Source organism: Leuconostoc fallax (assembly GCF_004354645.1).
Taxonomy (GTDB): Bacteria; Bacillota; Bacilli; order Lactobacillales; family Lactobacillaceae; genus Leuconostoc_B; species Leuconostoc_B fallax.
This window is the reverse complement of the sequence record NZ_PUFI01000005.1, coordinates 1-115,343: the sequence shown is the minus strand read 5'-3', so window position 1 is coordinate 115,343 and position 115,343 is coordinate 1. Positions and strand designations below refer to the sequence as shown.

At 36.8% G+C, this 115,343-nt stretch carries 115 protein-coding genes, 14 tRNA genes, 1 other RNA gene, 1 pseudogene, 1 riboswitch and 1 other annotated feature (1 of these 133 running past the window's edge); of the genes and pseudogenes, 22 read left to right on the top strand and 109 right to left on the bottom strand.

Going from position 1 to position 115,343, the window contains the following annotated elements:
• Window positions 1-847 carry the start of a heavy metal translocating P-type ATPase gene (locus C5L23_RS01175; RefSeq protein ID WP_010007275.1) on the bottom strand. 1,001 nt of this gene lie to the left of the window's left edge, so the window shows 847 of its 1,848 coding nt (coding positions 1-847); its start codon is at window positions 845-847; its stop codon lies off the left edge, out of view.
• 158 nt (window positions 848-1,005) lie between these two features.
• On the bottom strand, window positions 1,006-1,377 hold the full coding sequence (locus C5L23_RS01170) for a DUF1304 domain-containing protein (protein WP_010007277.1): 372 nt from the start codon (window positions 1,375-1,377) through the stop codon (window positions 1,006-1,008).
• A gap of 241 nt (window positions 1,378-1,618) precedes the next feature.
• On the opposite strand from C5L23_RS01170, the gene C5L23_RS01165 reads away from it, so the two are divergent.
• On the top strand, window positions 1,619-1,879 hold the full coding sequence (locus C5L23_RS01165; protein ID WP_133264172.1) for a SemiSWEET family transporter: 261 nt from the start codon (window positions 1,619-1,621) through the stop codon (window positions 1,877-1,879).
• A 540-nt stretch (window positions 1,880-2,419) separates the two neighbouring features.
• Here C5L23_RS01165 and ssrA read toward each other — a convergent pair.
• From ssrA to C5L23_RS01075, 18 genes are all read right to left on the bottom strand, one after another.
• Window positions 2,420-2,776, bottom strand: a transfer-messenger RNA (tmRNA) gene (gene ssrA, locus C5L23_RS01160).
• A 71-nt stretch (window positions 2,777-2,847) separates the two neighbouring features.
• Window positions 2,848-3,630, bottom strand: a complete 783-nt coding sequence (accA, locus tag C5L23_RS01155; protein ID WP_010007279.1) for a carboxyltransferase subunit alpha — start codon at window positions 3,628-3,630, stop codon at window positions 2,848-2,850.
• A gap of 1 nt (window position 3,631) precedes the next feature.
• Window positions 3,632-4,474 (bottom strand): acetyl-CoA carboxylase carboxyltransferase subunit beta, encoded by an 843-nt coding sequence (locus tag C5L23_RS01150; protein WP_010007280.1) that lies wholly within the window; start codon window positions 4,472-4,474, stop codon window positions 3,632-3,634.
• 3 nt (window positions 4,475-4,477) lie between these two features.
• Window positions 4,478-5,854, bottom strand: coding sequence for an acetyl-CoA carboxylase biotin carboxylase subunit (gene accC / locus C5L23_RS01145; RefSeq protein WP_010007281.1), 1,377 nt, complete (start codon window positions 5,852-5,854; stop codon window positions 4,478-4,480).
• 1 nt (window position 5,855) lies between these two features.
• Window positions 5,856-6,287: a 3-hydroxyacyl-ACP dehydratase FabZ gene (gene fabZ / locus C5L23_RS01140; RefSeq protein ID WP_010007282.1), complete on the bottom strand. Its 432-nt coding sequence runs from the start codon at window positions 6,285-6,287 to the stop codon at window positions 5,856-5,858.
• A gap of 99 nt (window positions 6,288-6,386) precedes the next feature.
• Window positions 6,387-6,848 carry an acetyl-CoA carboxylase biotin carboxyl carrier protein gene (accB, locus tag C5L23_RS01135; protein WP_010007284.1) on the bottom strand — a complete coding sequence of 154 codons (462 nt, stop codon included), beginning with the start codon at window positions 6,846-6,848 and terminating at the stop codon, window positions 6,387-6,389.
• Between the two features lie 3 nt (window positions 6,849-6,851).
• Window positions 6,852-8,105, bottom strand: a complete 1,254-nt coding sequence (gene fabF / locus C5L23_RS01130) for a beta-ketoacyl-ACP synthase II (protein WP_010007286.1) — start codon at window positions 8,103-8,105, stop codon at window positions 6,852-6,854.
• 23 nt (window positions 8,106-8,128) lie between these two features.
• Window positions 8,129-8,857: a 3-oxoacyl-ACP reductase FabG gene (fabG, locus tag C5L23_RS01125; protein WP_010007288.1), complete on the bottom strand. Its 729-nt coding sequence runs from the start codon at window positions 8,855-8,857 to the stop codon at window positions 8,129-8,131.
• 1 nt (window position 8,858) lies between these two features.
• A complete protein-coding gene (locus C5L23_RS01120) occupies window positions 8,859-9,803 on the bottom strand; it encodes an ACP S-malonyltransferase (RefSeq protein WP_010007289.1) in 945 nt (314 codons plus the stop codon).
• Between the two features lie 44 nt (window positions 9,804-9,847).
• A complete protein-coding gene (locus C5L23_RS01115; RefSeq protein WP_010007290.1) occupies window positions 9,848-10,816 on the bottom strand; it encodes a DUF561 domain-containing protein in 969 nt (322 codons plus the stop codon).
• Between the two features lie 46 nt (window positions 10,817-10,862).
• Entirely contained in the window at window positions 10,863-11,102 is a 240-nt protein-coding gene (locus C5L23_RS01110) for an acyl carrier protein (RefSeq protein ID WP_010007294.1), read from the bottom strand.
• Between the two features lie 69 nt (window positions 11,103-11,171).
• Window positions 11,172-12,143, bottom strand: a complete 972-nt coding sequence (locus C5L23_RS01105; RefSeq protein WP_010007295.1) for a beta-ketoacyl-ACP synthase III — start codon at window positions 12,141-12,143, stop codon at window positions 11,172-11,174.
• A 9-nt stretch (window positions 12,144-12,152) separates the two neighbouring features.
• Window positions 12,153-12,599 (bottom strand): MarR family winged helix-turn-helix transcriptional regulator, encoded by a 447-nt coding sequence (locus C5L23_RS01100; RefSeq protein WP_010007296.1) that lies wholly within the window; start codon window positions 12,597-12,599, stop codon window positions 12,153-12,155.
• Window positions 12,600-12,607: 8 nt separating this feature from the next.
• Window positions 12,608-13,057, bottom strand: a complete 450-nt coding sequence (gene fabZ, locus C5L23_RS01095) for a 3-hydroxyacyl-ACP dehydratase FabZ (RefSeq protein ID WP_010007297.1) — start codon at window positions 13,055-13,057, stop codon at window positions 12,608-12,610.
• Window positions 13,058-13,195: 138 nt separating this feature from the next.
• A complete protein-coding gene (locus C5L23_RS01090) occupies window positions 13,196-14,005 on the bottom strand; it encodes a metallophosphoesterase (RefSeq protein ID WP_010007298.1) in 810 nt (269 codons plus the stop codon).
• 44 nt (window positions 14,006-14,049) lie between these two features.
• Window positions 14,050-14,817, bottom strand: coding sequence for a tyrosine-protein phosphatase (locus C5L23_RS01085; RefSeq protein ID WP_133264171.1), 768 nt, complete (start codon window positions 14,815-14,817; stop codon window positions 14,050-14,052).
• A gap of 93 nt (window positions 14,818-14,910) precedes the next feature.
• Window positions 14,911-15,177: a hypothetical protein gene (locus tag C5L23_RS01080; protein WP_010007301.1), complete on the bottom strand. Its 267-nt coding sequence runs from the start codon at window positions 15,175-15,177 to the stop codon at window positions 14,911-14,913.
• Between the two features lie 75 nt (window positions 15,178-15,252).
• A complete protein-coding gene (locus C5L23_RS01075; RefSeq protein ID WP_010007303.1) occupies window positions 15,253-16,290 on the bottom strand; it encodes a glycosyltransferase family 2 protein in 1,038 nt (345 codons plus the stop codon).
• 189 nt (window positions 16,291-16,479) lie between these two features.
• Here C5L23_RS01075 and C5L23_RS01070 point away from each other — a divergent pair, with 189 nt between their 5' ends.
• Window positions 16,480-17,658 carry a hypothetical protein gene (locus tag C5L23_RS01070; protein ID WP_010007304.1) on the top strand — a complete coding sequence of 393 codons (1,179 nt, stop codon included), beginning with the start codon at window positions 16,480-16,482 and terminating at the stop codon, window positions 17,656-17,658.
• A 30-nt stretch (window positions 17,659-17,688) separates the two neighbouring features.
• Here the strand turns inward: C5L23_RS01070 and C5L23_RS01065 are convergent, their stop codons facing one another.
• Genes C5L23_RS01065 through C5L23_RS01045 form a run of 5 tightly spaced genes read right to left on the bottom strand, consistent with a single transcriptional unit; the run spans window position 17,689 to window position 24,144 of the window.
• Entirely contained in the window at window positions 17,689-18,801 is a 1,113-nt protein-coding gene (locus C5L23_RS01065; protein ID WP_133264170.1) for a GGDEF domain-containing protein, read from the bottom strand.
• 1 nt (window position 18,802) lies between these two features.
• Entirely contained in the window at window positions 18,803-19,492 is a 690-nt protein-coding gene (locus tag C5L23_RS01060) for an EAL domain-containing protein (RefSeq protein ID WP_133264169.1), read from the bottom strand.
• A gap of 46 nt (window positions 19,493-19,538) precedes the next feature.
• Entirely contained in the window at window positions 19,539-21,527 is a 1,989-nt protein-coding gene (locus C5L23_RS01055) for a glycosyltransferase family 2 protein (RefSeq protein WP_010007313.1), read from the bottom strand.
• A 2-nt stretch (window positions 21,528-21,529) separates the two neighbouring features.
• Entirely contained in the window at window positions 21,530-22,669 is a 1,140-nt protein-coding gene (locus tag C5L23_RS01050) for a family 8 glycosyl hydrolase (protein ID WP_240034415.1), read from the bottom strand.
• Between the two features lie 59 nt (window positions 22,670-22,728).
• Window positions 22,729-24,144: an MFS transporter gene (locus C5L23_RS01045; protein WP_010007315.1), complete on the bottom strand. Its 1,416-nt coding sequence runs from the start codon at window positions 24,142-24,144 to the stop codon at window positions 22,729-22,731.
• Between the two features lie 137 nt (window positions 24,145-24,281).
• On the opposite strand from C5L23_RS01045, the gene C5L23_RS01040 reads away from it, so the two are divergent.
• From C5L23_RS01040 to C5L23_RS01030, 3 genes are all read left to right on the top strand, one after another.
• Complete coding sequence (locus C5L23_RS01040; RefSeq protein WP_010007316.1) at window positions 24,282-25,256, top strand: VOC family protein; 975 nt, start codon at window positions 24,282-24,284, stop codon at window positions 25,254-25,256.
• Window positions 25,257-25,337: 81 nt separating this feature from the next.
• Entirely contained in the window at window positions 25,338-26,318 is a 981-nt protein-coding gene (locus C5L23_RS01035) for a phosphatase PAP2 family protein (RefSeq protein ID WP_240034414.1), read from the top strand.
• Between the two features lie 91 nt (window positions 26,319-26,409).
• A complete protein-coding gene (locus tag C5L23_RS01030; RefSeq protein WP_010007317.1) occupies window positions 26,410-27,252 on the top strand; it encodes an NAD(P)H-binding protein in 843 nt (280 codons plus the stop codon).
• Window positions 27,253-27,313: 61 nt separating this feature from the next.
• On the opposite strand, the gene C5L23_RS01025 is transcribed toward C5L23_RS01030, so the two are convergent.
• From C5L23_RS01025 to C5L23_RS08485, 3 genes are all read right to left on the bottom strand, one after another.
• Window positions 27,314-28,042, bottom strand: a complete 729-nt coding sequence (locus C5L23_RS01025; RefSeq protein WP_010006952.1) for an EAL domain-containing protein — start codon at window positions 28,040-28,042, stop codon at window positions 27,314-27,316.
• Between the two features lie 145 nt (window positions 28,043-28,187).
• Window positions 28,188-29,282: a GGDEF domain-containing protein gene (locus tag C5L23_RS01020; RefSeq protein ID WP_029508585.1), complete on the bottom strand. Its 1,095-nt coding sequence runs from the start codon at window positions 29,280-29,282 to the stop codon at window positions 28,188-28,190.
• Between the two features lie 381 nt (window positions 29,283-29,663).
• Window positions 29,664-29,831: a hypothetical protein gene (locus C5L23_RS08485; RefSeq protein WP_158004496.1), complete on the bottom strand. Its 168-nt coding sequence runs from the start codon at window positions 29,829-29,831 to the stop codon at window positions 29,664-29,666.
• Between the two features lie 116 nt (window positions 29,832-29,947).
• Between C5L23_RS08485 and C5L23_RS01015 the strand changes: the two genes are divergently transcribed.
• The gene (locus tag C5L23_RS01015; RefSeq protein WP_010006955.1) at window positions 29,948-30,415 is read left to right on the top strand and encodes an ASCH domain-containing protein; all 468 of its coding nucleotides are present in this window, start codon (window positions 29,948-29,950) and stop codon (window positions 30,413-30,415) included.
• Between the two features lie 643 nt (window positions 30,416-31,058).
• Here C5L23_RS01015 and C5L23_RS01010 read toward each other — a convergent pair.
• The 21 genes from C5L23_RS01010 to C5L23_RS00910 form a co-directional block, all read right to left on the bottom strand.
• Window positions 31,059-31,733, bottom strand: a complete 675-nt coding sequence (locus C5L23_RS01010; RefSeq protein WP_010006956.1) for a matrixin family metalloprotease — start codon at window positions 31,731-31,733, stop codon at window positions 31,059-31,061.
• A gap of 143 nt (window positions 31,734-31,876) precedes the next feature.
• The gene (locus tag C5L23_RS01005) at window positions 31,877-32,629 is read right to left on the bottom strand and encodes a hypothetical protein (protein ID WP_010006957.1); all 753 of its coding nucleotides are present in this window, start codon (window positions 32,627-32,629) and stop codon (window positions 31,877-31,879) included.
• A 324-nt stretch (window positions 32,630-32,953) separates the two neighbouring features.
• A complete protein-coding gene (locus C5L23_RS01000) occupies window positions 32,954-34,444 on the bottom strand; it encodes a glycosyltransferase family 2 protein (RefSeq protein ID WP_010006958.1) in 1,491 nt (496 codons plus the stop codon).
• 190 nt (window positions 34,445-34,634) lie between these two features.
• The gene (locus tag C5L23_RS00995) at window positions 34,635-36,248 is read right to left on the bottom strand and encodes an ABC transporter permease (RefSeq protein ID WP_010006959.1); all 1,614 of its coding nucleotides are present in this window, start codon (window positions 36,246-36,248) and stop codon (window positions 34,635-34,637) included.
• Window positions 36,245-37,135, bottom strand: a complete 891-nt coding sequence (locus C5L23_RS00990) for an ABC transporter ATP-binding protein (RefSeq protein WP_010006960.1) — start codon at window positions 37,133-37,135, stop codon at window positions 36,245-36,247. The genes C5L23_RS00995 and C5L23_RS00990 overlap by 4 nt, the downstream gene beginning before the upstream one ends.
• 118 nt (window positions 37,136-37,253) lie before the next feature.
• Complete coding sequence (gene galU, locus C5L23_RS00985) at window positions 37,254-38,138, bottom strand: UTP--glucose-1-phosphate uridylyltransferase GalU (protein ID WP_010006961.1); 885 nt, start codon at window positions 38,136-38,138, stop codon at window positions 37,254-37,256.
• Window positions 38,139-38,255: 117 nt separating this feature from the next.
• Window positions 38,256-39,680, bottom strand: coding sequence for an oligosaccharide flippase family protein (locus tag C5L23_RS00980; protein WP_010006962.1), 1,425 nt, complete (start codon window positions 39,678-39,680; stop codon window positions 38,256-38,258).
• Window positions 39,681-39,693: 13 nt separating this feature from the next.
• Complete coding sequence (locus C5L23_RS00975; RefSeq protein WP_010006963.1) at window positions 39,694-40,860, bottom strand: nucleotide sugar dehydrogenase; 1,167 nt, start codon at window positions 40,858-40,860, stop codon at window positions 39,694-39,696.
• 276 nt (window positions 40,861-41,136) lie between these two features.
• The gene (locus C5L23_RS00970) at window positions 41,137-42,036 is read right to left on the bottom strand and encodes a glycosyltransferase family 2 protein (RefSeq protein ID WP_133264168.1); all 900 of its coding nucleotides are present in this window, start codon (window positions 42,034-42,036) and stop codon (window positions 41,137-41,139) included.
• Between the two features lie 39 nt (window positions 42,037-42,075).
• The gene (locus tag C5L23_RS00965) at window positions 42,076-43,062 is read right to left on the bottom strand and encodes a glycosyltransferase family 2 protein (protein ID WP_170168005.1); all 987 of its coding nucleotides are present in this window, start codon (window positions 43,060-43,062) and stop codon (window positions 42,076-42,078) included.
• Between the two features lie 16 nt (window positions 43,063-43,078).
• The gene (locus tag C5L23_RS00960; protein ID WP_133264166.1) at window positions 43,079-44,071 is read right to left on the bottom strand and encodes a glycosyltransferase family 2 protein; all 993 of its coding nucleotides are present in this window, start codon (window positions 44,069-44,071) and stop codon (window positions 43,079-43,081) included.
• 35 nt (window positions 44,072-44,106) lie between these two features.
• Window positions 44,107-44,838, bottom strand: a complete 732-nt coding sequence (locus C5L23_RS00955) for a glycosyltransferase family 32 protein (protein WP_133264165.1) — start codon at window positions 44,836-44,838, stop codon at window positions 44,107-44,109.
• Window positions 44,839-44,858: 20 nt separating this feature from the next.
• Window positions 44,859-45,986: an O-antigen ligase family protein gene (locus C5L23_RS00950; protein ID WP_133264164.1), complete on the bottom strand. Its 1,128-nt coding sequence runs from the start codon at window positions 45,984-45,986 to the stop codon at window positions 44,859-44,861.
• Between the two features lie 36 nt (window positions 45,987-46,022).
• The gene (locus tag C5L23_RS00945; RefSeq protein WP_010006975.1) at window positions 46,023-46,514 is read right to left on the bottom strand and encodes a glycosyltransferase; all 492 of its coding nucleotides are present in this window, start codon (window positions 46,512-46,514) and stop codon (window positions 46,023-46,025) included.
• 1 nt (window position 46,515) lies between these two features.
• Window positions 46,516-46,965: a PssD/Cps14F family polysaccharide biosynthesis glycosyltransferase gene (gene pssD, locus C5L23_RS00940; protein ID WP_133264163.1), complete on the bottom strand. Its 450-nt coding sequence runs from the start codon at window positions 46,963-46,965 to the stop codon at window positions 46,516-46,518.
• A gap of 1 nt (window position 46,966) precedes the next feature.
• Complete coding sequence (locus tag C5L23_RS00935) at window positions 46,967-47,638, bottom strand: sugar transferase (RefSeq protein WP_010006977.1); 672 nt, start codon at window positions 47,636-47,638, stop codon at window positions 46,967-46,969.
• Window positions 47,639-47,656: 18 nt separating this feature from the next.
• Window positions 47,657-48,412 (bottom strand): CpsD/CapB family tyrosine-protein kinase, encoded by a 756-nt coding sequence (locus C5L23_RS00930; RefSeq protein ID WP_010006978.1) that lies wholly within the window; start codon window positions 48,410-48,412, stop codon window positions 47,657-47,659.
• A 12-nt stretch (window positions 48,413-48,424) separates the two neighbouring features.
• A complete protein-coding gene (locus C5L23_RS00925) occupies window positions 48,425-49,312 on the bottom strand; it encodes a YveK family protein (protein WP_010006980.1) in 888 nt (295 codons plus the stop codon).
• Window positions 49,313-49,543: 231 nt separating this feature from the next.
• Window positions 49,544-50,461 carry an EamA family transporter gene (locus tag C5L23_RS00920; protein WP_010006981.1) on the bottom strand — a complete coding sequence of 306 codons (918 nt, stop codon included), beginning with the start codon at window positions 50,459-50,461 and terminating at the stop codon, window positions 49,544-49,546.
• Window positions 50,462-50,588: 127 nt separating this feature from the next.
• Window positions 50,589-51,611: a type I glyceraldehyde-3-phosphate dehydrogenase gene (gene gap, locus C5L23_RS00915; protein ID WP_010006982.1), complete on the bottom strand. Its 1,023-nt coding sequence runs from the start codon at window positions 51,609-51,611 to the stop codon at window positions 50,589-50,591.
• A 117-nt stretch (window positions 51,612-51,728) separates the two neighbouring features.
• Window positions 51,729-52,052 (bottom strand): ArsR/SmtB family transcription factor, encoded by a 324-nt coding sequence (locus C5L23_RS00910; RefSeq protein WP_010006983.1) that lies wholly within the window; start codon window positions 52,050-52,052, stop codon window positions 51,729-51,731.
• Between the two features lie 97 nt (window positions 52,053-52,149).
• Between C5L23_RS00910 and C5L23_RS00905 the strand changes: the two genes are divergently transcribed.
• A complete protein-coding gene (locus C5L23_RS00905; protein WP_010006985.1) occupies window positions 52,150-52,722 on the top strand; it encodes a cadmium resistance transporter in 573 nt (190 codons plus the stop codon).
• 25 nt (window positions 52,723-52,747) lie between these two features.
• Here C5L23_RS00905 and C5L23_RS00900 read toward each other — a convergent pair whose 3' ends face one another.
• Together C5L23_RS00900 and C5L23_RS00895 are read right to left on the bottom strand one after the other, a co-directional pair.
• Window positions 52,748-55,000 (bottom strand): ATP-binding cassette domain-containing protein, encoded by a 2,253-nt coding sequence (locus tag C5L23_RS00900; RefSeq protein WP_133264162.1) that lies wholly within the window; start codon window positions 54,998-55,000, stop codon window positions 52,748-52,750.
• The gene (locus tag C5L23_RS00895) at window positions 54,990-55,421 is read right to left on the bottom strand and encodes a MarR family winged helix-turn-helix transcriptional regulator (protein WP_133264161.1); all 432 of its coding nucleotides are present in this window, start codon (window positions 55,419-55,421) and stop codon (window positions 54,990-54,992) included. Before C5L23_RS00895 ends, C5L23_RS00900 begins: the two co-directional genes overlap by 11 nt.
• Before the next feature lie 168 nt (window positions 55,422-55,589).
• Between C5L23_RS00895 and C5L23_RS00890 the strand changes: the two genes are divergently transcribed.
• Together C5L23_RS00890 and C5L23_RS00885 are read left to right on the top strand one after the other, a co-directional pair.
• Window positions 55,590-55,880 (top strand): hypothetical protein, encoded by a 291-nt coding sequence (locus C5L23_RS00890; protein WP_010006989.1) that lies wholly within the window; start codon window positions 55,590-55,592, stop codon window positions 55,878-55,880.
• 356 nt (window positions 55,881-56,236) lie between these two features.
• Complete coding sequence (locus C5L23_RS00885) at window positions 56,237-56,767, top strand: folate family ECF transporter S component (protein ID WP_133264160.1); 531 nt, start codon at window positions 56,237-56,239, stop codon at window positions 56,765-56,767.
• An 84-nt stretch (window positions 56,768-56,851) separates the two neighbouring features.
• On the opposite strand, the gene C5L23_RS00880 is transcribed toward C5L23_RS00885, so the two are convergent.
• Together C5L23_RS00880 and C5L23_RS00875 are read right to left on the bottom strand one after the other, a co-directional pair.
• Entirely contained in the window at window positions 56,852-57,142 is a 291-nt protein-coding gene (locus tag C5L23_RS00880) for a hypothetical protein (RefSeq protein WP_133264159.1), read from the bottom strand.
• Complete coding sequence (locus C5L23_RS00875; RefSeq protein WP_133264158.1) at window positions 57,135-57,410, bottom strand: DUF2089 family protein; 276 nt, start codon at window positions 57,408-57,410, stop codon at window positions 57,135-57,137. The genes C5L23_RS00880 and C5L23_RS00875 overlap by 8 nt, the downstream gene beginning before the upstream one ends.
• 188 nt (window positions 57,411-57,598) lie before the next feature.
• Between C5L23_RS00875 and C5L23_RS00870 the strand changes: the two genes are divergently transcribed.
• Window positions 57,599-57,805 (top strand): hypothetical protein, encoded by a 207-nt coding sequence (locus tag C5L23_RS00870; RefSeq protein WP_133264157.1) that lies wholly within the window; start codon window positions 57,599-57,601, stop codon window positions 57,803-57,805.
• A 365-nt stretch (window positions 57,806-58,170) separates the two neighbouring features.
• Here the strand turns inward: C5L23_RS00870 and C5L23_RS00865 are convergent, their stop codons facing one another.
• The 4 genes from C5L23_RS00865 to C5L23_RS00850 form a co-directional block, all read right to left on the bottom strand.
• Window positions 58,171-59,298: a 5-methyltetrahydropteroyltriglutamate--homocysteine S-methyltransferase gene (locus C5L23_RS00865; RefSeq protein WP_010006994.1), complete on the bottom strand. Its 1,128-nt coding sequence runs from the start codon at window positions 59,296-59,298 to the stop codon at window positions 58,171-58,173.
• Between the two features lie 440 nt (window positions 59,299-59,738).
• Window positions 59,739-60,596: a MetQ/NlpA family ABC transporter substrate-binding protein gene (locus C5L23_RS00860; protein ID WP_133264156.1), complete on the bottom strand. Its 858-nt coding sequence runs from the start codon at window positions 60,594-60,596 to the stop codon at window positions 59,739-59,741.
• Between the two features lie 32 nt (window positions 60,597-60,628).
• A complete protein-coding gene (locus C5L23_RS00855; protein ID WP_133264155.1) occupies window positions 60,629-61,768 on the bottom strand; it encodes a trans-sulfuration enzyme family protein in 1,140 nt (379 codons plus the stop codon).
• A 92-nt stretch (window positions 61,769-61,860) separates the two neighbouring features.
• Window positions 61,861-62,116 (bottom strand) — a binding site (T-box leader).
• A gap of 185 nt (window positions 62,117-62,301) precedes the next feature.
• On the bottom strand, window positions 62,302-63,243 hold the full coding sequence (locus C5L23_RS00850; protein ID WP_029508587.1) for a DMT family transporter: 942 nt from the start codon (window positions 63,241-63,243) through the stop codon (window positions 62,302-62,304).
• Window positions 63,244-63,472: 229 nt separating this feature from the next.
• On the opposite strand from C5L23_RS00850, the gene C5L23_RS00845 reads away from it, so the two are divergent.
• Window positions 63,473-64,363 carry a LysR family transcriptional regulator gene (locus tag C5L23_RS00845; protein WP_133264154.1) on the top strand — a complete coding sequence of 297 codons (891 nt, stop codon included), beginning with the start codon at window positions 63,473-63,475 and terminating at the stop codon, window positions 64,361-64,363.
• A 192-nt stretch (window positions 64,364-64,555) separates the two neighbouring features.
• Here C5L23_RS00845 and C5L23_RS00840 read toward each other — a convergent pair whose 3' ends face one another.
• Window positions 64,556-64,960 carry a helix-turn-helix transcriptional regulator gene (locus tag C5L23_RS00840; RefSeq protein WP_010008488.1) on the bottom strand — a complete coding sequence of 135 codons (405 nt, stop codon included), beginning with the start codon at window positions 64,958-64,960 and terminating at the stop codon, window positions 64,556-64,558.
• A gap of 174 nt (window positions 64,961-65,134) precedes the next feature.
• Window positions 65,135-65,738: pseudogene (locus C5L23_RS00835) on the bottom strand (nitroreductase family protein).
• 93 nt (window positions 65,739-65,831) lie between these two features.
• On the opposite strand from C5L23_RS00835, the gene C5L23_RS00830 reads away from it, so the two are divergent.
• Complete coding sequence (locus C5L23_RS00830; RefSeq protein WP_133264153.1) at window positions 65,832-66,149, top strand: winged helix-turn-helix transcriptional regulator; 318 nt, start codon at window positions 65,832-65,834, stop codon at window positions 66,147-66,149.
• Window positions 66,150-66,441: 292 nt separating this feature from the next.
• On the opposite strand, the gene C5L23_RS00825 is transcribed toward C5L23_RS00830, so the two are convergent.
• Entirely contained in the window at window positions 66,442-67,800 is a 1,359-nt protein-coding gene (locus tag C5L23_RS00825; protein WP_133264152.1) for an MFS transporter, read from the bottom strand.
• Between the two features lie 109 nt (window positions 67,801-67,909).
• Between C5L23_RS00825 and C5L23_RS00820 the strand changes: the two genes are divergently transcribed.
• Window positions 67,910-69,007, top strand: coding sequence for an ArsR/SmtB family transcription factor (locus C5L23_RS00820; protein ID WP_010008483.1), 1,098 nt, complete (start codon window positions 67,910-67,912; stop codon window positions 69,005-69,007).
• 64 nt (window positions 69,008-69,071) lie between these two features.
• On the opposite strand, the gene C5L23_RS00815 is transcribed toward C5L23_RS00820, so the two are convergent.
• Window positions 69,072-69,437, bottom strand: coding sequence for a carboxymuconolactone decarboxylase family protein (locus C5L23_RS00815; protein WP_010008482.1), 366 nt, complete (start codon window positions 69,435-69,437; stop codon window positions 69,072-69,074).
• 96 nt (window positions 69,438-69,533) lie between these two features.
• Here C5L23_RS00815 and C5L23_RS00810 point away from each other — a divergent pair, with 96 nt between their 5' ends.
• On the top strand, window positions 69,534-69,902 hold the full coding sequence (locus C5L23_RS00810) for a MerR family transcriptional regulator (protein ID WP_010008481.1): 369 nt from the start codon (window positions 69,534-69,536) through the stop codon (window positions 69,900-69,902).
• A 56-nt stretch (window positions 69,903-69,958) separates the two neighbouring features.
• Here C5L23_RS00810 and C5L23_RS00805 read toward each other — a convergent pair whose 3' ends face one another.
• A complete protein-coding gene (locus tag C5L23_RS00805) occupies window positions 69,959-70,363 on the bottom strand; it encodes a helix-turn-helix transcriptional regulator (protein ID WP_010008480.1) in 405 nt (134 codons plus the stop codon).
• A 221-nt stretch (window positions 70,364-70,584) separates the two neighbouring features.
• A complete protein-coding gene (locus tag C5L23_RS00800) occupies window positions 70,585-71,154 on the bottom strand; it encodes an LOG family protein (protein ID WP_133264151.1) in 570 nt (189 codons plus the stop codon).
• 72 nt (window positions 71,155-71,226) lie between these two features.
• On the opposite strand from C5L23_RS00800, the gene C5L23_RS00795 reads away from it, so the two are divergent.
• Window positions 71,227-71,547 carry a MazG nucleotide pyrophosphohydrolase domain-containing protein gene (locus tag C5L23_RS00795; protein WP_010008478.1) on the top strand — a complete coding sequence of 107 codons (321 nt, stop codon included), beginning with the start codon at window positions 71,227-71,229 and terminating at the stop codon, window positions 71,545-71,547.
• Window positions 71,548-71,827: 280 nt separating this feature from the next.
• Here the strand turns inward: C5L23_RS00795 and C5L23_RS00790 are convergent, their stop codons facing one another.
• Entirely contained in the window at window positions 71,828-73,528 is a 1,701-nt protein-coding gene (locus C5L23_RS00790; protein ID WP_029508707.1) for an FAD-dependent oxidoreductase, read from the bottom strand.
• Window positions 73,529-73,678: 150 nt separating this feature from the next.
• Window positions 73,679-74,437 (bottom strand): helix-turn-helix domain-containing protein, encoded by a 759-nt coding sequence (locus C5L23_RS00785; RefSeq protein WP_237697927.1) that lies wholly within the window; start codon window positions 74,435-74,437, stop codon window positions 73,679-73,681.
• Between the two features lie 230 nt (window positions 74,438-74,667).
• On the opposite strand from C5L23_RS00785, the gene C5L23_RS00780 reads away from it, so the two are divergent.
• Complete coding sequence (locus C5L23_RS00780) at window positions 74,668-75,201, top strand: DUF3278 domain-containing protein (RefSeq protein WP_133264150.1); 534 nt, start codon at window positions 74,668-74,670, stop codon at window positions 75,199-75,201.
• A gap of 79 nt (window positions 75,202-75,280) precedes the next feature.
• Here C5L23_RS00780 and C5L23_RS00775 read toward each other — a convergent pair whose 3' ends face one another.
• Genes C5L23_RS00775 through C5L23_RS00740 form a run of 8 tightly spaced genes read right to left on the bottom strand, consistent with a single transcriptional unit; the run spans window position 75,281 to window position 82,615 of the window.
• On the bottom strand, window positions 75,281-76,507 hold the full coding sequence (locus C5L23_RS00775) for an MFS transporter (RefSeq protein WP_133264149.1): 1,227 nt from the start codon (window positions 76,505-76,507) through the stop codon (window positions 75,281-75,283).
• Entirely contained in the window at window positions 76,504-77,277 is a 774-nt protein-coding gene (locus tag C5L23_RS00770) for an amino acid ABC transporter ATP-binding protein (protein WP_133264148.1), read from the bottom strand. The genes C5L23_RS00775 and C5L23_RS00770 overlap by 4 nt, the downstream gene beginning before the upstream one ends.
• Before the next feature lie 9 nt (window positions 77,278-77,286).
• Complete coding sequence (locus tag C5L23_RS00765) at window positions 77,287-78,258, bottom strand: NAD(P)-dependent oxidoreductase (RefSeq protein ID WP_010008474.1); 972 nt, start codon at window positions 78,256-78,258, stop codon at window positions 77,287-77,289.
• 15 nt (window positions 78,259-78,273) lie between these two features.
• Window positions 78,274-79,509, bottom strand: a complete 1,236-nt coding sequence (locus C5L23_RS00760; RefSeq protein ID WP_010008473.1) for an aminotransferase-like domain-containing protein — start codon at window positions 79,507-79,509, stop codon at window positions 78,274-78,276.
• A gap of 35 nt (window positions 79,510-79,544) precedes the next feature.
• The gene (locus tag C5L23_RS00755) at window positions 79,545-80,282 is read right to left on the bottom strand and encodes an amino acid ABC transporter ATP-binding protein (protein WP_010008472.1); all 738 of its coding nucleotides are present in this window, start codon (window positions 80,280-80,282) and stop codon (window positions 79,545-79,547) included.
• A gap of 2 nt (window positions 80,283-80,284) precedes the next feature.
• On the bottom strand, window positions 80,285-80,989 hold the full coding sequence (locus C5L23_RS00750) for an amino acid ABC transporter permease (protein WP_010008471.1): 705 nt from the start codon (window positions 80,987-80,989) through the stop codon (window positions 80,285-80,287).
• A 12-nt stretch (window positions 80,990-81,001) separates the two neighbouring features.
• Window positions 81,002-81,829: a transporter substrate-binding domain-containing protein gene (locus tag C5L23_RS00745; RefSeq protein WP_133264147.1), complete on the bottom strand. Its 828-nt coding sequence runs from the start codon at window positions 81,827-81,829 to the stop codon at window positions 81,002-81,004.
• Window positions 81,830-81,868: 39 nt separating this feature from the next.
• Window positions 81,869-82,615 (bottom strand): amino acid ABC transporter permease, encoded by a 747-nt coding sequence (locus C5L23_RS00740; protein WP_010008469.1) that lies wholly within the window; start codon window positions 82,613-82,615, stop codon window positions 81,869-81,871.
• Window positions 82,616-83,030: 415 nt separating this feature from the next.
• Here C5L23_RS00740 and C5L23_RS00735 point away from each other — a divergent pair, with 415 nt between their 5' ends.
• A complete protein-coding gene (locus C5L23_RS00735; protein ID WP_010008468.1) occupies window positions 83,031-83,519 on the top strand; it encodes a cupin domain-containing protein in 489 nt (162 codons plus the stop codon).
• 57 nt (window positions 83,520-83,576) lie between these two features.
• Here the strand turns inward: C5L23_RS00735 and C5L23_RS00730 are convergent, their stop codons facing one another.
• Together C5L23_RS00730 and C5L23_RS00725 are read right to left on the bottom strand one after the other, a co-directional pair.
• Window positions 83,577-84,416, bottom strand: coding sequence for an alpha/beta hydrolase (locus tag C5L23_RS00730; protein ID WP_133264146.1), 840 nt, complete (start codon window positions 84,414-84,416; stop codon window positions 83,577-83,579).
• A 925-nt stretch (window positions 84,417-85,341) separates the two neighbouring features.
• Window positions 85,342-85,566 carry a hypothetical protein gene (locus tag C5L23_RS00725; protein WP_010008463.1) on the bottom strand — a complete coding sequence of 75 codons (225 nt, stop codon included), beginning with the start codon at window positions 85,564-85,566 and terminating at the stop codon, window positions 85,342-85,344.
• Between the two features lie 233 nt (window positions 85,567-85,799).
• Between C5L23_RS00725 and C5L23_RS00720 the strand changes: the two genes are divergently transcribed.
• Both C5L23_RS00720 and C5L23_RS00715 read left to right on the top strand, forming a co-directional pair.
• Entirely contained in the window at window positions 85,800-87,947 is a 2,148-nt protein-coding gene (locus C5L23_RS00720) for a peptide cleavage/export ABC transporter (protein WP_133264145.1), read from the top strand.
• A 17-nt stretch (window positions 87,948-87,964) separates the two neighbouring features.
• Entirely contained in the window at window positions 87,965-89,314 is a 1,350-nt protein-coding gene (locus C5L23_RS00715; protein ID WP_133264144.1) for a bacteriocin secretion accessory protein, read from the top strand.
• Between the two features lie 77 nt (window positions 89,315-89,391).
• On the opposite strand, the gene C5L23_RS00710 is transcribed toward C5L23_RS00715, so the two are convergent.
• The 4 genes from C5L23_RS00710 to C5L23_RS00695 all read right to left on the bottom strand — a co-directional run bounded on the left by C5L23_RS00710 (window position 89,392) and on the right by C5L23_RS00695 (window position 92,582).
• On the bottom strand, window positions 89,392-89,646 hold the full coding sequence (locus tag C5L23_RS00710; protein WP_010008459.1) for a hypothetical protein: 255 nt from the start codon (window positions 89,644-89,646) through the stop codon (window positions 89,392-89,394).
• Window positions 89,647-89,678: 32 nt separating this feature from the next.
• Complete coding sequence (locus C5L23_RS00705; RefSeq protein ID WP_010008458.1) at window positions 89,679-89,978, bottom strand: hypothetical protein; 300 nt, start codon at window positions 89,976-89,978, stop codon at window positions 89,679-89,681.
• A gap of 280 nt (window positions 89,979-90,258) precedes the next feature.
• Complete coding sequence (gene thiW, locus C5L23_RS00700) at window positions 90,259-90,783, bottom strand: energy coupling factor transporter S component ThiW (RefSeq protein ID WP_010008456.1); 525 nt, start codon at window positions 90,781-90,783, stop codon at window positions 90,259-90,261.
• Between the two features lie 277 nt (window positions 90,784-91,060).
• Window positions 91,061-91,158: riboswitch (TPP riboswitch) on the bottom strand.
• A gap of 68 nt (window positions 91,159-91,226) precedes the next feature.
• On the bottom strand, window positions 91,227-92,582 hold the full coding sequence (locus C5L23_RS00695) for an MFS transporter (RefSeq protein WP_010008455.1): 1,356 nt from the start codon (window positions 92,580-92,582) through the stop codon (window positions 91,227-91,229).
• Window positions 92,583-92,797: 215 nt separating this feature from the next.
• Here C5L23_RS00695 and C5L23_RS00690 point away from each other — a divergent pair, with 215 nt between their 5' ends.
• Window positions 92,798-93,604, top strand: coding sequence for a helix-turn-helix transcriptional regulator (locus C5L23_RS00690; RefSeq protein ID WP_170168004.1), 807 nt, complete (start codon window positions 92,798-92,800; stop codon window positions 93,602-93,604).
• Here C5L23_RS00690 and C5L23_RS00685 read toward each other — a convergent pair.
• The 3 genes from C5L23_RS00685 to C5L23_RS00675 form a co-directional block, all read right to left on the bottom strand.
• Entirely contained in the window at window positions 93,567-93,974 is a 408-nt protein-coding gene (locus C5L23_RS00685; RefSeq protein WP_010008451.1) for a DUF2000 domain-containing protein, read from the bottom strand. The two genes, C5L23_RS00690 and C5L23_RS00685, sit on opposite strands and share 38 nt — an antisense overlap.
• 270 nt (window positions 93,975-94,244) lie before the next feature.
• Complete coding sequence (gene metG / locus C5L23_RS00680; RefSeq protein ID WP_133264142.1) at window positions 94,245-96,359, bottom strand: methionine--tRNA ligase; 2,115 nt, start codon at window positions 96,357-96,359, stop codon at window positions 94,245-94,247.
• Between the two features lie 137 nt (window positions 96,360-96,496).
• The gene (locus tag C5L23_RS00675; RefSeq protein WP_010006928.1) at window positions 96,497-97,720 is read right to left on the bottom strand and encodes an ATP-binding protein; all 1,224 of its coding nucleotides are present in this window, start codon (window positions 97,718-97,720) and stop codon (window positions 96,497-96,499) included.
• A gap of 129 nt (window positions 97,721-97,849) precedes the next feature.
• Here C5L23_RS00675 and C5L23_RS00670 point away from each other — a divergent pair, with 129 nt between their 5' ends.
• A complete protein-coding gene (locus C5L23_RS00670) occupies window positions 97,850-98,494 on the top strand; it encodes an HD domain-containing protein (protein ID WP_133264141.1) in 645 nt (214 codons plus the stop codon).
• Window positions 98,495-98,546: 52 nt separating this feature from the next.
• Here the strand turns inward: C5L23_RS00670 and C5L23_RS00665 are convergent, their stop codons facing one another.
• The 13 genes from C5L23_RS00665 to C5L23_RS00605 form a co-directional block, all read right to left on the bottom strand.
• On the bottom strand, window positions 98,547-99,023 hold the full coding sequence (locus C5L23_RS00665) for a hypothetical protein (RefSeq protein ID WP_029508582.1): 477 nt from the start codon (window positions 99,021-99,023) through the stop codon (window positions 98,547-98,549).
• Between the two features lie 152 nt (window positions 99,024-99,175).
• The gene (locus C5L23_RS00660; RefSeq protein WP_133264140.1) at window positions 99,176-100,435 is read right to left on the bottom strand and encodes an aminoacyltransferase; all 1,260 of its coding nucleotides are present in this window, start codon (window positions 100,433-100,435) and stop codon (window positions 99,176-99,178) included.
• 78 nt (window positions 100,436-100,513) lie between these two features.
• The gene (locus C5L23_RS00655; RefSeq protein WP_010006932.1) at window positions 100,514-102,010 is read right to left on the bottom strand and encodes a LysM peptidoglycan-binding domain-containing protein; all 1,497 of its coding nucleotides are present in this window, start codon (window positions 102,008-102,010) and stop codon (window positions 100,514-100,516) included.
• Window positions 102,011-102,203: 193 nt separating this feature from the next.
• Complete coding sequence (locus C5L23_RS00650) at window positions 102,204-102,584, bottom strand: NlpC/P60 family protein (protein WP_133264139.1); 381 nt, start codon at window positions 102,582-102,584, stop codon at window positions 102,204-102,206.
• Window positions 102,574-103,872 carry a LysM peptidoglycan-binding domain-containing protein gene (locus C5L23_RS00645; protein ID WP_010006935.1) on the bottom strand — a complete coding sequence of 433 codons (1,299 nt, stop codon included), beginning with the start codon at window positions 103,870-103,872 and terminating at the stop codon, window positions 102,574-102,576. The genes C5L23_RS00650 and C5L23_RS00645 overlap by 11 nt, the downstream gene beginning before the upstream one ends.
• Before the next feature lie 289 nt (window positions 103,873-104,161).
• A complete protein-coding gene (locus C5L23_RS00640; RefSeq protein ID WP_133264138.1) occupies window positions 104,162-105,130 on the bottom strand; it encodes a beta-ketoacyl-ACP synthase III in 969 nt (322 codons plus the stop codon).
• Window positions 105,131-105,228: 98 nt separating this feature from the next.
• The gene (locus C5L23_RS00635) at window positions 105,229-106,077 is read right to left on the bottom strand and encodes a S1C family serine protease (protein ID WP_010006937.1); all 849 of its coding nucleotides are present in this window, start codon (window positions 106,075-106,077) and stop codon (window positions 105,229-105,231) included.
• A gap of 55 nt (window positions 106,078-106,132) precedes the next feature.
• Window positions 106,133-107,410, bottom strand: a complete 1,278-nt coding sequence (locus tag C5L23_RS00630; protein WP_010006938.1) for a sensor histidine kinase — start codon at window positions 107,408-107,410, stop codon at window positions 106,133-106,135.
• Window positions 107,410-108,096 carry a response regulator transcription factor gene (locus C5L23_RS00625; protein WP_010006939.1) on the bottom strand — a complete coding sequence of 229 codons (687 nt, stop codon included), beginning with the start codon at window positions 108,094-108,096 and terminating at the stop codon, window positions 107,410-107,412. Before C5L23_RS00625 ends, C5L23_RS00630 begins: the two co-directional genes overlap by 1 nt.
• 95 nt (window positions 108,097-108,191) lie before the next feature.
• A complete protein-coding gene (locus tag C5L23_RS00620) occupies window positions 108,192-109,262 on the bottom strand; it encodes a PTS sugar transporter subunit IIC (protein ID WP_010006945.1) in 1,071 nt (356 codons plus the stop codon).
• 11 nt (window positions 109,263-109,273) lie between these two features.
• Complete coding sequence (locus C5L23_RS00615; RefSeq protein WP_010006946.1) at window positions 109,274-110,266, bottom strand: D-2-hydroxyacid dehydrogenase; 993 nt, start codon at window positions 110,264-110,266, stop codon at window positions 109,274-109,276.
• On the bottom strand, window positions 110,266-111,462 hold the full coding sequence (locus tag C5L23_RS00610) for a pyridoxal phosphate-dependent aminotransferase (RefSeq protein WP_010006947.1): 1,197 nt from the start codon (window positions 111,460-111,462) through the stop codon (window positions 110,266-110,268). The genes C5L23_RS00615 and C5L23_RS00610 overlap by 1 nt, the downstream gene beginning before the upstream one ends.
• 285 nt (window positions 111,463-111,747) lie before the next feature.
• The gene (locus tag C5L23_RS00605) at window positions 111,748-112,344 is read right to left on the bottom strand and encodes a nucleoside/nucleotide kinase family protein (protein WP_029508584.1); all 597 of its coding nucleotides are present in this window, start codon (window positions 112,342-112,344) and stop codon (window positions 111,748-111,750) included.
• 134 nt (window positions 112,345-112,478) lie between these two features.
• On the opposite strand from C5L23_RS00605, the gene C5L23_RS00600 reads away from it, so the two are divergent.
• Window positions 112,479-113,885, top strand: a complete 1,407-nt coding sequence (locus C5L23_RS00600) for an APC family permease (protein ID WP_010006949.1) — start codon at window positions 112,479-112,481, stop codon at window positions 113,883-113,885.
• Window positions 113,886-113,975: 90 nt separating this feature from the next.
• Here the strand turns inward: C5L23_RS00600 and C5L23_RS00595 are convergent.
• From C5L23_RS00595 to C5L23_RS00530, 14 genes are all read right to left on the bottom strand, one after another.
• Window positions 113,976-114,049: transfer RNA gene (locus tag C5L23_RS00595), tRNA-Ile, on the bottom strand.
• Between the two features lie 3 nt (window positions 114,050-114,052).
• A tRNA-Gly gene (locus tag C5L23_RS00590) sits at window positions 114,053-114,123 on the bottom strand.
• A gap of 37 nt (window positions 114,124-114,160) precedes the next feature.
• A tRNA-Phe gene (locus C5L23_RS00585) sits at window positions 114,161-114,233 on the bottom strand.
• A 23-nt stretch (window positions 114,234-114,256) separates the two neighbouring features.
• Window positions 114,257-114,330, bottom strand: a tRNA-Asp gene (locus C5L23_RS00580).
• A 2-nt stretch (window positions 114,331-114,332) separates the two neighbouring features.
• A tRNA-Met gene (locus C5L23_RS00575) sits at window positions 114,333-114,406 on the bottom strand.
• Window positions 114,407-114,442: 36 nt separating this feature from the next.
• A tRNA-Ser gene (locus tag C5L23_RS00570) sits at window positions 114,443-114,532 on the bottom strand.
• Between the two features lie 23 nt (window positions 114,533-114,555).
• Window positions 114,556-114,629, bottom strand: a tRNA-Ile gene (locus C5L23_RS00565).
• 12 nt (window positions 114,630-114,641) lie between these two features.
• Window positions 114,642-114,715: transfer RNA gene (locus C5L23_RS00560), tRNA-Met, on the bottom strand.
• A gap of 31 nt (window positions 114,716-114,746) precedes the next feature.
• Window positions 114,747-114,820 (bottom strand) — tRNA-Pro (locus tag C5L23_RS00555).
• A 65-nt stretch (window positions 114,821-114,885) separates the two neighbouring features.
• Window positions 114,886-114,959: transfer RNA gene (locus C5L23_RS00550), tRNA-Arg, on the bottom strand.
• A 5-nt stretch (window positions 114,960-114,964) separates the two neighbouring features.
• Window positions 114,965-115,048, bottom strand: a tRNA-Leu gene (locus tag C5L23_RS00545).
• A 6-nt stretch (window positions 115,049-115,054) separates the two neighbouring features.
• A tRNA-Gly gene (locus C5L23_RS00540) sits at window positions 115,055-115,126 on the bottom strand.
• 7 nt (window positions 115,127-115,133) lie between these two features.
• Window positions 115,134-115,206: transfer RNA gene (locus C5L23_RS00535), tRNA-Thr, on the bottom strand.
• A 43-nt stretch (window positions 115,207-115,249) separates the two neighbouring features.
• Window positions 115,250-115,322 (bottom strand) — tRNA-Val (locus C5L23_RS00530).
• Window positions 115,323-115,343: the final 21 nt, after the last annotated feature.

Here is a 115,343-nt window from a genome sequence, read left to right as displayed (position 1 = left end):
TAGATACTGGTACACCAATCACAAGCGCACCTGGGCATCCCAATATCAGTACGGTTATTGCTAAGCGAATATCTCGTGTTACAATACCGATCAAAACGGCCAGTACGAGTACAACTGGTGTGTAATATTTGGCAAAACGATCAATTATTTGCTGTGCTTGCGATTGACTATCCTGAGATGTTTCAACTAAATCAATGATTTTCCCAAAAGCCGTATCCTCACCAACTTTATCGGCTTGAATGACTAAAGTACCACTATCCAAACTCGTCCCAGCAAAAACATTCTGTGCCTGTGATTTAAAATTGATTTTTGATTCCCCAGTAATGCTTGCTTCATTAATGGCGCCCTCACCGTTCACAATTTTACCGTCTACTGGAATTTGCGAACCGGTTTTAACCAATACATAATCACCCACTTGAATATCATCAATATCAATCAGCTCAAATATTCTACTGGTTGGTGTTGAGATACGTAATGCTTGTTTGGGCATTAATTGAACAAGCTGTGCAATGGCTGAGCGTGTTCGGGTTAAGGTTCTAGCTTCTAAAAAGCGACCCAAGGCAAATAGCCACACCACAATACCAGATTCACTAAATTCCCCAATCAAAATAGCACCGATAACTGCGAATGAAACTAAAAGCTCGATGGAAACGACTTTATATCGTAAAGCCGAAATACCTTGGATAACAATTGGACTCCCCCCGAGAATCGTAACAACCAGCATGATAAAATGCCCAATCATCCCGTTTCCCAACCAACCACTTACAAAAGATACAATAATCAAACTTGTCATTAGCACGATGTAAATCTTTTGATGTTGGTTTGTCAATTGTAATATTTTCAACATACTTTCCTCCTCAACTACTAGTTTAGTTGAAGCGCCTTTTATTTTAATTGACGGTTGTCAAGTTTTCGGTCTTAATTGATGATAAAACGCTAAATGAGGTCAAAAATAAAAAGATCTCTTGCGAAGAAACTACTGCGCAAAAGATCTTTCGATGTTTGTTATTTTAAAAATAATAATGATAATAATGCCAAAATGGCTGGAGTGCCTTGTAATAATAAAATTTTAATATTTTGGGCTGTTATAGCACCATATACTGCCGCAAGACAGACAAAAATCACGAATAATATACTCCCAGAATATTGTGCATTGTCAGGAAAAGCAAAACGATTAATCAATAAACCAATACCGATAAAGCCATTGTAGAGGCCTTGATTCTTCATTGATATACGCGTCTCTGCCATCCTTGTATATGCTTCACTGAAACCAAATGCCACTGATAGCTTTTGAGGTGAACCAAACATCTCTAATAACATGATGCCAATAGCTTCTAACGCTACCACTATAACTAAAATAGTTGAAATAATATGCATCTTTATCTCCCATTCAATTAAATAACATACCCTGTATTGGCTTGTTAACCTATCAAGCATATCATTAATCTCATTAGCTTGTCAGCTGGATTGGAAAGAAAAAACAGCTCTAATGGCAAACAGTATGCCAAAATAATCGACTGGTCAATATATTGGGTATTTTTAATTAATACAATCCATGTTGTGATTTTTTTCACTTTGATGTATTATTAAACCGCATAATAGAAAGGGAAAAAACATCATGCAAGAGACAAAATTTATAAAGTATCTAAGCTGGATTGCGACTGTCATGGCCGTATTAATGTATGTATCGTATATTCCTCAAATAGCAGATAACTTAGCTGGTTCCAAGGGAAATCCGCTACAGCCATTAGTAGCAGCTATTAACTGTACATTGTGGGTTGTGTATGCCCTCAAAAAAAAGCACCACGATATACCTGTCGCGTTAGCTAATTTCCCCGGTATTGTATTTGGTCTCATTGCCTTCATCACGGCACTATGATTTCCAATCAGTTCTAATTGTGATTTAATTAACATTTAAATCACACGATTATGGCATCGCTATTCTTCTAGCTGATAATGATACTTATCCACTCTTATTCATCATCTCAATAAGTATCCTATTTTTACTTTATAAAGACATCTTAGCGCTTGTCATTGTGACTGTTACGCTAGGATGCTTTGTTGTCTTGTATTTACTGTTTTTAGTGTGATTGATTCAATTTTCCGATGCGATAAAATTATAAAATGCAATATTATAAAAAACCACGCGCTATATTTAATCTAACGCGTGGTTTTATTGTGTCTATTTTAATGCTGTGAAAGCTGTTTTACCATAAGAAATGTACTTATTTATATACTAACAATATCTGTATACAACCTTTAATAATTATGCCAAGTATCATACGTCGAATACTACCTGTCATCAAAATAGCGCTGTAGTAACTTAACATTGCCTAAATATGCAATACAGTGCAACATTTTTGTACAAAAAAAGCGCCACATCAAGGTTTTAAAACCTTATGCAACGCCATGAAATGCTTAGTGGAGCCGAGGGGATTCGAACCCCTGTCCAAACTACCAGAAACATCAGCTTCTACGTTCATAGTGTCATCATTTAAATTTCACATTAATGTCCGCCATAACACGTAGCTCATCACTAATGCTAATCCGTCAATTTAATTTAATTTGTCCAGATTCAGCAAACTAAACGAGCCGACCTTTTTTATGGCCTGAATTAAGATGTCGGCACCCTAACCCAAGCTACGCACACTGGTTTTTAAGCAGCTACAGCGTAAGAGTTTTCGTTTTTTGCAGTTAAAATCTGCCCGCTTAACGCCCGGATGGCGAAACGCAGCCAATGCTCAAAAGTAACCTGTCGAATTCCAAGAACGACCCCAATATAAGTACGGTCTAAACTCAAATAACCTATACCTATTGTAACATTTTCACCATTAAATCACTATATTTTTAAAATGCGCGGAATCGTGCACGACGTTTTGCTAACAATTCATTAGGTGCTAATGTCTGTAATGATGTGATTTCGTCATCCAAACGTTTACGGATCAAATTAAATACGCGTGGATGATTACGACCTTCTGGTATGATATATTCAATAATTTGCTTTTCCATTAAGTCTTTTGGTGTCAGACCCATGACATCTGCAGCTTCATCAGCACGTTTTGAATCTTTCCACAAAATGGATGCAAAACCTTCAGGTGACAAAATAGAATACGTAGCATTTTGGAACATCCAAACTTGATCACTCGTTGCTAACGCCAAAGCGCCACCTGAACCCGCTTCACCATAAATAATGGCAATCATTGGAACAGTCAATTTCATTGATTTAAGAATACTTTGCGCAATAGCTTCCCCTTGCCCTTGTGCTTCAGCTGTCTTACCAGGAAAAGCACCAGGTGTATTAATAAATGTAATGATTGGTCGATTAAACTTATTAGCCTGTGCCATCAAGCGTTGCGCTTTACGATAACCATATGGTTCTGGTGAGCCATTTCGCTTGCTAATTTTATCTTGAATATCGGTTCCTCTGTCAATCACAATCACAGTTACCGGTTGTCCATTTAATCGGGCAATGCCACCAATAATACTATTATCATCACCACTTAAACGATCGCCATGTAATTCAATAAAATCAGTAAACACACCGTCAATGATTTCACGCGCAGCAAAACGATCTTCTCGTGATTTTTTGACAATTCGTGCTGGTGATAATTCTCGTTTAAATAAAGCCATGTTAAACCTCCGTAGATTGGTGTAATGCTACTAATTGGCCAATGGTATCAGCTAATGTTTCACGTGGCACTATTTTATCCACAAAACCATTCTTTAATAATGTCTCGGCACGTTGAAAATCTTTTGGTAACTTTTCATGAATCGTTGACTCAATCACTCGAGCACCAGCAAAACCAACTAATGCATGTGGCTCTGCCAAAGTGACATCTCCTTGCATCGCAAAACTAGCCGTAACCCCCCCAGTGGTAGGATCAGTTAAGACAACCAAGTATAGTAATCCAGCTTCTTGATGTTGTGCCACAGCAGCTGATATTTTAGCCATTTGCATCAAAGAATTAATTCCCTCTTGCATACGAGCACCACCAGAAGCTGTGAACAATACAACAGGTAGCTGATTTTCTGTAGCATATTCAAACAAGCGCGTGATTTTTTCACCTGTTTTGCTACCCAAAGAAGCCATCATGAAGTAAGGATCCATCACACCTAAGGCAACTTTTTGTCCCTTAATGACTGCTTCTCCAGTTAGAACAGATTCACCTAAATCAGTCTGTTCTTGCGCACGAGACAATTTATCTGCATAACCTGGAAAATCTGGATTTGTTTGTACAATATCCGCATCCATTTCAGTGAACGTATCAGTAAATAACGTAACACGCTCTCTAGCTTGCAAACGGAATCCATATCCACATTTAGAACAAACACGGTAGCGTCCAAGTTGCTTATTATACATTTGGGCGCCACAGTATGGACATGCTAAGAATAATCCATCTGGAATTCGCTCATTCACATTATCTTGTCGCTTTATTTTGGCAGTTTGATGTTTGTGCTGATCAAATATATTCATTGATTACTCCGTTCCTGGCAAACTTTCTGACCAACGAGGCAAAAATTCAGTTTCCAAATAACGCGTATTAAAATCACCACGTTGTACTTGCGGATCTGATACCAAAGCTTGTTGGAAAGTACGGTTTGTTTCAATTCCTTTAATACTAATCTCACCTAATACTCGTTGTAATTTCGCGATAGCTTGTCCGCGATCGTCCGCATGAACAATTACTTTACCAATCATCGAGTCATAAAACGGTTGGATTTTATCACCAGAGAATACGGCTGTATCTAAACGCACACCTGGTCCACCAGTTGGTAAGAAAACAAAATCAATTGTTCCCGCACTTGGCGCAAATTCTGCTGCAGGACGCTCAGCATTCAACCGTGATTCAATTGAATGGCCTTGTACTTGAACTTCATCTTGCGTTACTGGCAAATTCTCGCCGGCAGCAACTTGAATTTGTAATTTAATTAAATCAAGGCCAGTTACCATTTCTGTTACAGGATGCTCAACTTGGATACGTGTATTCATTTCCATGAAGTAGAAATTACCATCTCTATCTTCCAAAAATTCAATTGTTCCCGTATTGATGTAGCCAACAGCATCAGCGGCAGTTGTCGCAATTTTACCTAAATCAGCACGCATTGCATCAGTTATACCGGTTGCTGGACTTTCTTCCAGAACTTTTTGATTTTTACGTTGTAATGAGCAATTACGTTCTGGCAAATAAATCGTATGCCCTTGTTGATCACGAAAGATTTGTACTTCAATATGACGTACCTGTTGCATAACTTTTTCGATATACATATGATCGTCACCATAAGCAGCGCGGGCTTCATTTTGTGCATCATCAAATTTATCTGACAATTCGCTTTCAGAATAAACAAAACGCATGCCTTTACCACCACCACCAGCAGATGCTTTGAGTAGCAATGGATAACCTATACGATCAGCAACAGTTTTGGCTTCATCAAAATTATGAACAAAACCATCTGAACCGGGAATAACTGGAACGCCCGCTACTTTCATAGACTCACGTGCATGTTCTTTATTTCCCATTAAATCAATGGTTTCAGGTTTTGGTCCAATCCAAGTAATACCTACTTCGCCAACCATTTCAGCAAATAATGAATTTTCAGATAAAAAACCATATCCTGGATGAATCGCATCAGCACCAGTTAATAATGCGGCGCTTAAAATATTCTTCATATTCAAGTATGAATCTTTAGGTCGTGGGCCACCAACTGTAATGGCTTCATCCGCAATTTGAACATGTAAACTATCTTTATCTGCAGTAGAATAAATAGCTACTGAAGCAATACCCATTTCTTTTAAGGTGCGAATAATTCGAACGGCGACTTCTCCTCGATTGGCCACCAAAACTTTTTTAAACATATTAATCTCCAACTATGAATGTCAACTCTGCTGTCGTCGCCTTCTTACCATCAATGTACGCGATTCCCTTACCTGAGCCAACATTACCACGCAAACGATCTAATTTAACTTCGAGACGTAGTTGGTCACCAGGACGCACCATCTTACGATAACGCGCTTTCTTAATACCACCAAAATAAGCAGTCTTTCCCTTAAATTCTGGTAAAGAAAGTAAAGCAACTGCACCTGTTTGTGCCAAAGCTTCAACTGTTAAAGCGCCAGGGAACGTTGGGTTACCAGGGAAGTGCCCTTGAAAAATTTCTTCGTTGATACTGATATTTTTAATCGCAACTGCACGCTCACCTGGTTCTAGTTCTTCCACTGTATCTAACATCAACATTGGATAACGATGAGGTAAAATTTCTTGAATTTGTTGTGTGTTTAAAACTGTCATGATTATGTTGTCCTCTATATCAAAAATGCGAGCTACATACGTGCTCGCAATTTGTGCTCAAATTTGCACGTCACTTTTCTAATCAATTATTGAAATATTTTAGTCAGGAATAACGCGATAAATTGGCTTGTTATAGTCAACGACGTCTTCATTTTCGACCAAAATTTCACTAATAGTGCCGGCTACTTCACTATGAATTTCTGTCATTAATTTCATTGCTTCCACAACAGCCACTGTTTCACCTACCGAAACATGATCGCCGACTTGCTTGAAGGCGGGTGCTTCTGGCTTCGGTTGTAGATAAACAGTTCCCACCATTGGCGCAACAATTTCTACACCTGGTGTTTCTGGTTGTGCAAGTGGATGTACATCATTACTTGCAGGTGTTTGCGGAATAGCAGCAACGCTTGGTTCTGCTGCTACTGTTGTGGTAGTCATTGCAGGTGTATCATTTTTTGATAGGTGTAATTGAAAATCACCATCATGAATACTCAATTCGCGCAATGAACCATTCTCTAAATCTGTAATCAGTTCTTTAATTTCGGAAAGTGTTAAACTCATTTATTATGCCTCTTCATGCCACTTCTTAAATACGACAACTGCATTATGTCCACCAAAACCAAATGAGTTACTCATAACGTATTCTGGTGCAACATGACGATTTTCTTCATTAACAAGGTCAACAAGTTTTGTGTCGTCATCTTGTTCGTCAACGCCGACGTTAACAGGTAATTCTTCGCGTACCAAAGCACCAACAGAAATCACTGACTCAATGGCACCAGCTGCACCAAGAAGATGTCCTGTCATTCCCTTAGTTGAACTCACCAATACATTGTTAGCGCCAAACACATTAGCAATAGCATGTGCTTCACTACCATCATTGGCACCAGTTGCTGTACCGTGTGCATTAATATAGCTCACTTGTTCAGCCTTGATGTTCGCATCATCCAATGCGGCTTGCATGGCACGTGTTGCCCCTTCACCATCAGGTGCAGGACTTGTCATGTGATACGCATCAGAAGTTGCACCATATCCCACGATTTCGCCTAATATCTTAGCACCACGCGCTTGAGCATGTTCCAAACTCTCTAATACTAATACACCACTACCTTCACCTAATACGAAGCCATGACGATTTTTATCGAATGGCTTTGAAGCTTGTGCTGGATCAGCTTCAGTAGACAATGCTGTCAAAGCAGCGAAACCAGCAATCCCGATTTCGTTAACTGTTGCTTCAGCACCACCAGCTAACATAACATCTGTTTTACCACTTTGAATCTTCCAAAATGCTTCACCAACAGCGTTAGTTGCACTGGCACAAGCTGTCACGATTGTTGCGTTGATACCTTTTGCACCAAAGCGTAGTGACACGTTACCTGATACCATGTTAGGAATTGACATTGGGACGAATAATGGGCTAACACGTTGTGGCCCCTTATCGTGCATCTTAATAACTTGTTCTTGAATTGTTGTTAAACCACCAATACCATTACCCAAAAGTACGCCAAAACGCTTTGGATCAGCAACGTTAACATTACCTTCTTCATCTTTTAAGCCAGCATTTTCAAGTGCTTGGTCTGACGCGTCAATCGCATACTGCGCAAACAAATCCATCTTGCGGCCATCACGCTTACCTACACGTAATTTCACATCAAAGTCTGCTACTTCTCCTGCAACCGTGATGCCAGTTTCTGATGCATCAAATTTTGTAATTGGTCGAATACCAACTTCAGAATTGAAAATACCATTCAAAAATGTTTCTGTATCATTTCCTAAAGGTGCAACCGCACCCATACCAGTAATTACTACTCGTGTCATGTTAAAACCTCTCTCGCTTAAGACTAAATATACAAACCACCATCAATTGTGATTGTTTGTCCCGTAATATATTGGTTTTCTGCTAAGAAGAGTGCTGTTTGTGCGATTTCTTCTACATTACCAAATCGTTGCAATGGGATAGCTTGAAGTACTTGTTCTTTAACCTTGTCTGATAAATTATCAGTCATATCAGATACAATCATACCTGGTGCAATCGCATTGACACGGATACCACGTAAGGCACCTTCCTTGGCCAATGACTTTGTTAAGCCAACAATACCAGCTTTGGAAGCTGCATAGTTAGCTTGCCCCATGTTACCCATCAAACCAACAACTGAACTCAAGTTAATGATAGCGCCAGTACGTGCACGCAACATTTTCTTGAAAATTGGTTGTGTGACATTAAATGTGCCATTTAAATTGGTGTTGACCACTTGTGCAAAGTCAGTTGCTGACATGCCCATCACTAACTTATCGTTAACAATACCGGCATTATTAACTAATACATCAATACCGGCAAAACCTTCTTGTTTATATAATGCTTTAATTGCTGCTTCTGCTGCATCCGCATCCGCAATATCAAATTGGACAGTTTGTGTATCTGGTGCAAATTCGGCCAAAACTTCTGGCTTAATTGCTGAACGGCCATGTAAAATCACATGCGCACCAGCCTTGGCAAATGCTTTAGCAATAGCTAAACCAATGCCACGTGATGAACCAGTTACCAAAACGGTCTTATCTTCAAACATCATGTTAGACTCCCTCTTCACTTGTCAATAGTGCTTTTACTTCATTGAAACTCTCCAAATCAGTAATGGCATATCGCTTTACAGTTTTAGGTGCAATTTTCTTAGCGAACTTAATCAATGTACTGCTTGGACCTACTTCAATTAGTGTGTCAACACCTGCATCTAGCATTTTTTGTAATGCTTGAGCAAAATAAGTTGGTGACATCAATTGTCGTGTTAAAACATCATGCAGTTGATCAATGTCAAAGACATCAGATGTGGTATTTGAATAAATAGGGAAGGTCATCTCATGGAATGTTTCATCCGCAATTCGCTCACCTAATTGATCTGCTGCCTCTTGCAGCAATGGTGTATGAAAGGCACCCGAAACAGGCAATGCCACTGTTCGCTTAATACCTGCCTCTGTTAGGGCTGTCACTGCCTCATCGACATCTTCCGCAATACCGCCAATAACGAGTTGTGCGAAAGTATTGTAATTAGCTGCATATACACGCTTGCCCTGAGATTGCAACTTCTCCAATACACCTTCAATCAATGCTTGATCATCACCCATAATGGCAACCATCTTACCTGGATTAGCATTACCAACAGCTTGCATATAAGCACCACGATCTTTAATAATCGCTACTGCCTGCTCATAGTCCATAACACCAGCTGCAGTCAAAGCTGAATATTCACCCAAGCTCAAGCCAAGACCCGCGATTGGCTTTGGTAATGTATCTCCCAAAGCAGTGATAATCCCAGTACTCATTGCTAAAATAGCTGGCTGTACATATTGTGTTTGCGCTAATTTTTGCTCATCTTCTGCAGTCAGTTGCGCTAAGTCATAACCTAAAACCTGTGATGCACGATCAATGACTTGTTGATATTCTGGAACATTAGCATACAAGTCAGCACCCATGCCTACTTGTTGTGCACCCTGTCCACTAAATAGTAATCCGATTTTCATATTCGAAGTTTTCCTCAAACAGCTCTATTATACGAAGCTTGTGCTTAGTCTTTTGCTGGCCACTCAACGCCCATCAAATCAGCAGCTTGTGACCAGACATCTTCCAAGATTTGTGCTGCTGATTTTTCATCATGAATCAATCCAGAAATCTGTCCTGCCATGAAAGCACCACCATCTTTATCACCTTGCTGAACAGCCGCACGTAACGTACCACTTTCAAGTTTCTCGATAGCAGCAGCATCTGGCTTTGGCTTTTGTAATTCATTAACTTCGTTCTTAACAAATGCCTTGGCCATCTTATTCTTCAAGACACGCGCACGATTGCCCAAAAGGTTTCCCGTCACAATCGTATCGATATCACGTGCCTTCAATACTGCCTTCTTGAAATTATCATGAATTTCAGATTCAGTGGCTGTCAAAAAGCGTGTGCCCATCTGTACACCAGATGCACCTAACATAAAGGCAGCGGCAGCACCACGGCCATCACCGATACCACCAGCAGCAATAACTGGAATATCAACAGCATCGACAACTTGTGGAACCAAAGCCATTGTTGTCAACATACCAATGTGACCACCTGATTCCATTCCTTCAGCAACAACGGCGTCAACACCTTTTTTCTCCATCATACGTGCCAAACCAACTGAAGGCACAACTGGAATCACAATAATGCCAGCTTCATGGAGTTCTTCTAAGAATGGTGAAGGATCACCAGCGCCTGTGGCAACAACACGAACACCTTCTTCAATAATGACATCAAAAACTTCACGAATATGACGACTCATGAGCATAACGTTAACACCAAAAGGCTTATCAGTTAATGACTTAGCGCGACGAATTTCGTGGCGAACATCATCCCCATGCCAATAACCCGTTCCGATGAATCCCAAACCACCAGCTTCAGATATTGCGGCTGCTAAGGCGCCAGTTCCGGCCCAAGTCATACCACCTTCCATGATGGGATACTTCATGCCTAATTTTTCAAATATTGGATTTTCTATCTTAACAGTCATTACTTGTCTCCACTTAAAATTATTATGTACAGCAAAAGCTGCTTACTTAGGCAGCCAATTGCTCTTTGATCTTGTTAACCAAGTCTTGTACAGTCTTGATGTCTTCAGCAACTGCCAACTTAATATCGAAATCATCTTCAACACGGTTCAATACTTCAAACAAGTCTAATGAATCAGCATCGATATCGTTTGTCATATCAGTTGTTAATGACACTTCGTCATCTTCCAAATCAAATTGGTCAACCAAAATCTCTTTTACTTTGTCAAAAATTTCTGCATCTGTCATGTTATTTTTCTCCTGAAAAAATGAATAGTATAGTTATTTGACCTGCATTCTACGCAGTTTCAAATCAAATTAAATGTGCCAAATTTGTGCGCCGACCGTCAGGCCACCACCAAATCCGGCTAGTGCGATAGTTTGTCCTGGGCGCACCGTACCAGCCTCAAGTAATTCATCGAGTAAGATACCAATGCTAGCTGCACTCGTATTGCCATGTTTTTCCATATTCGTTGGGAATTTAGCAATAGGCTGTCCAAATCGCTTAGCAATTGATGAGACAATTCGTGAATTAGCTTGATGTAATAAATAATAATCAACATCATCAGCACTCAAATTTGCTTGTGTTAATGCTGCTTGTAAGGCATCAGGTACTTCGCGTGTTGCAAAGCCATAAACCTCACGACCATTTTGATGGAAATAAGGATCTAATGGGCTAATTTCTCCAGAGAAAGGATTCGTGTTGGCAAACTTACCTGCCACTAAGTTTTCCCCTTTGGCACCAAATGTTCTTAATTCTTCACTTAACAGGCCGATATTTTGATCTGTTCTTTCGACTAGGACACCTGCAGCACCATCGCCGAACAAAACAGCAGTTGTTCGATCCTGCCAGTCTACTAACTTCGACAATGTTTCAGCACCAATAACTAAACCACGCTGATAGCGTGTTGTTAAAAAGCTAGCAGCCACACTGAGACCATAAACGAAGCCAGAACAAGCAGCACTCAAATCAAAAGCAAAGGCATTTGTTGCGCCAATATTAGCTTGTACAATGGCAGCCGTACTAGGTGACATGCTATCTGGTGACATAGTGCTCACAATAATAAAGTCCAAGCTTTCAGGTGAAATACCGGCTTTGGTAATGATTTTTTGTGCCACTTGGCTAGCCAAGTCACTTGTATTTTCGGTTGTCACAATATGGCGCTGATGAATCCCTGTTCGGGTATAAATCCACTCATCATTGGTTTCCATCATTGTGCTCAACTCATCGTTTGTCACGTCACGGCCTGGAATCTGATGCGCCGAGGCAATGATTTTCAATTGTTCCATAACTTCCTCTTAATGCTTAATTACTCGTGCCAGATAATTGACCAAGTTGTGAATTGCTTTTTTAACAATTTGCACTTCTTCTGGTGGCATATCTTTTAACAAGTTATGTGCCAAATCACGATGAAAACCTTGATGAGCACGATAAACAACGCGCCCTTTATGCGTTAAACCCAATCGTACAACTCGGCGATCTCGATTAGAGCGGCGACGTTCAACGTACCCCTTCTCAACTAATCGGTCAATTGCTGTCGTCATAGCACTAGGTGTTAAGTGAATAATCTTCGCGACTTCGGAGGCACTCTTTTCATCGTACATTGAAATTGCATCAATCGTATGCATCTCTTTGATTGAAATATCAGAGAAATAACTACGCCGCAACGCAGCTTCTTCAATCCAGATAACATTATTAAAAACGCCAACTAGATCCGCATTCAATTGTTCAAAATCTGCATTCAATATTTAACTCACGCCTTAACTTCTTCATCTGGGGCAACGACGAACATCAAATCGGCGCTAGTCGCTACTTTGTCGTTCACACGTGCCTCAACAGCAACTGTTCCCATATTTGCACGAAGATTTTTAAATGATACATGCAACTTCAAAACATCGCCAGGTCGTACCATTTGCTTAAACTTTGCATTATCAATCCCTGTCATATAGGCTGTCTTACCTTGAAACTTTGGTGAAGATAAAATCAAAATTGAAGCGGCTTGTGCCAATGACTCAATAATCAATACTCCTGGCATCACTGGATTCCCAGGGAAATGCCCCTGGAAAAACTGTTCATTAATCGTCACGTTCTTAACCGCAACGATTGATTCATCTGGTACCATCTCCTCCACGTAATCCATATAAAGAATAGGATAACGGTTAGGGATAAGCTTCATAATATCTGTAGTATTCAGAACTGCCAAATTCTTGCTCCTTCCTGAACAAACTTCAAATTATTTCGATAATCGAAACATTCAATACGTCAAATCTTATCAGTTATTATTTCGATTGTCAAACTAATTACGGGGTCAACTAAAAAAGCTAAATGTAGCATTTAGCTTTTACACATCTAGGACAACAAGTCGCTGTTGCCATTCAGTCAGAAAGTCGTCATGTGCCCATTCATTTACTCGCGTCGTGTGATACCCGACAGCCGGATTATAATACACATTATTACCCACTGTTACGGGTGCTGGGTGCAAGTGCAAATGGCCCGTAACTGTCGCAATAGTATAAGATTGATCCACTAATTCACCAACCTTTGGGCTACCTAAGAATGCATTGACCATGTCTAACTTCTGATTATGATTCGGGAAGCGCTTAATATAGTCAAACCGTGGTACAAAGTGAGACACAAGAATGGTCTTTTTGTCTGCCGCCTCCCGTAATTGTTGCGCCATTTGGTTTAGATTAATATTGAAACGTTCACGATCAGACATTGGTTGTTCAATACGACGATCATACCAAAAAGCTTTTTTAAACTGTTGAATTTCTTGATCCTGATAGGTATCTCCAACAAAGCCATAATCATACCAACCATTGTTACCAATTAGGCGTACCGTTGGCGTTAAATCAATGAATTTATTGTGTAAGTAAACGGTATCAATATCACTTTCTAATTCTTCATAAGTAACATTATTGCCCATGTCATGATTGCCAGCAATAAAACGAATGGTCACTTTATGGTCGACTAACGCTTCCATTTCTTGAACAAATCTTAAAGATTTTTCAAAATTATTAAACAAATCGCCGGCTAAAACATAAACATTAATACCCTCATTTAATAAGTAAAGCGCTTGCGCATTCATTGCCCGAGCAACCTCTATCTTATTTAAATCAAAGTGATTATCTGATGAAAAAGCAACTCTCACTTTACTATTTCTCCCTAGTTTAAAGTGAATTTATTATAGCATAATTAGTATGCGCTAAAAAATCTCTTCTTTTTTATTGGTACAGCTTCGAATGGGGTCAAAGCATCCCCGTTAACTAATGCTCGCGCATTTTCTTGATAGATTGCCACATAATCATCGCCCATTTGTTGTGCTAAGCGTTCAAAGGCAGCGCTCATTTCATAAGTACGACCTGGTAAATGATGCGCATCTGAAGCAAATAAATGTGCTAATCCAGAGCGAACAATGTCATCACTGAATTTTTGCACTGCCTTCCCAAAGGTACCAACATAACTGCTAGCAGTAACTTGTGCATATGCGCCCCGATCGATAAAATCATACAAAATATCAGGTTTGGCCATGAGTCTGGTATTACGTTCAGGGTGCACAATAATTGGTGTTATGCCACGTTGTTGGACTTCATACAAAACATCTTTTGAAAACGTTGGGACATCATTAGAAGGAAATTCAATTAAAATATAGTGCCCAGTTTCATCAGTGGTTAAAATATCGTGCTGATCCAGTGCTTCTAATAACTTACCTGTAATTCTGACTTCTTGTGATGGAAAAACCGTTAACGGGATTTGAGCATCATTTAGCGCCAACTGAAAATCTTGTGTCGCTTTAATGACATCATCACGATGATTCGTATAATGACCATTCATATGATGTGGTGTCATTAGTGCAGCTGTAATACCATCAGCAACAGCGTCTCGCGCCAACTGTAGTGAAATATCCAGGCTTTTTGAACCATCATCTATTCCTGGTAATAAATGACAATGTACATCAATCATCGATTTCATCCTTTCAACGTCGTTATTTTTAAGTATAACAAAAAGCTATCATCTGCTGTCGCAGACCATAGCTTTTTATCGATATATTATCAATTACTTATTGTTTTGCTTACCCAATTTTGGCATAAACAAACTTGCAACAAAAGCAGCAACTAATGCAATCGCTATCACACCGGCAAATACATTACCTTGCGCCAAAAACATCCCCAAAACAATTGTGACCAATGTTCCTGCAATAGTTAATACAATCGCTGTCTTTTGCATTGTTGTTAAACGGTTAAATTCACTATGGAAACTAATGCCTAACATAAGGGTGCCAATGAGTGACATAATTCCAAATAAGATATGTGCAATGAGCATAATCTTCCCCTGTTCCTATTTTCTTACATATATATAGTAACATATTATAACAGTCGTTGGGCTGTTCACGCTACCTTACTCCGACAAATTATGATGGTTAAGCATACGCTGGCTATCACGTAAAAGGCCCTTATCTTGACCTGATTCTTTTAAATAATCTTGATATTGTTGTGGCGTACTATGACGCGCAATTAAACTTGCTTCCTTAATACTGGCCATTGCCCGCCCAGTTTGTGTAATATAATTCGCATAATGCTGCATTGCTGACCAAATTTGGTCAATTAGGTCTAAACGTGGCGGCGTCAATTTAAAGAGTTCAGCCAATAATTGACTCAGCGCATAAAAGTTCTTAGCAGCAGCTGCTTCCGTCAAACGAATATTAATGTTAGACATACGCTCAAAAATCGCAGCCGTAATGTCTAACATAATTAATTCATTTTCATTAAAATGCATATGCATGATACTGCTCTCACGCTCAAGATAGACGTAATCTGTCTCTTGTCTTAAAATGACCTTTTTTGCTTTCAAAAATATTTTGGGTACAATTTCAAAATCTTCATATATAATTCCTGATTTAAACCTTAAATCGTGAAACAGCTCGCGCCGATAAATTTTTCCCCAACAACTCACGTCAATATTATCTTGTAATAATAACTTTTCAGTAGCACGATAACCATCTACGATTGTAAAACTTTGTTTTTGTACTGGTCGATTGAGTACAAGATTAGCTTCTTGATAGTTACCTACTTCAACACAACGGGTAGTCACAATATCAGCTTGTTCGTTCAACAATGTTGGCACACTATTCGCCAAATAAAACGGTGTAATCATATCATCAGCATCAACAAAGGTAATTAAATCACCCGTCGTCGCATCTAAGCCTGTATTTCTAGCATCGGCCACCCCTTTGTTTTCCTGATGATACACTTGAATACGTGCATCTTGATGGGCTAACTGATCAGCTACCTGCCCAGACCCATCGTTACTGCCATCATCGACCAATATCAATTCAAAATTACGATATGTTTGATTCAATATAGATACCACACCATGCGGTAAATAATCGTGAACATTATAAAATGGCATGATAATGGATACCTTGGGTTCTGTCATTATGACTCCTTTTTAGTTCTTAACTTCCTATATATACGTACTTTTATGATAACGCTATTAAATCACTTATGCATGATTTTGATTTCTTTTTTGTGTTAAATATTTTATAAATATTTCTTTAATGTTACATTGACATTTCAATTTTTAACAGTTATGATAGCTGTGTTCAATACTATTGGAGGAATAATCATGAGAAAAGAAGTCAGTTTATCCGTTGCTGCTTTACTATTAGGAACAGGCTTTATGGTTTCTAATGTATCGGCCGATGATACAAGCCAAGCAACAGCTACAAAAGTACTTACTTTAGCCAATCCTACTGCTTACTACAATATTTCCGTTAATGAAGCCAAACAATATATCAATCAAGTTGATTCATCAGCTATTCAGCGTATTCAAAATAGCACCTCACAATACCGGCAATCTCAGCTTAATAGTACCAGTGATTTGAATCATTTACTTAGTGCGCTACGTAACATTGAAAACAATGATCAAGCGCCTGTCCAGGTACGTGGTTATCTTGGCCCCATTGATGCCGCATTAAGTAGCATTGGCTCTCAATCTCGTCAAGCTAAGTCTAATGCCCTTAATCAATTAGATCAACTATTTGGCACAACCACAACGAATGTACAAAATAAAAATGCTGCACCAACTTTGACTAAAGTCAGTACAGCAAAGTCTAATACAATGAGTTGGCGTTTTGAAAAGAATAGTACGTTAGTATCAGTCAATATCAATCAACCAACCACCGTTAACATCATAGGTGGGCAACATTCAACTATCACTTATGCGGTGTATACACTAAAGAATCATCAGTTCATTAAAACGCAGACATTTTCTAGTGTTGGTCCCCGTCAGGTAAAATTAAGTGCGGGGCAACGTCTGGATATCTCAGCACAAACAGCCCAAGCGAATGGCGATCGTTATACAGTGACAATGCCGTATATCAGTAAAACATTCGATGTTAAGTCAACGCAATCACAACCATCTGTGACAAACAAACCCACAACGTCAACGGTTAAAAAAGCAAATCAAGCACAGCCAAATAAAAAGCCAGCAATCAAGACAACACCAAAAGCTAGTACAATGAGCTGGAAAGTACAACATAACGTTACCACAGTATCCGTCAACGCCAATCAAGCAACGACTGTCAAAATTACTGGTGCACAACATTCGACACTCACATATAAACTTTATACGAATAAAAATGGTAAAATAACTCAGACAAGCACTTTCTCTAGTCGTGGTCCACGCCAAATCAACTTAACCACTGGTCAAAGATTAGATATATTCGCTCAGACCCAATATCGTTCTGATCATTATACAATTACGATGCCTTATGTCACACGCACCTTTCAAGTAAAAAAGTAAAATAAAAAACATCCAAATATGGATGTTTTTTTATTTTGTCTCAATTGTCGTTTGTGCCCGACCATTTGCTTTAGCCTGATAAAGTAATTCATCAGCTGAACGTAAAACACTCGACAAATCATGATGATGACGCAATAACCCGACACCACCGGAAAAGCTAATTGTTCGCCCGTCTATCTCATCCCAAGGCATTGTTTTGAGCTGACGTTGTAAAGATTCAAAGAATAATGCCAAATCACCAATGTGACTAGCATCAAATATCCAAACGAATTCTTCGCCGCCATAACGATACAAGTTTAATGGCTCATTACCGTTTTTATACTGGAGGTATTCCGAGAGAAATTCAGAAAAGTGCTGCAATAACTGGTTGCCATTCAGATGTCCAAATTCATCATTAATTTGTTTAAAATAATCTAAATCAAAAATTGCAATCCCTAGATTATCATTATCTTGAGAATACCAAGATAAATCTTTTTCTAGCTTACGATAATTGAACAGCCCCGTTAAATTATCGTGGTAACTATTTTGATACAATTTTTTGTTCTGATACTGTAACTTAACAACTTGTAAATATAATTGCCGCACAATAATCAGTACAGCTATACCAACACCAACTCTATATAAGGACTGTATTAATTCAAACAATTCTGATCCAGATTGAACGGCCATTAATGGAATATCTGAAGCAAACCATAGCTTAGTCGTGACCGCTAATATTTCACACACAATAATTGCCAGTAATTGATTAGGAATGAGATAAGTCGTGACACTCATAAGTAAGAATACAAATAATCCAAAAGCAAAGCACATAATGATAACACGTAGAGATAAACTATCGTCAATAAAGAAAATAAAGAGTAATGCAAATAGTGGTGTAATTAGTGTTAAAAAGAAGGCTTGGCGCTTACTAATCAAAAAATATGTCAGAATTGCTAATAAATACTCATGCGCAATATTACCAACAAAGTTGTAAGAAACTGACATTGTGGTATAAACCATCGATCCTGACATCAAAACTTTAATTAAGTCAACGTACCCATTTTTAAATTCACTAATATTAATAAACCGCAAGCTAATGAGTGTTGATGTTGCTAAACTCGCTACAATCAGCATCAACATAAAATAATTATAAAACTCAACCATTTTACACTAATAACTCCTCAATTTTGTGTGGCTTACCAAAGTAATAACCTTGTTGTAATTGAATGCCAATGTCATATAATCGTTGTGCTTGTAATTCACTATTGACACCTTCCACAATGAACAATTTATCTTGTTGATTTAACTTTTCTTGGCAAATAGTCAATTGCCTTAGTACATCAGGTAATGCATTATTTTGAATTAAGTCCTGAGAAAATTTAAGACCATCAGCTAAACGTAACGTGTATAAATCATCATGCATCAAGAGGTTATCCACATCATCAAATAAAACACGATATCCTAATTGTTGTACATAGGCCATAAATTGTCGCGCTAAGGCCACATCTTTTTCGTCATATTGCCGTTCCGTTATTTCGATAAAAATCTGTTGTGCTAACGGTTGTAACTGATTCAAAAATTGAAATGTTTCATTAAATTGCAACTGAGCGATTTCAAAATTAATTGAGAACTTGATATGTGGATTGGTTTTCATGATTGGTCGCAACGCTTGTTGTACCCAGTCTAAGAAAGTGTGATTACCAACTTTCGTCCCAATCGTGCTAAAAAAAGCTTGCCCAGGGAACTGATGCGTTTGCTGGTCGCGTAATAGCAATTCATAACAAAATATATCAAAATGCTGCTCATTATCTAATGCAACAATGGGCTGTACAACAAAATAGTACGTGTTCTTCATAAGGCAACCCCATTTTATCTAGAAAAGCGACGTCCGAGACAATGCCTTACGCATCTGTCTTTTTCTGATAAGCTTCACGCCGTTTCAATGTATTAAACCACCACACAGCTAAAATATGCCAAATACTATTATTACGCTGTGCTGATACAATCTGACTTGAAGGCTGGCCATAAGTATGACGAATAATGAAAGCATAAGCTTGCAAATCTAATGCTTTAAACGTCACCCCTAGCAACAACCCGTCATCAATTGGTTTTTGCCATTGGTTCTCAAAATTCATTTTAACATTATCGATAATTAACGTACTGTTATCAATGTGCGTGTTTTGTGAAAAATCACCCATCAATTTCATTCTGGCACCGTTCTCATTCCAATCCAATAAGTGCCCGGATAACATTGTGTGATCGGGCAGTTCAATCTGGATGGCATGCTGGCTTTCAAAGCGTTCTGATTGTCGCAAACGTGGTCGCTCATTCGATAGATAAGCCGCCAATATCAATGATACTAAATTATATAATAACCAGAAAATATTGATGTAAATTCCTTGCACGGGATAAGGGCTTGGCCAATAGCCACTAACAAAGCCAATCCCACGAACTAAACCAATGATCGATAGTACTAATAACACAAGCACTGGCCATGCTGTCGCCCAATTATAAAAACTTGCATCGCTGTTCACACCTTTACGGGTAACAGCAAAACCCTTTTTAGACTTTAAGAATAATTCATTAAATACGGCATAAGCCATAAATGGTGCAGTTGCGACTTCATAAATATTACTCAACATTACCGTTTGCTTCTTTTCGCTGACCAAGTTAAACGCTAATTGTGATGCAATAAATGCTGGTAACCAGAAAATCAATATCTGATACATATCAGTTTGCAAGCTATATTGTCCAAACACCAAAAATAATATGGGTGCCAACAAGAAAATCATTTTATAAATACCTGAGAACCAGTAATGAATACCATCGGCGTACAGAATGCGTTGAACTAGGCTCAAACCTTCTAATCGCCATGGATTCCACTTCTTGGCCACTTGGATATTACCCCGTGCCCAACGATCACGTTGCTTAATTAAATCACCAAATGTTTCTGGTGCTAAGCCACTCGCTAGGTTTTCATTAACAAAGCCAGAGCGCCAGCCTTTAGCTTGCAAAAACATCCCCGTCGCCATATCCTCGGTAATCACACCGGTACTAAAGCCACCGATACTATTTAAGGCTTCACGTCTAAATATTGCATTTGATCCGACGTACATCACTGCATTAAAGGCATCTTTTTGCGCTTCAATACTACGCATGAAGAAATCTTGATCATTACCAATCGTGTCACTCGCAAAAAGGTTAAATTGATACGGATCTTCGTTGAAGAACGTTTGTGGTGCTTGCATGAAGCCCATTTTAGGATCATGGAAATAACCTACCGTGAGTGCCAAGAAATCCTCACGCATCACCATGTCTGCATCCATCGTTACAACTAACTCCCCTTGAGAGACAGTCATCGCATGATTCAAATTACCAGCTTTCGCATGTTCATGTGTGAGTCGGCTGACATAATGTACGCCTAATTCTTGGCATAATTGCTCAACTTCAGGACGATCACCATCATCACACACATAAATGTTCACTAATTCTGGCTTCGGATAATACGCTAAAGTTGCGGCCACAATACCGCGTTTCAATATTTCTTTGCCTTCATTATAAGTAGCAATCATAATATCCACACTCGGATACTCGCCTTTAAACAAGCTCAATGGTTCGGCTGCACGCTTATATTTTCTAAGGAAGACACGATAGAATACTAGGGATAAAACGAAGCCCCCTACTTCAGCTGCCAATAATAATATGCCAAAAAAGATACTTAATGCATTATTTGTTGGTAACGTCCAACCTGCACGCCACACAATATAGACGCTCATCGTTACAATGTAGAGCAGTAACAGTAATTGTCGGCTTTTATGGTAACGTTTCCCCAAAAAATAGCTCATTAATAGTACCGCAATTAATATGCCTTCAAAAATCACAATATGCATCACTATTCCTCCAGTTTTAAATTGTTTTCAATCATGAGTAACGCTAACACTTGTAGCGTATCCGCATAATAATTCCCCGTTATTTTTTCTGACTTAACGCGCCGAACTAATCCTTTAGCATAGTCATTAAACGACTGCTTTTGCTGATAAGCCGCCACCGCCACTGGCGCTACAAATGCCATAGACGTGTAATCATTACGTGCTTGTCCGTTTAAATCATAAACTGCCTTAATCTGTTCTTGTTGGCTGAAAAAGTCAAGCATCTTACGATTTATTGCTTTTAACTGTGCATTATCCGACTGAAAAGCCAGACGCATTGGGATTCGATTAGCATTCCAACCATAATCACCATCATTTTTACTCTCAAATGTGTTCGCTGATACCGCACTAATACCATCTGATCTTGCCCAAATAAAATCAGGCATTAAACCAACTGAACTACTATCACTTAACTTTTGTAAAGTTTGTACTGATTTTTCAGATAGCTTATGCCAACGTTCATCTTGTGTTGTGGCATAGAAAGTTTCAAAATAAGCTGGTATCAAATCTGATGTCCGCACTAAGTCATGATACTTTGTATCTGATTTCGCCCAGTTACCCACATATGGTAGTTCATTTTGGCTGTTATAGTTGTAGCGTAATATATCATCTAATAGTGCTTTAGCAAGTTGACGATAATTATACTGTCCACTAGATCCCCACAATCGATCCGCTTGCAGCAACGCAAAAGCAATATCCAAATCACCGTCCGTGGCATTGGTCCGGTTATTTTTAAGCGTCACCATCTTTTGACCGCGCTGTACTTGTTTCCAAGCCATCAAATGATTCGATGCACTAATCGTATGCTTTTGATAGTAAACAAGCAGGCGATTAAATGCTTTTTGATCCGCCTGCTTGTTTTGTGCAGCCAAAACCGTAATCAGCATGCCATAACCTTGTGCCTCAGACAATGCGGTCTTACTTTTGGTTTTGCGATCACTACCGTTGACATACGCACCATCTTGATAGTTTGTCACATACTGCGCACGCCATTGTTCATAAATACCACGTTCTGGCTTACTTTTTATCATCTGATAGATACCAATACACAAAAAAAATACAACGCCGATTACAATAATCAAAAATAGCTTTCGATTCTTCATACAATCATATTACCCTAGAATATTTAAATATGTCTATTGTTATATTCATGAAAGGGTTTTTATTTTGCGATATGTCCTGAATTGCGCCATAATCGGTACGCTACTAGGCACCATGCTACTAAAATCAAGCCGAGTGAAACATAAAAAGCAAAGTGCATCCCATTCAAAAATACTTCTGGATGTTGCGGCACATAATCTGTCACATGACGATTCAGTTGTGTTGACATACTGATGAAAAGTAATGTTGTTGCAAGTACTGTTCCCAACACAAATCCCATATTTCGTGCCAAAGCATTTAATGAACCCGCAATACCAAAATACTGATGGGTGACGTTTTCCATTACCAAAGCATTATTAGGCGATTGGAACAGCCCTGCCGCTGCACCATTTAAAATGAATGTCCCAATAAGCCAGATGAATGTACTTTCTGCATGAAAGACAATATATCCAAATTGAGAAATAACTAAACCTGTTAAGCCCACAATTGTGATAACTTCTTTATTCAATTTATCCGACAAAACACCTGAAATTGGTGCAAAAATAAACATCGCAGCTGGAATTGACATTAACAATAGCCCCGAAAAACCAGCTGTGAAATGACGGTAATTTTGTAAGTAAAATGGCATTAAAATATTGTTACATGCACTACTTGTGAACACTAATAAGCTCGAAATGACACTGATATTAAATAATTTATTCTTGAAAATCGCTAATGCTAGCAAGGGATGCTTTACCCGACGCTCCGTCATAATAAACCAGATAAATAACATCACTGTGATAAATAAGCCAAGCCAGGTCAATGTTGATGCATAGCCCAATGACTGTAAGCTATTTAAGCTTAAGAACAGCACCACAATCAATAAAAATAGCTGACTTGCACCAATTATATCGACTTCTTTTATATGCGTTGATTGTGTTTCCCGTGGTAAGACGCTATGTCCCACCGCAGCGGCAATAATGCCAATTGGTACATTCAGCCAAAAAATGTATGACCAAGGCAAAAATTGTAGCAATACACCACCAACTGCCGGACCACTAATTAAGCCCAACGAGACAAACATGGCAATAATTGACATCGAACGCGCTCGCGTACTGGGAGTTGAAATCATGGATGTAATACCGAAGCTATTACTCATTGTCATTGCAGCCCCAATCGCTTGTACAATTCGTGCCACAATCAAAAAAGATAAGCCAAAATTAAAGCCCGCTAATAATGAGCCAACGGTAAAAATTAATGTACCATAGCGAAAAATTGTTGTTTTCCCCATTAAGTCGCCTAATCGACCAAACAGTAACAACAAGCCAGAGATAACCACAAGATACACCGTTACCGTCCACGTGACCTCTTGCATACCAACACCTAGTTCACGCGAAATGGTTGGCAAAGCAATATTTACAATCGAACCATCCAATGTCGACATAAAGGCGAATAAACCAATGGAAAGTAAGGCCAATACTTTTTTACTTTTAATCATACGTCACTCCTCAAAACAGTCTGCTATCATTATAACCCGTTCATCAACTTTTCCAAATTAAGCGTGTTTGCTTTTGCCCAAATTAAAAACAGCGTAAACTAGAACTAGATGTTCGACCGTATTGAAAGGAGTCAACCATGAGTAAAACGATTTTAGGATTGCACCACGTCACTGCAATTACATCGAGTGCACCCAAAATCTGTGATTTTTTTATGAATAAACTAGGCATGCATTTTATTAAACGCTCTGCCAACCAAGATAACATTCTGACATATCATCTCTACTTTACCGATGATATGGGTGAGCCTGGTGCCATTATGACTTTTTTCGTCAATCCCGATGAAAAATCAAGACAAATTGGTAATAATGAAATTTCACGATTAACCTTTAGAGTGCCTAGTGATGCTGCATTGTCCTACTGGCAAAAGCGTTTTGATCGCTTACAAGTACGTTATGAACCGCAAATTCACACACAATTTGGTGCAAAATATCTTAATTTTTATGATTTTGACGGTCAACAATATGCACTGGTCAGTGAAGCGACTAATCGGCAGACAAATGTGATGACTCAACCACACCGCCCTTGGCGATACGCTGATGTCGATGAGGCTCACGCCATCATTGGTTTAGGACCGGTAACGATTACGTTGCATGAACCAAAGGCTATCGATCAGGTTTTGACTCAGATCTTAAAAGCTGAAAAAGTAACGAGCACAGCTGATCAAAAGTACCATCTTTATGAATTTGCTCATGGTGGCTTAGGCGCACAAATTATTATCCATAGTTGTGGTGATAATATCGATGGTGTTCAGGGATATGGGGGTGTCCATCATATCGCCTTTACAGTACAGGATGACCAGGCTTTAGCACAGTGGCAGGATTGCTTCCACCATCATGCATTACCACACTCTGATGTCATCGATCGTTATTACTTTAAGTCACAATACTTTCGACCAGTCCCACGTATTCTTTTTGAACTCGCTACGACTCAACCCGGCTTTTTCATTGATGAAACTTATGAAGAAGCGGATAAAAAGCTTGCGTTACCACCTTTCTTAGAACCAGAACGTCACAATATTGAAGCGCATCTTGCGCCATTCGATACAAAATAAAGTGCATTTCTTTACATTATTAAGACCGTTTGCTGATAATATTCTTCTATACTCAAGGTATATCTTGAGTCTTTGGAGGACATGATGATGCAACAGCTTAATGATGTTTTAGGTTCCGAGTTTGATGAGCACCGGCTCAATTTTTCAACCACTTCGGGTGAGTGGCGTGGTGTCAAAATTTATTTGAGTATCGTCCTTGTCGCCTTACTCATTGCCACTTTCTTTGATCAACAAATCAGTCATTTCATTGTTAATCAGAATTCTATTTTTGGTAATATTTTCCAAAACTACGCTGATGGTGGTGAATTTATTGTTTTATTTGTTAGTTTTCAAATGATTGCATGGTTTACATGGTTCGAATGTCAAGAACCCGTCACACGTGGTTTGATGACTGCTTTGGCGCTAGGCTTTTCATTTAATCAGCTATTCGATCAATTTACCGATGCGATGACCTATACGTATTCAATGCTTGGTAATATTGCCAAAGGTATTCCAGCTGGTGTGGCTAATAATGATACAGCGGCGACAAGCCTTTATCCACAAAGTTTACAGTGGTTCCTAACCGCACTCACTTTCCTTTTCTTATCTTGGCTGTTCTTTATCTATGTGAGCCACAAAAGTTCACAACAACGCCGTTATTTTTTCTTTGCTGCACTTATTGGTATCCTCGTTGCCAAAACAGCTGATACGACAATCAATGATATGAAAGATCTTTGGGGACGTTTCCGCCCGTACGAAATATCTGCTAGTGGCGCTGAATTCACCCCTTGGTACCATCTCAATGGCGTGAATGGTCACAAATCTTTCCCTTCTGGTCACACAATGTCTGGCTTTCTATTCTTATATCTGACTTTTTTCGTACCACGTGAAAATAGAAGTTGGCAAAAAGGGATGACTATTTTCGGCTTGGCGATGGGCACTTTAACTGCCCTGAGTCGTGTACGTATTGGCGCTCACTGGTTGAGCGATGTCTCGATGTCTGCGCTAATTGTTGGGACCATCATTTTCTTAGCCAGTCGCTTACTCGGTGCGCATTTTATTGAACCTGATAAAGCATCTTAACTTAAATGAGTTGACTTAACGTCTACCTGTTACTATAATAATTACAGGTAGACGTTTTATTTTACTCTATTTTAGAAAAGAGGAATTATATATGAAATACGCCATTACAACTGCAACTGGAAAATTTGGTCGTGTTGCCGTTCAACACTTAGCAGAACTTGTGCCGGTTAATGATATTATTGCTTTAGCACGAAATGTGGATAAAGCCAAAACATTATTGCCAGAAGGCATTGATATTCGACCAGGTGACTATACAAATGTTGCTGAATTAACGCAATCACTCGCTGGTGTCGATCGTCTTTTATTTATCTCATCTCAGCCGGGCGATGTTGTGAGTCGTGAGCAACAACACCTCAATGTCGTTGAAGCTGCTAAGGCAGCAGGCGTTGGGTATATTGCTTATACGAGTTTCCCGCATGCTGATCAGGCTACTGCTATATTAGCAACTGACCATCAAACAACAGAAACAGCCATCTTAGAATCTGGTATCGCGCATTCTTTCTTACGCAATAACTGGTATCTTGAAAACGAAGCTGGTGCGATTAAAGCCGCCATGGCTGGTCAACCTTTCGTCTATTCTGCCGGAGACGGTCAAGTTGGTTGGGCATTGGAAAAAGAATACGCGCAAGCAGCTAGTCGAGTATTAGTGACACCTCATCCTAAGTCTGTCTACGAATTCTCAGGAGCGCCGTTAACTTACCAAGAATTAGCCAAACATATTCCTGGTGACTTTGAAGTGAAGTCTGTCGATGATGAAACATATGCCGATATTCTACAACGAAATGGCTTAGATGCAGGAACCGCTCACTTTGTCACTTTGGTACAAGCCTTCATCCGTAAAGGCGAACTTAGCATGACATCAGATGATTTACCAACTGTTCTTGAACATCCCCTGACACCAATTGATGAAGCCATTGCCATCATTACAAAATAAACAATAAAAAAGTTTGCGATATCTAATATCGCAAACTTTTTTATTCAGTAAAATCAACGTTTCAACTGCTAATTTGACTAAGATGCATTGGTTTAGACCAGTACCAACCTTGTTGGAAAAACATCCCCTTGTCCAAAAATACTTTGGCTGCTTTACAATTTTCAATTTCTTCAATGACAAACATTAAATTCGCCTTAGAACAGACGTTCACATAAGCTTCCAAAAACGGCATCATGACATCATCTGCTATATTTAAAAACGGATGCTTTGAAAACTTAACGCCACATAATTCATGAATATGCTTGAAAAGTACCTGAATATTATTTTGCCCGGTTGAAATATCATCCAACAAGACTTGGTATTGCAAATCATGCATCATGCTGAATGCTTCTTCCAAGTGGTCAAAATCATCCATATTATAAATGCGCTCAGTTAATTCAATCATTAATAGATCATTGTAAGCCTTCATATTATCAAAAAAGACGGCTGTTTCTGGGAATTGCCATTGACAGCTTTCAAAATTCAAAGAAAATTTAACGCCGGGATACTGCTTGAATAATGCCATGAGTTGCGTTTCGGCAAAATAAAGAAATTCCGCATTACCATGACGCTCTTGAATCTTATCCAAAAAGTAATTTGGAAAACGCTGCGTTTCTTTGTTTCTTAATAGTAGTTCATAAAATGCTACTGAAGCCTGCTTTGGTGCTGCCTCAACGGCCATCACCGGCTGTACGACAAAGTACAATGATTCCACCCACGTAGCAGACGGATGAGTATTTAATTCGCTCATTCACCTTCTCCAAATCCCAAAATGTCATGCGCCGTTAACCCAGTTAACATGCACATATAGTATATGCCCTTAAGTAGTATATCATCTACTTTCATGCCGCACCATATTAATGATTCTTAAATTATGCCATGATCCGCCGGCTATATTAACAGATTTGTTCAACAATCGTTTGATGTCGCCCCGCTTTCTTGGCAGCATATAATAGCCTATCCGCTGCTTCAAAAGCCTTTAAAGGATCATGATGATAAGCCTTCAAACAGGCAACCCCTGCAGAAAAGCTAAGTTGTTCAACCAAGTCATCAATATTAATTTGATTGATCTCGACTTGGAGTTGGGCAAATAATTCACGGATTGGGGTGCCTTTGAGTTGCTTAATAGCGACCACAAATTCTTCACCACCATAACGATATAAAGTGAAGTTATTCTTGCCCAATTCTCGAATAAAATACTGATGAATCTGCTCAGCAAATACCTTTAAAACTTTATTGCCCATTGTATGTCCGTAGGTATCATTGACTTGCTTGAAGTGATCAAGATCTAATACCGCAATAAATAGCATTGTCTTATTAATCTGTTCCAAACTAAAATCTTGATGCAAATGGTATAAGTTGTACAATTCTGTTAATTCATCTACATTTGCTTTATGAGTCAACTCATCAATCATGGCCTGTCGCTTGGTCAAATAAACATAGAAATAATGAATAACAGCCAAAACAATCAATAACGCAATGGCTGAAATCATCGTTGCCTTGAATGTAAATGGCGTATGACGCGGGACAAAATACCCTGATAAACGTTCGAGTCCCAGCATCACAATCGCAGATAGTGCCGTTTTCAATAATTTACTGATGTTGAAATGATCAACAGCCATTGTGGCTAAATAAACCAAAATACCATTAACACAAATGAGTAGCACTAGGCTCATCGATATCTGGCGCTCAACAATGGATAAATAACCAATAATAACGCCGACACTGAGCAAAAAATATAAGCGGCCAAATTTCCTATTCATATAGTGATAAACAAGAATCGCCAGTAAGAAATAAAGACACACATACCCAAAAACAAGCTTAGACACCGATAATAGACTATAAAGTAATGGCAAGAAAATGATGACTGGAACAAAATACCACTCTTTTAGTTGCGTCGCATCATGAAAGTGTAGGATTGTGAGTAAAGATAACCCAAGTCCGATACACATTGTCGATAGCGTTCCAATGTCCAGTATTGTCGTCCACATGACTATTTGTCCCTTTATAAAAAATAATTTTATCGCGTATACTAAAAATAAAACCAGCAAAGTGCTAGTTTTACCTTAGTATATCTGAAAGAATGATCTATGCCAAATAAAAAAGCAACCCAATCTCCAATGACATCCCCTAAGCCTATCGCCTAGCGTCAGATACCATTGTCCCGTTAACATCAGTCCATAACGCAAGTTCGCGTAACTTTTGTCACTTTGTGATGTCAACTGCGATTGAGTTGCCCGGACTAGAGAAGTCCTTTCGCACTATCTGCGTGGGATAGCTTCAACAACTGAATGTTATTAGAACCTCATCTAATCTATACATATAGTATACCCGATTATTGCTAACTTTGCAAGCGGTTTCAACAAATATGGTCACATTTGATCTTTAATGACAATCATCGCTGAATGCACACTATTTATCGGACCATACTGTATGTCGATGTCTCGAATACCTTGCTGGCGTAGTTCTTCAATATACTCGTTAACCTTCTTTTCAAATCCTGAAACTGTCATTGCTGTAATCACTCTAATTTCCATCATATCCCCCTTAAACTCATGTATTATAATCATACTGTATATCATCACTTTTGTCGTCAAAAATTGTATCAGTATGCCATAATTATGCTAAAATATCGATAACATTAAGGAGATCGTTCATGGTAAATTCAGAAGAAATTCAACACTATTGGCAACAGTTTCAAGCTGACCAGCATATCACTGATGATTATTACACTGCCGAGCAATATGGGGATGGTCAGAAAATAGGCGATGAATTGGCTGATTTGATTGTCAAGGGTATCAAAACTGCAACGACGTCTGCACTCGAATTATATGAACCTAACGAAAAGAAACCAAAGGTTGGTACGTATAATATTGTATTAGATGGTTCAGGTCACTCTGCTTGTATCACGCAAACTAAAGTTGTCGAGACAATTAACTTTAATCAAGTTAGCGCTGAACATGCCTATCATGAAGGCGAAGGTGATCGAAGCTTGGCTTATTGGCGCGCTGAACATCGTAAGTTCTTTCAAGCAGCATATCAAGCTATGAATCAGACATTTCATGAACAAATCCCATGTATTTGCGAGGTTTTCACGGTCGTTTACGTTTCAGACAAAAAATAAATGCGTTTAAAAGCATAACATTTGTAAATCATCGCTCACCGCAGTACTATTTAGCTAGAGCCCGTTGTGTTTAAAAGAATGGAGGTAGTTCTTCGTGAATCATTCAAATACAGAACCAATTCGATTATCAGCAGTAACCGTTTATAATCATTGTCTCTCACAGAATTGAATTCAAAGGAGAATTAAAATATGCTAATCACTCAAGTACAGAAATATGTTCGTCAGTTAGCTGAATTACTTTCCACCCTCACAAGGCCTCAGGTTGCTTATCGTGTCGTCCCTATTCGTCGTAAACGATAACCATACCATCTCTCCTAATACTCAAAAGGGCAAGTCGTTAAGACTTGCCCTTTTTAATCATTTTATCCAAATAAAAACAACCCAATCTCCAACGATATCCCCTAGGACTTTCACCTAACGCCAGATACCATTGTCTCGTTAACATCAGTCCATAACGCAAGTTCGCGTAACTTTTGTCACTTTGTGATGTCAACTGCGATTGAGTTGCCCGGACTAGAGAAGTCCATTCGCACTATCTACGCTGGATAGCTTCAACAACTGAATGTTATTAGAACCTCATCTAATCTATACATATAGTATACCCGATTACCGCTAGTTTTGCAAGCGGTTTCATAATTTATTTCTAATTTTGATACAAGGCTTTTAATTGATTAATATCGGCAGTCTGAATACCATATTCAGAACCCTGCGGTTGCATGACTGACGCATGATCAGAGACGTGGTCTAGTCCCAAGGCATGCCCTAGTTCATGCTCGGCGGTGTTCATTTTGCGCACAGCCGAATAGTCATCTAAATAATGTTCGTTCAATTTTGCGGTAACATGCGTGATTGATTTCTTTCCTGTGATTGGGTTCAATAGAAATTGTGTTTCTGCTACACCGGCTTGCATCGTATCATCCCGATTTTCAGTCGTTAGCACGATATCGGCCTGATTCTTATTATCAACCTTGGTCAGGGTTAACACTTTTGCCGCATTCCAATTGTCAAAGGCACGTTGCCATGCGGTTGCATAGGCTGGCTTACTATTCAGTGACACATCAAAATAAACTTTCAAAGTCCGCTTAGGCCATATCGCGCCATTTAAAGCTGTTGCATCTGTATGACTTGTGGTTGATTGACGACTTGATATGTTACTGGTTGGTGTATTTTGGCCACCTTGTGTATTGAGTAATGTAGCCAGTTGCTGTACCTGATTCGTTACCCATGCCTTACCGGTTGCTACTTTATCAGGATTCTGTACGACAAAAATAATTGCCACAACAACAATCACTAACTTAACTATTCTTGAAAATTTCACCTCTTCTCCCTCCGTGTCGGTACGTTACTTCGTAGGAATGATTATACAGGTTCAAAATTAAAATTATGTTAACTTATTAAAAGTACGTAATCATGTTAAAGTATTTAGTAAAAATAAAAAGAGGTCTATTCAAGACCTCTTCACTATTCTATATTTTGAGTAAAACTAGGTAATTCGCTTTGATTCAATATCTTTAATGTTTTCTTGTCTAATTGAAAACAAATTTGGTCATCTGGTCTAGATTCTGGGACTTTAGCTCCAGGACCGGATGCACCTGTATTGGCACCCTTTCGAGTGAAGTACATTGGGTAATAATCGGTATCATCTGTCTGTTCCATAGAATTGGCAGCCTGTCCGCCTCGACGATAAGCATCATCCGTTGCAGCATTAAGCTGACTTAATATATCTGTTTCGCGTGACAGGAACTGATCATCAGTTACAGCCGTGGCTGCTTCAGATAGTGCGTAATTATAAGGCTTACCCGTATAGGCATTCACCTCAACTTCCATAAAGTGTTGTGGTGTATCAAATACAACAACATCATACGTTGTCTCATCTTTCCACTCTGATCGTGGACTAGACGTTGCCTTTGCGACATGAACTGTTGCTGGTGATGTCGAATGTGACTTAACAAAATCCAGTGCAATTTGTTCCATTTCATCAGTAGACAGTTTCTTAACACTGACACTAGATGAGGTCGTCACACTACTTGCACTATCACTTTCCTGTGATGAAGATGTGCTATGCGCAGTAGACGATACTTTTGAACTTTTACTGCTGGCTTTTTTATCAATCTTTTGACTTTGTTGCGCATGGCTACTACCAAAAAGAAAAAATACATAACACAATAGGCCAAGAATAAAGATACTGCCTAACCATTTCAATGTCTTACTCATTTTCGATTACTCCCTTAATCAAAAAATAGTATTTTACACACAAAAGCAACCCAATCTCCAATAATACCCTCTAGGGCTCTCACCTAGCATCCAGATACCATTGTCTCGTTAATATCAATCCATCACATCAGTTCGCGTCACTCATGCCACTTCATCATATCAACTGCGATTGAGTTGCCTCGGACTAGCAGAAGTCCATTCACACTACCTGCGCTGGATAGCTTCAACAACTAAATGTTATTAGAACTTCTTCTAATCTATACATATAGTATACCTGATTATTGTTCGTTTTGCAAGCGGTTTCATAAATTAAAATAAATTATGCTATGCGCGATGGCGACCACGTAATTTAAAGAGCTTGCCAAGCATGAGCAAAAATGTCACCACCGTCAGTAAGGTTAATAGATCAAAGCAAAAATCAATATATGGCCGTACTGTCGCCAATGCACTATACCAACTAATAATATCCGTATATTCTAGCAATAATAATACACCAACTGTTAGCGCGCCAAATAAATATGGCAAATAATTGCGGTTCAGCTGTCCTTTTTCGGCCATGTACTGCACATGCCAACCATCAACTTTCTCAATACGTAATGAATTCAACCAAGCTCTAGAATGAATCTTGATATCAAAAATCATAGCAGCTTCCGTTATAATCCCCGTTAATGACAGTAGCAAGTCAATAAAACGATGATTCGGTGTCTTAAGCGTCACCACAACGCCCAGAATTGAAGACACAACTAACGGAAATGCCCAAATCCAATTCCACTCAAAATCACCAATATACAAAGATACTGGTATCAGAATCACCAATAACAAGCGAATGATGGTGTTCAAGAACAATATGCCTTCCTCAAACCATAATTTTCGAGCATATGCCGTTGATAAAAGCGCTTTTTGCATATATTCCAACTTACCAGATGCCCACTTTAACTGTTGGTTGTAATAACTTGATACTGTCACCATGCTATCCACATAACAGCGTGCCGTATCACTAATCACACATTGCCAGCCGAGCGAGCGTAATTGCTGTGTGAGTAATAAATCTTCTGTATCAGTCGAATTATCGTAAACGCCATTGAGCTTGTAACGTTCATTCACTTCAATCAATGCTTCGGGCTTAAAAATCGAGCATTGTCCACCCGCAATTTCAGCGACATAGCCATTCGCTTTTTGTTCGATGGTCCATTGGGCAAATGAACGGTTCTGCTGTACTGCCAAAAAGCGTGATAGTGGTCCGCCGAACTTACCTCTTGCAATAAGTTCTTCCCGATTGGGTAAATTTCTTGGAATGCGATGCTTAGATTCTGGTAACAAGCACGTATAGTTAGCGCTTACTGCAGCAATACGATAATCAGAATATAATTCTGTATAAATTGTACTTAGGCAATTCTTCGCTAAATACACATCGGCATCCAAGCCAACAATCGCAATAATATTTTTCACTGCTTTCATGTGGGATTCGCTAAGCGGTTGTGCGTGCTTAGAATTATCACCTAAAAATAACCGATACAGTTGATTCAAAGCGCCCACCTTACGTTGCTTATTATCAACTGTTTTTAATATGTACAAGTTAAGCTGGTCAGCGTACTGTTGAATTTCTCCTTCAGTGTTGTCCGTACAATTATCCAAAGCAATAAAGACATCGAGTACTAAATCATCGGGTACAACTTGCTCGGTGAGACTTTTGAGCGTATTGGCGATAATATCCTCTTCATTATGGGCTGGTATTACTGCAATCATACGTTGTGTCACATTATCACTAAAGATGCGATTATTCACAGCATCATCATAACTTACTTCTTTTAACATCTCTCTCCTACCATTTTACAAGTCCTTCTCCTATACTAATGTAAACGTTTGTGCTATAATTACCGATTATTTTACACTTTTAAAAAACAATGTAAAGCCTTTTCACAGTTTTTTACATTTGTCAATAACTTTTTGAAACTTTGTGTAACGATGAACATTAAATGGCACAAAAAAGAGGCGCATCGCCTCATCACACTAAGTCACGGCGCCTAAATCCAAGCCAGCCGATGGCCATTAAGATAGCACTGATAATCACCATCCCCCACAGTGTCACTTGGGAAACGCTCACTGCCGGAATGTCTTCAGTCCAGCCAAATGCCGATAGCCGTAGGAACCAATCTGGTAATTCTAACAAATGCTTCATGTACGTTAATAAGAACATCACGCCAAAATAAATATAGAGACCGTAAAACCAACGTGGTAACCAACCAATGAACACGGCACCAATCGCTAATGATAATAGAATCATTGGTAAATATCCCCAAAAAGCAGTCATAAATAGATCAATTGGTAACTTGCGCTCAACTGTTAGACTAGCCGTTACCCATAGCACCAGATATCCGATAATCCAGGATATGATACCGACCAGCTGGCCACCAACAGTGTAAGTTAAGAAATATTTTGTTCGCGATATGGGTTGTGAACCTAACAAATCAAAAACACCAATTTGCGCATCTTTATGCTGACGCTGAATCACACTAAAGCCAGCCATGATCGCCAGTAAAGCCAATAGTAAACTAATCATCACCATATAGCGTGCAAATAACTCATCTTGCATACCCTGAACCTTCTGCAAGCCAAGGACTTTGACTAAGTTTTGATTACTAGCTACCATATCGGCGACTTCATTGAATAAACTCCCATAAATCATAGCCATAAACGCAATACCCAGCTGCCAACCGATAACGCCCTTAAGCTCTAAACGACTCAATACACTCACAAAGCCACGTAAGGTCATGCCCGCTCGTGCACGCCCTTGATCCGCTGTCTGGATAATACCGGCATTTAAGCCGCGCCGTTGTACCAATATAACGGCTAAAATCGAGAAAACGGCAATTAAAATTAATGGTAAAATCATGTAACGCAAATGATTGCCAAAATAGACTTGTGTTGATTCCAACCAGTTAAAGGGCGATAGCCAGACAAAGTCATATAATCCCCGCGCATCAATTATCATGCGCAAAACATAGCTTAACCCCAAAATTGCAAAGCTAACCATAGATACGGTACGTGCGTCCGCAAATAATTGGGCGATAACCAGTGTCACACTGCCAAAGAATAAACCAATCATCCCTAATATACCAGCCAAAAGTAACGAAGTACCTGCGTTAGCCCCCTGCATTGGCAGTATTAATAATGACCCGTATATCAATAACGTGGTGACAATATTCAGCACCAATAGTTCCACCATCACCAATAGTAAGGGTGTCTCGGTCTTAACCGAGGTCGCGCGAATGAGTTCCGTTGCGCCTTCCGCTTCTTCTCGTCGTGCGCCGTTAACCGCAATTTGGATGTTCATCATCCCCATTAGTACACCCATCATCGGTATCATAATCGCACCAAATAAAATGGCAGTGTTGTAATGATTAATCTCCGGCACCTTACCAAACATTGTCGTCATAATCGGTGTACTCATCATCGATACCAATTGTTGGATACTGTTCGTGTCACCATAAACATCGGTTAGCTTAATCAGCCCCGATATCATCATGAACATAATCACTGCCAGCCAAATGACAATGTACTTCAGGTCACGCTTCACATTCAAACGTAGCAATAACCCTAAATGATTCGTTTGCTTCATTGCGCGCCTCCTACATCATAGTATTGAATGAAGAGGTCTTCGAGTGTTGGTGGCGTAATCTGTAAATCTTGTACGTCAGCTTCGCTTAATTCACGCAAAACGGTTGCCAGTTCATCACGCCGAATGGCAAATGACGCTGTGTTGTGAATGCTGGCGAACTTGTGCCGATGACTAAAGCGTAAAACAGTCTCGTAATCTGGTAGCGTTGCCTTTACATTCAATTCGGCCAGGTTTTGCATACTTGATAATGTTCCAGATTCAATAATCTCACCATTACGAATGATAGCTAGCTTATCAATCATCTTTTCAACTTCTGACAAAATGTGTGAGCTCAATAATACCGTCTTGCCTGCTTGCTTTAAGGCTAATACTTCCTCTTGAAAATTGCGCGCTTGTAAGGGATCTAAGCCACTCGTTGGTTCATCAAAAATATATAAATCAACATCTAAGCTAAATGCGACAATTAATGGCACTTTCTGCCGATTCCCAGTGGAATATGTGCGCGACTTCTTCTTAGTGTTCAACTCGAACTTCTTAATTAACGCATCCGTTCGTGACGTATGCTCATGACCACTCATCCGTAATAATAAGTCAATCACCTCGCCACCAGTAAGGTTCGGCCATAAATACACATCATCGGGTACATAAGCAATGCGTTGATGTGCTGCCATCATGTGCTGCGCTGTATCCATACCGAGTAGCTTAATGTCACCACTATCATGCTTAATTAATCCCAAAATAGCGCGAATTGTCGTTGACTTCCCCGAACCATTCGGCCCCAGAAAGCCAAATACCTCGCCTTTCTCAATATCAAAAGATACATTCTTTAACGCTTGAAATTGACCAAAATACTTGTTCAACTGTTGTACTTCTAAGACCTTTGCCATAATGCCTCCTTATATTCGGTTGCGATTATCTGTCTTGTCGTCCTTTTTCTTTATCCTAGCACAAAGTGGTTCTCAAGCTAAATAAAAAGAACTCGCTATCATGCGAGTTCTCCACAGCTTAATCTAAGCGTTGCGCTAAGTCTTTAATATAAGCTTTCAAATCATCCTTCGTCTGGGGATGCTTCAAGCCAAATTCAATATTCGTCTCCAAGAAACCAATCTTAGAACCAATGTCATAACGACTACCCTTGAATTCATGTGCATAAACATGCTGGCGATTGTTCAATGAATCAATCGCATCGGTCAATTGCACTTCATTCCCCTTACCAGGTGCCGTATTCTCTAATTCTTCGAAAATCTCAGGTGTTAATAAGTAACGTCCAATAATCGCCAAATCAGATGGTGCGTCTTCTGGCTTAGGCTTCTCAACGAAGTTCTTCACACGGTACAAGCCATCTTCGCTCACCTTGGCAGCGGGATCAATGACACCATATTCAGATACTTGGTCATGCGGTACACGCATAACGGCTAATGTTGATTCACCCGTCTGATTATAACGATCAATCAATTGCTTCGTTAGTGGTTCTTCGTCTTGCGTCAAGTCATCACCTAGCAAGACAACGAAAGGTTCGTTACCGATAAATGACTTAGCTGTCAAAACCGCATCACCCAATCCTTGGGGATGAGATTGACGGATAAAGTAAAGGTTAATGTCGGTTGTCTGTTGGACCAACTCCAACATCTTATCCTTACCCTTTTCTTTTAAGTTGTTTTCTAATTCAGGGTTAGAATCAAAGTGGTCTTCAATTGAACGCTTTGACTTACCGTCAACAATGACGATATCTTCGATACCAGAAGCAATTGCTTCTTCAACAATGTATTGAATCGTTGGTGTATCAACGATCGGTAGCATCTCTTTAGCTAATGCCTTGGTAGCTGGTAGAAAACGTGTGCCAAGTCCCGCTGCGGGGATGATTGCTTTTCTGACTTTAGGTGCATGCATGATGATTTACTCTCCATTAAGTTTCTTATATACTTGCTTATTTAATAGTCTATATGTCTATTATATGGCGCTAGATATAAAAAAGATTAAAAAACGCTTGTGATTATTGCAATTACTTTAAGATTTCTTATTTCTAAATTCTCTATACAAAGGCAGAACGGGATTAGCATTTAATACTGTTGTTAGCGTGACATAGACAATAACGCCTAAGATAGCCTGAATAATTGTTGTTAATAAATTTGCAGTCATGTTCATCGTAAATAATTTAATAACAAAAATCATAGCCATAGCGGATAAAACGTTCATCAATACTTGCCATCTTGAATAGCTTAAATGGGTTCTCTTCCAAAAATCCCAAAGTCGAATTACCCAAATCAAAATCTCAACAACTACAGATACAATGGCAGCTCCAATAGCTCCCAATATAGGAATTAATATAAAATTCAAACCAATGCTTAAAATAGCCCCAATATAAACTGACGTATTATATTCTTTAATTCGTCCCTGTGGTATCAAATATTGTCTAGAAATGGTCATCCCACCGGGAATCGCAATAACCAGTAATCCTAATATAGGTAATACCAAATTCATACTAGAAAATGTTGACCCAAAAAACCAAGGAATAAGTTTGTCCGCTATCGCAATGATTCCTGCCGATATGGCAATAGTAAAGTAAGCTTCAAAATTCAACACTCTTTGAATCATCAAATAGCCTTTATCATATTCATTTTTACTGAAAAGACGAGTAGCATGTGGCATTAATACTGTATCAATAGACGAAATTAATGTAATAAAAATAGTAGTAACCAGTAAAGCGTTAGAAAATATACCAACAAATGATTTACTGCCTAACGTGCCAAGCATTGTTTTGTTCAGATTCGTGTATAAAATAATTGCCACCTGAGGAATAAACAAAACTGCTGATTCCTTTAGTGCTAACCACATCTCTGAGAAAATAGGTTTAACAAAATGAATTTGCTCTCTCAAAAAGAACCATAGTGTGAGCGGATTAAAAAATGCGACAAGCGTCAATATTACCGTGTACTTAATCAAATCATCGGCAGAATTAATCTGCGTCACAATTAGGAAAAATGACGTCAATTGCAATAAGAAGTTGACAATTGTGATTTTTTGAAAGTCCTCTATTCCCATAAAGAACCAAGAAACATCAAGCCCAGCCGCTACAACTAATAATGATTGTATAAAATATACAGTTCCTAAGTTAAATATTAAACCCGTTATAAAATAACAAATTAATATAACTGCAGTTAATAAGAGACTAAAACCCTCTAGCGTCCAAAACTTTTTACTTAATAACGTTTTGTCATCAACCACTTTGGCTATTTCACGCGTACCATATAATGGTAACCCTAAGGCTGTTACTAAGACAAAATACTGTGCAATAGAATTTGCGAAAGCATATTTTCCAACGCCTCCAGCTCCCAATGAATGGGCAACAATAGGCACTGTGACTAATGGCATCAATATTTTTAAAACTTGGTAACTAGACTGATATAATAGATTCTTCCCGACTTTATTCATTGTTATTCCAATATCAATCTCTCTTATACAAATCTCGTGTGTATACTTTATCTTCTACGTCACGTAAGCTATCATCCCAACGATTTGCCACGATGACATCTGATTCCTTTTTGAAAGTATCAAAGTCATGAATTACAGCAGACCTAAAGAACTCATCTTCCTTTAGTGTTGGTTCATAAACGACTACTTCAATTCCCTTAGCCTTGATACGCTTCATTACACCTTGAATTGATGAGGCACGGAAATTATCACTACCTTCTTTCATTGTTAAGCGATAGATTCCGACCTTATTAGGGTTCTTTTTAATGATTTGATCAGCAATGAAATCTTTGCGTGTTGTATTAGAATCTACAATGCCTTTAATAATGTTATTCGGTACATTCTCAAAGTTAGCTAATAGTTGCTTTGTATCCTTTGGCAAGCAGTAACCACCATAACCAAATGAAGGATTATTGTAATGCTTACCAATTCTAGGATCTAAGCCAACACCGTCAATAATATTCTGTGATTTGAGTCCACGTACTTCAGCATAAGTATCTAATTCGTTAAAGTACGCCACTCTCATTGCAAGATAAGTATTAGCAAAAAGCTTAATCGCTTCAGCTTCCGCACTATCTACAAATAATTCTGGTGTATCTTCATCATAAGCACCATTTTTCAATAGTTCTGCGAATTGGCGTGCTCTGTCAGAATCTTCTCCAATAATAATTCTTGAAGGGTGAAGATTATCGTAAAGCGCCTTACCTTCACGTAAGAATTCAGGAGAGAAGATAATATTGTTTGTATTATATTTTTCTTTAACTGATGCTGTAAAGCCAACTGGAATTGTTGATTTTACAATCATCAATGCTTCTGGATTGAATTCTAATACCTCTTTAATGACAGATTCAACAGCACTCGTATCGAAATGATTCGTTTCAGTATCATAATTTGTAGGTGTCGCAATAACAATAAACTCAGCGTTACTGTAGGCATCTTTACCATTAGTTGTTGCTTTTAAATTTAACTGTTTATTTGCCAAAAAGTCAGATATTTCTTTATCTTGTATGGGAGAAATCCCTTGATTAATTAAATCTACTTTCTCTGGAATAATATCCACAGCAGTTACTTCATTGTGCTGTGCCAACAAAGTAGCTAACGACAAACCAACATATCCTGTACCTGCAACTGCGATCTTCATTTTATATTTCTTCTTTCTTTATAATTCATAATCTAGATAGTGAACAAAAAATTAATTACGCACTTGTAAAAAATTTTTAAAAACTAAATATATTTAATATAATACTGATGAAACTAAAGAATGTTTCCATAATTTATCTATTATAATGGTGCCCGCTACCAAAAAAGATCCATATACTAATTCAATAGTATTTAATTCGTGGAAAAATGACTATTTTTCAAATACAGAGTTCCCTTCAAAAATCTTATCAGTATTTTTAATAATCCTAACACTATACTAAAAAGTTTTTGTCCTTAATATTTTTTGTTTTATCTTAAATAAAACAATCATTAGTACATTATGAAAGCCCAGTATTTTAATTATTTTATTTTTAGTTTGTGAATCTACTTTACTTTTAAATAAACAACTTACTACATTTGCCCATACAAAGTCCCTGTACCCCTCTTTAGAGATCTGATTCCTATACTGATTTATCCAATTAAGGGAAAATACGGGATGAACTTTACGACTAACTGATAGTCCTTTCACTGCATCTAAATGGCAATAAATTAAAGGGTCTGACGTTTGATAAAATTTAGTAGTAGTAGAAAATGCTAATCTAAATATTAAATCCCAATCTTGATGTTTAACTAGATTTTTCGTAAACGGATAATCTAAAAATAATTTTTTTGGTGCTAACAAAGTAGAAGTTTGAATCGCTCCTTTACGTTCTAAAACATAATTAGCTATATTTTCATTAACTTCATACGGACTAATTTGAGAAACATTATCCTTACTTTCCCCAAAGTACATGGGTGAAAATATTATCTTTTGCTCTTCAGAAATACTTTTATATAACAAAATTTGCTTATTTAATTTCTCCGGTAGCCACTCATCATCATCATCTAGTAGGGCTATTATATCCCCTGTTGCAGCTCTAATCCCAATATTTCTAGCTTCATTCCCGCCAACCTTATCTTGGGTCTGTACAATTTTAATAATGTCTTCCCTATTAAATTCTTCAACGATAGATGTAATATACCGAGATTTACCATCTACTATAATAATAATTTCTTCACTTTTGAGAGTTTGGTCCAAAACACTTTGAATAGCTCTTTTTATAAGAAAGTTATCAGGTTTAAACATTTCTGAACGTTCATAGGTCGTTATAATCACAGATATTGATTCTTTATTCACTATATCCCTCTTTCATGAATTAATTTTTCTATATAAAAATTAATTACGTCTTATATAGATTTTCAGATATTTAAAAAACGAAAAAATATTGATCCTATGACTAATATATTTTAAATATAATTTCTTGCTAATACGAATAGTCTTTTCATTTAAAATTTTCTTTACTCGATTCATCAAATGAACTTTTTCTGATTTTTTCACACTACTAGTATTTCCCATTATTATATTTTCTTCACATATTTCACCCAGTAATTGAATATAAATTTTTATTTGAAAATGTTTTAATTGATTTATTAAATTTGGATAATTATTAGTAATAAAATGTGAAAAATTATCAAGATTAGTTATGTGATCCACCCGAGCTTTTATAGACGTAGCAGATGTTATTGAACCTTTTCTTATTGAATATATATATAGCGGTTCGTTTAAATAATAAATTTTTTTAGAATTATGAATAAGGGTTACAATAGGAACCATATCTTCGTATAATAATCCCTCTGGAAATTCAAAAAAATTCTTTTTCATAAGAGAAGAATTAAACATATAACTCCACGCATTAATTTGAACTTTTTCTTTTAATAAATTATCCACCATATCTTCCGGACTATAAGTTCCACTATCGATACCTTCATAATAGGAGTCCGTAATAATTTTGTCATTAGTGTGTATGTAATGAGAAAAAAAGACCATACTAATATCGGTAAAATTATGAATAATGTTCACGCATTTATCCACTAAATGTATACTTATTTTATCATCACTATCTATAAAAATAGTATACTCACCATTGACATAATTCATACCTGTATTTCTTGCAGCTGACAATCCCTGGTTTTTTTGTGTTATGATTTTAAAACGTTTATCTTTTTCTGCATAGTCTTTACATATCTGTATTGAGTTATCTGTTGAACCATCATTTACAATTATTACTTCAATATTCTGATAAGATTGTTTAGCAATACTTTCTAGACAATCTGCTATATACTTTTCTACATTATATACTGGCACAATTATAGATATTAGCACTTTAATTTTAGACCTCTTATCTTTTTTTCATGTAATGTTTAATTTTGATTAATTGATTTTCAATACGAGATAATATATATACACGTTTTGTAACTAACATTCCAGTTAGAATAATCTCTTCAATACTGTTACGCATTTGAATTTTACCAATACTCTTCATATGATGTATTTTATCTAAGACGTCGGCTACTATCTCACTATGCTCTTTTATACTATTTCTATCCATTTGACCAAATATAGAAAGGGATATTTTAGCATATCGACTATAGGCAAGATTCTCCAAATAATAATTCCCCTTAGACATGACTATCATGTCTTCAATATAAACTAATGATTTAAATTCAGCAGAATTAAAAGTACTATGTACAATACTGTTTTCCCTTTGACGATATTGATATAAATTATATCCACAATATGTTATTTTTTTTGCCTTTACTATTATTTGATTTAGGAGAGCAATATCTTCTAAATACCTGATATTCTTTGGCCATATAATATGAGAAAATAAATTCTTTTTAAACATTTTATCGTTTAAAAATCCTTCAAAGTGCTTAGCTGATATCCATTCTTCTAAAATTTCATCTCCGGCACTTGTAAAAGATAATTTTGGATTAGACATTCTAATATACTTATTGCCATTATCAAAATATAGATTATATCCAATAATCGAGATATCTGATTTTTCACGTTCTATATTAACCAAGAGTGTATCCAACCACTCTTTCGATACAAAATCGTCTCCGTCCAGAAATGTAATATATTCTCCTTTAGAAAGTTCAATACCAGTTTTTCGCGCAAGTAATTGTCCTGAATTAACAATGGTTATACATTGAAACCGAGCATCCATCGTTATAAAATTTTGAATTATATTTAAAGATCTGTCCGTCGAACCATCATTTACAATGATAGCTTCAAAATCAGTAAAGGTTTGTTTCCTTAGTGATTCTAAACATTCATAAATATACTCTTCTGTATTATATATAGGAATAATAACAGATATTCTAGGCATAATATTTTCCTTATCATGTAGATGGCTTTAAAATATTAAAAATACTTCTTGATTTTTTTTATTCTTTCAATAATAGCTTCTCCAAACAACCGAGTCAGCGCTATTAATATCATATCCTTTAATTTTGCACTATTAGACTTCCACGTCCCCGAATAATGGTGAATTGTCAATGTTTCCTTACTAATATTAGTTTTATGAGTAGCAAAATTTATTGGAGAAAAATATGTAGATGGATATATCATTACACCATTAACAAGCTGTTGATTCTCTAAATTATTAAAATTATAATTCTTAATAAAAAAAGATAATATATATTTAGAATTAGGTGTTTTATCATAAACATTTTTATCGATTAAAAATGTCCTTCTAGAATAATCTTCTAACAGCTGTTGAAGCCACCTTTGCTTAGGTTCGCTAGCAATTACTGCTGTACTAAAAGCATACTTAGATTCTCGCCCTATAAACGCTTTGTTCTTTAATAATTCATCAAACGATTTTAAAATTTCTACATCTGTATCGAGATAAATTCCACCTTCTCTATTTAGAATATCTAGTCGAACATAATCACTGACGAATGCCCACATATTCTCTTGTAATGCTTCTTGAACATATTTTACATTTATATTTTTTATGTCGTAATTGGTTTCATTCCATTCTTTTATTTGGTAATCAGGTAATATGCTTCGCCATTGTTCAATCTGCTGTACAATTTTATTTGGTTTAGCTTTTCCTCCAAACCAAATATAATGAATTACTTTAGGTATCATGCTTTTCTTATCCATTTAATTTATTTGTGATTACTTAATGTCTCGTCATTTATTGCAGTTATCATAAGAATGGGTAAAATCAATTCAAAATGTTGCAAGGCTGTTTCTGTGAAGCCCATAGCGAAGTAGCCAATAAATAGTATCCACTGCTTTACTGTATATACAGAATAAGATTTTAGAATATACAAATATACAATCAACAATTCTATAAGAAACAAAATCCCCTTAGCAAGTAATGCCTGAAGGTACCCATTGTCGAACATTGCTGATTCGAGTTCACTGGTTTTTAATAAATGAATACCATATTCTTGATAGAAAGACTGGTAAAGTTGAATTCTTCCAGATAGCAGCTCATTCAAAACATTATTTATAGGTGTGAATAGAACATATATGGATAGAACGGTTAATAAGATTGGAATAAAATATATTATCCATGAAAAATTTTTTGACATGGCTTTATCTATATTTTTACCTAGAACAATATAGATAAAACTAATAGTTATCAAAACATACATGGATGTTCTAGATTGTGTTTGATTTAAAATAACTAATGATAAAAATGCTATGAGTAAATATTTAAATCTACTATATTTTTGGCCCACCAAACCACAGTATGCAAAAAATATACTCACCCATATCATTGAGGCAATATTTGGATGAATGAATCCCAAAGACTTTCGATGTATTATCTTATCAATACGCCACATTTCTACGTCATGATTGTTGAAATTAAATAAATAATACAGCACAACAATACTGCAAAATAATAATAACGAGCTCGTAAAAAAAATCCCTAAAATTTTTTTGTAATCTATGTTAGGAAAATACCCTATAATATCAGTTATCATGATTAACATTGTTACTGAAATCATGTACGGAGCATTATTTAAAACTAAAGTAATATAAGACATAATAATTAGAATGAGACTTATTATTCTAATTTTTTTTCGCAATATAATTACTAAAGAATAAATTGTTACTACAACCATAGCTTGAATAGCGCTTAAAACGTTAGAATTCAATAAGCCAAGTGCATTTATTGTAGACATCAAAGAGATAGCTAATGCCAAAAAACAAAGCAACTGATAAACAAAATTATCTTGCGTTTTTATATTTTTTTTATTGCTAGACAAGCTCATTTCCATCATATCCTCATCATCTGTAAAAAAATTCTATTTTCATTGCTATCTCACCATGTTTACAATAATATGTGAAAAATCAGCAACAAATTTTTCATTGTGCGAATTATACTGTCTCTCCATATCATTTTCTTTATATTCTTCTATAAAACTTAAAATATCATCTATATTAGTCACAAGCTTAATTGGATATCCCTTATTAACTACTTTTTCAGCAAACACAACCTGATGATTGTTAACATGTTCATTGAACTTAAGTAGCCTAGGAACAACTATTGGTATCTTTCCTTTAGAAAGTACGCTCAAAAAGCTGGCAGGTCCCCCATGAGTAATAACTATTCTTGCCTCATCAATATTTTTTTCCATTTCTATATTGCTTAGAAATTGTTTGGATTTAGCAAATTTAGGAACATAGTCAGAATAACCAGTTTGTATAAAAACAGATTCGGTGATGTCCCCACTTTCAATTAAACCGTCTATTTTCTTTAACAATCTATCAAATGGTTGTTCGTGTGTCCCCACAGTAACAAAAATCATATTAAAAAATACCTCCCAAATCAATTGCTTTAGGATATACTCTTTTCATCTCCGGCCACTGTACAATAAATTTGTTCGTCACTGGATAAACTAACTTTCCTGTTAAAGTGGGCTTATCAATTCGATCAAATACTTCTATATAAACAGTTTTAGCCCCAAATAATTTTCCTAAATAGAAAAATGGAACTGCAACTGCTGCACCTGAAGAAATAATCACATCAGGCCTTTCTTTAAAAAGTATCTTAATTGCTAAAAAAGTATTTCTAACAAGATTTATAATATTACGATTAGTTGGAAAATAAGCGTTGTATTTACGTTCATTCTTTAAAATGCTACGAGCATCTTCTTTATCAAAAGTAACCCAAAATCGGTCCTCTTTTTCCCAGAATTTTTTTAATAAATAAAGGTGCGTTAAGTGACCACCACTTGAACCTACTAAAGCTACTTTCATTCTAAAACGCCCCATTCTTCCTAATCGCAACCATATCACAGGCAGTCTTAAAGATAATTTTAATATCTAACCAGATACTTCTGGTTTGAATATACTCCAAGTCTAGTTCAACCATATCAGCGAAAGATAGATTATTACGACCACTAATTTGCCACAATCCAGATAATCCAGGACGTACTAATAGTCGCTGCTTTTCATAAGCAGTATATTTAGCCACTTCGTCAACTAATGGCGGTCTGGGACCGACAAGACTCATATCACCTAAGAACACATTAAAAAACTGTGGTAATTCATCCAAAGAATGCTTACGAATGAACTTACCAAAGCGTGTTACACGTGGGTCGTCCTTCATCTTGAACATTGCCCCCTCAACCTCATTTTGGTCTAAGAGTTTTGCCTTTAGTTCTTCAGCGTCAATACGCATTGACCGAAACTTGTAGATATTAAAGTGACGGCCATTGTGACCAATGCGCTCTTGTTTAAAAATAATTGGTCCGCCATCCTCTAACTTAATTACAATGGCAATAATTAATAATATTGGTGAGAAAAGAATAATACCAATGCCACTGCCAATATAGTCAAGTACTCTTTTAGCGAAAAGATAAGGTGTGTTGCGACGAACTACAATTTGTTGTGAATTAACTGTACCATCCAATTTCTTAGTTTCTCCCATTATCTAATCTCTCTCAGCCTATTTTGATTTTGTATTCCCATAGCCGTAACCATAACCGTAGCCATAGCCGTAACCGTGCGCACCCTTACTCTTATCACGCGTCACGAAGCCAAGAATTCTGGCACCGCCAAGCTTCAAAGTATCAACCGTCCGCTTAATGTTAACCTTGTAAGTCTTCTCCATTGTGACAACCAAGACAACACCATCAATCTGTGGCAATAATACCTGTGCATCCGTTACGGCTAACACTGGTGGTACGTCAACGACGACGATATCGAAGTGTTCACGTAGTTGTGCCATCAATTGTGCCATGCGATTAGAATTTAACAGTTCAGCTGGATTAGGTGGCGTTGGCCCACTTGTCAAGACATAAAGATTCGGCACGAATGTTTCTTGAATCAATTCGCTTTCCATATGTGGTTCGTGACTTGCTAATAAAGTCGTTAAGCCAGCACGATTAGACACACCAAAAGTCGTATGAACGGTTGAACGACGCAAGTCCGCATCAATTACCAAGACTTTTTTACCATCTTGTGCCCAAGTCACCGCTGCGTTAGCAGATACGGTTGACTTACCATCAGATACTTCCGGTGATGTGAACATGACCGTCTTCAACTGATCAGTGCCAATCGAAGCGAATTCAATATTAGTACGCAATGTACGGAACTGTTCTGAGATAACGTGCTTGGGTTCAGCCACTGTAATTAAGCGTGCCCCTTTTTTCTGTGTTTCATTGTCTTTCACAGCTTTAGGTTTTTGATCGAATAATCCCATGTTGTCCTCCAATCAGACACGGCGGCGTGAACGCTTGCTCGTATCGCCGTTCTCATCATCGTTGTAATTGTGGTGTGAAGCAGCCAATTCTTTAGCTGTCTTCACTTTACCGATATAGTTAATGATACCCAGATCAGTTAAGTCAAGATCTTCAGTCAGGTAGTCAATATTCTTCAATGTCTTATCAGTCAATTCACGAACTAAGCCATAACCAAAGGCAACAACAGCACCCAATACAGCACCAGCTAATGTGATGAGCTTTTTGTTTGGTGAAACCGGTTCTTTATTGGCTTGTGCTTCCGATACAATCGTGACGTTACTAATACTCATCAACTTCACGACTTTATCTTTGAAGACGCTAGCAATTTCATTAGCAATAACAGCTGATTTTTTAGCATTCGTTGATTTGACATTAACGGCGAAGACTTGAGAGTTCTGTTGGTTAGTGACACTAATCATCTGCTTCACTTCATCAGCTGTGAGATTAGCATATTGGGCTTTTTCAGTTTTATATTCGGCAGATTGAGCACGGCGTGTCCGAATACGTGTGCCATCAGGTTGTGTCTCATATTGAGCAGGTTGCGCCTTTTTCACCAGGACACGTTGATCCTTAGTCAAGTTATCCACAACATCGTCCAAGATAACAGGATTGGTAATCAAGTCTTTATATGTGTTAATAATTTGGACGTCAGCTTGTTGGTTATTGAACTGCGCACCAGTATTATTAGCGTCTTGCTTTCGATTAACCAGTAATTGTGTTGATGATGAGTATTTCGGTGCAATAGCGAACTGTGCTATACCGAATGCAACCCCAGCAAATACAATCACTAATGCCACAATTAGCAAAAAGCGCTTGCGAATAATGTCCCATAGTTGGGATAATTCCAAAACGTTATCCATTTTCGTCTCAATCTTCCTTTTAATACTTATGTAAAGTAAGTGTAATAATTTTCACTAATTTACACGATATATATTTGAGTTTATCATAAGATAATTTACATTTATATTACTATGGAACAGTAAGTTATAACGTTTTGATTAAATATCGCAACAATGAGATGTGACTGTAATATGTACAACGTTTGACTTATGATATGAAATCAATAAAAAAGGCGAACCGAAGTTCGTCTTTTAATGATGCCGATGGCGGTAAAGTAAGTGCGCCTGACACCAAGCAATAATATATTGGCTCGCAACCACTGAAGTGACAGCTAGAATAATCAACATCACGCCTACCATATTTTGTACCGTGATGATTTCATTGAAGACAACGACCCCAACGAAGAGACCGGTCAATGGTTCCAATGCGCCAACAATCGACGTGTTGGTTGAGCCGATGTGGGTGATGGCTAAGTTCGTTAATGATAAAGCGATAATCGTTGGGAATATTGCTGAACCAATGGCATTGCCATACTCTAATGGTGTTGTCAGCGGTTGGATACCATGATTGAGCATCCCCTTAATCAAGAATAGTACCAATCCTGCCGACAAGCCATAGAAAGTCAACTTAAGTGATGGCACGGCATGGGCTGTCGTTTGTCGTACACCGACAATATAAAGTGCATAACTCATGGAAGCAAGCAAGATAATCAACAAGCCCAAGGGATTCAAGCTCTTTTGCCCGCTATTATTGAGTAGCGCAATGCCAAGGACGACTAGACTAATTGCCCCAATAGTGAGCAGTGATAAGCGTTCTTTAAAGAAGATGGCCATAATCAAAGCGACAATCACTGGGTAAGCGAACAGCAGAATGGACGCCAAGCCGACATCCATGTATTCATAACTGCCATACAGGAACAATGACGCTAGTGCCATGAGCAAGCCAACCGCAATGACTGGGATAATCTCATCACGCTGAAGTTTAAAGCTCTGTCGTTTGGCCAGCATTAAGCAACCAAGCAAGATCACCGCAAAGAAATAACGATAAAACACCATTGAATCCACTGTAAAGTTAAGATTCATTAGAGGGACTGCGAATAATGGATTCAATCCATACGCTGCTGCCCCTAAAATACCAAATACCACACCACGTAACGCCTTATTTTTCATAGTGCATTTTCTCCAAAACAATATTGAGAATATTCTATAGGGTTCTATCTCAATTAGCAATACTAACTTAAATCAAGTGCGCAAAAAAAGCATGATTCAATCGAATCACGCTTTTTATTTGGATGAATTAAGCTAATTCAGCAAAGTGCAACAATGTACGGATCATGTTTGAAGTGAAACCGTATTCGTTGTCGTACCAAGCAGCAACCTTAACCAATTGTTGTCCTTCACCAGAAACAACTTCTGTTTGTGTAGGATCGAAGACAGTACCGTGTGTATCATTGATAATATCAGTAGATACCAAACCATCACCATTGTAACCAAATGAATCTGATTCGTACTTCTTCATAGCTGCGTTAACTTCTTCAACTGTAACATCCTTCTTCAAGACAGCAGTCAATTCAGTGATTGAACCATCAGGAACAGGAACACGGATAGCTGAACCAGTCAACTTACCATCCAATGAAGGTACAACCATTCCGATAGCCTTAGCGGCACCAGATGAATGTGGCAATGAGTTTGAAGCTGCGTCACGGTTAGCTTGACGCTTTGCAAACTTAGCTGACTTAGGACCATCTTGCAAGCTTTGTGAAGCTGTGTAAGCGTGCACTGTCAACATCAATCCAGTCTTAACACCGAATTCTGTTTCCAATACGTTAGCAATTGGAGCTAATGATTGTGTCGTACATGAACCAGCTGAAACAATCTTATCTTCTGGCTTCAAGATGTCTTGGTTAACACCGTAGACAACTGTAGGAACTGCGCCGGCTGGAGCTGAAACCAATACCTTCTTGGCACCTGCATCCAAGTGAGCTTGTGACTTTTCTGCTGAAGTATAGAAACCAGTAGCTTCCAATACGTAATCAACACCATCGTTAGCAACCCACTTCAAGTCAGCAGCGTTACGTTCTGAGTAAACAGCGTAGTGCTTACCATTAACAACAATACCTGTGTCGTCTGATGAAACTTCAGCGTTCAAAGTACCATGAATTGAATCATACTTAAGCAAGTATGCCAACATGTCAGGGCTTGTCAAATCGTTAATCGCAACAACTTCAATATCTGAAGCCTTATCTGACAACTCAAGAATACGACGGAAGGCCAAACGACCAATACGTCCAAATCCGTTAATACCGATCTTAACAGTCATGTGTTTTAGATCCTCCAAAATTTTTTGAATTTAATCAACATCCTTATTATAGCACAACGCTCAATGTTGAGCGAACGAAGAATCGTCAAGAATGTAAATTTTATGTATTAAAAACGCTTATGCCTCATCACGATGCGCACGCCCCTCAACAACGTGTACAGCGTGCTTTTTGGTCGAGTCAATGACGTCTAATATATGCGGATCATCGAGTTTATAGAGGTTCTTTTTTCCCTCTCTGCGGTATGTCACGAGCTGATGGGCTTTTAAGATTGCCAGATTATGTGAAATCTGTGGTTGAGGCAAATCAAGATAATCAACCAATTCATTGACGCTTAATTCTTGTTGCTCTAATAGGTATAAAATATTGAGCCGTGTCGGATTGCTTAATAATTTGAAGACACGCTCCATTTCTGTTTGATAGATTGCTTTAATTTTTTCCATAATTCAAACCTCTTGCGCATTTCATATTCAAATGATAACATATATAATCAAATACATATGTTATTAATAACATATATTAGATGTATAGGAGAACCGTATGCTAAATTTACCACTTGTGACGATGTTATTCGTTGGCGTTAACTTAGATTTTTTCGTTATTTTACTATTCTTATTACAAAAATACCGTTTTAAAGATACTTTAGTGGGTTACATTTTAGGCATGCTCAGTGTGTTTTTCATCAGTAGCCTATTGGGCCAAACCATTCAAACGTTTGTCCCTGAATGGGCGATTGGCCTCCTCGGCTTGATTCCAATATATATGGGTATCAAGGGTGAAGACGATGATGAAGTGCAAGCAAATCATCAATACAAAGGGATACTATCCGTTTTATTCATATACATTGCCAGTTGCGGTGCTGACAATATTGCAGTTTACGTCCCGGTCTTAGCAACAATGTCTCTACACGCTGTCATTATCACTGCTATCTATTTTATCATTTTAACCATTATTTCCATTACATTAGCCTACTACTTCGGCAAACTTTCCTTTATCCAAAAGTTTTTCCAACGCTGGGGAGAACATGCTACCCGTATCATTTATATTTTGATTGGCCTTTTTGTCATGATTGACACTGGATTATTTACACATATACTGAAGTGGTTATTGTAATGCTTAATGCCAAAGACTCTACTTGCTATACTTTAAAATACTTTCTCATGGCTTTGGCTGTTAAAGTATCACCAGCTTTAATTAACTTCTCCGGTGTACCTTCAAACATAATGTTGCCACCATTCATGCCGGCAAAGGGTCCAATATCAATTAACCAGTCAGCCTGACCTATTAAGCGCAAGTTATGCTCAACGACAATAACCGTTAACCCAGCTTCGTTGGTTAGCTGTTTTAACAAATGAATTAAATGTTGTATGTTGCTTTCATGTAAACCACTCGTCGGTTCATCTAAAATCAATAAATCATGCTCGCTTGATCTGTTAAATAAAAATTTAGCCAATTTCAAGCGTTGCAACTCTCCACCTGACAATGTATTAAGTGATTGTCCTACTTGCAGATAGCCTAGCTCTAGCTGGATTAACATCATCATAGGCTGTTTGAGTTCAGGATAAGTTTCCGCAATACTTGCAGGCGTCAGTTGTAGCACTTCTGCAATACTAAATCCTCTATACTTTAATTCTCTCACTTCAGGAGAATAGCGTTGTCCGTTGCAGGCATCACAAATAGTGACGGTATCGCCCATATAAGCCAAATCCAATTTGATGACACCCTTTCCTTTACAGATAGGACACGCGCCTTTGCTATTGAAAGAAAATAAGCTCATTGATTGATGCGTTGCATTGGCAAAAATTTGACGTAAATCATCAAACAACCCGAGGTAGGTCAACATATTGGATCTTTCGCTAGCATGCACTTGCTTTTGATCCAATATCGTCGTTTGCTTAAATTTGTCTTTGAAACATTGAATGAGGGTACTCTTGCCTGATCCGGCGACACCGCTTATAACACTTAAACGTTGTCGAGGTATTTTCACACTAATATCGTTCAGATTATTTTTTGACACATGTTCTAATGCGTAAAAATCTGATACAGAACCGTGCGCAGTAGTTATTTCTCCTGAATCACGTAGTGCCTTTCCTGTTAGCGTATCGCTTTTAACCAGATCATGATAATTCCCCTGAAAGGTAACGTACCCACCTTGGTTGCCCGCACGTTCACCCAAATTAATAATATAATCAGCAGTTTCAATTATTTGTGGATCATGATCAACAATAACTAAAGTATTCCCTTTTTCTTTCAATAATTTAAAAATTTTATTAATGCCAATTAGATCGTGGGGATGCAAGCCAACACTAGGTTCATCAAAAATATACAAAATATCGTTGAGTTCACTATTTAAGTAATTAGCTAATTTTAAGCGTTGTGATTCACCACCTGAAAGGCTTGATGTTGTCCGATTTAAACTTAAATAATCTAGTCCAACTGTCATTAAATGAGATATCTTAGTATCCAGTTCACTCAATATCGGCTGCAGAGATGCTATATTGATTGTTGCTAACCATTGTTTAAGCACTGTCATACTCATAGCACTACAGTCTGCAATATTTTTACCATTAATTTTTGCCAATAACACTTTCTGATTCAGGCGTGTGCCTTCACATGCTGGGCATCGCTCAGTTTCGGTAATTCTTTTTATATCACTTTGATATTTATTAGCATCTTGTTTAATAAATGCATCCTCAATGCGTGGTATCAATCCCAAATATTTAGCTGTTTTAGGCCATTTTGGCGTAGGTCTTTGCGGTTTTTGTGGTTCACCATTTAGTAATAAATGAATTGCTTTATCATCCCAATCCTTTAATGGTAGATCATTATCAAAAAATCCAGATTCCGTATATCTTGATAAACGCCAACCACCTGGTTGAAATGTCGGAAACTGGATAGCACCACCATTTAAAGATTTATTTTTATTCAATAAAGCAGCTGCTTTAATACTTGTGACAATCCCTAAGCCTTCACATCTTGGACACATGCCTTCAGTATTGTTAAAGGAATACACCATTGAATAACCGATAAATGGTTTTGCCATACGAGAAAATAGTAACCGTAGTGCCGTGTAGATGTCCGTGAATGTCCCAACCGTAGAGCGGATATTGCCACTAATTGCCCTTTGCGTGACAACAATTGAAAAAGGTAAATTTTCGATACGATCAACATCAGGGACAGGATATTGTGGTAACAATTGCTGAACATAGGCACTGTAAGTTTTATTCACTTGTCTTTGAGATGTCGCAGCCAAAGTAGAAAAAATAAGCGATGATTTTCCAGATCCTGATACACCAGTCGCAACAGTAATTTGATGTTTGGGTATATTCACTGTAATATTTTTTAAATTATTCGTTCGAGCACCTTGAATTTTAATGTACTCATTCCGCATTTTTTTGGCGCTCCTCTCTTAGTAAACGAATTAATTTATCTGCTGATTCTATAAAATGTTGTTGTTCATCTAAATTCCACACTTGTTGCGCGCGCGCCAATAGTTCAGTGTGTTTTTTGGAAACAGATGCTAAGAATTGCCGTCCATTATCAGTTAATTTTGTATCCATTTCCCGTCTATCACTAATATTAGGCGACTGCTCAACATAGTTCATTTCACGTAAAGCAACCAAACTTTTCGATAACTTCGTCCTTGTGATACCTAATTGTTGACTTAATAAACTTGGTTTTGCTGTTCCAGAGCGTAGCGTATTTAAAATATCGTATTGTACCCATGTCAATTGATCGGGATTAACCAAATTACGCTCAGCCACTAGCTCACACTGCAAGTCCATTAAAATTTCTTGTAGTTTGTCTGTCATTACGATTCTCCACCATCATTATAGTTTCCAAAAGGAAATCATTTCTTAATAGAAATCATTATATAACTTTGTCATGAATAAAGAAAGTCATAATTGATCAATCACTTTTGATTTAAAGGACTATAATATAGGCGAGTTGACTATGTCGATTTAGAGAGGTGGTAACTGATGAAAAATAAAAGAATGGATGCTGTATTAGAAGCATTCAACAATGCATACAATGATCCTGCCGCAATGGCATTTCCTGGGATAGCGGACATATTGACGAAATATCAGCCAAAAATGAATCATACCGCAATTAATCGATCCGTTATTAGCGCATTAGGTCATGACCTGCATATCTATGCCCTACTCAACCTCGGTAAAACGTCAGAAACAGTCAATACGCTCATTGTAGCGTTAGGTCGGAGCTGGGATCAAGATAACTTTGCCAAAGGTATTTCATTAACGTTATTTTGATTTCTAAGCAAATGTACACGCTGTTAACATGAAATGAAAGATATTGGATACGCATACCAACCGATAAGTATTTGGATTAAGCTGTTCTTACGTATTTTAGCGTAGGATTAGCTTTTTTATTTTTATACCTGAATATAGTAATAGATACGCATTATTGACTGTGAATCAATAAATATACTAATTTAATAGTGTCCCCTTGATTAGCTAGTCGGTAACTTAAATTTAAGTTACCGACTTTTTATATACAATTGATAATAAAGCAAAATTATTATAAACTTACCTCAGGATTTAATAAAAGTAGATTTTACTTTTATTAAATTCATATCTTAAATCACACACTAAGGAAACCGCTTATTATGAAATATCTATCATTTACAAGTCCCAAGCTCAATACAAAAACACTCACTATATCTGGTCTACTATTAGCATTAGATATACTATGTTACAAAATTAGCATTGGCCCAAGTTATTTCTCTTTAAATATGGGTTTTATTAGCACAGCGCTCTTGGGCTACTTTTTGGGGCCCTGGTTAGCTGGTGCACTAGAAATGTTGTCTGACTTCCTTAATTTTACTTTATTTGGCAGTGGCAATTTTGCATTCTCTTTTCTCATTCCAGCATTTCTTGGTGGCATGTTATGTGGCATATTTTTACACAATAAAAATCGCAATTCCGTCAGCATAGCAATACTTAATTTTTTAATATTGATTCCGATCAGTCTAATACTCAACACGTTATTAGTGGCTCAAATTTACCATATGTCTTGGGAACCGCTAATGGTTGCACGTTTGGCTAGAAGTATTATCTTGATTTTTTTGCAAACAATAGTACTTATCTATGTTTTGAAACATTTTGATCGTTTGAATGTTAGGGAAAAGTTGTATTGAAACACGCTCATATTTTTTCTATAATGTCTCAACGATTAAAATCATTTTTACTTTAAGATATTGAACCAACCTTATCTCTTTATACTAACCTTTGATAATGTCTTGAGCCTTCATTTTGTCCAACTCTTTTTGAATTTTTTTCTTCTTGGATTCTTTGCCACTTGCATAGATTCCCAGCAGAGTGAATAAACCTAAAATCGGCATTGTAACATCTCTCATTGAGAAAGATAACTGACCCGCTATTGCTAAGAAACCGACAATACCAGTGAAAATAACCGGTAAAATCACTCCCATATATTTATTATCAATATAACCTGCGAATGTTTGAAATGCGATAATCCCCGCAAATATCAAGATTTCTAATAATCTATCCATCAATACTCTCCTTATGTTTTTGAATAATTTCTTTGGCCATCGCTAACGTTAATCGTTCATTAATAACCATCTGCATGATTTCTAATTCGAATGAGTCCTTATTTACGTCAGAAAATTTAATTTTTTCGATAAGTCGATCCAAACGTAATCGAACTGTCGGATAGCTCACATCATACTCGCGGGCCAATTGTTTTAATGAACCAGACGATAAGAGAAATCGTTTAATAAATACTTGTTCTTCTGGTTCCAAACGGAAAAACCATTCCATATGTTCGCCCCATCCTTTAATATTGTTTAATAAAGTTTAACATTATTAATATTTATGTTCAATAATAATTAATATTAGAATAAAAGCCTATTATAAAGTCAAACGTTTAACATAAACTCAATTTAATGTATAATGAAAATCTAGTGTACTGTTTACATATTATATTAAAGATGAAAAGGTTAATTATCATGCGCCACATTATCCAACGATCAATCTTAGCATTCATCATAACGCTAACGATTAGCTACATATTATCAACGCTGTTTACATCATTATTTTCTTTTGATCGTGCTACAATTTTCACGCTAATTGCGATTAACATTGTATACACCGTTTCCCTATTTTGGGAGAAGCGTAAGCAGTTGATATTGTCATCACGCCATCGTTCAAAATAATTCATGATTTTAGCATCTCAATTCATTGATGAACACAAAGGAGATCTGCATTTGTCTAGATACGCTTTATATCGATTAGCATCTTTATGTTTTTTGCTAGCGGCTATTATACTCAGCATTGTTGCTTATCATTCACATGATTTCACAAATGGTATGATTGCCTTTATTTTTTTCTCCACTGCAATAACATTTTTTAGTATCAGTAAAGAAGATAATAAAAACAATTAATTAATAAAAAATGTCTCAAAAACTTTGAAAGTATATCAAAGCCTTTGAGACATTTTATTTTGTTCGAATATTGCACTTGATTGTACTAACAACAATTAAATCATCAATTCCGACATTATCACACCTCACTGATGACCTTAACCCCATACCTCATCCAATATTTCTTTGACAAGTGCCAACTTGGCCCATTGCTGTTCTTCTGTCAAAACATTACCTTCTTCAGTAGATGCAAAGCCACATTGTGTTGACAACCACAGGCGTTCTAATGGTAAATATTTCTCCGCTTCATGAATACGTTGAATAATCGCTTCTTTGTTTTCCAACTCACCTGTTTTACTCGTAATCAGGCCAAGCACTACCTTTTTATCTCCCGATACTTTAGCTAAAGGTTCAAAACTACCTGCACGCGCCGAATCATATTCTAAGAAATAACTCGAAACATTTTCTTGTCCGAATAATTCGTCAGCTACAGCATCATACCCACCAGAAGTTGCCCAGTCTGAATGATAATTACCACGACAGATATGTGTATTAATAATTAAGTCTTCTGGTAGATTCGCAATAGCACCGTTGTTAAGATCAAGATACAAATTTTTCAGATCTTGAATATCAAAACCAGCGCCTGCCATTTTTTCCCAAAAGTCAGGATCAACTAGCATCCCCCAAGTACAATCGTCAAGTTGCACTGTTCGTGCACCAGCATCATATAATGCCAGAATTTCTTCACGATAAACACGTTTGATATCTGCAAATAATGCAGTACTTGAATCGTAATATGTCGACACAACATCAGCATTTGTACCACGCACTAATTCTGCATAGAATTGTGCCGGTGCTGGAATTGTAATTTTCGCCTCAACCCCTGCTTTATCCGCTAACGCTTTAACAAATTTAAAATGTTGAATAAAAGGATGTGTTGTTGCATCAAAACTTAATCTCCCAGATAATCGTGCTGAATCATCACGGGTTTCTTCATGTGCAAATAAATACCCTTCACCATAATTAATACGCTCAACGCCACCAAATCCCCAAAAATTATCTAGGTGCCAATATGATCGACGGAATTCACCATCTGTTACGGTACTTATGCCTACAGCCACTTGCTGATCGATTAGCTTTTTAATGGCAGTATTTTCTACTTCTTCTAATTCTTTTTGTGTTAACTTACCCTGTTCAAAATCTTGTCGTGCCTGCTTTAATGCTGCTGGCCGTAAAAATGAACCAACATGTTGGAATCCTAATGTCGTTGCTGTCGCTGTTGTCATAATCTTATTCTCCTATGTTTTCTAAATGCTCAGGGTAACTTCATAGCAATAAAAAACCCGCAGTCTAAATATTAGACTGCGGGACGACTTATCGTGTTACCACCCGGTGTTTATGTGTTATCGAAAAGCACCAACACATCTCAATATCAATCGTCTCCACTCTGCTTCGAAAATGTCTGTACACAGTATCGAGAATTGATGTCGCTATATCGGGCTCTCCCGGTTATTGCTTGCTTCGTTTTGATAAATGAATCAGCGTATGTTCACAATAACAGTAACTCCAAGACCATTTTCATGTGTTCGCGTTGTCTACTTTCACCAAATGTAAACTCTCTTGCTAACGCTAAAGCACTACTTATCTCTTCTTTGTTAAAATAATCATATCATATTATCATAATTCGTCAACCTTTTTATCATAATAAGAGAATAATACTACCCATCTATTCTCCTTCAAGATAGGATATTGGTTTCACAACTTCAGTTTTGGTACCATGATACTTCTGATTAATATATTTTTGTGCCGTCTTTGATCGGTATAGTGTCAGTAATTTTTTATACGTTTTGTTAGTTTCGTTTTTGGTCGCAGTGGCTATGATATTGACATTTGCTCGAGTGTGACGATTAACATGCTCATAATAAATGGCATCTTTTAACACATTTAATCCTGCAGCTTGTGAAACAGAATTGGATATCAGTACGGCATCAATACTGTTATCATGCAATAAGCGCCCACCTGTTGTATCATCAATTTCTTTAAATTTAAACTGATGTGGATTGGCTTTTATTTTCTCCAAACCATCTAATGCACCAAAAGGTTTGTCCAATGTAATTAATCCTGCATCTGCCAATAATTTTAGCCCGCGAGATTCATCTGCTAAATCTTTCGCAATAGCAATAGTAGCGCCATTTGGTATATCCTTAACGCTTTTATATTTATCAGAATAAACACCTAATGGTTCCAAATACGTTGTGCCTAACGCGACTAATTTGCCGTCTTTTGATTCTTTGTTAAATGCTTGAAAATAACCATAGGATTGAAACGCGTTAACATCAACTTGTCCTTCTGCAGTAGCCTTGTTTAAACTCAAGCCATCAGTAAATTCTTTAACTTCAATGTGCAAATCTAACTTTTTAGCCGTATCACTTTTTGCTAAATGACGCCAAATATCCGCATCACTAGTAACAGATCCGATTGTAATGACGTTTGCTTTGGGCCGATTGTTGTTAGTGGTATAACTAAAAGCACCAATAATAATCAAAGTACTTGCTGCAATAGCAAGCCATACTTTTTTAGACATATTTTAACCTCCATGATAAATAACATATTCATTTATATTTGTGCCAGTGCTGTATCCAAGTCAGCAATTAAGTCATCAGCATCTTCTAATCCGACAGAAAAGCGTAGTAGTCCAGGCGTAATTCCTGCATTAGCCAATGCATCATTATCTAATTCAGCATGACTCATTTTCGGTGGATAACTGATAATTGTTTCGACTGCGCCCAGACTCACTGAGAAAACAGGAATATCCAAAGCTTCTACCACAGTGCGTGCATTTTCTTGACTACCTACGTCAAAGCTCAAAACAGCCCCACCATTTTTAGCTTGCGACATATGAATGTCATAACCCTTGTGTGACAATAATCCAGGATACAAGACTTTTAAAACTTTGGGATGTGCATCCAAATATGCCGCGATTTTTTGCGCTGATGTACTTGACTGTGTCATTCGAACGCCTAACGTTTTGATACCACGCAGTAATAACCAGGTATCGAAGACGCCTAGCGTTGCACCAACGGCATTTTGGATAAAATAAATTTGATCGGCCAATTTTTTGTCATTGACTACTACCGCACCAGCCAGAATATCAGAATGTCCAGCTAAAAATTTTGTTGCTGAATGAACTACAATATCAACGCCCAAGTCGAGTGGCTTTTGTAAAAACGGGGATAAAAATGTGTTGTCAGCAATCGTACACACATGATATTGTTTTGCCAGTGCCACTACAGCACGAATATCTGTAATATTTAAGACTGGATTAGACGGCGTTTCAATATATATTGCTTTCGTTTCAGGTATGATAGCAGCTTCAATAGTAGCCACGTCACTAAAATCAACAAAAGTATGCATAATTCCCCAACGAGGTAATACATCTTCCAAAATCCGGAAAGTGCCACCATAAACATGTTTGCTCACAATAATGTGATCTCCAGCCGATAATGTAAACAATACACTACTGATTGCTGCCATTCCCGTACTAAACAAATAGCCATAATGACCATACTCTAGTCGCGCAATTGCTTTTTCACCAGCGTCACGTGTAGGATTACCAGACCGTGCATAATCATATTCACCAAATTCATCAAAAGATTTCTGATTAAATGTTGAGCTCAATTGAATCGGGGTATTGATGGCACCTGAAAGTGGATCATTTGTTGTTGCTGCATTAATAATGTTAGTCCAATCACTCATTTCCTTACTCCTTCTTCTAATTACCATTTATCAACAATATAATTCTGACTAAATAGTGGGTAATAAAAAACGCCCCGTAATATCAAAAGATACTACGGGGCGTTTTCATGTACGCGTTACCACCCGTTTTTTGTATTATGTCACCATAAATACACTTACCCAGTACGAATTGAATTAACAATCGATACTATGACACTATAACGGGTGTACCCGAATGACATTTACTCGTTCAAGCTCATATCATTTTAACTCCAAGACCATTTTCTGAATCATCATAAGACTAACTTTCACCAAACATTAGCTCTCTTCACTCATGATGAAATATACTTATCTCTTCATCGTTATATAATAATAAGATTATAATTTTATTAGCAAAGAATGTCAATGTTAACATTTTTCAAGCTGTGATTTTGTTTATTAAAAGATTGTCCTACTGTTGAAACTCAAGCATAATCATAGCGTGTCATTTTCTAGTCTCAATAAATTAATTATATAAAACCTACTATAGTAAAGAGGACAATCGATGGCTTTTATTATTTTGCTCTGATTCCTTTTAATTTAGTGGCGTAACGATTATAAATATTATTTCCTACTAGTGCGCTAATTGTAATTAGGCATCCCAAAATTTCGAAAGTAGAAACTTTGTAACCATTTATAATTGTTATAACAAACGAAGTAATGGGCACTAAGTTCATGAATAAGATACCATTTATTGGTCCAATAATACGATTTCCCATGTTCCAAGCAAATACTGCAATTACTCCTGCTAACGTAATCATATAAACAAGTGCATTTTGAACGCCGGCTACTTGTGAAAATGTCGGTATTTGTAACCAACCAAAAATTGTAGCTATCGTTAATACAATAATAACTGAACATACACCTAAGATTGATGTTAAGGTGGAGTAACGTAAAATTGACCATTCTGGAAAGTCAGCGCCGCCAGCTGTATAAATTACCCAACATAGTGCACCAAGTAAAATAAATATTACTGCCAAAACAGTGTTATGACCTGAAAGCAAGATACTGATATGCCCTTTTGTCACAACCATAAAGACACCTACTGCAGCAATAATCATAGAAAATAAGGCAACTATCGTTGGCTTTTTCCCACGGTAAACCCAACCTACAAGCACGCCGAGTAAGGGTTGAATCGCCATCATGACTGAGGCGATTATTGATCCCGATTGTCCTGCAATTTGCTGACCAAGAAAAACTAAGAAACTAAATCCTGCAAAAGCAGATGTACCGAACAACCATAATCTTATAACGTGCCCTTCTGTTCTGAACGCGTTAATACCTTCAACAAAAAACAAAATAACTGCAAAAATAATTGCAACACTTCCATACCTTAACAATGTGAAGTAAAAAGGATCCATAATTTTAAGCGCTGGGGTCATTATGGGAAACATGCCACCCCAAGATAGTACTGAAACTAAACACAGAATTAATCCATATAAATATTTTTTAGACATTTTATCCCCTATGATTTCAATTTGTTAGCGGTAGCACATGAAATGAACTACTCGATTCATCAGAATATTTCGGTATTTGCTTTGTTAGAGGTACACCATTATTTTTTTCATTCAACATTACCTCCTTTAATGTTGAAATAGTAACATGCTTTTATTGTGTCAAGGAATAAACAGTTTATAATAAGGTGTTATAACGTAATTGAATATATCAATATTTAGGAGATACATAATGACAGTGATTGATAATTCATTTAATATCGAACTGCTATATGTTTTTGTCAAAGTATGTGAACTAAAGAGCATAAATAAAAGTAGTGATTACTTGTCAATGACACAACCTGCAATTAGTAAAAAGATTAAGCAACTAGAAAATTATTACGATAAACAGCTCTTTATTAGAACACCACAAGGTATGGAGCTTACATTAGTGGGCCACAATCTTTACAAAAAATCTCAAAATTTTATTTCTGAATTTGAGAAGATGAATGCTTTAATATCTCAAAATTCCATAAATATTACTGATATTAGATTGGGGTCTTTAGACAGTATTTCATCCTATATGTATCCTTCATTCTTTGTAGACTTCTTCTCCGAATTAAAAAAAATTACCATTACAAATAAAATTTTTGATTTAATTCAACCTTTTAACGAAAAAAAATTAGATTTAATTTTAATTGATTCTGAATTTGAAAAAGATTTTACTGGAAATGTAAAGAAATTACAGTTATTTGAGGAACCTTATTACCTAGTTTATTCACAACATAATGCGACTATGAAATTATTCTCTGAATTTTCTAGTATAAAGGCGACCGACCTACATCATTTAAGAATAATTATGTATCCGAAGTACTGCCCAATTCATCAAAGAGTCATTCAAATATATGAGCAATTAAATATTCCATTACCAGAAATTGTGGAGATTGATTATAGTGAGTCAACTATAGCAATGATTTCTAAATCTGACTTTGTTACTATTCTTCCTAAATCATTAGCTATTAATAAAGTGACTCAAAACATTAATACTCTTACTATGAAACCATTAGACGATAACTTCATTCGACACGTTTCTGTATTCTCACATAGTGAAGAAATACTACACTTAGTACATGATCTCTTATAGTAACCTTCGGACATCAAAAAAGTTATAATTAATATTACTAAAAGTAATTCACTTAAAAAGGCGATATAACTTAATAGTTATATCGCCTTTAAAAAATGTTAAATTAATAAAACTTTACTCGTAAATCAATCCATGTATTTGATTACATATAAAATAAAATGAACAGGCCAGATTTTCAGTATACGAGCATCATTAATTTCTAGAGAACCACCATATCATACCTGCCAAAGCACATAGAATCCAATAATAACGTGCTAAAAATTCCCAACCATTATTAATTGGTTTGTATTGCCATTCGCGCCATTGATGTTTTTGGTGCCAATCTTTATCGGTATCATCCTCTTCAAAAAGCTGATTTACCTTATCTTTAGTTTTACTCGTGTTCTTATTAATTTCTTGACCAAATAACAATTCCTCAACTGGTGTATTAAAGTACTCTGCTATCAATTGTATTTTCCCAAGATCTGGGGTCACCTCACCTAGTTCCCACTTTGAAATAGTTTGTCTCGTAACAAATAATTTGCTGGCCAATTCTTCTTGCGATATTCCTGCCTCTTTCCTCAAAGATAATAGATTTTTTGAAAATATAATTTTCATAGCTTTTACTCCCGATTGATTAATAAGCCTAATATACCCAAAAAACTAAAGCAAAACCAGCAAAAGTTAACTAACAAGAGCGCACTTTTAATTTACAATACGCTATTTTAAAGCGCAAACGTCGTATTCGTAATACCAGGCTAAACAACTACCTCAGGATAATGTATCTGATATTTAATCAATTATCGTAGTGAATTGTTCAGCAGATTCGCGCACATGACGGTATCCAACTTTATCAGCCTTGCCAACTGGTAAAAGTAAAATGGGTACCCATTCTTGAGGTAAATGTAAATAGTACATAATATTATCGAATTGAACACCTCTCATCGGAACCGAATCATATCCGAATGCTCTGATGACGTGCATTAAATTCATACTAAATAAACCAACATCTAAGCGTAAGCCTGCCGTTTCTTTGTCTTCTGGATGTAATGAAAAATAGGCTTTTATTCTATTGGTTTTCTCTTTTATCTGAGATATTATGCTTCAATTGATTAGCAATTAAGTAATCAGTATTATAATGACTTTTATCTCCTAAAATTAAAATAATCATTGAAGCCTGTGTGACCTGCTCTTGATTATAGGAAAATTTCTGCAACATCTTCATTACCGATTTATTTTTAATCACAATAACTTTCCAAGGTTGAGCGTTATTTCCAGATGGTGCGTTGGCTGCATGATTTAATATGTTGAATATCTCTTCATTACTAATTGTCACTTGTTGCTTGAAATGACGTACTGATTTACGCGCATCTAAATAATTTAAAAAATCCACTATCTATTTACCTCTATTTAATATGATTAACTTAGTATAAAAATAAATAGTAATATAAAATAGTACGCACAATTTTGTAACTAGGGAAGGTAAAAAATGCAATCTACAAATAACTGGTCTTGTGGTATCACAAAAATTATTGATACATTCTCTGGGAAATGGCAATTAAATATTTTATGGACAATTCATAAAAATGAAGGTATTGGTTTCAATAAATTAAGAAAGAATATAGATGGTATTAGTAATATTTCGCTTGTACGTTCTCTCAATATATTATTAAAAGATAAATACATTTCTAAAAAAATAATTGGAGATGTCCCACCATTTCAATCTGAATATCACTTAACAAACAAGGCAAAAAGTTTATTACCCTTATTACTATCTTTAAACGATTGGGGCAAGCACTCATTATAAAAAGCGTCCAATATGGGCGCTTTTTTAAATATCAGAAAAAATAAATATTATATTTAACGTTCAACACTATACTTCTGACTAAATATACTGACTATAAAAATAGCATTATTCAATTACATTTAAACCTGCTCTACTAATGAATTGTATCTACATGTTGCTTTTGTATAAACCAAATAATCGATGCAGAAATAAAAATCCCCAAGAAACTTAATAATCCAATTACGATAATTAAAGCAACCAATCTATTATTATTTTTCACAAAATAATTTTCTCTTTTAAATCTAGTACATACTCATAGGGTAAATGTTTTGTGATAGGAAATACTTAATAAAATAACTATAGTTACCAAAATCAACGCAATACTCCAATTTATTTTAATGCTCATATCTAATGTGTTCGCAAAACGACTCATAATTGTTGAGCCAATTGCTGTACCACTCGCAATAGCAATATTTTGAATCATACGCTGTAAAGAGCCAATACTAGCTTGATCACTTTTATGACCTATCTGCATTATTATGGCAATGTTTGCGGGTTGAAAATAACCACCACCGACACCGTAAATAAATAATAAGATAGTTAGCCACACAGCCGGCCATTGTGGATTAAAACACAATAATCCTACAAGGGATAGCGCAATAATTATTAATCCCAATAAGCTAAAACGTTTATTTTGACTACCATCATTGATTTTTCCTGAAATTTTTGAAAAAATAACTAATCCAACGGGTGCACCTAAAATCAGTACACCTGTTAATCCAGAATCAAATCCCATTAATTTTCCAAAAATAAACGGTGGCAACAAAAAAATCATCGCGGATGAAAAACCAAATATAATGGTTTGACTCAGATAAAGCCAGCTACCTGAGCTGTCCTTCAACAATTTAAAATTAATCAATGGATTTGATTGTTTCGACTCAAAAACATAAAAGTATAATCCTAATATCAGACCAATAATGATCATTAATATACTAAATATAAAATTGTGCTGATTACTCAACATAGATAGTCCAGACAATAGAAAAATCACCATTAGCATATTCATTAGACTACCTATCAAATCAAAAGATACAGTCGTTAAATGTTCAGTAACATTTTTTATCAAAATGTAATTACAAATCAATCCTATAGCAGCAAAAGGAACATTGATCCAAAATATCAATCGCCAAAGATTAACAGACAGGAAAAACCCACCAATCGAAGGACCTAATACAGGTCCTAGACCAATCATAATTCCTAAAATACCCAATGCATTTGTAATGTACTTTCGATCCATGAGTGTTGTGATTAAAGCTGCAGACGTTGCTTGTAATGCTGCAGCACCAATACCTTGACATATCCTAAAGAGAATTAAAGACAGAATATCACTAGATATACCACATAAAATAGATCCCACACCAAATATCAATAAACCAATGAATGATACTTTTAGTTTGCCATACCGATCACTTAAGTATCCAAATGGTAAGATAAAAATTGCTAAGCTCATCGTATAACCAATCACGCTTAATGCAATCCAACTAGTCGATGTATGAAACTTATTTTGAAGAAATGGCAAGGCCACATTAATAATTCCCATATCTAAAGTTGACAGTAACATCCCCATACCAGCAATAATAATAATCAAACGATTTTTATTTCTATCCGTCATTGCTATGTCCTTCCACATTTCAATTCCCAGTGGTTTAATGATAGAATGATTCAAAGTATCAATCAAACGATTTCAGTATTTTGAAATTGAAAAGAAAGTAATCTACTTCATGGCAATTAAAATAAAATTCAATGACTATGCTCTACAAACTAATGAGACATTGACCCAAAAAATACAATTTGTTTACTCACCTTTAAACGAATTATTTCGTAGTTTACATATTTTGTTAAACCCACGTCATCATGGCATGCATATTAGCTGGGCATTAGATGTCCAACAACGTCTACCTCATCACTTTTTTGATGACTTACAGTATTTCTCGTTATTTTATGAATTAGGCGTGCCACCTATTTTATTTAATAATTTTGAGCGATTTTCATCTAATTTAGATGAAGAGATTGAACAACTTAAATCTTATCTTTTAGAAACAAACGCACAAAATATACTATTTAGTTTAAAAAAGGTTATCACGAATCGCGATAATCAATTCATCCCGACTCTCGCAAAAAATTTAGAATGGCAAGGATTTAGTCCATCCTCTTCCAACGATTTACTGACTGATTTAAATAATAACCCGCAACGCGTATATACCCATCTATTAAATTTTATTAATGATTACCGCGAACTTGTTTTTGATAGCATGTGGCAATCTAAGCATTTAGAACAATTTTTATTAACCGAAATCAAACAACAATCATTGTATTTAGCACAATATGGCTTTGTTAAGCTCATTAATCATTTAGAAATTGATCGTATATATTGGCAGCAGGAAAATCTAATCATTATCAAGCCTTTTGAAGAAACGATTAACTTATCAAATCAAGATACAATTTTATTAATACCAAGCTATTTTATTTGGCCGCACCTATTTGTTGATGAATTTCAACATGGCATTACTCTAAATTATGACGCATTAAATAGACAACGAGATAAAATAGACGCACAATATTTGACGCATGTTTTCAATGCTTTAAGCGATATTGTTAGACTCAAAATTATGAAATATCTATCTGATCAGCCTAGTACGACGCAAGCTTTAGGTCAAGTTTTGATGATGAGTGAGTCTACCGTTTCACATCATTTGAAATTACTAAAAGCAGCTGGATTGGTCATAACACAAAAGAAAGGTAAATTTGTGTTATATCACCCTTCTACTATTGTTAATGATCTTATACCGGATTTTTATCAACTTTTAAAGAATAATTAATGATAGGAAATAAAAGTACCGTCAAATCAGAAGCATAATTTCACGGTACTTTTTAGATGTATATTTATTTTTTACTAAATATTTCTTTTGCAACTGAAATCGCATTTAATACTCTAGGAAACCCAACATAGGGTAAACAATGAATAAACGTTTCAACTATTTCATCCCGCTTCAATCCCACATTCAGAGCACCTTGAATATGGATACGAAGCTGACCAGTTGTGTCTCCTTGCGTTAATAATGTAGTAATTGTAATCATTTCTCTTTGTTGCATAGTTAAAATACTTCTTGATTCTGCCTCATCAAAAGCCAACAGTGTCTTTTGATTTAAGATGGGCGCAATATCCGATAAACTATCGGACACCAACTGACTTGCTTCTTTCCCAATTACCGCTTCACGTATTTTTAATCCGTGTTCATATTTATCCAAAATATTTTCTCCTTTTAATGTGATAAAGTTACTGTAAACTATCAAGTAGACTTGATAGCAAGTAATATTTACATCTCTGAATGAAGAAAGTATAAAATGACTAAAATATATAGGATATCGGACATTTCTCGATTAACAAATCTCTCTATACCAACCTTACGTTATTATGAAGATTTAGAACTTTTAAAACCAAAACGTGACTTAAATAACTATCGAATGTTTACCGAAAAAGACTTAACTTGGATTACCTTTATTAAACGCGCAAAAGCAACTGGCATGTCTTTGTCAAACATTATTAAATACTCTAAGCTACGGGAAAAAGGTGACAAAACAATCATAGATAGAATAGATCTCCTACAGCACCAAGAAAATATATTGAAAGATGAACAAAAAATAATACAGGAACACATTGATTTTTTACAGAATAAAAAACAGTATTATAATCGTTTACTAAATGAACACTAAAAAATAATTTCTCACTATCTCTATCTATGACATCTTGATTCATATGTTCAACACTATCAAAATATTTCTAATAGTTTCCCTGTAAAGAACACCTTCAACTCAATAAATAACATGAACACTGTTGAAATCAAAAATCCCATCATCAAAATATGGTGTGCTAAAAACCAATACCCAATATAAATGATAATCGACACCAAAAAGAGCATCACTAGCAAATGATATTTTCTTGCTTTACTATCAATAATCAGCTTATTTTCTAATTTTAAATCTGTCTTAATCAGCTCATCAATGCTGACATTCAACGCTTCAGATAAGGCTAAAATATTTTCGATATTAGGATAATTGGTACCCGCTTCCCATTTCAAAACAGATTGCCTTGAGACATTTATTTTTTGAGCAAGTTGATCTTGGGTCAAATGATTTTCAATACGTAGCTGCTTAATTTTGTTTGAAATGTGCATCGTTTTATCTCCAGTTCTTATTGCCCCATCTGTATATACCGCATCAACTATCATCAGTTTATCACGTTGTGCAAAATACTTGTTATGTCAATCGTTACACTTAGTCAAACAAATATAAAAAATCAAATCAAAAAGAATACTGGATTTTATTCCAATATTCTTTCCGGTTAAAAACGGATAAATAACAGTGAATGATATATCCTTTACAATATTACATGCAATTATTTCTTATATTCGCGGATTTTTGGCGGATTATATGTCTCAATAAAAGTCATAATATCTGATAAATTGTTTAGAAAGCCTAATTTGTTAAAGTCGATTTCAGTTAAAAATCCTTTCTTGGTCATTTCCGTAAACATATGCTTAAGAGGATCATAATATCTATCAACATTATATAAAATGCATGGATTATCGTTATCCCCGAGTCTTGCCCATGAGAATGCTTCAATAATCTCTTCAAGAGTCCCTGGACCACCAGGAAGAGCTATACATGCGTCCGATCTATCAAGCATATATTGCTTTCTGACTGACATGTTCGGAACAATTTCTAAACTTGTCAAATGTGAATGTGCAGCGCCACGATCATAAAGATTTTGTGGCATAATACCGTGTGCTTTTCCTCCGTTATCTAATACTGTTTGAGTAAGAAGACCCATTAGCCCAACACCACCGCCACCGTAAATTAGCTCAAAATTATTATTTACAAGCCATTTTCCGAGTTCAATAGTTGCATCTTCGTATTTGTTATCATTGCCAGTAGAAGCACCACAATAAACAGCAATTTTTTTCATAAGAAATCCTTTTTTGTTATAGTTAGTATAAAGTATTAGTTATAGGTATATCATAATATGGAGGATAAATAAATGGAAATTAGCCAACATAAAACGTGGATTACTGATTTTTATCAGAAACGTGGATGGTTACAACTATCATCATCAAGACGTTTAAACTTTTTGGTAGAAGAGGTGGGTGAATTATCTCAGGCAATTAGAAAGTATGAAATTGGGCGAGATCATCCAGGTGATGAAGTAACAACTACTCAGCAGGATCACGATCACATCATCGAAGAATTAGCAGATGTCTTAGACGAAGTATTAATTCTATGCGAAAAATATAACATAGATATGGATGAATTGACTAAACATAGTGAAACTAAATTAGTCAACCGTTTTGTGACAGACTAGTGTTATAATACCCAAATATATGGCTCAATAAATACACTATGTATGGCTAAACAATAATTAGACTTTAAAATCCCCTGAATTCTATGCTGAAAAATTAAAAGTCAGATGATTGAATCAATATATTTAAAAAGCATCTATGTCAAGCAAGCATTGAATCATTTTATAATATTTACACAAAAAACTATCGGAAGGATAGTTTTTTCTTTTATTATTTACGTATATATTTGACAGAAAGTAATACCAGAAGTTTCGCGGTTATTTTTATGACCTGTAATAAAATTTATAAATTAAATGTATAGTTTGTTACGATTGGCGTTCGGTTTTCAGTCACGTCACGGAAATATTCATACTCACACAGAGCACTAAATGAGCCAGAAATATTATAAACATTTGTATAGCCTAGGTTAACCAATGCTCGGGTAATATTGTAACTATCCTTTCCCGTTACACAATGCAAATAGACAGGTCGATCCTTTGGCACTTGGTCAAGATGGCTTCTAAATTCTGCCATAGATATATTAATGGCATTCACAATGTGCCCTTTGGCAAATTGACGACGACCACGGATATCAATAATATAAGCTTCTTTCTCAACTAAATCTCTTACTTGCGTGACGGATACCTGCTGATATTCACCATTTAAAATATTCGTCGCGACTAAACCAGCCATGTTAACAGCATTTTTAGTTGTACTGAATTCTGGCTGATAGCATAATTCTAACGCCTGCAAATCCTCAACATAACCATTATACTGTATAGCTGTTGCTATAATATCGATTTGCTTATCAACAGCACTTCTTCCCACTGCTTGGGCACCTAAAATTTTACCGTCTGGATAGCCAAAAATCAGTTTCAAATATAGTGGTCTTGCTTGCGGCATAATCGCCACTTTATCTTTAGGAATGACTAAGACACTGCGATAATCTATCTGTTCTTTCTGACATTGTTTCTCAGTGAGACCTGTCGACGCAACATTTAAATCAAAAATAGGAATACATTGTGAACCAATCACACCACGATTACGGATTTGACGACCATAAATACGATCAACAGCACCTCGTGCCTGCATTTGTGCAGGATAGGCTAAAGATAAGTTATATGGTTTTTGTGTTATTGCATGTTTCAATTCTATCGCATCCCCAACAGCATAGATATTTGGAAGATTGGTTTGATAGTTTTGGTTCACTTGAATTGCACCAGTGACCCCTAGTGTAATCCCTGTTTGCACAGCTAATTTAGTATCCGGCTTAACCCCCGCCGCAAGAATCACGGCATCAGCAGAAATCATTTTACCTGATGCGAGTAAGACTCGTTTATCCATTACTTCAACTGGCGCGTCATTAATCACAATATCAATATTATGATCTATCATTTCTTTTTGGATAATTTGCGCAATATCATCATCTACGGTATCCAATAAGTGATGGTGACGCTTGATAATGGTGACATGATAACCTTGTTTGTTCAAATTTTCAGCTGCTTCAATACCAATGAAACCACCGCCAATCACTGCAACATGTTTGGCATTCTTCTCAATCAAATCATCATGAATTTTAATGACATCTGGAACGTTTCGTAAAGTATAGACATTATCTTGTTGAAGGCCTTTAATGGTTTTTGGATATACAGGAGAAGCACCTGGAGACAAGAAAAGATAGTCATAATCATCGATCGTTATTTCTCCGGTCAATACGTTCTTAACCGTGACTTTTTTATCCTGTGCTGATATTTCAGTTACTTCATGATTCACAATAGCATCAATATTGTACTCATTTTTGAACTTTTCAGGTGTCATTAAAACTAATCGATTAGGATTCGCAATGGTCTCTGATAAATGATACGGTAGTGCACAATTGGAAAAAGAAACATGCGGTCCCCGTTCATACATTGTAATCTGCGCACTTTCGTCTAATCTTCTGGCTCTGGTTGCAACTGAAGCACCACCAGCTGATCCGCCTATAATCACTATTTTAACCATCATAATTCTCCTACTTATTCACAATGATACTTACTATTAGTACATTAAACATCTTCTCTATCTATCATAAACTAAAAGTAGCAATCATGGCGGTTATAATTGGCAAAATAGTCATGACGTTTTCATGTATTTTTTCCTGACTGAATTATTTATTCAAACCCCACCGTTTGAAAATGGATTGATAGAATTACGTGGCCCCATATTTTTACGATCATATTTCATATATTCATTCTTATCACCTATTGTATCCTGATATATTGCCGGTATTTGTTTCTTGGTAATTAACTTTGCACGTTTTACGTATGAACCTTTATGCAATACAATAGCATAATTGTAGCCTTTCGGAATCGTCCCAACTTGAAATTTTAACCACTCCCCCGTGCCAAAAATATTAGTCACCACATAGGCATCCACTGGCTGTGGTAGCATCATCTGGCGCCGATGCGTTGTCTTCTTACCGTTTTTATCAATAATTGTTTCTGTTCCCATCACTTTTTTGGTTGGAGCAGCTTCTGGTAACAAAGCGTAACCATAACTTTCTTCCAAAAACGGATTATAACGATCAATCATATCATTCTGAGTCGCTCTGCCATACGTTAATATAGCAATGAATATCATGAAAATACCAATACCCAATCCAAGCCACTTTAATATTTTCTGGTATCGTTTTCCCTTTTTCAATTCCTGTATAATATTATTCACCATATCTGTTCCCTCTTCTTTCAATGCACTATCCAACGAAAAATCCAGGTAATCACTCAACATAACCAGCATATCTAAACTAGGATAAGTGTCATCATTTTCCCAATGTGAAATAGTCTGTCGCGTGACATGCAAATCAGTTGCCATCTGTGCCTGCGTTTTGTTTAACTGTATTCTTTTTTGTTTTAATTTTTGACCAAGTTTCATCATGCCTCCCAAAAAATAAATGCAACACATGAATAAGTATAGGAGATCGTACTAAAAAGTCGAGCAAGTAATCTTTGACATGTTGATACAGCAAGCTTTCAGCGTGTTGATTTTTTATCATGGGCGTAATATAAGCTCAAATTCATGACTGAATATGGCTATGCTTATGCCATCATACTATGATAGAATAGTCATATATAAATGACACATCAATATCCATAGGGGCTCAATTAATGCGGGATAAAGAAAGTATATTAACAAAAATGATAAAAAAAGCTTATGATATTTCTGGCCCTTTAGACGAATATAAGCGTAGTGAAATCAATCGAATCGGTAACAATGCCTTTATGATGCTATGGATCTATTCATCATTCGCCAGCTTTTGTACCCTATTGGTCATATCACTGACTAACATTGACGCATACGATATATTATTGGGCTTACTACTATCTAACCTGATTTTCAGCATTGATATTATTGGCGGTTATGTGATATATGCTACGCGAAAAGCTAAATTATCCGAAATCGATGTCACTGTCGATAATTATCCAAAACAGAAACGCCTGTTAAAAAAGAAAAGTGCGTTACAAGGTATTTATTGGGGAATGAGCATGTTTCTCATCATGGGCGTCATATCTCCAAATTTCAGTTCATTATTTTCATGGATCTCATTTTTTATTTGGCTAAGTAGTGGTGCACTTTTTGGCCTTATCATGTATTGGTATCACGCTAGTAATTTAAAAAAATTGAAGCAATGTGATGATTAACTGCATATTGTCCTGCCACTAACCAATTAATAGCAAAATTAAAAAGCCACATATAATGTGGCTTTTTAATTTTTATTGGTTACTCACTCAGCAATCGACGATGCCACCAGACAAGACCTAATGTTGTGACGACAACAAGTGCTGTACAGATATACATCCCCTGAAAGCCAAAGAAACTCACGACAATTCCCCATACCAAAGCTCCTAACCCATACGCAACATCCATACCTGACGAAAAAATAGCAGTTGCACGACCGCGCTCTGCTAATGTCACTTTTCGTAAAACGACGGCATTCATTAATGGCATTAACAAGGCAAGGCCAAAGCCATTCAGCGCACCTGCCAATAACAAGAGCATCACACTTTCCCCAAATGCAATACTCAGATACGCCATTGCCACCATGATAATTCCAGCAACAATAAGAACAAATGATTTGAAATAAAAATAAAGTTTAGCGAAATAGACACGTGCTAATGCACCAACAATCGCTTGCACAGTGAAGCTTAACCCCACGATAGTTGGTGACAACTGTTTTTGTTCACCAAACTGAATCAAGAAAGCTGCCACGGCTGCATTAGCAAAACAAACAATAAAAATTAATAAACTCGGTACCCACACACTAGGCATGCGAATCAGGTCTTTAAACCCAGTCGTCAATTGTGTTGTTGGCAAAATTTTAGAATCTTTATGATAAGTATCTTTAACAAAAAGTGTGAGTAAAAAAGCTACGCTGACGAGTGAAAGACTAAAGTAAAAAAGTGCCTGGAAGCCCCAATTTTCGATAATCAATAGACCAATTGCTGGCCCAATGGCGGCAGGCAATGTTTGTGAAATACTAAAATATCCTAGGCCAATTGATAATTTTTTCTGGGGTAATTTGTCTGCTACCAAGGTCGCTACAGCAGTAGATTGCGTCCCATTGCCGATACCCTGAATTGCTCGAAGCGCAATTAAGCTCATCAGTGTGCTCATAAAAATCAACGTTGAAAAATCAATCATTAAAATTACCAAACCAATCAAAATAAGCTGTTTACGCCCATATCGATCAATCCATTTGCCAACTGGAATCCGTGCACCCAACGCTGCTAATCCCCAAATACCAACTACCAGTCCAGACATCGCTGCGTTACCACCTAAACGGGTGACATATAAAGGTAATGTACCAATCTGAGTTGTCACAGCCGTCATGACCAAAAAATTAATCATCATTAATAAGATAATATCTTTAGACAATACATGTGGTTCATCAATTTCTTGATTCACATCACTGATTTTATAAATGGATAATCGTTCATGTGGCATCATATGTTTACCAATTCAGTGTCATCAAAGCTTTTTCCAGATAAACGTGCCAAAAACTTTTGGGTCCGTTCATCTTGTGGTGCATTAAAAATTGCTTGTGGTGTCCCTTCTTCAACAACAACGCCACCTTCCATGTATAAGACACGATCAGCGACTTCGTAAGCGAATTGCATTTCATGCGTGACAACAATCATCGTATGGCCTTCTTTTGCTAATTCTTTCATAGCAGATAGCACTTCTCCCACAAGTTCAGGGTCTAAGGCACTAGTAGGTTCATCGAATAACAGTAATTCAGGTTGCATTGCCATGGCCCGCGCGATACCCACACGCTGTTGTTGCCCACCAGATAATTGTGCAGGATAATAATTAGCTCGATCAGACAACCCAACCCTCGCCAACATTGCTTTCCCAATTTCAGTTGCGACAGCATTGTCTTTCTTTTTAACACGAACAAGTCCTTCAATGACATTCTGTAATACGCTCATATTATTAAAAAGTGCATGCCCTTGAAATACCATCGCCGTTTTCAAAATGAGATCTCGTGTATTGCGACGATCATTATTAGTAAAGTCTTTCGTAACATTATCAATAGTAATCTGCCCGCTATCCGCCTTTTCCAATGTATTTAAGCATCTTAGAAAAGTTGTTTTACCAGAACCAGAAGGTCCTAAAATAACGATCACTTCTCCTTTATGCAAACTAAGATTAATCCCCTTCAAAATTTCTTTTTGATAAAAAGATTTGTGTACATCTTTGATTTCAATAAAGCTCATACCAGCCTCCTAGTTGAAAACACTATTTTCTGATTCACCATTCAAAATAACATCACGCGCATTGTCCAAAGCCATCGTTGTAATATCGCGGACAGCTGCTGTTGTGAAATAAGCAATGTGGGGTGTGATAAATACATTATCAAATTGCATTAATGCTTGATAATATGGATTATTTTTTAATTCAAAAATATCTTCTTTTTCTAAAGCATCGAGTGCAATGCCACTAAATTTTCCTTGTTGCAAATGCTCTATCAACGCTGGTGTATCAATAATACTACCACGCGCCGTATTAACTAAAAAAGCGTCATCCTTCATTAACTTTAGATGATCAAAATCAAATAGATGATGTGTCTGGTCATTCAATGGCACATGAATACTGATAACATCACTCATCATTAATAGTCTATCAAAGTCAACATTTTCAATACCCAGTTGCTCAAGTTCTGGCTTAACAGTTCGTGAATGAATTAAAACACGAGCGCCCATAAACTTTAGCGTTTTAGCAACAAGACCACCTAATCTCCCAGAACCATATATACCAATGGTAACGTCCGTTAACTCCTTACCAACAAATGCCTTCCTGTCCGCATGTTTTTGATGATCAAGATAGATTGGAATGTGACGCAATAGCATCAGTATCGACATAACGGTAAAATGAGCAACTGATTCGGGTGAATAATTTGGCACATTTGTAATCGTCAAATGATATTTCTTAGCAAAATTAAGATTGATATTATCATATCCTGTTGATTTTACCGAAATTTGTCGTATCCCATTTTGTGCCAATTGTGCATATAAATGTTCATCTGTTAAAAATGCTGATCCAGGATAAAATACAACACCATCGTAATCACGTGTTAAAGCAATATTATTGTCATCAATGCGTTCTGCTAATGTCTTAACCTCAACATCATTATCTTGCGCCCACTGATCAATATATGTCTTTTCAACATCCGAAACATTATAAAAAATAATTTTCATGCCCATTTTCCTTTTTTAAAGTGCAGTTTGTTGTTTTATCCTAGCAGTGGCGGCTGCCTGAGCAAGGCGTTCAATACCAACTGTAATTTCTTCTTCTGTAGGCAATGTAAAGTTAAGTCTAAAATAACGCTCATAACCTTGCCCTGCTGCACTCATAATATTACCAGGGATAACGCCAACATGATATCTGTCTAGCGCATCGTAGAAAAGAATTGGATCAATATCATGATTGAGCTTAACTGAAATAAAATAACCACCATCCGGCTCAACAAATGTCATATATTGTGACACATATTGGCGTAATGCACGCACCATGGTTTCAGCCTTTACTTTATAAATTTGGCGTAAATAGTCAATATGCTCATTAAAGTCGTAATCATCGATTAATTGACTCGCAAGATATTGCCAATATAAATTAGCAAATGAATCAGCTACTTGTTTCACCAATACTAATCGATCAAAGACAGCTTTTGGTGCTAATAGATAGCCCAATCTTGAGCCAGGTGCCAATATTTTTGAAAATGAGCCTGCATATATCACAAGACCACTTGTATCCAATGCCTTAATCTTCGGAATGGTTTCAATATTGTTATAAATTAAGTCCCCATAGGGATCATCTTCATAAATCATGACCTGATATTGCTGACAAATAGCGTAGACCTCTTGTCGTTTTTCTAGTGACATCGATGTCCCAACAGGATTTTGGAATGTCGGAATTAAATAGAGTAATTTAATTTTGTGTGCCGTATCAGCAGCTAGTGTTTGCGCTAAAACCTTTGTATCAATACACCCATTTATCATATCAAATGGTAATCCTTGGGCATTGCCACCATAAGATTTAATGGCGTTCACTGCTCCTACAAATGTTTGTTCTTCTGTCAAAACAGTATCACCCTCATTGACAAAAATTTTAAATACTAAATCCATTCCTTGCGTTGAGCCTGAAGTAATTAAAACATCATTATTTTCAACATCTAAATTTTGATATTGAGATAATCGTTCTTTTATTTGTTCTCGTAAACGAGGGATGCCCTCACTTTCACCATATTGCATAAAATCAACCGCATGTTCACGATAGATTTTATCTGATAATGTTGCTAACTTCTCAATCGGAAAAGCCTGTTCGCTCGGATATCCGTAAGTTAATTTAATATAATCGTCAGCGCTTTGAATATGTTTGGCTTGTTCTCTCAATGGATTAGGCATTAAATTCGAAACGCGTGTTGCAAATTGATAGTTGGATACTGACATATCATAAATCTCCTTTTATACATGGTCATCATACTTTAATGCACAGTGAATCGATCCAAGAATGCTTGTGTGCGACTTTCTTTTGGATGTTCAAAAATCTGCTGTGGACTACCTTCTTCAACAATGACACCATCAGCCATAAAAATAACACGATCACTGACTTCATACGCAAATTGCATTTCATGCGTCACAACAATCATTGCAACGCCAGCTGCTTTAACCGCCTTCATCACTTTAAGTACTTCACCAACAAGTTCTGGGTCTAGTGCAGCTGTCGGTTCGTCGAATAATAGTACCGTTGGATGAACTGCTAAAGCCCGTGCAATCCCAATACGTTGTTTTTGCCCTCCTGAAAGCTGGGAAGGATAATAATTACCATGTTCTGGTAACCCAATCGCCTGTAGTAATGTTTCAGCACGTTCTTCTGCTTGCTGCTGACTATAACCATGAACCAAAATCATTGGTTCCATGATATTTTGCTTAGCTGTTTTATTTAGGAATAAGGCATAATTTTGAAAAACCATCCCCATCTTACGTCTCAGCTGTAAAACTTCATCAACACTAGCCTCACCAAAGGTCACTTTTTGATCGTTGATGGTGATAGAACCAGAATCTGCTATTTCCAAAAAATTTAAACAACGGAGGAAGGTCGTTTTCCCAGATCCCGAAGGGCCTAAAATGGTCACAACTTCACCTTCATTTAATGAAAGACTAACGCCTTTAATCACCTCATTGTCATTAAAACTTTTATGAACATCTTTTACTTCAATCATGACTACGACCTCCTGAGACTTTTATCCATACGACTTTCTAATAAAACAGCACCACGTTCGATTACAATGGTCATCAACCAATAAATCATAGCGGCGGCAATATACGCCTCAAAATATTTATAATTTGAACTGGCTGCTTGTGTGGCTGCAGAGAAAATTTCAACGACTGATACCAATGAGGCAATTGCTGTACCTTTAATTAAATTAATTAACATATTAATAATCATGGGCAAAGCAACTGGTAACGTTTGTGGTATTAAAACACGACGAATTGTTTGCATTTTGGTCATGCCTAGAGAGCGTGCCGCGTCAAATTGAACTTGTTTGACTGACTCAAACGCTCCTCTAAAGGCTTCACTCAATCCCACCATCGCCATGAGTGATAGACCAATAATGGCTAAAGCACTCATCGGTAGATCACCGTAACGTATTTGCCACCCCATCGCCTTTGCCAAATGATTGAAGTTTTGCGAAGCAATTAAGAAAACTACTAAAAATACCAAAATCAAGGGTACGCCTTTTAGCATCGTAATCAGCGTAGAAAATAATTGCGATAATATTGGTACCTTGTAATATCGAACAAGCGCTACGGCCAATCCCAACGCGCCACCAATAATCAAACTAACAAAAGCCATGTAAATCGTAACTGGTACATAGCGCACAATCTGGCTAACAACTTGAAATATAAATCCAATATCGAAATTCATCTGAAACCTCCATTAATCTTTGGGAACGTAATCACCCTTGAGCCATTTTTGACTTAACTGTTTGAGCGTGCCATCTTTTTTTAATTCCGCCATGGCTTGATTAACGGCTTTCATCAACTTAGGGTCAGCTTTTTTATTAAACATAGGATAAGCACTGGAATGATTAACGGCCTTACCATAAACCAAATTTGTTTTAAATTGACGATTTAATAAGTCAATGGAATATTTTGGCGCGGGATAAACATTAAACTGATCAGAGTTAAGACCTTGTGCAATTTGTTCTACGGTATAAGTACCACGTGTTACGCCAAAAGCATTTGGATTTTTCTTCAAATAAGCATCTGTTAAAGTCGCTTGATTAGTTGAATTGGTCACATATAATTTTTTGCCTTTCGCATCTGCAAAAGTATTTAAGACACCAGTGGACTTTTTAGTTGCTAATAACGTATCCCAAATGGTATAACCAACACTTCCAAATTTGAAATCTTGTTGACGCTCTGGATTCTTTTCAATTTGATAGAAGGCCAACGATGTTTTCCCACTCTTTAGATTCGTAATCATCGTTGGAAAATCAGACAACGTTAATTTAAATTTATACTGAGGTAATTTTTTATCGATGGCTTGAATAACTGCAATATCCATACCCGCTGGTTGCCCGTTTTTGTCCAAGTAAGCAAAGGGCTGTCCATCATTACCAGAACCAACATTGATTGTCTGTACACCAGAAGCTGCCTGACTATTTTTACTTGTATGATGTAACACCATAACGCCAATAATCATTACAGCCACTATTGCCAAACCAATCCATAGACCTTTGTGATTTCCTGTTTTATTTTGCATATCATTCTCCTTTGACCACATGCATTGATTATTTTTTAATTAACTTGTTTTAGGATGCTCAATTACTGGCATTACGGGGTTAGTAGCAGCAATTGGCATTTGACGAGATGAGTAGTTGCTGCGTTTCTCTAACCAATGAAATACCCTTTCCAAAATAAAACTCAAAATGATAAAGATAATCATGGCGCTGATATAAGCTTCTACGGTATGGAATGTCGCTGTTCCCAATGCTTTTGCTTTGCCAACAACGTCTAAGACGCCAATGGTAAATGCCAACGATGTATCTTGTAGCAACGAAATGACCATCGTTGCAAAGCTAGGAATTGCAATCACCATTGCTTGAGGGAAAATAATTTTCATATACATTTGTCGTTTGGTATAACCAGATGTTAAGGCTGCTTCGCGTTGTGTTGCCGGTACGCTTTCCAAAGCCGCTCGAATAATTTCTGATAGAAACGCTGCCATATTCAGTCCATAAGTGATGAATAAATAAATAAGTGGGTTAACATTGTCCGTATTAACACCGATATAGTTTAAAAGAAATGGTAAACCATAATAGACTAAAAACATCTGAATCAAAATAGGTGTCCCACGAATGAAAGACGTAAATACAATAGCAACTTGTTTAAAAAATGGTGTATCTTCCATTCGAACAAAAGCAATTCCAGCACCAACAATCACACCAATAAGGGTTGATACAATCGTCAGTAGTAGTGTCACCGGCAAAGCAGATAAGATATCTGGTAGATATTGCCAAATAAGTTGTGGTTGGAACAGATTATTCATAGAATGCCTCCTGGTATATTGTACATATTATTTAATTTGTTAATATAAAAGGTGATAAACGATTTAAATAACAATAAAATAATTAATTGATTAAATATAGATTAAAAATAATAATACACATTATAATCTTGATAAACAATCTTTTTATAAATTCTATGCACACTGCACAATACGAATGAAAATCCTTTGGGCAATAATTTTTACTTTCTATCCTTTTTGGAGACACGCTTTAATATTTTTCGTTATTATTGGGAATGTTAAATCCCAGAATGATTTATTTTATGCAATATAAAAAGCACTAGTCATACAATTTGTTACTGTAAGACAAATGCTTATTTTGAGTTCTATTTAAGTTATAATTTGATTCTGGCACATCCGTTGTTTAAGATAAAAAATAAAAGATCGAGGTTCTAAAATGAAAAACGTTAATGAGTGGATTGAACAATTACATCTAGTAGCTCACCCTGAAGGTGGCTTTTATCGTGAAAACGGTAAAAGTAACAAGGACATATCAACTTCAACTGGTTCACGGCCGTTGCATACATCCATCCTATTTTTATTAACTAGCAATAACCCTTCACATTTTCACCGATTAACGTCAGATGAAATGTGGTTTTATCATGATGGTGCACCCTTAACCGTACATTGTTTATATCCAAACGGTACATATGAAGCGATCATAATTGGTCCAGATGTCAAAAATGGTCAGCAATTATCATGGACTGTTCCAGCAGGTACAATATTTGGCTCTACCGTTAACAATGATTTTGCTTTGGTTAGCTGTGTGGTTACACCTGGATTTACATTTAATGATTTTGAATTGTTTACACAAGCACAATTAATGGCGCTTTATCCACAGCACACTGATATTATTAAAAAATTAGCTTACCAAGAGTTACCCTAACATTCATTTTTTAGCGTTTATCTGCTTCATCAATACAGCAGATTTGAAATAAAGTGATTACTGATTTAAAAATTCAGCAACTTGCCGCGTTACCGTCTGATTATCCCGAATTTGACTATGCTGAACGTGCTCTCCTGTAACACTCATTTCAACATAACGTTGTTTTTTTGATACAAAAAAACGTAAAGCTTGTGAACTAAAGTTAGTCACGACACCATCACTTTGATCACCTATATCACCAAAGATGTTCATGATGGCTAATTGCGGGTTTAAGTTGTGGCGATTTTTGTAAAAATACTTAAAATTATCATCTTGATACAATGGTAATTGTGTCTTTTTATTAATCCGATTATGTTGGAATTCTTTTTTCATATTTGGATAATTAATTCCCATATTAAACGGTGCTGCAATTGTTACTAACTTATCTACTTTAGGATAAGCTGTCGTTTGATATGTTTTGTCCATATTGTATCTCAAGCCGACGTTGGCCCCCATAGAATGACCAGATAATGATATCGTTTTAATACCCTGCATTTTTAATGTTTTCATAAAATGAGCAAGATATTTTGTTTCATCCTTTTCCGATGTTTGCTTATCTGTAAATTCAAGCTGAAAGATATTGCCTGCTCTAGAGATTTGCTGATGATTAATTTTAAATTTTCCATCTCGATTAATTCGTATCACTTTTCGATTACGAATACTCAGCCGGCTTTGTGTCGCATCTGCAAGTTTATTGCTAGCTCGTGCGCTACTACCATATCCATGTAGAAATACTATGGTCGCATTTTCCCTGTGAACTTTTTTAGCACCTACAGTGTTCAAGATAACTACCATACTTGTCACGATGATGAGTATGAATGCTACAGTTAAAATAACCCACTTTTTTGTAAATGTCATATTTTTCTCCACGTTAAATTCACATCTGATAGTTTATCACGTAACATGTTTATTTTTATTATAGATGATTTGAGTGGGGATCATATCAGATAATTTAATGATGAGAAATATTTAAACAAAATCGCGACTCATCATTTTAGTTTTTAACATATGAATGATATTGGCTAGTTCATGAAATATAGATAACTTATTAGCTATGAAATATCGAATACTTAATAAACGTTTCCATAAAATAAAAAACAGTGCATATTATAAATAATATGCACTGTTTTTTACTCTCAATTACGATGTATGTTAAGCATGCTTAACTTTCTGGATATAAGAAAGACTCCACCTATAACACCCATAAAAATTAAGTTATTTAATGTTGGATTTTTATTAACATTCATAGTTAATTTATTTGGTTGCTTGTCGCATAATACAGAAGCATACGATACTAGCAACGTCTCCATAAAGAAACAAATGTAAAATACTGCATTCATATCGGAATACGTAAATGTACTAAACTTGTGTTGATCACTTAGACTCATTAATACTATTAATACACATAAAACAGCTACTAAACCACTTGATAAAAATAATAATATTCGTGATAATTTTTTCATGAATGTTATCCTCTCATAATTAATTTTTCTAAATATTTTTATTACTTACTATGAAAGTCATCTGAAACAGACAAAATTGATAATGAACATACCAAAAATAATGATGTTAAAGGGATATTCCCATCACTAACCCATCCCACTAAAGTTGCAATGATATAAAATGTAAAGAAAATTGAATTTAATATTAAACTGAAATTGATTACTTTATCAAAAGTAATTATCATTTTTGGCTTTCCCTCTGGTATTTTATTTTTAATCATTGTGTATTAAATAAATGCAATATAAATGTTCCATGAAGATTTTATATACGTTCATACTCATCACAACCTATTCTTATTATCCCTACCTATGAAGACCAAATAAGCAATTAATATCATAATATAGTTTTGATCAAGTACATTAATAGCCTGAATCACACCTGCGTCCCCTAGGATTAACAGTAAGCTACAAATAACTATAGGAAAAATACCACCATTTACATTGGATAAAGCCTCATTACTCATAACCTGACCATATCTTAAAGTATCCCCATTATCCTTGTTCATAATTATAATTCTCTTTCTATATACCATTTCTCATCGCTGCGCAACGAATAAATTCAATATACATTAACTGATTATTATTTCATATACTCATGCATTGAACGGTCATTTTATAGCACTGAATGGTTAAAATCAACCATTCACCTCATAATAACGACCATTCATGTTTAACTTGTAAAAAAATAAAATCTTCATTATAAAATGGAAATTGGCATTATTTTACAGGAGAGTATTGTATGAAAAGATTCCACTACATATCACAGCTAGAAGAAAAAGATTGCGGTGTAGCGGCTTTAGCCATGATTTTAAAACACTATGGTTCTGATGTTTCATTGGCTAATATACGAGAACGTTGTCAAACATCATTATCAGGAACAACTGCGTTGGGTTTAGTCAAAGCGGCTGAATCATTTAATATGTCGGTCCGTCCGATTCAAGCTGATATCACTTTATTTGATATGAATGATTTGCCTTTACCATTTATTGCCCACGTTGAGAAGAAAGCCCAATATTTACATTATTATGTCGTTTACGGTGTTACCAAAGATAAAATTTTACTGGCAGATCCCGACCCATCGGTCGGTAAAACATCGATGACTCTACAAGAATTTTCGGAAGAATGGACAGGCGTCTCATTATTCATGTCGCCTTCACCAGCTTACAAACCTGTCAAAGAAAATAAAAGTAGCATCCAATCTTTTTTGCCGATTATCCGTCATCAAAAAGGGCTCATTATTAATATTATTGCAGCTTCTTTCTTAGTGACGCTTATTAGCATTGCTGGTTCTTATTACATGCAACTAGTTATCGATACTTATATCCCTGATGGCATGTTCAATACATTAACCATTATTTCCTTTGGCCTGATTGCAACGTACATATTACAACAATTATTAGCCTTCGCCCGATCTTACTTATTAACCGTTATGGGGCAGCGGCTCTCTATCGAAGTTATCTTATCCTATGTTCGTCATCTATTTGAACTGCCTGTTAACTTCTTTGCAACTCGTCGAACTGGCGAAATTGTCACCCGTTTCAATGATGCCAATGCCATTATTGATGCTATGGCTAATACTATCCTTTCCTTATTTTTAGATTTGGGCATCACAATTATTGTTGGTAGCATTCTAGCTATTCAAAATATACAGTTGTTTTTGCTTTCCTTAATTTCGTTTCCAATTTATTTCTTAATTGTTTATTGTTTCATGAAACCCTTTGAAAAATTAAATCAAGAGCAAATGGCCAGTAATGCAACCCTAAGTTCGTCAATCATTGAAGATATTAACGGTATTGAAACCATTAAGTCTCTAACAAGTGAGCAAGTAAGTTATCAAAAAATTGACCGTGAATTTGTTGATTATTTAAAAAAGTCATTTGCACATCAAAAAAGCGAAGCTATTCAAAGTGGTATTAAACAAGCAACTCAGCTCATTATTAATGTGCTTATTTTATGGTTTGGTGCCAAGCTAGTCATTGATAACCAAATTAGTATTGGTCAATTGGTAACATATAATGCATTATTAGGCTATTTCACTGAACCCTTTCAAAATATTATTAATCTACAAGCCAAATTACAAACAGCGACTGTCGCAAATCGCCGATTGAACGAAGTTTACTTGGTCGAATCCGAATTTCAAAGCATCGAGTCACAAGAAATTCAATCAAATAATTCGCATAATATCTCAATTGATAATATTAGCTATCAGTATGGCTATCAAAGCAATATATTGACACAGTTCTCTGTCAATATTCCATTTGGTGAAAAAATTGCTTTAGTTGGTACGAGTGGATCTGGTAAATCTACACTCGCTAAGCTCTTAGTCAATTTCATATCGCCGACAACCGGCACTATCAAAATTGGCGACCAAAATATCCAGCAAATTAAACGTCAAAATTTGAGACAGCACGTCATTTATTTACCACAAAATCCATATATATTTACTGGTAGTATTCTAGATAATTTGATATTAGGTGCGCCTGAAGGCACGACACAAGAAGCTATTTTACATGCAGTTGAGCTTGCTGATATAAAAACTGATATCGAAAATATGCCTCAAAATTATCAAACTGAAATATCAGAGGATGGTGGTATGTCTGGTGGCCAAAAACAACGTATTGCCTTAGCTCGAGCACTATTAAGTGATGCGCCGATTCTTATTTTAGATGAATCAACTAGTAATCTAGATGTTGCGACTGAAAAAAAGATTATCGATAATTTGCTATCACTTAAAGACAAAACAATTATTTTTATTGCACACCGACTGACTATTGCCGAAAAAGCACACCGTGTGATTTTTCTTGAAAACGGCATGATTACTGAAGATGGTAATCACACGCACCTCATGCATAATAAAGCGCAATATTATCATCTTGTGAAGGGTTAACAGCGAAAGGTTTATCTATGTTCAACCAAAAGCTCTTAGAAAGTTCGGAATTTTATAACAAACGATATCAAAATTTCACAACACTCATTATTTTTCCAACACTCATGTTACTCACGATTTTAATTTTAATAGCTTGTTTCACTCACAAAGAAATCGTGGTTAAAAGCACTGGTGAAATAGCACCACATAAAATATTAAAAACTATACAATCAACAAGCAATAATCCTATTATTAAAAACGAATTACTCACCAAGAAAGATGTACGTGCTGGTGAGTTACTCGTACAATATCAAAATATCGAAACTGACACCAATTTAAAATTACAATCATCATCTCTCCAAGATTTACAAGAACACGCGCAAGCATTAACATGCTATCAAGATAGTATCAATCAAAATAAAAATTTATTTCTAAGTGACGATCATTATGGCTGTTCATCTGCCTACCAAAGTTATCTCGCCCAGTGCCGCAGTGTAACAGCTGATTTTCAGCAACAAGTGGAAAATCAAAATAACGCTACCCAGCAAAAAGGCATTGTATCAGACGCCTTAGCAAAGAAGAATATTGCTTTAAATCAATATCAAGCTTTACTCAACGCCATCATAAATAATACAACATTATCATCTAAAAACGATTACTACACTATTTTTTCTAATTATCAAAATCAGATACAGGGCTTATCCGCAGTCCAAATGGATAAAGTAAAAAAAGAAACAGTATCTAATATTAAGCAGCAAATTGAACAGTTAAATGATACTATCACTAATTACCGTACACAGTATGCTGGCATCACTTCTGAACACCAGAAATCAGATATACTAAAAGACAAAATAACCGAACTCAAATCTCAACAATTAGCATCAATTACAAAAGAACTCAAAGCTATTAATCAAGAAATTAAACAGCTGAGAATTCAGTACAATGCAACACAAATAAACAATAAAAATGCAATTGTCGCAAGTGAATCTGGTACCGTTAAGTTATTAGTTGATAAAACTAAGTTAGATAATATTCCTCAAGGTACCAATATTGCGCAAATATACCCTAATATTAGACAACACCCTGATCTTATCGTTAATTTTTATATTTCAACAAATGATATTTCAGCAATATCAGAGGGACAAACAATTCGTTATCATTTAACACAAAAAAATAGTAAGCCTTTAACAATCACTGGTAAAATAGCCAATATTACGGCTCATCCAGTCGCAACAAAGCAAGGTAACTTTTACCAAGTAAGCGCTAATTTAGATCTTAATGCCAAAGATTATCAAACAATCTATTATGGTCAAGTTGGTACTATTAGTGTCATTACAGGAAAACATACTTGGCTTTCTTATATCAAAAATATATTGTTGCATGCGTAGTCATTCTTATTCTCTTAGGCTGGTTAGCTATAAAAACTAAAAGACGTCACTCCTAAAGAAGTGACGTCTTTTACTACTTAAATAATAAATCTAATACCCGGTAATGTATCATAGGTTCCAACATGTAGATGATTCTCAATTCTGGCATTAGATTTTACTGTCATAATGATATTATCTAGCGCCATTGCTGCATTATCTTCAAAACCAGGCAACGATATTAATGATTTGGCTTTCTCAATATCTTCAATCACTGCTATAAATCGATAACCACTGGCATCAGTTACTTTAAATTGCTTCCCTACCAAGCGACTAAGATCAGTTTTATGATGCATTACTTCCCTCCTCCACATTTTTTATTACAAAATTAAAGTCGATTGGCTTTACCTGCTCTATTAATAATAATGCCATCAAAAGGCGGTAACTTATTGGGGTTCTTTTGTTTAATAAACCATGTTGAAACCTCGCGATTAATGGTGCGTTTAATATGATCTCTCATTTCATATTTACTAACATAATCCACATGGTCATCCATATTAAACTTTTTACAACCAATCCAGTTCACTACCGCTTCCGTATCAGTAACTGTAGCCGTAAAAATATCTTGTCCAAATACCTTATGTACCATTGCAAACTCGTAACCATCAACATTAAAAATTTTGTCCATGCAAACTCCTTTGTTTCTCTCAGTAAACTACATAATCTACACACAGAATACACCTTTTACAATCACAATACACGTGATAAGCCTTGAAAGAACGGGCTTTTGGGCTATTGCTTAACTTATTGCATAATTAGGATCATTCGAGAAAAATGGTCACAAAAAATAACGATCATAATGATCGTTATTTAAATTAATGACTAACACATAATATCTATTTTCAACCGGCACTATTTCACTTACATCTTCACTTACCTATCCGTAAAAAATAATTAAGATAGTGCTACTATTGATGGTTTAATAATTTTTGCCATCTCTTCAGTTGACCAGACTTTTTGAAAGTATACATCATGAGCCCACCTAATATTGAACCAACAACAACAGAAGGAATAAAGAACGGCATATAGTAATAAAAATGCTTTAAATCCAGACCATAAATATACTTCATAACAGGGTAAGATAACAGTGCGCCAATCACACCAACGCCCACTATTTCGCCAAGGACAGCACCCCATATTTTACCTGTTAAGCGATATAGCCATGCCGCTAAGGCCGGTGCTACTAAAATACTGACGACACTGGTTGCCGGACGAGCTTCAAAACTCATACGTGCCACTCCCGTTATTAAGCCAGACAACGTTGCGTACCATGGCCCTAATAATATTGCTGCAATAACATCAACAAAATGTTGAAATGGTGCCATGTTTGGAAAAATAATCATTGTCGATAGTGCATAACTCAACCCTGAAAGTAATGCGGCCACAACCATCTTTTTAATGCGTTGGGCCGATGTATTTATATTTTTGTGCATGATAATTTTACGTTCTTTGAACGTCCTTTCTCTCCTGCTCTCCTGCTCTCCTGAATTTGCTAACGATCCTTTTAGATCGTGTCGGTCGTGATAAACGTATCACCTCTCACCCCGCATGATAAAAATCGGGTTCCCTCGCAAAATATTTGAGATGACTCAAGTTAAGTGCTCCCTTACCTTAAGCTGAAAGCAGACGCTTTCTCATCTTTATGACATCGCCTCCTTAAAATAAAAAACGCCATTTAGCACACAAAAGTGACTAAACAGCGTATAGCATACGTATTATGAGTTACTTTCCTACGCTAGTATCACCTAGATCAGGTTCGAAGGGTCCACGATTGTGTCTCAGCTATAATAGCTCCCCTAGTAAATAAATATTCAATTATTGCATCTAGTATACCAAAATATACCGCATAATACTATTAACCATTGATTGCCACACATCATGAGGCTTGCTTGTTTAAAATGGACTCCATTTTTAGAATGCGGCGTTCCTTAAACACAAGATAGATTAATAAAAGAATAGCAATAAATGATGCAATATAAATTACGATAGATTCAGCACTCCAACCGAATTTATCAACTAAATTACCAATTAATGCCGTAGCCATAGTTTCTCCGAAAACATATTGGAAGAAGCCCATAAAACCAGTCGACAACCCAACCGCGTAATTTGGCACAGCTTCATTAACCATTAAACCAACAAGTGCAAGCGGTGCATAAATCAAGCTACCCAAAACAAACAACATAATAGTTATGACCAAATGATTACTACTTGTAAAGTAAGCAACCAAACAACCAGCCATACCAATACTACAAATTAAACATACTAATGACCGGCGACCTTTAATCAAGTCGGATAATGCCCCCATCAAAATAACACCAGGAACTGCTGATAACTCAAAGATACCAATAAACCACTTTGCCCATTCAACACTAAATCCTTTAGTAGGTAAATAACTAGGAATCCAACTCATAATGCCATAACGAACAATGTATATCATCATTGATGTCAGTGTCACTGCCCACACAACTTTATTGGTTAAAATATCTTGGACAAAAATTGTACCAAAAGATTTATCAGTCAGTGATGTAGCCGTTGGCTGTCCGTCTTCATCAACCTCTTCATAACCAGAGTACTCTGCAATATTCGGTAATCCAGCTGATTCAGGGCGATCCGTATTAATCAGTAACATAGCTGTTGCAATAATAGCTGAAAAAACTGAAGCTGTGACGAATACTGCTGTCAACGAACCCGAAAATAAGAACGTTGCTAATTGCACTGATGCCACACAGAAGAACGCCCCTGCATTATGAGCTGAAGCCCAAATTGAAAAGGCAGTACCTCGATGCTTTTTGGAAAACCACAAACTAATTTGTCGCTGACACGCCGGTGCCCCCATAGCTTGTGTTACTGCTATAAATAACATTAGAAATAAAATAACATAATAATTCTGTGTAAAACCTATCAGTAAGTTAAAGAAACAAGATAAGTATAAACCAAAAGCCAAGAACCGTTCAGTATTAGATTTATCCACTAAAGCGCCCATAAATAACTTAGCCACACCATAGCCGATACCAAACGTCGATAGTATAAATCCTACCTGACCTAAAGTAAAACCATATGCCTTCATTAGAGGGACCTGTTCCGTTGTAAATATCAGACGAATAATATAATATCCAATATAACTAAAACACGTCGCCACTAAAACACCTAGTTGACGTCTTTTGTACTCAGACTCTACCTTATGTCCTTCAATTTTAGGTGCTGACGGTAAAGGCTTTAAGAAATTCAACATGTCATGCCATCCTTTCAATATAATATGTCCCTGTTAGACATATTCTCTCTACGCTTTTAGCCTACCACTATATGTATGCGCTTACAACACCGAGATGATACACCTTTCCCGCTAAAATTGCAGTTGACCTTATCCCTATTTGTGAACTATACTGAAATTCCTTACGCTGATTAAGAAGCGATATTGGCATGATATGGATAAGACAGGGAGCATGTATGAGCATCACATATACCAAAGTGCATAATAGACACGATATGATTCATAAATTTTGTCAGTTTACCTTGCAAACACCACGATTTCAATTTCACGATACAATTTCAATTGGTTTTATTGAAAAGGGGCATTGTCTAGCCCATGTTGATAGTATCCGGCAACTTGGTCCAAATACACTCGTTGTTATCCCTGCACAATATGTCCATTGGTGTCAACCAATTGACCCGTTACATTGGCAATACCAAATGCTTTTTCTTGAGCCAAAATTAATGCAGTCTGCGACACATCCAATGGCAATTAAACTCACAACAATGCAAAGCCAGCAATTAAAAAACATATTGCATCGCTTAGCCTCAGGCTCACAAGCAACACAACATGCCGAATTGAATCAATTAACAACTTTTTTACAGCATCATACATTAAATAATGTCGTAGATCATACAATACCGCATCAAGTCGACCCACGCTTAACAGAAGCCAAAAGTTATATCAAAACTAACTATGCCTCACCACTAAGCATGCCATATCTTGCCCATACAGTTGGTATGACACAATTTCATTTTACTCGTCTCTTCAAAAAGTACTATCATATTTCGCCAAATAAATATTTGGTGAATTGTCGAATTAATCATGCACAAAAACAACTGCTAAACGCTAATTCACAATCAATGGCGGCTATAGCTACTCAAAATGGTTTTTACGATGAAAGTCATTTCAATAAATTATTTAAACAATATACAGGTATTACACCCAAACATTACCAAACACAACTTAACGTAAAAGTGGTAAATCACCAGCAAAATGATTAACCTTCTTTTTGTCACCATATAAACAAATACCTAAAAATTGAATATCTTGTGTTTGCACTTTCTGAATGCTTTCAGTGTATTCAACATAATTTTGGGCCGTTTGGGCACAATCTGTAAAAGCAATAACAGAAATATTGTCAGTATTCGATGCCTCTGAATGAATTCCTGCAATTTTTTCGGCATTACTTTTTAAGACTGGGATGGGAATATTTACAATGCCTGGAAAAAGGATGCCTTCTTGACTCACTATATCATCCCCATTAATTTCAGGATGCAGCTTACCTAAAGCGGCACCAAGAATAGCTCCCGTATTAGCAATAATCCCTAAAGGTAATTCAGGGTCTATAATCAAAACACATTTTGTTGACATCACATCAACTCCTTTAGCTTAGTATATTAACCATTAAACACTGATTTTAAACTTTTAAATTGTATAAAATTGCTATTATTTTAACAAAAAAGTAAACTAACCGACTTATCTTTTTATATCATCGTGCGCTAATATATCAATCTCACTCAGTAAGGCATTTAATCGATGATTACTGACTTGAACTATATCGCACATCCAACTCTTTAAATAAAAATGGTCAATAAAAAGCCAAAAACCATATATATGGTTTTTGGCTTTTTCAATTAACAATTATTCGATACCTGATCCTGCCTCAATACTATCTGGCAAAATGGTCACTGTTACTTTACCATTCTTTTCAGCAGAGAGAATCATACCTTCACTCATCTCACCTGCCATTTTGCGTGGTTTCATATTAGCAACGATAGCCACCGTTTTTCCGATCAGAGCTGTTGGCTCTGGATACCATTTACGAATACCTGAAAGGATTTGTCTTGGTTTACCAGAACCATCATCCAATGTAAACTTAAGAAGTTTTTCTGATTTTGCCACAATTTCACCAGCTGTGATTTTAGCTGCAAGAATTTGTACCTTGTCAAAATCATCATAAGCAATTGGTGCTTTTTCTACTACTGCTTCGGTTTGTGCTTTTTGTTTGGCTTCTTCTTTAGCTGCACGTCCCTTACCTTTAGTATCTTTAGAAACCAAACCTGCAATAAAGGTTACTTCCTCTTCAAAATTTTGACGTGGGAAGATTGGTTGTCCCTTCTTCACAACTTTTCCACCTGTTGGTAAGCCACCAAAAGATAGATTAGCAATACGCACACCCTCTTTGGGATAATCTAATCCAAGTTGTTCAAATATTTTGGCAGGTGCTTGTGTCAGTACAGGTTGCAATAGTACAGCAGTAACTCTTAGCGAAGCCGCCAAATGTGCCATGACACTTGACAACTCATCTGCACGCGCTTCATCTTTTGCCAAAACCCAAGGTTGTGTTTCATCAATATATTTATTGGCACGACGAATAATCGTCCATATTGACTCCAAAGCATCTGCTGTCCGTAATTTGTTGAAATGCTGATGATACGTTACCATACTTTCGTTAATAATCCGAATTAAATCTTCATCAAATGACGTTTTACCGGTTGCTAACTTTGGAATAATGCCCTCTTCGTACTTATTAATCATGGCAATTGTCCGATTAAGTAAATTACCAAGGTCGTTTGCCAAATCAAAATTAACACGACTCACAAAGTCCTCAGGTGTAAAGACACCATCATTACCAAATGGCATTGCTCGTAATAGATAGTAACGTACTGCATCAAGACCATAACGTTGTTCTAATACTTCAGGGTAAATAACGTTACCCTTTGATTTAGACATTTTACCGTCTTTCATCACTAACCAACCGTGCCCAATCACTGATTTTGGTAGTGGTAAGCCTAGTGCATGTAAAATAATTGGCCAATAAATCGTATGGAAACGCACAATTTCTTTACCAACTAATTGTGCATTAGCTGGCCAATAGCGTTGGAATAATGTATCATCAGCACTACCATAACCCAAGGCAGTAATATAGTTGGCCAAGGCATCGATCCACACATAAATGACATGCTTTTCATCACCAGGTACCTTAACACCCCAATCAAAACTGGTTCTTGTCATGGCAAGATCTTCCAAGCCAGGCGCTATAAAGTTACTGATCATTTCATTCATTCGTGCCTCAGGCTGAATAAAATTAGGATGCAATTTATAGTAGTCCAATAACCAGTCAGCATACTTACTCATCTTAAAGAAGTAAGCTTCTTCTTTGACTAGCTCAACTTCGTGTCCTGATGGTGCTTTACCGCCAATTACCTTACCATTATCATCATGATACACTTCGGCTAATTGTGATTCCGTAAAGTATTCTTCGTCAGATACTGAATACCATCCCTCGTATTCGCCTTTATAAATATCACCTTGATCTAGCAATTGTTTAAAAATATTCTGAACTGCTGCTTCATGCTGTGGTTCAGTTGTTCGAATAAATTGATCATATGAAATATCCATTAATGACCATAATTCTTTAATTTGTTTCGCCATACCATCCAAATATTGAATTTCAGATTGTCCAGCTGCTTGTGCTTTTTGTTGGATTTTGAGCCCATGTTCATCAGTCCCAGTCAAAAAATAAACATCTTGACCTAACAGGCGATGATAGCGCGCTGCAGCATCAGCCAAAACCGTGGTATAGGTATTGCCTAACTGTAATTTCCCTGATGGGTAATAAATTGGTGTTGTAATATAAAATGTATTATCTTCACGCTTTGCAAATTGTTGCTCTGCCTTAGAAAACTTATCATAAATAACAGCACTATCTGTTAGATTTCCAGTGTTAAATAAGACATTATTTGGTTCTGACATATGAGTCCTCTTTCCTTTTACCGTATGAGGTAATATAAATTTATTATAGCGAATTTTAAGCTATTTTGATACCGCCGCCGCTGCTTTGTATAGATAACATCTCCCAATCAAATGTGTATAAATGAGCAGGCAGCTACTTAATTCTCATACGTATACTGTTTTTTGAAAAGCGGTGAAGCTGTCGCATGATAAGCCTTGGGTTGCATAATATTGACATGTAACATATCGTGTTTCCCATTTAACTGCAACATACATTGTCCCGGCTGCAATCTTTGATATTGTAATAAATCGTCAACTTTTGGCGTTACCAAACAATTGAGTTCCTCTGAATCATTCAACTGGTGAATTAATATGCTACCAAATTGTCCCCGCAATTGGGCTGGTAAGTCAAGTGGCGATTGTGTCGACAATGCAACGTATAAACCATACTTTCTGCCTTCCCGAATCAACTTAAATAAACCAGATTCCGTCAGATTTTCATGCTCTGCCGGGATAAAGCGATGGGATTCATCCAAAAAAAGTGTGATGGGAAAACGATATGCACTTGTCGCTCTTAACACTAAAAGATGTCTTAATAAAATAGATAAAACTAAGCGGCTTTGTGAGCCTTGTACCATTAACGCACTAATATCAATGACCAACGTTAATTGGCCTTGATGTTCAGAAAATAATTTTAAAATGTAAAACAAGTCTGTCTGTGTTTGTTTCGCCACATGATGATCATGCCTATTGAAAATATACTGTAAATTTGGTGATTGCAATGCTTGTTTCATTGCCAACAAAGTCAACCAATGCGCTTTGATGTTATGATAATCGAGTACTTGTCCTAATAAGCTATAATCCGCTCGATCATCACTCAACGGCACAACAAATTCCTGAATAACTTGATCAAGCAACAGGTTAGCATCATAATCTGTTCCAAACATTTTTAAAGCCGTCTGTTGTTGTTGAAATACTTCTTGTGATTGATTAACTTTTTGGTACAATCCCGGTTGTTGGATGACGTTCTTTTGTATTTTAAGTGATGTCATAGCAGCGTCAATTTGCTTGACTAAAGTCCCTTTAGCATCACCTAACAAATCCGCAATTTCTTTTGCCGAAAAATGACTAAAATCTAAATTAGCATTTTGCCCTAACTTATACTGCACTGAATGCGCTAAATCATGATACTCGCCTGTTGGATCAAGTATGATGGTTGCCTGTTGTTTTGATTGTAGACTTTCTACCAATTTTAGTAGAGATGTTGATTTACCACTACCAGTAGCACCAGTGATTAATAAATGATGTGCTAACAGTGCATTAGCATCAAGGTCGACCTGCTCGTTGGCAATAGTATTTTTTGCAAAATTATCAATAATCACTTTAACTTTCTCCTAACATTTTTTATCTTATCAATATAGACACACTCAAAATTGGCATGTAATTTATTCTTTCACGTAGCATATTCTAAGGTGTTTTGATACCATAAGGTTAACAGTTTGGAGGGGAAAATGACACAATTAGATCAAATTCAGCAATTCATGCAGCAAGTTTTGGGTAATGATGAAACAGGACATGGCACTGACCATATTGAGCGCGTTCTAGCTTTATCTAATACAATTTTAGAACATGAGCCAAGTGCTGATCCTTTTATCGTACGCGCTGCAGCGCTATTACATGATACCTATGATGATAAATTATTCAGTGATGTTGTCGCAGCCAAACAACGTGTAGCTGATTTTCTTAATAGTATTGATGTAACGAAGGCACAACAGACTGCTATTTTCTATATCATTGACAATATGTCTTGGTCTAAATCACTAGATGGTGCTGCTCCATTAGATATTAATGGACAAATTGTTCAGGATGCGGATCGATTAGAAGCTATTGGTGCTATTGCAGTCGCTCGAACAATTGAATATGGTGTTCATGCACATCATGCACTTTATGATCCTAACATCAAGCCACGTCATCACATGGACAAAAAAGAATATCGAAAGGGAAGTTCTACTGCCATTAATCATTTTTATGAAAAACTCTTTCTACTTAAAGATTATCTCAACACCGATACAGCTAAAAAAATTGGGGCTGGGCGTCATCAATTTATGTTAGATTTCGTACATCAATTCGAAGATGAATGGCAATTAAAAAAATAAAGCCAAAATAAAAAAGGTAAGATACAATGTATCTTACCTTTTTATTTTGATTTTATTGCTTAGCAGCAGTAATCCGTTCGTTAAAGTTCAGATTGGCTACACCTTGATCCAATAATTTCTCAATTGCATCATCTTGTGACTCGCCGTGCTTACGTTCTAATTCATTTTCATATGCATCAACATATTGATCTTCAAACATATCATACAATTCGTCATTAGATTTACCATTATGAATATCGGTACTATTATTTTGAACAAACTTGTCCAAATCTGAATTCAAGCGTTCATTCACTTTATCTTGACTGGGTAAATTATAACCACCAGGCATACTGCTGCTACTGCTACTACTTGTCGTGCTACTACCACCACTACCTGACTGCGAATAAGAGGTACTGGTAGACTGTTCTTGTGGTGTATCTGTTCGATCATCACGATCGTCTTGTAATTCGCTATAAGTATAAAACGCTATACCACAGACTACTAATGTGACCAAAGAAGAAATAATACCAATTAAAACACCTTTTTTCATGTACACGCCTCATTTCCTAGTGCTTGTCTAATTTTCTGAAATGTAACCGTTTGACTCCTTACTAATATTCTACTGAATACCAACTTTAAGGTCTAGGAAAGTGCTTGAAAAAAGCTTGTCCATTAAGTAATGGACAAGCTAAATTGCATCTATTAACCGCGACCCATTAATTTTTTGAGTAGCCGATAGATTTTATATTTAAGGGGCTGAACTGGCATCATGAAGTTTCCCACGAGTTGACGTGCAGAACCATTAAAGGCAGTTTTAAAGCCCAAAACGCCATCAGTGCCATCAAAGCGGCCAGCAATACCATAGAAATTATAACGCTTTATACCGGCTTGAACAGCTTGATTAATCATTACATCTTGGATTTGGTAAGGACCATAATAGTCCATATACGTCTCATCAGTACCAGAGAATAAGTAATTCATTTCTTGTGGTTGTTGAATAAATAAAGCACAAGCAACAACGACTTCATCAACACCAGCTTGTTGATGTTGTTCTTCAGCTTTGTTAATACGCTTTTTATGCTGCTGACGCTGATCGTCAAATTCCGCATACTGACGTTTAAATTTATCGTTAGCGGGATACTTTTCAATTTTTTGATTAATTTTATCCAATTTAGCAGTTAATGCACTCACTTTTTGCTGTTCTTCTTGAATATAGTTATTAAAATTCAATTCAGCAAATAAAAATGTCGCACGATCACCATAAACATCATAAACAGTCTCATAAAAATTGAGATCCTTATCATGATAATGTAGACGATCAGCTGTCTTTTGTGTTAAAGCTTTAAAATCGGCTAAATCTGATTTTTTTAACTGACGTAATTTAATACCGAACTGCTTATTTTTTTTCAGATAATATACTGCATTCTTAGTGTAAGATTGATGAACTGACTTCTCATCACTTAATTCTGATAGATCTTTAATGTACTCCCACTCTGGTGAAGCAACCGTTGTAAAGCCATCCGAGAATGGTTGATGCACAAATCCCAAACGTGACATTTGGTCAAAGAATGATGTATTCTTGTCACCAATTGTTTCACCGTGATTGTCTGTTAATTGGAATGTTACATTAGGCCGTACCTCAATATACAAACCATTATGCGCCTTAGCAAACATCTTGAAAGCTGCAAAAAAGTACGCTACTAACTCTTGGTTATCAAAATCAAGTAATGGGCCACGATCAAGTGACATCACATAACCCAGTCGAACAGTTTCGCGCAACACTAGCGCTGTAGCTACCACTTCATTATTTTTGGTTTCTTTTACACCGACCAACCAAATTTTATACCCACGCTTTTTTAGTAATTCAGCCTGAGATTGAGATTGTAGAAAAGTACCTAATTGGTGTTGCTTTTCAAATTGATCAAATTCTTCATTAGTAAGTTCAGTAAACTGATAAGTCATAAGTAAAAAATCCTCTGTAATTCACTATACATGAAAACATAAAAAAAAGTAGGGGGTACCCCTACTTTTTTCATAAATTTATTGTGCGTCAACCACGATCCAACCGTTGTAGTATCCAACACCGGCTGAAGAAAGATTAGGGTTAATGATAAATTCAGTATGTCCACCGTTAACCATACCTGTTTCATTATACCAAGCATCGATAACTGCTGCACCGGCACCGAAGCCATTGGCAACAACTTCAGGTGTATTTGAACCTTCATGCAAACTGAACCAGTTTGAGTTAGATGCCATTTGTTGTGCACGCGCTTGTGCTTTAGCTGATAATGAAGCATTCAATGATACTGGCTTCAAACCAAGTTGGGCACGCTTAGCGTTCCATGCATTAATTGTTGCATCAGCACTAGTTGAAGATACTGTTGATGTAGATGTTGCAGATGATGTTGATGTCTTTTCAACAGTTGCAGCTTGAGTTTGTGTTGATGTCGTTGTTGAAGCTTGAGCTGTATTTTGTGTTGCTTGTGTAGTTGTCTTCTTAGACGTACTTACACTACCGTTTGCCTTATAAGCATCATATTCAGCTTGTGTCATGTAGTTATCGCCGTTTGCATCGGCATCAGCAATATATGACAAGGCTTGCTCTTGCTTTTGTACAGGTGCTGTTGCCTTGGGCTCAGCAGCCTTAGGTGCAGCAGGTGTTTGTGATGATGCTGCAGAAGATGCTTGTGATGAAGCAACTGGTGCTGTTACAGAAGAAGTAGATGCTTGTGTTGATGATACTGCATTATTTTGTGTTGCTGATTCTGTAGAAGATGCAGGTGCTTGTGTTGATGATTCTGCACTGCTTTGTGATGAGGATTCTGCAGAAGATGCAGGTGCTGCTTGTGATGCTACTGTTGTCTTAGCAGGTGTTACTGAACTTTGTGATGATTGTTCAGATGTTGCTACAGATGATACTGGTGCTTGTGTTGATGCACTTGGTGCAGTAGCAGTGTTTTGAGTTGAAGTTGCTGAACTTTGTGCTACGGATGACTGTGCAGGTGCTGCTACAGAAGATGCAGGTGCTTGTGTTGATGACACTGCACTGCTTTGTGATGATGATGATTGTGATGAAGCAGCAGGTGCTTGTGTTGTAGGCGCAACCTTAGTAGTGGCTGCGTTTCCTGACAACTTCAATGACTGACCAACAAGAATTAAATCAACGTTTGAAATATTGTTAGCAGCAGCGAGTGTTTCTACTGAAACATTATGTGCAGCAGCAATGGCGCGAAGTGTGTCACCAGCAACTACTGTATAAGTACCAGAAACTTTAGCAGTTTGTGGTTGTACAGCTTTAGCTGTTGCTGTCTTAGTAGTTGAAGTTTCTAACTTTTGACCCGCAATAATCAAATTAACATTTGAGATATTGTTAGCCTTAGCAAGTGCGTCAACAGTTGTGTTGTAACGAGATGCCAAGCTGTAAAGTGTGTCCCCTGACTTGATGTTAATTGTGTCAGCTGAAACTTGTGATGCACCTGCAACGGCGAAAGCACCGGCTGTGGCTGCGATTGATTTAGCAATAGTTGATGGTTTCATAAATACCTCTTTTTGAAAAATTCTTTTTATACTGACTTAAACTCTATACGATATGATGTTTAAAATTATTCTGTTTTTCTTAACTCAACAGTGTCCAGTATAACAATGTACTATGTCATTAACATAATTTGAATTTTTCAGAATGCTTTCATTGATAAGGTTGCGTGTCATTCATTACAAAAAGATTACAATATTACACTGTCTTACCGGCAAAATTAGGATACCAATCTTTAGAAAGCACTTGAACTTTAGCTGTTTCTTGACCTAATTTAGCTGCAATAAATTGATTACCACCAATATAAATACCGACATGATAAGGGTTTGCTGGAATTCCCCAAAATAATAAGTCGCCTGGTGTTGCTTGGAGTACACCAATCATTTGATGTATTTGATTAACTTGCGTGCTGATTTCATTTGACCACTTGTAATGATTTTTTGGTTTGTAATCTGAATGATTTAATACAGCCGCAACCCATTCACCACTATTTAATTGGCTATAAGATGTATTGATAAGGTTAAAAGCAACCTGGATACTTGAACCCGATTGCTTTTCTAGTATTGGACTATTGTGCATTGACCACAATCCATCCATTATAATAACCCACACCAGCTTGAGTGAAGTTAGGATTAACGATAAATTCAGTATGACCACCATTTACCATGCCAGTTTCATAGTACCAAGCATTAATAACTGATGAACCAGCGCCAAAACCATTGGCTACAACTTCTGGCGTATTAGAACTAACGTGCGCCCCAAACCAATTAGATGATGAACCCATCAATTGTGCACGTTGTTGTGCATGCGCTGACAATGAAGCACTAATTGTAACAGGCTTCAATCCCATCTTGGCACGCATTGCATTCCAAGCATTAATTGTTGCATCAGCAGATGATGTTGCAACAGATGAAGTATTTGATGTTGTTTCATTACTTGTTTGAACAAGTTGTGCGCTACTTTTTGTTTGTGTTGTTTGCGCTTGTTGTGTGGCTGCTTGTGTTGTTTGTGCTGCTGAACCGCCATTAGCTTTGTAAGCTGAATATTCTGCGGCTGTCATGTAATTATCATGGTTTGCATCAGCTGCAGCAACGTATTCAACATTAGCAGGTACTGTTTCTGTAGATGTAGTAGCTGTTTGTGTTGGCTTTGCTTCAGTTGTTGTTTGTTGTGCTGAACCGCCATTAGCCTTGTAAGCTAAATATTCTGAAGCTGTCATGTAATTATCATGGTTTGCATCAGCTGCAGCAACGTATTCAACATTAGCAGGTACTGTTTCTGCTGATGCTGTTTGTGTTGACTTTGCCTCAGTTGCTTGTTGTGCTGAACCACCATTAGCTTGATAAGTTGTATATTCTGCGGCTGTCATGTAATTATCATGATTTGCGTCAGCTGCAGCAATATACTCAACATTGGCAGGTACAGTTTGTGCAACAGTCTTTGTTTCGACCGTTGCTGTTGTTTGTGCTGTAGATAACTTCAAAACAGCATCCGTTACAACCAAATCAGTATTGGAAATATCGTTATTTTGAGCTAATACTTGCGCACTAACACCCGTCTTTTCAGCAATTTTTGTTAGTGTATCGCCTGATTGTACTGTATAAGTTGCTTTATCGGCACTTAAACCTTTAACATTTTGATCAGTTGAAATGTTAATTGTACTACCAGCTACAATCAAATCTGATTGTGAAATATTGTTAGTTTTTGCTAAGGCATCAACAGTTGTGTTATGTTCAGTAGCAATTTTTGATAAAGTGTCACCTGATTGTACAGTTACTGTATCTGCTGATACAGTCGCTTGTGCGCCAGTGAAGGCTGCAGCGGCACCAGCAGTCGCTAACAATGCATTTTTGATTATCTTGCTCATAAGGGGGTATCTCCAGTTTATAAAGTATTTAGTAAGATTATTAATTTTTAGACTTGTTCTTAAACAAATCTTAACAACATGAACTAGTATACCTATTTTTTATAACATCAATATTGTTCAATCTTTGCTATTAAATAACAATGTTACAAAATTATTTCATGAGCTAATAATGCGCTGTGATCGCGTTTATCCGTCAAAATGTAATTTTTTTCAATAAAAAAATAGTGTGATTTCACACTATTTCATCATCATTGCATAAATCTTAATGCCTTAATAAAAAATTTAGAATTTAAAAGGATAATAAAATGCTGCCATAAGTAAAACCAGCACCAAAGCCTGTTAATAATACTTTTTTACCTGTTAACTGCTGTTGCTGTCGTAATTCATCTAAACCAATTGCAATACCAGCAGACGATGTATTACCATATTTCGTAATATTAGTAGAAAATTTAGTGATTGGCTGTTGCAGTGCATCGGCAATAAATTCAATCAGTCTCAAATTCGCTTGATGCGGGATAAAGTAATCAATATCATGTGGTGTTAAATCATTTTGCGCCAAAAATTTAACAATATGTTGTGGAATCAATGTCGTTACTTCACTGAAAACATCACGACCCACTTGTGCAAAAGCGTCCATTTTTGGGTAGTTATCAACAGACAATTGAGTTAAGGGCGCGACCCGTCCTGAATGTACGACCTCGGAATTACCAATAGTGTGCATTTCTTCATCTATAATAATCCCTTCTTCTGCTGATGTTAAGATATAGGCAGCAGCTGCGTCACCAAAAAAAACGGTGGAAGTTCGATCAGAAAAGTCCATCATTTTAGAATTTACTTCAGCAGAGATCAATAATATATTACGATAACTACCTGAGCGAATAAATTTATCAGCAGTACTTAACCCAAAAATGAATCCTGAACAAGCTGTTGCTAAGTCATAAGCCCAAGCACCTTCAGCATTAAGGTTGCGTTGTACCAATGCAGCAGTGGATGGGGATAAACCATCTGGTGTAAATGTCGTCACAATAATCGCATCGATATCACTTGCGTCTAGATGTGTTTGTGCTAATGCTTTTTTAGCAGCCGCAGTCGCTAAATCGCTGGTATCTTCACCCTGCAAGGACATATGGCGTGTTTTAATCCCAGTATGTGCTTGAATCCAAGCATCACTCGTATCCATGATTTTTACCAAATCATCATTTGTCACAACGTTTTCAGGGACATAATGTGCACTGGCAATTATTTTAGTTCCGGGCATAATCTTCCCTCTTTAGTTTTAAATACTTTACCTATTGTAACGAATTTTTTCAAAATTACAAAATAAATAAGAAAGTTGGCGAACCAACTTTCTTATTTTTACTTTTCAGTTTTATTAATGAAGGTTTGGACAATGTCAGCGGGAATAGAGAAACCCATCCCCTCAACACTTGTACCATCTGTTGAGTTGGCTAATTTCATCGAATTAATACCGACTACCTCACCCTTTAAATTAATCAAAGGCCCGCCAGAATTTCCTGAATTAATCGCAGCATCCGTTTGAATAACGGTGGCCTTAGTGCCTTGACTATTAACGACCAGTTGACGTCGTGTAGCCGAAATAATCCCACTCGTTAATGATGTTGCATATTCAGAACCTAGCGGTGAACCAATCGCTAATACTTGTTGTCCAGATTGGAGCTTTTTAACATCTGCAAAAGTCGCAGCTGTTTTAAAGTGCTTGGCGCTTGTCCGTAGTACAGCTAAATCCTTAGTGGTATCTGTACCAACGATGGTTGCCGTGGCTTTCTTCCCCGCAGCAGATATTAACTGAAGCTTAGCCGAACTAGCCACAACATGGCGGTTGGTAATAATATAAGCGGTATCACCTTTAATCTTATAGACAACACCAGAACCTTCAGAAGCAGTGGTTAAGTTGCTACTATCATCGCTTGCATTACCCACTGTTAGGCCCCATTGAGCGGATTGCTTTTGCTGCAAATTCTGTACAGTGACTACAGCATTTTTCACTTTATTGTAGGCTGTTGTCGCATTGTCCTCGCTTGTATAAGAGACAGTCGAAACTTTCGTAACTCCTGTATGATTACTTGCTTTATTTGATACAAACGATTTTTGGAACCATGAATTAGGCTGTAGTCCTGTATAAACGACTAGTCCACCAATCACTGCAGCAACAAGTGCTACTAATAAAAAGGCTTTTTTTGTCATCGTTAATCCTCACTTTTAATTCAATATTATATGACCCATTAAGATTAAGTCAGATTTACATTGGTAATGTTACCTTAAACACGGTACCTTGTGGCTTATTATCATAAACAACAATTTTACCATTATGGGCTAAAACAATCCATTCAGCAATCGATAAGCCAAGTCCTGTACCACCCGTCTCTCGGTTACCTGTCTTATCCTCTCGATAAAAGCGATCAAAAATATGTTTTTTGGCTTCATCACTAATACCACTACCAGTATCTGCGACACTCAATACTAATTTTTTACGTTCAACTGTAGCCGATACTGCGATTTTGGCACCAGAAGAAGAATATTTTAATGCATTATCTAGTAACAAAACAAGTAATTGATGAATTCTCTTACGATCAATCGAAACCTGTTGTGGTACGTCAGTTGCTAAGGTCACTTCTTTCTCATCAAATTGCGCCATCTCTTGATAAGGCGCTGTAATCTCTGTCAAAAATTCAGCAATATCAGTTGCTTCTTTTTCTAACTTCGTCATATTCGATCCTGCTTTAGCCAAAGTCAACATATTACTTGTTAAGGCATTTAGACGGCGAATTTCAGACAAAGATAAAATAATTTGACTCGACTGATTCCTAATTGTATCTTCGGGGTGTGTTAGCATTGTTTCTAACTTACCCTGAATAACTGCCAAGGGTGTACGTAATTCATGTGCTGCTGTATCAACGAAATCTTGCTGTCGTTGCCATGATTTCAAAATTGGAATCATGTTTCGGCGACTAATCACATAACTGATTGCTAATGCTAGTAACCCGAACGTACCAAATGACCAAAAAATCACTTGCTTAAAGCGCTGTAAATTAAACATTGTATCTGTAACATTAACAAGCACCATGGCATATTTTACTTTGGTGTCTTCGAAAGTCACATTGTTTTTAAATGCAACACTCGCCATCCGATAATGATTACCGTTGACTTCAATGGTTGTAATTGGTCGACTTACGCCTGATTTTTGAAAATGAATGCCCGCTAACACTTCTGAACGATATACATTGGCTGCGAGTTGATCCACAACAACTTTAGATTTTTTATCAAATAAAATAACTTCTGTTCTTGTATTTGGTATCGATGTTGACGGTATTCTTTTTGTGGTTGTATCATCTGCTAAGTATTTTTGTTGCTCCCATACCCGCACTTGTTGATTAATCGCCATATCTGAACTTTGATAAATTGAGCGTGTGTACGTCCAATAAATAAGCAAACCCAGAAACGTAAAAATAACAAAGAAAGCACCAAATTGCCATAAAAATCCGGAAATTTGTTGCCGCTTATTGATAATATTCGGCATTATTCACCTACTTCTAAGATAAATCCAATGTTTCGTAATGTCTTGATCAAATTATCTTGACCCACTGCTTCTAATTTACGACGTAAATTATTTAAATAGATATTCACAACATTAATGGTTGTATCGGAATCAATGCCCCAAACACGATCAAATATTTGCTCACGTGTAATAATAATATTTTTGTTTTGTGCTAAATAAGTCAAAATATCAAACTCTTTACCAACTAATTTAACAGGTTGTCCATGCACTTGTACCCCACGATTTTCGAGATTAATTAAGACATCCCCAACCTCAATGGTATTGTCTTCCGAGAAAACACCACTACGGCGCAATAACGCTTTAACGCGTACAAGCAACTCCTCGCGATAAAAAGGCTTTGTTAAATAATCATCTGCGCCGACATTAAAACCTTCAATTTTATCATCAAGAGAACTTTTAGCAGTCAGAATCAAGACCGGCGTTTCAATTTCTTTCTCACGTAGATTTTTGATAATTGTTAGACCATCTTGTCCTGGTAACATTAAATCGCTAATCACCAAATCATATGGTACTTCTTGTGCTTCAAATTCTCCGTCTAAACCATCCTCGACGACTTTAACATCTGAAAAATCTTGCAAAAAGCCAACAATACTATCTGCTAAGTTCACATCATCTTCGATTAATAAAATTTTAATTGCTTTTGTCATGATTCTCTCCACCTATCCAGCATTTTACTATTTCTATTCTACCCTTTTCGGCTTAATTGAAAATAAAAAATGCGACATACGTCGCATTTTATCTACTATTGTAGTGTTAGTTTTAAATCTTCTGCTTTTATCCAACCAAAATGTTGAATAAAAATATATTTTAGTAACAGTGCTAGTAAGACTGGTAAAATAACGAAAACTAATAATACAAATATAATCGCCAGTATACTTTTATCCGATTGGCTATATGCTGTTAAAGGCCCAATCAAACCAGAGAAACCAAAGCCAGCAGAGAAAGCCGTCCCTTTTATATTTAATAGTGTCGCAATAGCGCCCATGATACCCGCACCAATTGAAGTTGGAATAAATAGTTTTGGCTTGGTCAACATATTGGCCATTTGGATTTTAGGGGAACCAACGAAATGTGCCAATGTACCACCTAATGGATTCACGCTACTGCCCATGGCAGCTAAAGTAAAACTCGCTACCGTAATGCCAGCATTAGCTGCACCCGATCCAACACCTGCTAAACCAATGGCCATACCAATGCCAACAGATGAAAGTGGTGACACAATTAAGAAAGCAAATATCATGCCTAATAAAGCGCCCATCAAGATAGGTGTTAAATCAGTTGCATAAGCAACCAATTCACCAACATACGTTTGGACGTTTCTTAATGGTTCCAGTGTCGCTAGGCCAATACCACCTGCAATAATCAATGTTAATAGTGGTTGCAAGAGCATTTTGAGATGCCCTAGTCGTTGCTTAGTTAATTGAACAATAATGGTCGACAGGAAGGCGACTAAAATGATGTTCAAAATAACACCGGTACCAGCAATCGTCATCCCTTTTGGAGAAGGCGTCACAACTCCTGCTGATACAAAGGTAGCTAAAGCAATTGAACCAGCATCAATCGTTGATAATTTCAAAATTTGACCGACAGCAAAGCCCGAAACGATTGGCAAAGCACACTGTGAGAGTGTTGTCATAAAGCCGATTTGTTGTGCGAAAGCATTACCTGAAAATAATGGTAACAGTTGATTGACTAACGCACTAGGTATCAATGTTATGACGATTCCTAAGCTCGTGCCATTTAAAACATTAATGATAAATTTCTTGATTGTTTGCCATGATGTGGTATTGGTCATGGTTTTTTGAGTCGTCATAAAGTATCCTATTAAATTTCGTGCTCTGACGTTTGATTTGTTAATATTGTCAAAGTATCCTGCAATGCAATATCTACCATATTCTTGACTGCAATATTGGTAAAGAAAGCAACATGTGGTGTTATCAATACATTTGGCATTGCTAATAATTTGGCAATTCTTGAATCTGGTATGCCCGTCGTACTCAAGTTATGATTGAAAACAGCTGATTCACCTTCTACTGTGTCTAATGCTACGGCAGCTATTGGTCCATTCTCTAAAGCGACAATCAAATCATCTGTATTAATAACGGGTCCTCTAGAAGCATTAACCAAATAACTTTCTGGTTTCATCTGTGCAAAATCTTTTGCGGTCAAAAGGCCAACTGATGTTGGATTGAGATCAACATGCAAACTGATGACATCGCTTTCGCGCAGTAATTGTGCTTTAGAAACATAGGTCACAATACCTTGTAAGTCCTCACGTTGCTGCACATCGTGAGCCAATACTTTAGCACCTAAAGCATGTAACAGTTTTGCTAGTGTGCCACCGATTCGTCCAGCACCAATAATCCCAACAGTGACGGAGTGTATTTCTTTTGACTGAAGCCCCGCCCAACGAAAATCTTGATTCGCTATGCGTTGGTCAAAAGCCAAAGTTTGACGCAGCAGTCTAAAAATCTGCATCAACGCCATCTCAGCTACTGAACGTGGTGAATATGCTGGTACATTCGTCACAGCCAATCCTGCTTTTTTAGCTAGGTCCACCTCAATCATGTCATATCCAGCGGTCCGCGTTGCTATTTGTTTTAAACCAGCATCTTTTAGTTGATGATAAAAAGCCACATCACCGCCTATTTTTGATGTTTGCTGGATAACCAGACCATCGATGTCTGTTAAATCAGGTAAAGTTCCTGGATGACATTCTTTCGTGGTTACCATAATATCGATATGATGTGCTTTAGCAAAATCATCAATCGCTGATTGTTCATCATCCCGGACACTGGTCATCAAAATTTTAGTCATTATGCTTGGGCGCTTTCCTCAATATATTCACCAAGACGCTTCATTGCTTCTTGTAGGGTTGTCATTGAAGCAGCGTAACTGATACGAACATAGCCTTCACCACCAGGTCCAAAAGCTGATCCAGGAATCAAGGCTAGCTTATTTTTGTAAGCAAGATCACGTGCAAATGCAACATCATCTTGGCTTAATTCAGCTGGAATTTTGGCGAAAATATAAAATGCACCGTTTGGTTTAGGTACAGTAAAGCCAAGTTGTGTCATTTGATCATACACATAATCACGACGCTTTTGGTACTCAGCTTTCATATCTAATGTGTCTTGTTTACCTGCTGCCGTACTCAAGGCCTCTGTTGCGGCAACCATAGCTGAATTAGTCGCTGTTGTAATTGTAAACTGGTGAATGAGGCCGAGACGTGCAACTAATGGTGCAGGTGCTGCTAGGAAACCAATACGGTATCCGGTCATCGCATGTGATTTTGACACACCATTTAACAAAATTGTTTGTTCTGGTAAATACTTTGCCATTGAAGCATGCTTTGCATCATAAGTTAATTCTGAATATATTTCATCTGAAATCACAATAATATTTGTGTCACGTAGGACATCAGCCAAAGCTTGCACTTCCTCAGCTGTATAAGTAACACCTGTTGGGTTTGAAGGGAAGTTCAAAACGATTGCTTTAATCTTATCACCATGCTCTTCAATCGCTGCTTTCAACATTTCAGGACTCAAAACAAAACCATTAGCAGATGTATCCATAAATACTGGTTCTGCACCATCAATGATCGTAATTGGAATATACAGCGGGAAAATTGGTGTTGGCAATAGTACTTTATCACCTTCATTTAAAATTGAAGTCAACACCGTATAAATTGCTTCGGTCGCACCAACTGTGGCAATGATTTCTTCTTGCGCGTCATAGTCTAAGTCATAGCGATCTTTTAAGAAATTTGCAGCTGCTTGACGTAATTCTATTTTTCCATTAGACGCTGCATAATGAGAATCATCATTATTAATCGAATCAATGGCGGCCTGCTTAATATGATCTGGCACATTAAAATCAGGCTCTCCCAAAGTTAATTTTAAAATATCAGGGATACTACTGATTTCATTATCAAAAGCACGAATAGCACCTGGCTTAACCAAGTCCAAACGCTTGTTGAGTGATGACAAAATACTTTGTTTTACTTCGGGCATATTCTCTCTCCATTTTCTCAAAACAAAACCCCGTCTGATTACAATTAACCAGACGGGGTTCACATGTCCATGCATTACGAACTTGTGTGATATCTGGTCGCTATGTCGCTTCCGTATACCAACACAAATTACTTTTGGTATACGTTCTACGCAAAATACCAAAAGTAATAAAATGATGTAATTTTAATCGCTGCTTGTGACATGTATTGAGAACCTTCTTAATTGTTTGATGTCACTATTATATTAGTATAATTTTTGATTGTCAATAATCTCATAATATTTTCACTATTCTTTTAACTTTAATTTGTGCGGTAACGCTCTCCCCTGCATCACATCTTGAACAATTAAATCGATGTTCGTTTTGGTAATCGCCCAATCATCGTTTTTGATAACATATGCTGTATTTTCTAAGGCTTCTGGTAACTTAACATCACGTAAAAACTCTGGAGACGTAATTCGCCGTGTTACCAAATCTGGATTATCGCCTCTTACCTGGACACGCTCAATTAATGTATCTGGATGAGCCACCGTAATAAATAGAATGACGGCTTGATTGCCTAATTCACGTGCATAAGTAACGGCTCCAGCCGTATCTAAAACAATTGTTGTGTAATCACTTTTTTCCCACGCATGATTAAGTCCCTCATATGAAGAACCATACTGAAAACCTGCATATGCCACTCGTTCTAAATAATGTTTTTCTTCAAACGAAGCTGGTGTTTCAAAATAATAATCAATATTTTGTTTTTCGCGATTTCGTGGTGGTCGCGTTGTGTGCGTTATAATACGTGGCATATGATAATTTTCTTGTAAATAACGTGCAATCGTTGTTTTACCAACACCTGTAGCACCTGTTATGACGAAGACTTTCTTATTTTTCATCATACTTTTCCTCATCTCCATGCCCTTTTGTTAGTTATATTGTATCGTAAGTTTCGCTTGAGATGGTAAATCTTGCTACACTCTGTTTTGACTGATAAAATTGATGTTATATGTCAAATTGATTGGAGATTTTAATGTCAATATTATCACGCGCATTCAAGCGCGAATCTGTAGATCGCTATCTACAAGCTGATGCTCATATGAAACGGGAGCTATCAACACTAGATTTGGTTGGATTAGGTGTTGGTACAGTAATTGGTACCGGAATTTTTATTCTGCCAGGCCATGAAGCTGCCCAAAATGCCGGTCCTGCTGTCTCAATTGCATTTCTAATTGCTGCCTTCTTTTCTGGATTATCAGGTATGGCCTTTGCGGAATTTACGTCAGCCATGCCAGTAGCAGGTTCTGCGTATTCTTTTGGTAGTGTTATTTACGGTGAAATTATTGGTTGGCTCCTAGGCTGGTCGCTCATTCTAGAATACTTCTTGGCTGTTTCAGCCATTGCAACTGGATTCTCAGCCTATTTTGCTAATTTGCTCACTATCTTTGGGATTCACACACCTAAAAGTTTGTTAGCCGGCCCAATGGAGGGCGGTGTTATTAATTTATTCGCGGTGCTGATTATTCTTATTGTTGCGGCTATCTTATCTCGTGGCCTACATACATCTAAAAAGATTGAAAATTCAGCCGTTATTATCAAAGTTGCTATTCTTGGATTATTTATTATTGGTGGTTCTTTCTTCATTAAAACAAGTAACTATGTGCCATTTTATCCCGAAGAATTTCGCAGAGGTTTCGGTGGACTAGGTGGTATTTGGGCCGCAACGGCTAGTATCATCTTCGCATTTTTAGGTTATGACACAGTTGCAGCTCATGCTGCTGAAGTGAAAAATCCTAAGAAAACGATGGCACGCGGTATATTAGGGACTGTCTTAGTATCCGCTGTATTGTATACACTTTTCTCCGTTGTCCTAACTGGGATTGTTAATTATAAGCAACTTGGTGTAGACGATCCTGCAGCCTTTGCCCTACAAACAATTCATCAAACCCAATTCTCAGTTGTCATTACAGTTGGTGCGTTGATTGGTATGTTCACAGCTATTCTAGCTTTAATTTATGCCTCTTCTCGTTTGGCTTATTCCTTCGGACGTGATGGACTATTACCAAAATCATTAGGTAAAATATCGATAAAATCTCAACTACCTGTCAATGCGTTAATCGTAGCAATTGTGGTTGAAGTTGTTTTCGCAGGTGTTGTACCGTTAAACACATTAACTAGTCTGATTAATGCCGGTACATTATTGGCCTTTATGCTTGTTAATTTTGGCATTATTATACTGCGTCATCGTAAAGATTTACCTAATGATGGTTTTAAAATGCCTGGGTACCCTGTGTTTCCTTTTATAGGTGGTGCCCTTAGTTTATTCTTCTTAACACAATTATCATCAGAAACACTGTATATGTTTGGAATATGGTTAATCATTGGTACCATCTGGTACTTTAATTATGGTATCCGGCATTCCAAATTAAATCATAAATAAAAAAACGCGTTAAGCGTTTTTTATTTTGCCATTATAAAACAAAAAAGAAGGGAAAGAAAAAGAGAGTTACAAGAACTCTCTTCTTTATCATGGGCCTGACGGGACTCGAACCTGTGACCCCTGCGTTATCAACACAGTGCTCTAACCAACTGAGCTACAGGCCCATAAGCGAATGACGGGAATCGAACCCGCATAGCCAGCTTGGAAGGCTGGAATTCTACCATTGAACTACATTCGCAGGCTTACCTTGTCGCTTCAGTCAATCTCTTGACCTATGGCGCGGGACGGAATCGAACCGCCGACACATGCAGCTTCAATGCATTGCTCTACCAACTGAGCTACCGAGCCATCTAAGTATCTTCATACTTAAACGGTCACAACGGGGTTCGAACCCGTGATCTCCTGCGTGACAGGCAGGCGTCCTAACCAGCTAGACCATGCGACCAATTGCGGGAGCTGGATTTGAACCAACGACCTTCGGGTTATGGGCCCGACGAGCTACCAGACTGCTCCATCCCGCGATAATATTATGTCTTACCCTCTATATTTAAGGGTTAAGGAGGATGGGGGATTCGAACCCCCGCGCCGGTTTCCCGACCTGACGGTTTTCAAGACCGTTCCCTTCAGCCAGACTTGGGTAATCCTCCACTATCTCTGAAGGCCCTCTCAATGGACCTTGTTGGACTCGAACCAACGACCGGACGGTTATGAGCCGTCTGCTCTAACCAACTGAGCTAAAGGTCCTTTATCGACCTATCGCGGCGGGGGGAATCGAACCCTCGACCTCTCGGGTATGAACCGAACGCTCTAGCCAGCTGAGCTACACCGCGATCGTGCTAAACCATATCACATACGATTTAATCGGGACGACAGGATTCGAACCTGCGACCCCCTGGTCCCAAACCAGGTGCTCTACCAAGCTGAGCTACATCCCGATAGTTTCTCGAGAGCTTCAGCTCCTCAAAAACTTAAAAAAGAGATTAAATTACTCTAACCTCTATGCACCTAGCAGGAGTCGAACCTGCAACCTCCTGATTCGTAGTCAGACGCTCTATCCAATTGCGCTATAGGTGCATATATGCCGGCGACCGGGATCGAACCGGTACGATATCTCTATCGCAGGATTTTAAGTCCTGTGCGTCTGCCTATTCCGCCACGCCGGCATATTAAGCGGACAACGGGATTCGAACCCGCGACCCCCACCATGGCAAGGTGATGTTCTACCTCTGAACTATATCCGCATGTTCATGCCGACTAAAGGACTCGAACCTTCGACCCCCGCTTTACAAGAGCGGTGCTCTACCAACTGAGCTAAGTCGGCGCTACGTTTCCCGTTCGCCAGTATCTTCAGCCTTTTCCGGCTATGGAAGTTACAGGGATCGAACCTGTGACCCCCTGCTTGTAAGGCAGGTGCTCTCCCAGCTGAGCTAAACTTCCATATCTATGGAGAGGAAGGGA

Excerpts from the sequence above, each read along its gene's own strand:
- C5L23_RS01050 (WP_240034415.1), bottom strand. The coding sequence starts at position 22,669 with ATGAAGAATCGAAAGCTATTTTTGATTATTGTAATCGGCGTTGTATTT.
- C5L23_RS00660 (WP_133264140.1), bottom strand. The coding sequence starts at position 100,435 with ATGACTTATCAGTTTACTGAACTTACTAATGAAGAATTTGATCAATTT.
- fabZ (WP_010007282.1), bottom strand. The coding sequence starts at position 6,287 with ATGACAGTTTTAAACACACAACAAATTCAAGAAATTTTACCTCATCGT.
- C5L23_RS00840 (WP_010008488.1), bottom strand. The coding sequence starts at position 64,960 with ATGAAAATTATATTTTCAAAAAATCTATTATCTTTGAGGAAAGAGGCA.
- C5L23_RS00615 (WP_010006946.1), bottom strand. The coding sequence starts at position 110,266 with ATGACTAAAATTTTGATGACCAGTGTCCGGGATGATGAACAATCAGCG.
- C5L23_RS00865 (WP_010006994.1), bottom strand. The coding sequence starts at position 59,298 with ATGACAACAGCGACAGCAACGACATTAGGATTCCAACATGTTGGTTCA.
- C5L23_RS00640 (WP_133264138.1), bottom strand. The coding sequence starts at position 105,130 with ATGCCCGGAACTAAAATAATTGCCAGTGCACATTATGTCCCTGAAAAC.
- C5L23_RS00995 (WP_010006959.1), bottom strand. The coding sequence starts at position 36,248 with ATGAAGCAAACGAATCATTTAGGGTTATTGCTACGTTTGAATGTGAAG.
- C5L23_RS00795 (WP_010008478.1), top strand. The coding sequence starts at position 71,227 with ATGGAAATTAGCCAACATAAAACGTGGATTACTGATTTTTATCAGAAA.
- C5L23_RS00600 (WP_010006949.1), top strand. The coding sequence starts at position 112,479 with ATGTCAATATTATCACGCGCATTCAAGCGCGAATCTGTAGATCGCTAT.
- C5L23_RS00935 (WP_010006977.1), bottom strand. The coding sequence starts at position 47,638 with ATGGGAGAAACTAAGAAATTGGATGGTACAGTTAATTCACAACAAATT.
- C5L23_RS00605 (WP_029508584.1), bottom strand. The coding sequence starts at position 112,344 with ATGAAAAATAAGAAAGTCTTCGTCATAACAGGTGCTACAGGTGTTGGT.
- pssD (WP_133264163.1), bottom strand. The coding sequence starts at position 46,965 with ATGAAAGTAGCTTTAGTAGGTTCAAGTGGTGGTCACTTAACGCACCTT.
- C5L23_RS00730 (WP_133264146.1), bottom strand. The coding sequence starts at position 84,416 with ATGACATTTACAAAAAAGTGGGTTATTTTAACTGTAGCATTCATACTC.
- C5L23_RS01115 (WP_010007290.1), bottom strand. The coding sequence starts at position 10,816 with ATGACTGTTAAGATAGAAAATCCAATATTTGAAAAATTAGGCATGAAG.
- C5L23_RS00990 (WP_010006960.1), bottom strand. The coding sequence starts at position 37,135 with ATGGCAAAGGTCTTAGAAGTACAACAGTTGAACAAGTATTTTGGTCAA.
- C5L23_RS00670 (WP_133264141.1), top strand. The coding sequence starts at position 97,850 with ATGACACAATTAGATCAAATTCAGCAATTCATGCAGCAAGTTTTGGGT.
- C5L23_RS01150 (WP_010007280.1), bottom strand. The coding sequence starts at position 4,474 with ATGAATATATTTGATCAGCACAAACATCAAACTGCCAAAATAAAGCGA.
- C5L23_RS01110 (WP_010007294.1), bottom strand. The coding sequence starts at position 11,102 with ATGACAGATGCAGAAATTTTTGACAAAGTAAAAGAGATTTTGGTTGAC.
- C5L23_RS00890 (WP_010006989.1), top strand. The coding sequence starts at position 55,590 with ATGAAAAATAAAAGAATGGATGCTGTATTAGAAGCATTCAACAATGCA.
- C5L23_RS00760 (WP_010008473.1), bottom strand. The coding sequence starts at position 79,509 with ATGTCAGTATCCAACTATCAATTTGCAACACGCGTTTCGAATTTAATG.
- C5L23_RS00785 (WP_237697927.1), bottom strand. The coding sequence starts at position 74,437 with ATGATGAAACTTGGTCAAAAATTAAAACAAAAAAGAATACAGTTAAAC.
- C5L23_RS01060 (WP_133264169.1), bottom strand. The coding sequence starts at position 19,492 with ATGAAGAACACGTACTATTTTGTTGTACAGCCCATTGTTGCATTAGAT.
- C5L23_RS00875 (WP_133264158.1), bottom strand. The coding sequence starts at position 57,410 with ATGGAATGGTTTTTCCGTTTGGAACCAGAAGAACAAGTATTTATTAAA.
- C5L23_RS01020 (WP_029508585.1), bottom strand. The coding sequence starts at position 29,282 with ATGTGGACGACAATACTGGACATTGGAACGCTATCGACAATGTGTATC.
- C5L23_RS00980 (WP_010006962.1), bottom strand. The coding sequence starts at position 39,680 with ATGAATAAAGTCGGGAAGAATCTATTATATCAGTCTAGTTACCAAGTT.
- C5L23_RS01105 (WP_010007295.1), bottom strand. The coding sequence starts at position 12,143 with ATGGAACAATTGAAAATCATTGCCTCGGCGCATCAGATTCCAGGCCGT.
- C5L23_RS00705 (WP_010008458.1), bottom strand. The coding sequence starts at position 89,978 with ATGGACAAAATTTTTAATGTTGATGGTTACGAGTTTGCAATGGTACAT.
- gap (WP_010006982.1), bottom strand. The coding sequence starts at position 51,611 with ATGACTGTTAAGATCGGTATTAACGGATTTGGACGTATTGGTCGTTTG.
- C5L23_RS00800 (WP_133264151.1), bottom strand. The coding sequence starts at position 71,154 with ATGAAAAAAATTGCTGTTTATTGTGGTGCTTCTACTGGCAATGATAAC.
- C5L23_RS00665 (WP_029508582.1), bottom strand. The coding sequence starts at position 99,023 with ATGAAAAAAGGTGTTTTAATTGGTATTATTTCTTCTTTGGTCACATTA.
- C5L23_RS00830 (WP_133264153.1), top strand. The coding sequence starts at position 65,832 with ATGCAATCTACAAATAACTGGTCTTGTGGTATCACAAAAATTATTGAT.
- C5L23_RS00870 (WP_133264157.1), top strand. The coding sequence starts at position 57,599 with ATGCGCCACATTATCCAACGATCAATCTTAGCATTCATCATAACGCTA.
- C5L23_RS00895 (WP_133264161.1), bottom strand. The coding sequence starts at position 55,421 with ATGACAGACAAACTACAAGAAATTTTAATGGACTTGCAGTGTGAGCTA.
- C5L23_RS00745 (WP_133264147.1), bottom strand. The coding sequence starts at position 81,829 with ATGCAAAATAAAACAGGAAATCACAAAGGTCTATGGATTGGTTTGGCA.
- C5L23_RS00810 (WP_010008481.1), top strand. The coding sequence starts at position 69,534 with ATGACTAAAATATATAGGATATCGGACATTTCTCGATTAACAAATCTC.
- C5L23_RS00610 (WP_010006947.1), bottom strand. The coding sequence starts at position 111,462 with ATGCCCGAAGTAAAACAAAGTATTTTGTCATCACTCAACAAGCGTTTG.
- C5L23_RS00740 (WP_010008469.1), bottom strand. The coding sequence starts at position 82,615 with ATGAATAATCTGTTCCAACCACAACTTATTTGGCAATATCTACCAGAT.
- C5L23_RS08485 (WP_158004496.1), bottom strand. The coding sequence starts at position 29,831 with ATGATGGAAATTAGAGTGATTACAGCAATGACAGTTTCAGGATTTGAA.
- C5L23_RS01055 (WP_010007313.1), bottom strand. The coding sequence starts at position 21,527 with ATGCATATTGTGATTTTTGAAGGCATATTAATTGCGGTACTATTAATG.
- C5L23_RS00645 (WP_010006935.1), bottom strand. The coding sequence starts at position 103,872 with ATGAGCAAGATAATCAAAAATGCATTGTTAGCGACTGCTGGTGCCGCT.
- C5L23_RS00905 (WP_010006985.1), top strand. The coding sequence starts at position 52,150 with ATGCTAAATTTACCACTTGTGACGATGTTATTCGTTGGCGTTAACTTA.
- C5L23_RS01025 (WP_010006952.1), bottom strand. The coding sequence starts at position 28,042 with ATGAGCGAATTAAATACTCATCCGTCTGCTACGTGGGTGGAATCATTG.
- C5L23_RS00685 (WP_010008451.1), bottom strand. The coding sequence starts at position 93,974 with ATGTCAACAAAATGTGTTTTGATTATAGACCCTGAATTACCTTTAGGG.
- C5L23_RS00765 (WP_010008474.1), bottom strand. The coding sequence starts at position 78,258 with ATGAAAATTATTTTTTATAATGTTTCGGATGTTGAAAAGACATATATT.
- C5L23_RS01165 (WP_133264172.1), top strand. The coding sequence starts at position 1,619 with ATGCAAGAGACAAAATTTATAAAGTATCTAAGCTGGATTGCGACTGTC.
- C5L23_RS00690 (WP_170168004.1), top strand. The coding sequence starts at position 92,798 with ATGAGCATCACATATACCAAAGTGCATAATAGACACGATATGATTCAT.
- C5L23_RS00975 (WP_010006963.1), bottom strand. The coding sequence starts at position 40,860 with ATGAAGATCGCAGTTGCAGGTACAGGATATGTTGGTTTGTCGTTAGCT.
- C5L23_RS00850 (WP_029508587.1), bottom strand. The coding sequence starts at position 63,243 with ATGTCTAAAAAATATTTATATGGATTAATTCTGTGTTTAGTTTCAGTA.
- C5L23_RS01030 (WP_010007317.1), top strand. The coding sequence starts at position 26,410 with ATGAAATACGCCATTACAACTGCAACTGGAAAATTTGGTCGTGTTGCC.
- C5L23_RS00845 (WP_133264154.1), top strand. The coding sequence starts at position 63,473 with ATGACAGTGATTGATAATTCATTTAATATCGAACTGCTATATGTTTTT.
- C5L23_RS00750 (WP_010008471.1), bottom strand. The coding sequence starts at position 80,989 with ATGAATTTCGATATTGGATTTATATTTCAAGTTGTTAGCCAGATTGTG.
- C5L23_RS00725 (WP_010008463.1), bottom strand. The coding sequence starts at position 85,566 with ATGAACAAGGATAATGGGGATACTTTAAGATATGGTCAGGTTATGAGT.
- C5L23_RS00880 (WP_133264159.1), bottom strand. The coding sequence starts at position 57,142 with ATGGATAGATTATTAGAAATCTTGATATTTGCGGGGATTATCGCATTT.
- C5L23_RS00775 (WP_133264149.1), bottom strand. The coding sequence starts at position 76,507 with ATGATGCCACATGAACGATTATCCATTTATAAAATCAGTGATGTGAAT.
- C5L23_RS00900 (WP_133264162.1), bottom strand. The coding sequence starts at position 55,000 with ATGCGGAATGAGTACATTAAAATTCAAGGTGCTCGAACGAATAATTTA.
- C5L23_RS01045 (WP_010007315.1), bottom strand. The coding sequence starts at position 24,144 with ATGATTAAAAGTAAAAAAGTATTGGCCTTACTTTCCATTGGTTTATTC.
- fabG (WP_010007288.1), bottom strand. The coding sequence starts at position 8,857 with ATGATGTTTGAAGATAAGACCGTTTTGGTAACTGGTTCATCACGTGGC.
- C5L23_RS00655 (WP_010006932.1), bottom strand. The coding sequence starts at position 102,010 with ATGAAACCATCAACTATTGCTAAATCAATCGCAGCCACAGCCGGTGCT.
- C5L23_RS00955 (WP_133264165.1), bottom strand. The coding sequence starts at position 44,838 with ATGATACCTAAAGTAATTCATTATATTTGGTTTGGAGGAAAAGCTAAA.
- C5L23_RS00735 (WP_010008468.1), top strand. The coding sequence starts at position 83,031 with ATGAAAAACGTTAATGAGTGGATTGAACAATTACATCTAGTAGCTCAC.
- C5L23_RS00950 (WP_133264164.1), bottom strand. The coding sequence starts at position 45,986 with ATGATGGAAATGAGCTTGTCTAGCAATAAAAAAAATATAAAAACGCAA.
- galU (WP_010006961.1), bottom strand. The coding sequence starts at position 38,138 with ATGCATGCACCTAAAGTCAGAAAAGCAATCATCCCCGCAGCGGGACTT.
- C5L23_RS00755 (WP_010008472.1), bottom strand. The coding sequence starts at position 80,282 with ATGATTGAAGTAAAAGATGTTCATAAAAGTTTTAATGACAATGAGGTG.
- C5L23_RS00960 (WP_133264166.1), bottom strand. The coding sequence starts at position 44,071 with ATGCCTAGAATATCTGTTATTATTCCTATATATAATACAGAAGAGTAT.
- C5L23_RS01075 (WP_010007303.1), bottom strand. The coding sequence starts at position 16,290 with ATGACAGAACCCAAGGTATCCATTATCATGCCATTTTATAATGTTCAC.
- C5L23_RS01065 (WP_133264170.1), bottom strand. The coding sequence starts at position 18,801 with ATGGTTGAGTTTTATAATTATTTTATGTTGATGCTGATTGTAGCGAGT.
- C5L23_RS01015 (WP_010006955.1), top strand. The coding sequence starts at position 29,948 with ATGGTAAATTCAGAAGAAATTCAACACTATTGGCAACAGTTTCAAGCT.
- C5L23_RS00695 (WP_010008455.1), bottom strand. The coding sequence starts at position 92,582 with ATGTTGAATTTCTTAAAGCCTTTACCGTCAGCACCTAAAATTGAAGGA.
- C5L23_RS00820 (WP_010008483.1), top strand. The coding sequence starts at position 67,910 with ATGGCAATTAAAATAAAATTCAATGACTATGCTCTACAAACTAATGAG.
- C5L23_RS00855 (WP_133264155.1), bottom strand. The coding sequence starts at position 61,768 with ATGAGTGATTGGACTAACATTATTAATGCAGCAACAACAAATGATCCA.
- C5L23_RS00910 (WP_010006983.1), bottom strand. The coding sequence starts at position 52,052 with ATGGAAAAAATTAAAGCAATCTATCAAACAGAAATGGAGCGTGTCTTC.
- accC (WP_010007281.1), bottom strand. The coding sequence starts at position 5,854 with ATGTTTAAAAAAGTTTTGGTGGCCAATCGAGGAGAAGTCGCCGTTCGA.
- accA (WP_010007279.1), bottom strand. The coding sequence starts at position 3,630 with ATGGCTTTATTTAAACGAGAATTATCACCAGCACGAATTGTCAAAAAA.
- C5L23_RS01040 (WP_010007316.1), top strand. The coding sequence starts at position 24,282 with ATGAGTAAAACGATTTTAGGATTGCACCACGTCACTGCAATTACATCG.
- C5L23_RS00930 (WP_010006978.1), bottom strand. The coding sequence starts at position 48,412 with ATGGGATTATTCGATCAAAAACCTAAAGCTGTGAAAGACAATGAAACA.
- C5L23_RS00780 (WP_133264150.1), top strand. The coding sequence starts at position 74,668 with ATGCGGGATAAAGAAAGTATATTAACAAAAATGATAAAAAAAGCTTAT.
- accB (WP_010007284.1), bottom strand. The coding sequence starts at position 6,848 with ATGAGTTTAACACTTTCCGAAATTAAAGAACTGATTACAGATTTAGAG.
- C5L23_RS00710 (WP_010008459.1), bottom strand. The coding sequence starts at position 89,646 with ATGCATCATAAAACTGATCTTAGTCGCTTGGTAGGGAAGCAATTTAAA.
- C5L23_RS00770 (WP_133264148.1), bottom strand. The coding sequence starts at position 77,277 with ATGAGCTTTATTGAAATCAAAGATGTACACAAATCTTTTTATCAAAAA.
- C5L23_RS01005 (WP_010006957.1), bottom strand. The coding sequence starts at position 32,629 with ATGAGTAAGACATTGAAATGGTTAGGCAGTATCTTTATTCTTGGCCTA.
- C5L23_RS00825 (WP_133264152.1), bottom strand. The coding sequence starts at position 67,800 with ATGACGGATAGAAATAAAAATCGTTTGATTATTATTATTGCTGGTATG.
- C5L23_RS01000 (WP_010006958.1), bottom strand. The coding sequence starts at position 34,444 with ATGTTAAAAGAAGTAAGTTATGATGATGCTGTGAATAATCGCATCTTT.
- C5L23_RS00925 (WP_010006980.1), bottom strand. The coding sequence starts at position 49,312 with ATGGATAACGTTTTGGAATTATCCCAACTATGGGACATTATTCGCAAG.
- C5L23_RS00805 (WP_010008480.1), bottom strand. The coding sequence starts at position 70,363 with ATGCACATTTCAAACAAAATTAAGCAGCTACGTATTGAAAATCATTTG.
- C5L23_RS00620 (WP_010006945.1), bottom strand. The coding sequence starts at position 109,262 with ATGACGACTCAAAAAACCATGACCAATACCACATCATGGCAAACAATC.
- C5L23_RS00635 (WP_010006937.1), bottom strand. The coding sequence starts at position 106,077 with ATGACAAAAAAAGCCTTTTTATTAGTAGCACTTGTTGCTGCAGTGATT.
- C5L23_RS00720 (WP_133264145.1), top strand. The coding sequence starts at position 85,800 with ATGAAAAGATTCCACTACATATCACAGCTAGAAGAAAAAGATTGCGGT.
- C5L23_RS00945 (WP_010006975.1), bottom strand. The coding sequence starts at position 46,514 with ATGATTTTTGTTACTGTGGGGACACACGAACAACCATTTGATAGATTG.
- C5L23_RS01035 (WP_240034414.1), top strand. The coding sequence starts at position 25,338 with ATGATGATGCAACAGCTTAATGATGTTTTAGGTTCCGAGTTTGATGAG.
- metG (WP_133264142.1), bottom strand. The coding sequence starts at position 96,359 with ATGTCAGAACCAAATAATGTCTTATTTAACACTGGAAATCTAACAGAT.
- C5L23_RS01120 (WP_010007289.1), bottom strand. The coding sequence starts at position 9,803 with ATGAAAATCGGATTACTATTTAGTGGACAGGGTGCACAACAAGTAGGC.
- C5L23_RS00920 (WP_010006981.1), bottom strand. The coding sequence starts at position 50,461 with ATGAAAAATAAGGCGTTACGTGGTGTGGTATTTGGTATTTTAGGGGCA.
- C5L23_RS01080 (WP_010007301.1), bottom strand. The coding sequence starts at position 15,177 with ATGCTCATTGCACATATCTTATTTGGAATTATGTCACTCATTGGCACC.
- C5L23_RS01085 (WP_133264171.1), bottom strand. The coding sequence starts at position 14,817 with ATGATTGATGTACATTGTCATTTATTACCAGGAATAGATGATGGTTCA.
- C5L23_RS01170 (WP_010007277.1), bottom strand. The coding sequence starts at position 1,377 with ATGCATATTATTTCAACTATTTTAGTTATAGTGGTAGCGTTAGAAGCT.
- C5L23_RS00625 (WP_010006939.1), bottom strand. The coding sequence starts at position 108,096 with ATGACAAAAGCAATTAAAATTTTATTAATCGAAGATGATGTGAACTTA.
- C5L23_RS00885 (WP_133264160.1), top strand. The coding sequence starts at position 56,237 with ATGAAATATCTATCATTTACAAGTCCCAAGCTCAATACAAAAACACTC.
- thiW (WP_010008456.1), bottom strand. The coding sequence starts at position 90,783 with ATGCACAAAAATATAAATACATCGGCCCAACGCATTAAAAAGATGGTT.
- C5L23_RS00715 (WP_133264144.1), top strand. The coding sequence starts at position 87,965 with ATGTTCAACCAAAAGCTCTTAGAAAGTTCGGAATTTTATAACAAACGA.
- C5L23_RS00630 (WP_010006938.1), bottom strand. The coding sequence starts at position 107,410 with ATGCCGAATATTATCAATAAGCGGCAACAAATTTCCGGATTTTTATGG.
- fabF (WP_010007286.1), bottom strand. The coding sequence starts at position 8,105 with ATGACACGAGTAGTAATTACTGGTATGGGTGCGGTTGCACCTTTAGGA.
- C5L23_RS01070 (WP_010007304.1), top strand. The coding sequence starts at position 16,480 with ATGAGAAAAGAAGTCAGTTTATCCGTTGCTGCTTTACTATTAGGAACA.
- C5L23_RS00790 (WP_029508707.1), bottom strand. The coding sequence starts at position 73,528 with ATGATGGTTAAAATAGTGATTATAGGCGGATCAGCTGGTGGTGCTTCA.
- C5L23_RS00860 (WP_133264156.1), bottom strand. The coding sequence starts at position 60,596 with ATGTCTAAAAAAGTATGGCTTGCTATTGCAGCAAGTACTTTGATTATT.
- C5L23_RS00650 (WP_133264139.1), bottom strand. The coding sequence starts at position 102,584 with ATGCACAATAGTCCAATACTAGAAAAGCAATCGGGTTCAAGTATCCAG.